Source organism: Pseudomonas fragi (assembly GCF_900105835.1).
Lineage (GTDB): Bacteria > Pseudomonadota > Gammaproteobacteria > Pseudomonadales > Pseudomonadaceae > Aquipseudomonas > Aquipseudomonas fragi.
In genome coordinates, this window is the sequence record NZ_LT629783.1 from 857,571 (window position 1) to 972,913 (window position 115,343).

Annotated in this window: 76 protein-coding genes, 1 pseudogene and 1 riboswitch (1 of these 78 only partly in view); of the genes and pseudogenes, 43 read left to right on the forward strand and 34 right to left on the reverse strand. The window is 61.4% G+C overall.

Features of this window, described 5'->3' with window-relative positions:
- The first annotated feature begins 147 nt into the window (after nucleotides 1-147).
- From BLU25_RS03780 to BLU25_RS03820, 9 genes are all read left to right on the forward strand, one after another.
- A complete protein-coding gene (locus BLU25_RS03780) occupies nucleotides 148-309 on the forward strand; it encodes a DUF2986 domain-containing protein (RefSeq protein ID WP_016781051.1) in 162 nt (53 codons plus the stop codon).
- Nucleotides 310-312: 3 nt separating this feature from the next.
- On the forward strand, nucleotides 313-798 hold the full coding sequence (locus BLU25_RS03785) for a GNAT family N-acetyltransferase (RefSeq protein ID WP_016781052.1): 486 nt from the start codon (nucleotides 313-315) through the stop codon (nucleotides 796-798).
- A 179-nt stretch (nucleotides 799-977) separates the two neighbouring features.
- Nucleotides 978-1,838, forward strand: coding sequence for a MurR/RpiR family transcriptional regulator (locus tag BLU25_RS03790; protein ID WP_016781053.1), 861 nt, complete (start codon nucleotides 978-980; stop codon nucleotides 1,836-1,838).
- Between the two features lie 110 nt (nucleotides 1,839-1,948).
- Nucleotides 1,949-2,428, forward strand: coding sequence for a D-alanyl-D-alanine dipeptidase (gene ddpX / locus BLU25_RS03795; RefSeq protein WP_050901288.1), 480 nt, complete (start codon nucleotides 1,949-1,951; stop codon nucleotides 2,426-2,428).
- 150 nt (nucleotides 2,429-2,578) lie between these two features.
- Nucleotides 2,579-4,144, forward strand: coding sequence for an ABC transporter substrate-binding protein (locus BLU25_RS03800; protein ID WP_016781055.1), 1,566 nt, complete (start codon nucleotides 2,579-2,581; stop codon nucleotides 4,142-4,144).
- Between the two features lie 75 nt (nucleotides 4,145-4,219).
- Nucleotides 4,220-5,236 (forward strand): ABC transporter permease, encoded by a 1,017-nt coding sequence (locus BLU25_RS03805; protein WP_016781056.1) that lies wholly within the window; start codon nucleotides 4,220-4,222, stop codon nucleotides 5,234-5,236.
- A gap of 1 nt (nucleotide 5,237) precedes the next feature.
- Nucleotides 5,238-6,119 carry a D,D-dipeptide ABC transporter permease gene (gene ddpC / locus BLU25_RS03810; protein ID WP_016781057.1) on the forward strand — a complete coding sequence of 294 codons (882 nt, stop codon included), beginning with the start codon at nucleotides 5,238-5,240 and terminating at the stop codon, nucleotides 6,117-6,119.
- A gap of 2 nt (nucleotides 6,120-6,121) precedes the next feature.
- Nucleotides 6,122-7,114: an ABC transporter ATP-binding protein gene (locus tag BLU25_RS03815; protein WP_029611432.1), complete on the forward strand. Its 993-nt coding sequence runs from the start codon at nucleotides 6,122-6,124 to the stop codon at nucleotides 7,112-7,114.
- Nucleotides 7,111-8,082 (forward strand): ABC transporter ATP-binding protein, encoded by a 972-nt coding sequence (locus tag BLU25_RS03820; protein ID WP_016781059.1) that lies wholly within the window; start codon nucleotides 7,111-7,113, stop codon nucleotides 8,080-8,082. Before BLU25_RS03815 ends, BLU25_RS03820 begins: the two co-directional genes overlap by 4 nt.
- A gap of 1,075 nt (nucleotides 8,083-9,157) precedes the next feature.
- Here BLU25_RS03820 and BLU25_RS03825 read toward each other — a convergent pair.
- Nucleotides 9,158-10,528, reverse strand: coding sequence for an MFS transporter (locus tag BLU25_RS03825; RefSeq protein WP_016781060.1), 1,371 nt, complete (start codon nucleotides 10,526-10,528; stop codon nucleotides 9,158-9,160).
- 242 nt (nucleotides 10,529-10,770) lie between these two features.
- Between BLU25_RS03825 and BLU25_RS03830 the strand changes: the two genes are divergently transcribed.
- On the forward strand, nucleotides 10,771-13,194 hold the full coding sequence (locus BLU25_RS03830; RefSeq protein WP_016781061.1) for a membrane-bound PQQ-dependent dehydrogenase, glucose/quinate/shikimate family: 2,424 nt from the start codon (nucleotides 10,771-10,773) through the stop codon (nucleotides 13,192-13,194).
- Between the two features lie 144 nt (nucleotides 13,195-13,338).
- On the opposite strand, the gene BLU25_RS03835 is transcribed toward BLU25_RS03830, so the two are convergent.
- Complete coding sequence (locus BLU25_RS03835; RefSeq protein WP_029611434.1) at nucleotides 13,339-14,226, reverse strand: LysR family transcriptional regulator; 888 nt, start codon at nucleotides 14,224-14,226, stop codon at nucleotides 13,339-13,341.
- A gap of 233 nt (nucleotides 14,227-14,459) precedes the next feature.
- On the opposite strand from BLU25_RS03835, the gene BLU25_RS03840 reads away from it, so the two are divergent.
- Entirely contained in the window at nucleotides 14,460-15,497 is a 1,038-nt protein-coding gene (locus BLU25_RS03840; protein ID WP_016781063.1) for a D-cysteine desulfhydrase family protein, read from the forward strand.
- 5 nt (nucleotides 15,498-15,502) lie between these two features.
- On the opposite strand, the gene BLU25_RS03845 is transcribed toward BLU25_RS03840, so the two are convergent.
- The 8 genes and pseudogenes from BLU25_RS03845 to BLU25_RS03880 form a co-directional block, all read right to left on the reverse strand.
- Complete coding sequence (locus BLU25_RS03845) at nucleotides 15,503-16,501, reverse strand: LacI family DNA-binding transcriptional regulator (protein WP_016781064.1); 999 nt, start codon at nucleotides 16,499-16,501, stop codon at nucleotides 15,503-15,505.
- Nucleotides 16,502-16,603: 102 nt separating this feature from the next.
- Nucleotides 16,604-18,079 carry a glycoside hydrolase family 32 protein gene (locus BLU25_RS03850; protein ID WP_016781065.1) on the reverse strand — a complete coding sequence of 492 codons (1,476 nt, stop codon included), beginning with the start codon at nucleotides 18,077-18,079 and terminating at the stop codon, nucleotides 16,604-16,606.
- A gap of 13 nt (nucleotides 18,080-18,092) precedes the next feature.
- Complete coding sequence (locus BLU25_RS03855; RefSeq protein ID WP_016781066.1) at nucleotides 18,093-19,385, reverse strand: MFS transporter; 1,293 nt, start codon at nucleotides 19,383-19,385, stop codon at nucleotides 18,093-18,095.
- A 147-nt stretch (nucleotides 19,386-19,532) separates the two neighbouring features.
- The gene (locus tag BLU25_RS03860; protein WP_016781067.1) at nucleotides 19,533-20,303 is read right to left on the reverse strand and encodes an ABC transporter ATP-binding protein; all 771 of its coding nucleotides are present in this window, start codon (nucleotides 20,301-20,303) and stop codon (nucleotides 19,533-19,535) included.
- Nucleotides 20,300-21,361: a FecCD family ABC transporter permease gene (locus BLU25_RS03865; RefSeq protein WP_016781068.1), complete on the reverse strand. Its 1,062-nt coding sequence runs from the start codon at nucleotides 21,359-21,361 to the stop codon at nucleotides 20,300-20,302. The genes BLU25_RS03860 and BLU25_RS03865 overlap by 4 nt, the downstream gene beginning before the upstream one ends.
- Nucleotides 21,358-22,412 (reverse strand): annotated as a pseudogene (locus BLU25_RS03870) (ABC transporter substrate-binding protein). The gene BLU25_RS03865 and the pseudogene BLU25_RS03870 overlap by 4 nt, the downstream one beginning before the upstream one ends.
- 89 nt (nucleotides 22,413-22,501) lie before the next feature.
- Nucleotides 22,502-23,182: a Fe2+-dependent dioxygenase gene (locus BLU25_RS03875; protein WP_016781069.1), complete on the reverse strand. Its 681-nt coding sequence runs from the start codon at nucleotides 23,180-23,182 to the stop codon at nucleotides 22,502-22,504.
- Nucleotides 23,183-23,206: 24 nt separating this feature from the next.
- Nucleotides 23,207-25,585: a TonB-dependent receptor gene (locus BLU25_RS03880; RefSeq protein WP_016781070.1), complete on the reverse strand. Its 2,379-nt coding sequence runs from the start codon at nucleotides 25,583-25,585 to the stop codon at nucleotides 23,207-23,209.
- A gap of 187 nt (nucleotides 25,586-25,772) precedes the next feature.
- On the opposite strand from BLU25_RS03880, the gene BLU25_RS03885 reads away from it, so the two are divergent.
- The 11 genes from BLU25_RS03885 (at nucleotide 25,773) to abaF (ending at nucleotide 37,422) form a co-directional block, all read left to right on the forward strand.
- Nucleotides 25,773-26,483: a response regulator gene (locus BLU25_RS03885; RefSeq protein WP_016781071.1), complete on the forward strand. Its 711-nt coding sequence runs from the start codon at nucleotides 25,773-25,775 to the stop codon at nucleotides 26,481-26,483.
- Nucleotides 26,480-27,889, forward strand: a complete 1,410-nt coding sequence (locus BLU25_RS03890) for an ATP-binding protein (protein ID WP_083369527.1) — start codon at nucleotides 26,480-26,482, stop codon at nucleotides 27,887-27,889. The genes BLU25_RS03885 and BLU25_RS03890 overlap by 4 nt, the downstream gene beginning before the upstream one ends.
- Nucleotides 27,890-27,959: 70 nt before the next feature.
- Nucleotides 27,960-28,640 (forward strand): GntR family transcriptional regulator, encoded by a 681-nt coding sequence (locus BLU25_RS03895; RefSeq protein WP_083369528.1) that lies wholly within the window; start codon nucleotides 27,960-27,962, stop codon nucleotides 28,638-28,640.
- A gap of 554 nt (nucleotides 28,641-29,194) precedes the next feature.
- Entirely contained in the window at nucleotides 29,195-30,013 is an 819-nt protein-coding gene (locus BLU25_RS03900; protein ID WP_016781074.1) for an ABC transporter substrate-binding protein, read from the forward strand.
- Nucleotides 30,014-30,023: 10 nt separating this feature from the next.
- Nucleotides 30,024-31,793 carry a cis-3-hydroxy-L-proline dehydratase gene (lhpI, locus tag BLU25_RS03905; protein ID WP_016781075.1) on the forward strand — a complete coding sequence of 590 codons (1,770 nt, stop codon included), beginning with the start codon at nucleotides 30,024-30,026 and terminating at the stop codon, nucleotides 31,791-31,793.
- A complete protein-coding gene (locus BLU25_RS03910) occupies nucleotides 31,786-32,451 on the forward strand; it encodes an amino acid ABC transporter permease (RefSeq protein WP_016781076.1) in 666 nt (221 codons plus the stop codon). Before lhpI ends, BLU25_RS03910 begins: the two co-directional genes overlap by 8 nt.
- A 10-nt stretch (nucleotides 32,452-32,461) precedes the next feature.
- Complete coding sequence (locus BLU25_RS03915) at nucleotides 32,462-33,112, forward strand: amino acid ABC transporter permease (protein ID WP_016781077.1); 651 nt, start codon at nucleotides 32,462-32,464, stop codon at nucleotides 33,110-33,112.
- Entirely contained in the window at nucleotides 33,105-33,827 is a 723-nt protein-coding gene (locus BLU25_RS03920; RefSeq protein ID WP_016781078.1) for an amino acid ABC transporter ATP-binding protein, read from the forward strand. Before BLU25_RS03915 ends, BLU25_RS03920 begins: the two co-directional genes overlap by 8 nt.
- A 9-nt stretch (nucleotides 33,828-33,836) precedes the next feature.
- A complete protein-coding gene (locus BLU25_RS03925) occupies nucleotides 33,837-34,865 on the forward strand; it encodes a trans-3-hydroxy-L-proline dehydratase (RefSeq protein WP_016781079.1) in 1,029 nt (342 codons plus the stop codon).
- Nucleotides 34,866-35,039: 174 nt separating this feature from the next.
- Nucleotides 35,040-35,957, forward strand: coding sequence for a dihydrodipicolinate synthase family protein (locus BLU25_RS03930; RefSeq protein WP_016781080.1), 918 nt, complete (start codon nucleotides 35,040-35,042; stop codon nucleotides 35,955-35,957).
- A 70-nt stretch (nucleotides 35,958-36,027) separates the two neighbouring features.
- Nucleotides 36,028-37,422, forward strand: a complete 1,395-nt coding sequence (abaF, locus tag BLU25_RS03935) for a fosfomycin efflux MFS transporter AbaF (RefSeq protein WP_029611436.1) — start codon at nucleotides 36,028-36,030, stop codon at nucleotides 37,420-37,422.
- A gap of 123 nt (nucleotides 37,423-37,545) precedes the next feature.
- Here abaF and BLU25_RS03940 read toward each other — a convergent pair whose 3' ends face one another.
- Both BLU25_RS03940 and mtlD read right to left on the reverse strand, forming a co-directional pair.
- Entirely contained in the window at nucleotides 37,546-38,556 is a 1,011-nt protein-coding gene (locus BLU25_RS03940) for an Ldh family oxidoreductase (protein ID WP_016781082.1), read from the reverse strand.
- A gap of 61 nt (nucleotides 38,557-38,617) precedes the next feature.
- A complete protein-coding gene (mtlD, locus tag BLU25_RS03945) occupies nucleotides 38,618-40,744 on the reverse strand; it encodes a bifunctional mannitol-1-phosphate dehydrogenase/phosphatase (RefSeq protein WP_016781083.1) in 2,127 nt (708 codons plus the stop codon).
- Between the two features lie 616 nt (nucleotides 40,745-41,360).
- Here mtlD and BLU25_RS03950 point away from each other — a divergent pair.
- The 4 genes from BLU25_RS03950 (at nucleotide 41,361) to BLU25_RS03965 (ending at nucleotide 55,621) form a co-directional block, all read left to right on the forward strand.
- On the forward strand, nucleotides 41,361-43,544 hold the full coding sequence (locus BLU25_RS03950) for a TonB-dependent siderophore receptor (RefSeq protein ID WP_083369529.1): 2,184 nt from the start codon (nucleotides 41,361-41,363) through the stop codon (nucleotides 43,542-43,544).
- Nucleotides 43,545-43,777: 233 nt separating this feature from the next.
- Nucleotides 43,778-46,432 carry a Tc toxin subunit A gene (locus tag BLU25_RS03955; protein WP_157138632.1) on the forward strand — a complete coding sequence of 885 codons (2,655 nt, stop codon included), beginning with the start codon at nucleotides 43,778-43,780 and terminating at the stop codon, nucleotides 46,430-46,432.
- A complete protein-coding gene (locus BLU25_RS03960) occupies nucleotides 46,425-51,137 on the forward strand; it encodes a Tc toxin subunit A-related protein (RefSeq protein ID WP_016781085.1) in 4,713 nt (1,570 codons plus the stop codon). The genes BLU25_RS03955 and BLU25_RS03960 overlap by 8 nt, the downstream gene beginning before the upstream one ends.
- Nucleotides 51,134-55,621: a SpvB/TcaC N-terminal domain-containing protein gene (locus tag BLU25_RS03965; RefSeq protein WP_083369530.1), complete on the forward strand. Its 4,488-nt coding sequence runs from the start codon at nucleotides 51,134-51,136 to the stop codon at nucleotides 55,619-55,621. The genes BLU25_RS03960 and BLU25_RS03965 overlap by 4 nt, the downstream gene beginning before the upstream one ends.
- A 132-nt stretch (nucleotides 55,622-55,753) precedes the next feature.
- Here BLU25_RS03965 and BLU25_RS03970 read toward each other — a convergent pair whose 3' ends face one another.
- Nucleotides 55,754-58,645 carry an RHS repeat domain-containing protein gene (locus BLU25_RS03970; protein ID WP_029611437.1) on the reverse strand — a complete coding sequence of 964 codons (2,892 nt, stop codon included), beginning with the start codon at nucleotides 58,643-58,645 and terminating at the stop codon, nucleotides 55,754-55,756.
- A 293-nt stretch (nucleotides 58,646-58,938) separates the two neighbouring features.
- Between BLU25_RS03970 and mexE the strand changes: the two genes are divergently transcribed.
- The 4 genes from mexE to BLU25_RS03990 all read left to right on the forward strand — a co-directional run bounded on the left by mexE (nucleotide 58,939) and on the right by BLU25_RS03990 (nucleotide 66,119).
- Nucleotides 58,939-60,183: a multidrug efflux RND transporter periplasmic adaptor subunit MexE gene (mexE, locus tag BLU25_RS03975; RefSeq protein ID WP_016781088.1), complete on the forward strand. Its 1,245-nt coding sequence runs from the start codon at nucleotides 58,939-58,941 to the stop codon at nucleotides 60,181-60,183.
- Between the two features lie 15 nt (nucleotides 60,184-60,198).
- Nucleotides 60,199-63,378, forward strand: a complete 3,180-nt coding sequence (locus tag BLU25_RS03980; protein WP_016781089.1) for an efflux RND transporter permease subunit — start codon at nucleotides 60,199-60,201, stop codon at nucleotides 63,376-63,378.
- Nucleotides 63,375-64,784: an efflux transporter outer membrane subunit gene (locus tag BLU25_RS03985; RefSeq protein WP_016781090.1), complete on the forward strand. Its 1,410-nt coding sequence runs from the start codon at nucleotides 63,375-63,377 to the stop codon at nucleotides 64,782-64,784. The genes BLU25_RS03980 and BLU25_RS03985 overlap by 4 nt, the downstream gene beginning before the upstream one ends.
- Nucleotides 64,785-65,063: 279 nt before the next feature.
- Nucleotides 65,064-66,119, forward strand: coding sequence for a tetratricopeptide repeat protein (locus BLU25_RS03990; protein WP_016781091.1), 1,056 nt, complete (start codon nucleotides 65,064-65,066; stop codon nucleotides 66,117-66,119).
- Between the two features lie 124 nt (nucleotides 66,120-66,243).
- Here BLU25_RS03990 and BLU25_RS03995 read toward each other — a convergent pair whose 3' ends face one another.
- The 5 genes from BLU25_RS03995 to BLU25_RS04015 all read right to left on the reverse strand — a co-directional run bounded on the left by BLU25_RS03995 (nucleotide 66,244) and on the right by BLU25_RS04015 (nucleotide 72,772).
- Complete coding sequence (locus BLU25_RS03995) at nucleotides 66,244-66,621, reverse strand: response regulator (RefSeq protein WP_016781092.1); 378 nt, start codon at nucleotides 66,619-66,621, stop codon at nucleotides 66,244-66,246.
- Nucleotides 66,622-66,687: 66 nt separating this feature from the next.
- Nucleotides 66,688-67,884, reverse strand: coding sequence for a hybrid sensor histidine kinase/response regulator (locus BLU25_RS04000; protein ID WP_016781093.1), 1,197 nt, complete (start codon nucleotides 67,882-67,884; stop codon nucleotides 66,688-66,690).
- On the reverse strand, nucleotides 67,875-68,483 hold the full coding sequence (locus BLU25_RS04005; protein WP_016781094.1) for a chemotaxis protein CheB: 609 nt from the start codon (nucleotides 68,481-68,483) through the stop codon (nucleotides 67,875-67,877). Before BLU25_RS04005 ends, BLU25_RS04000 begins: the two co-directional genes overlap by 10 nt.
- The gene (locus BLU25_RS04010) at nucleotides 68,480-69,295 is read right to left on the reverse strand and encodes a CheR family methyltransferase (protein ID WP_016781095.1); all 816 of its coding nucleotides are present in this window, start codon (nucleotides 69,293-69,295) and stop codon (nucleotides 68,480-68,482) included. The genes BLU25_RS04005 and BLU25_RS04010 overlap by 4 nt, the downstream gene beginning before the upstream one ends.
- Nucleotides 69,296-72,772, reverse strand: a complete 3,477-nt coding sequence (locus BLU25_RS04015; RefSeq protein WP_083369858.1) for a response regulator — start codon at nucleotides 72,770-72,772, stop codon at nucleotides 69,296-69,298.
- Nucleotides 72,773-72,937: 165 nt separating this feature from the next.
- Between BLU25_RS04015 and BLU25_RS04020 the strand changes: the two genes are divergently transcribed.
- From BLU25_RS04020 to cobM, 5 genes are all read left to right on the forward strand, one after another.
- Entirely contained in the window at nucleotides 72,938-73,303 is a 366-nt protein-coding gene (locus BLU25_RS04020; RefSeq protein WP_016781096.1) for a response regulator, read from the forward strand.
- Between the two features lie 134 nt (nucleotides 73,304-73,437).
- A riboswitch (cobalamin riboswitch) is annotated at nucleotides 73,438-73,649 on the forward strand.
- A 96-nt stretch (nucleotides 73,650-73,745) separates the two neighbouring features.
- Nucleotides 73,746-73,934: a CbtB domain-containing protein gene (locus BLU25_RS04025; protein WP_081481042.1), complete on the forward strand. Its 189-nt coding sequence runs from the start codon at nucleotides 73,746-73,748 to the stop codon at nucleotides 73,932-73,934.
- Nucleotides 73,935-73,945: 11 nt separating this feature from the next.
- Complete coding sequence (locus BLU25_RS04030; protein WP_016781098.1) at nucleotides 73,946-74,647, forward strand: CbtA family protein; 702 nt, start codon at nucleotides 73,946-73,948, stop codon at nucleotides 74,645-74,647.
- Complete coding sequence (locus BLU25_RS04035; RefSeq protein ID WP_016781099.1) at nucleotides 74,644-75,069, forward strand: cobalamin biosynthesis protein; 426 nt, start codon at nucleotides 74,644-74,646, stop codon at nucleotides 75,067-75,069. The genes BLU25_RS04030 and BLU25_RS04035 overlap by 4 nt, the downstream gene beginning before the upstream one ends.
- 64 nt (nucleotides 75,070-75,133) lie before the next feature.
- Complete coding sequence (cobM, locus tag BLU25_RS04040; protein ID WP_083369531.1) at nucleotides 75,134-75,880, forward strand: precorrin-4 C(11)-methyltransferase; 747 nt, start codon at nucleotides 75,134-75,136, stop codon at nucleotides 75,878-75,880.
- 216 nt (nucleotides 75,881-76,096) lie between these two features.
- On the opposite strand, the gene nfuA is transcribed toward cobM, so the two are convergent.
- Nucleotides 76,097-76,681, reverse strand: a complete 585-nt coding sequence (nfuA, locus tag BLU25_RS04045; RefSeq protein ID WP_016781101.1) for a Fe-S biogenesis protein NfuA — start codon at nucleotides 76,679-76,681, stop codon at nucleotides 76,097-76,099.
- A 112-nt stretch (nucleotides 76,682-76,793) separates the two neighbouring features.
- Nucleotides 76,794-79,091 (reverse strand): fatty acid cis/trans isomerase, encoded by a 2,298-nt coding sequence (locus BLU25_RS04050; RefSeq protein ID WP_016781102.1) that lies wholly within the window; start codon nucleotides 79,089-79,091, stop codon nucleotides 76,794-76,796.
- A gap of 154 nt (nucleotides 79,092-79,245) precedes the next feature.
- Here BLU25_RS04050 and metH point away from each other — a divergent pair, with 154 nt between their 5' ends.
- Entirely contained in the window at nucleotides 79,246-82,956 is a 3,711-nt protein-coding gene (gene metH, locus BLU25_RS04055) for a methionine synthase (protein ID WP_016781103.1), read from the forward strand.
- 39 nt (nucleotides 82,957-82,995) lie between these two features.
- Here the strand turns inward: metH and BLU25_RS04060 are convergent, their stop codons facing one another.
- Nucleotides 82,996-89,469: an NEL-type E3 ubiquitin ligase domain-containing protein gene (locus BLU25_RS04060; RefSeq protein WP_083369532.1), complete on the reverse strand. Its 6,474-nt coding sequence runs from the start codon at nucleotides 89,467-89,469 to the stop codon at nucleotides 82,996-82,998.
- Between the two features lie 143 nt (nucleotides 89,470-89,612).
- Here BLU25_RS04060 and BLU25_RS04065 point away from each other — a divergent pair, with 143 nt between their 5' ends.
- The 3 genes from BLU25_RS04065 to BLU25_RS04075 all read left to right on the forward strand — a co-directional run bounded on the left by BLU25_RS04065 (nucleotide 89,613) and on the right by BLU25_RS04075 (nucleotide 92,398).
- Nucleotides 89,613-89,831 carry a DUF2970 domain-containing protein gene (locus BLU25_RS04065; RefSeq protein WP_016781105.1) on the forward strand — a complete coding sequence of 73 codons (219 nt, stop codon included), beginning with the start codon at nucleotides 89,613-89,615 and terminating at the stop codon, nucleotides 89,829-89,831.
- Between the two features lie 430 nt (nucleotides 89,832-90,261).
- Nucleotides 90,262-91,920: a nitrite/sulfite reductase gene (locus BLU25_RS04070; protein ID WP_016781107.1), complete on the forward strand. Its 1,659-nt coding sequence runs from the start codon at nucleotides 90,262-90,264 to the stop codon at nucleotides 91,918-91,920.
- Nucleotides 91,904-92,398 (forward strand): DUF934 domain-containing protein, encoded by a 495-nt coding sequence (locus BLU25_RS04075; RefSeq protein WP_016781108.1) that lies wholly within the window; start codon nucleotides 91,904-91,906, stop codon nucleotides 92,396-92,398. Before BLU25_RS04070 ends, BLU25_RS04075 begins: the two co-directional genes overlap by 17 nt.
- 48 nt (nucleotides 92,399-92,446) lie before the next feature.
- Here the strand turns inward: BLU25_RS04075 and BLU25_RS04080 are convergent, their stop codons facing one another.
- Together BLU25_RS04080 and sohB are read right to left on the reverse strand one after the other, a co-directional pair.
- Complete coding sequence (locus BLU25_RS04080) at nucleotides 92,447-97,531, reverse strand: NEL-type E3 ubiquitin ligase domain-containing protein (protein ID WP_016781109.1); 5,085 nt, start codon at nucleotides 97,529-97,531, stop codon at nucleotides 92,447-92,449.
- Nucleotides 97,532-97,734: 203 nt separating this feature from the next.
- The gene (gene sohB, locus BLU25_RS04085) at nucleotides 97,735-98,754 is read right to left on the reverse strand and encodes a protease SohB (RefSeq protein ID WP_016781110.1); all 1,020 of its coding nucleotides are present in this window, start codon (nucleotides 98,752-98,754) and stop codon (nucleotides 97,735-97,737) included.
- 207 nt (nucleotides 98,755-98,961) lie between these two features.
- Between sohB and BLU25_RS04090 the strand changes: the two genes are divergently transcribed.
- From BLU25_RS04090 to BLU25_RS04105, 4 genes are all read left to right on the forward strand, one after another.
- A complete protein-coding gene (locus BLU25_RS04090) occupies nucleotides 98,962-99,672 on the forward strand; it encodes a histidine phosphatase family protein (protein ID WP_016781112.1) in 711 nt (236 codons plus the stop codon).
- Between the two features lie 57 nt (nucleotides 99,673-99,729).
- Nucleotides 99,730-100,044 (forward strand): SCP2 sterol-binding domain-containing protein, encoded by a 315-nt coding sequence (locus tag BLU25_RS04095; protein WP_016781113.1) that lies wholly within the window; start codon nucleotides 99,730-99,732, stop codon nucleotides 100,042-100,044.
- A gap of 202 nt (nucleotides 100,045-100,246) precedes the next feature.
- Nucleotides 100,247-101,314 (forward strand): phosphotransferase family protein, encoded by a 1,068-nt coding sequence (locus BLU25_RS04100; RefSeq protein ID WP_016781114.1) that lies wholly within the window; start codon nucleotides 100,247-100,249, stop codon nucleotides 101,312-101,314.
- 23 nt (nucleotides 101,315-101,337) lie between these two features.
- Complete coding sequence (locus tag BLU25_RS04105) at nucleotides 101,338-102,105, forward strand: SDR family oxidoreductase (RefSeq protein ID WP_016781115.1); 768 nt, start codon at nucleotides 101,338-101,340, stop codon at nucleotides 102,103-102,105.
- A 29-nt stretch (nucleotides 102,106-102,134) separates the two neighbouring features.
- On the opposite strand, the gene BLU25_RS04110 is transcribed toward BLU25_RS04105, so the two are convergent.
- The 11 genes from BLU25_RS04110 to BLU25_RS04160 all read right to left on the reverse strand — a co-directional run.
- The gene (locus BLU25_RS04110; RefSeq protein ID WP_016781116.1) at nucleotides 102,135-105,113 is read right to left on the reverse strand and encodes an RHS repeat domain-containing protein; all 2,979 of its coding nucleotides are present in this window, start codon (nucleotides 105,111-105,113) and stop codon (nucleotides 102,135-102,137) included.
- A gap of 120 nt (nucleotides 105,114-105,233) precedes the next feature.
- Complete coding sequence (locus tag BLU25_RS04115) at nucleotides 105,234-106,340, reverse strand: NAD(P)H-dependent flavin oxidoreductase (RefSeq protein ID WP_016781117.1); 1,107 nt, start codon at nucleotides 106,338-106,340, stop codon at nucleotides 105,234-105,236.
- Nucleotides 106,337-107,242, reverse strand: a complete 906-nt coding sequence (locus BLU25_RS04120) for an enoyl-CoA hydratase (protein WP_016781118.1) — start codon at nucleotides 107,240-107,242, stop codon at nucleotides 106,337-106,339. Before BLU25_RS04120 ends, BLU25_RS04115 begins: the two co-directional genes overlap by 4 nt.
- A gap of 15 nt (nucleotides 107,243-107,257) precedes the next feature.
- Nucleotides 107,258-108,055: a CoA-transferase subunit beta gene (locus tag BLU25_RS04125; protein WP_016781119.1), complete on the reverse strand. Its 798-nt coding sequence runs from the start codon at nucleotides 108,053-108,055 to the stop codon at nucleotides 107,258-107,260.
- 11 nt (nucleotides 108,056-108,066) lie between these two features.
- Nucleotides 108,067-108,942 carry a CoA transferase subunit A gene (locus BLU25_RS04130; RefSeq protein WP_083369533.1) on the reverse strand — a complete coding sequence of 292 codons (876 nt, stop codon included), beginning with the start codon at nucleotides 108,940-108,942 and terminating at the stop codon, nucleotides 108,067-108,069.
- A 10-nt stretch (nucleotides 108,943-108,952) separates the two neighbouring features.
- Nucleotides 108,953-109,846, reverse strand: coding sequence for a VOC family protein (locus BLU25_RS04135; RefSeq protein WP_016781121.1), 894 nt, complete (start codon nucleotides 109,844-109,846; stop codon nucleotides 108,953-108,955).
- A 203-nt stretch (nucleotides 109,847-110,049) separates the two neighbouring features.
- A complete protein-coding gene (locus tag BLU25_RS04140) occupies nucleotides 110,050-110,988 on the reverse strand; it encodes a bifunctional OB-fold nucleic acid binding domain-containing protein/MaoC family dehydratase (RefSeq protein WP_016781122.1) in 939 nt (312 codons plus the stop codon).
- A gap of 5 nt (nucleotides 110,989-110,993) precedes the next feature.
- Nucleotides 110,994-112,205: a thiolase family protein gene (locus tag BLU25_RS04145; protein WP_016781123.1), complete on the reverse strand. Its 1,212-nt coding sequence runs from the start codon at nucleotides 112,203-112,205 to the stop codon at nucleotides 110,994-110,996.
- Between the two features lie 141 nt (nucleotides 112,206-112,346).
- Nucleotides 112,347-114,014, reverse strand: a complete 1,668-nt coding sequence (locus BLU25_RS04150; RefSeq protein WP_016781124.1) for a DUF1302 domain-containing protein — start codon at nucleotides 114,012-114,014, stop codon at nucleotides 112,347-112,349.
- Between the two features lie 43 nt (nucleotides 114,015-114,057).
- On the reverse strand, nucleotides 114,058-115,167 hold the full coding sequence (locus tag BLU25_RS04155; protein WP_016781125.1) for an MBL fold metallo-hydrolase: 1,110 nt from the start codon (nucleotides 115,165-115,167) through the stop codon (nucleotides 114,058-114,060).
- Nucleotides 115,160-115,343 carry the 3' portion of a long-chain-acyl-CoA synthetase gene (locus BLU25_RS04160; protein ID WP_016781126.1) on the reverse strand. It continues 1,679 nt past the right edge of the window, so only the last 184 of its 1,863 coding nucleotides appear in the window; its start codon lies beyond the right edge, outside the window; its stop codon occupies nucleotides 115,160-115,162. Before BLU25_RS04160 ends, BLU25_RS04155 begins: the two co-directional genes overlap by 8 nt.

The window sequence follows — 115,343 nt, forward strand, 5'->3', positions numbered from 1 at the left end:
GCCAGGCCCCCTCGTGGGAGCGGGCTTGCCCGCGATCAGCGCAAAACCAGACCCCCACTGCAATCCCGCCAACCGATATTTTCATATCAGTCCACCCTCGCCCCCTGTAAAATCACCGCCCTACGCCCCACACACCGAGCAGTAACCATGAATCGTCGCAAAAAAATCAACCAGATATTGAAGGCCAATGCCAAGAAGGCCAACGCCAAGCTGGCCCCGAAGAACAAGAACCCGTACATCAGCAAGGCTGACCGCCTCAAGCTGGCCGAGCAAGCTGAACAGGACGCAACCCAGTCCGTCGAGAGCTGAGCCATGCCCCTGTTCAGACAGGCAACACCCCAGGATGCCGAAACCTGCTATCAGATCGAAATCAGCGCTTATGAAGGTGACGAAGCCGCCACGCTGGCGAAGATTCGCACGCGCATCGCCCAGTACCCCCAGGGCTTTCTCATCCTTGAGCAGGCCGGCGAAGTGGTCGGGTTTATCAACAGCGGCTGTGCCCATTCTGTCGTGATGTCGGATGAGGATTTCAAGGAACTGGTCGGTCATGATCCCGTGGCACCCAATGTGGTGATCATGTCCGTGGTGGTGGCCCCGGCCCACCAGGGCAAAGGTTTTGCCAGGCTGCTGATGGACGAGTTTGTCGGGCAGATGCGCAGCCAGGGCAAGGCAACCATCCACCTGATGTGCAAAGAGCAACATGTCCAGCTTTACGCAAAAATGGGCTATGAATATGCTCAGCCTTCGCCCTCCGAACATGGCGGCATGGCCTGGCATGAAATGCTTATGACCCTCTGACTGCCTTGACGAGCGCCCGCGGCGCCCGCGGCGCTCGTTGCACGACCCAAAACACCCCCACTTATGAAAACCACGCCACCCGCAGAAAAGGCGTTGTATTGTCTCGAAAACAAATGTTATGTTCGTAACACAAGGCACGCAAATGACATGCCTATAACAATTAAACAGTCGGCGCGCTTATGTCCCTGGAAAAGAACAGTTTTCTTCAGTTGCTGGAACACGAGTTCTCCAACCTGACCCCCACCGGCAAGCGCATCGCCAGTTACTTGCTGGGCAATCCGCAGCAGTTGCCGTTCGAGTCCGCCGACAGCATTGCGCAGCAGGCCAGCACCACGGGTATTTCCGTGGGGCGGTTTTTGCGCTCGCTGGGTTACCAGAACCTCGATGAGGTCAAGCAAAGCCTGCGCGGTGAGGCGCCCTCTTCCTGGCTGATCACCGACCGCATCGGCGCCTTCCGCGCAGAAAACACCCACGACGATGCCCTCGAGCGCTCCATGCACCGTGAAGTCGAGGCCATTCAGCAGGTGTACGGCCTGGCCCGCAGCGACGCCTTTGCCAGCATCGTGCAACGCATTCACGACGCCGATGCGGTGTTTATCCTCGGCATCCAGTCCACCCGCGGCATTCTCACCGCCTTTCACAGCCACCTCGAATACATCCGCCCCAAGGTGTATTACGTCGACGGCCTGTCCGGTATTTATGCCGAAAGCCTGAATTCCGGCTTCGCCAACCCCTACGCGATCATTGCCGACTTCCGTGCCTATTCCAGCGTGACCCAGACCTTCTGCGACGCCGCCATCGAGCACGACTTGCCCCTGGCCCTGATCACCGATCTGCAATGCCCCTGGGCCCGGGATTACCCGCTGGACCTGCTGCAGATCAAGACCGATGTCGGCCAGTTCTGGGATTCCCCGGCGCCCCTGGCGTGCCTGCTGAACCTGATGGTTTCAGCCGTCGCAGAAAAATACGGCGAGCACCTGGATGCGCGCCTGGCGAAAAACCGTCAACTGCAAAAAGCCTTTGGCCAGTTCGAAGGCTGAGCCTGTCGCCCGAAACCAATCACCACTGGAGTGTTTGTGTGAATCAAAGCGTTGCATACCCAAGCCCGCTCGTTGATATCGATGCCGAGCAGTACCAGGTGCAGATCGAGATGATCTATGCCACGGCCGATAACCTGGCCGGCAAAGTGATCTACCCCACCGCCCGTTGCCAGTTGCACCGCGATGCCGCCGCGTGTTTGCGCAAGGCCGTCGAGCTGGCCGCCCTGGCGGGTTTTACCCTGCGCATCTATGACGCCTACCGGCCGCCCTACGCGCAATTCCTGTTATGGGAAGCCCTGCCCAATGGCGACTATGTGCGCGACCCGCACCTGGGTTCCCATCACAGCCGCGGCGTGGCCGTGGACCTGACCCTGGTGGACGGCGACGGCCAGCCACTGGACATGGGCACGGCGTTCGACGCGATGCAAGACCAGTCCCATCAGTTCTACCCCGACCTGCCGCCCAACGTGCAGCGCAACCGCCTGTTGTTGCTGGGCATCATGCTGATTGCCGGCTTCCACGCGATCGCCACGGAGTGGTGGCATTACGAGTTGCCCAACGCCGACGACTACCCCCTGATCAACCCCTGATCCGGCCTACGAAACCCCAGAGTTTCGCGGCCAGCACCACTGTTTGAACACAACAAGAAAACGCTGCACACCTGCTTCACCTGCTACTGCCCGGTTATAGATTCCAAAAATAAACCTACTTCCAGATATCGAATGTTGAAGGAAACCGGCATGACCCTGATAAACACCGCTTCACGCACCCGCAACCTGTTGCCGAGCCTGCTCTGCGCCGCCCTCAGCCTTGGCGCCTGGCAAGCCGCTACCGCTGCCACCGCCCAGGACACGCTGATCATCGGCAAGCCCGCCGACCCGCAAACCCTCGACCCGGCCGTGACCTTCGACAACAACGACTGGACCATCACCTACCCGTCGTACCAGCGCCTGGTGGGCTACAAAACCGACGGCGAAAAAAGCACCACCGAAGTCCAGGGCGACCTGGCCGAGAGCTGGACCGTGTCCCCGGACAACCTGGTCTGGGAATTCAAGCTCAAGCCCGGCAACAAGTTCGATGACGGCACCGAAGTGGACGCCAACGCCGTGAAGTTTTCCTTCGACCGTCTGATGACCCTCAAGCAAGGGCCGTCCGGTGCATTCCCCGAAGACATGCTGGTCGAGGTGGTCAACCCGCAGACCATCCGCTTCACCCTCAAGACCCCGTTCGCGCCCTTCCTGTTCACCCTGGCCCACAACGGCGCATCCATCGTCAACCCGCTGGTGGCCGCCAAGGGCGCCGAGGCCAATGCCTGGCTCTCCAGCCATACCGCAGGCTCGGGACCATACCGCCTGGCCAACTGGCAGAAAGGCCAGTCCCTGACCATGGAGCCCAACCCCCACTACGCCGGGGCCAAGCCCGCGCTTAAAACCGTAGTACTGAAGATCATCGCCGAGCCTTCGGTGCGTCGCCTGCAACTAGAGCGCGGCGACCTGGACATCATTGAAGACATGCCCGAAGACCAGTTGGGTTCACTCGCCAGCAAGCCGGGCGTAGTGGTCAAGGAATACCCGTCGCTGCGCGTCACCTACCTGTACCTGAACAACAAGCAAGGCCCGCTGACCAACGTCGATGCGCGTCGGGCCATTACCGAGGCGGTGGACTACAACGGTATCGTCAAGGGCATTCTCAAGGGCAAGGCCGAGCTGCTCAACGGGCCGATCCCGGACGGCATGTGGGCCTACGACAGCTCGCTGCCGGCCATGAAACAGGATATGCAGGCCGCCGCCGACAGCCTGGCCAAAGTGCCGAAAAAGATCACCAACCTGAGCTACATGTACTCGGACAAGGACGCCAACTGGGAGCCGATCGGCCTGACCCTGCAAGCGGCGCTGATGCCCCTGGGCATCAACCTCAAGCTGGAAAAAACCGCCAACGCCACCCTGCGCGAACGGGTCGGCCAGGCCGACTACGACATCGCCGTCGGCACCTGGAGCCCGGACTTTGCCGACCCCTACATGTTTATGAACTTCTGGTTCGACTCCAAGATGCAGGGCCTGCAGGGCAACCGCTCGTTCTACAGCAACCCCCAGGTCGATACCCTGATCCGCGAAGCCGCCACCACCAGCGACACCGCGAAACGCACCGAGCTGTACCAGCAGGCGCAGAAAACGGTGCTCAACGACAGTGCCTACGTTTACCTCTATCAGAAGAGCTACACCCTGCCGATGCGAGATTCGGTCAAGGGCTATGTGTTCAACCCGATGCTCGAACAGGTGTTCAACCTGGGCAGCATGAGCAAGTAAACCTGCTGCTGCATACGCGCCAGCGATGGCGCGCATGGCGTTGGATTTCTGTCGTTAGAGTGACTGAGGTGCCCTATGGCCTTCCTGACGTTGTTGCGCAAGCGCCTGCTTGGCCTGTTACTGGTCGTGTTCGGTGTCTCGCTGATTACCTTTACCATTTCCCACCTGATTCCCGGCGACCCGGCCCGGTTGATCGCCGGTGACCGCGCCAGCGATGCGCTGGTGGCCGGCATCCGCCATCAACTGGGGCTGGATTTGCCGCTGTACCAGCAATACGGCCGTTACGTGCTCGACCTGGTGCAGGGCGACCTGGGCACCTCGATCCGCACCAATCGCCCGGTGCTGGAAGACTTGCAGGCGTTTTTCCCGGCCACCCTGGAGCTGGCCCTGGTGGCGCTGTTTCTCGCCATAGTGGTCGGCGTGCCGCTGGGTGTGCTGTCGGCGGTGTACCACAACCGCGCCATCGACCAGATCGCCCGCACCCTGGCCGTGACCGGTATCTCCACCCCGGCGTTCTGGCTGGGCCTGGGCGCCATCGTGCTGTTCTACGGGCACCTCGGCTGGCTGCCTGGCGGCGGGCGATTGTCCGAAGGACTGACACCACCTTCGACCATTACCGGTTTCTACCTGATCGACTCATTGCTGGCGGGTAACTTCAGCCTGTTTGTCGATGCACTCAAGCACTTGATCCTGCCCGCCGCCACCCTGGGTTTTGTGACCCTGGGGGTTATCTCGCGGCAAATTCGCTCAGCCATGCTCGACCAGTTGGGCGAGGACTATATCCGCACCGCCCGCGCCTATGGCCTGTCGAAATGGACCGTGACCCTGCGCCATGCGCTGCCCAATGCGCTGATTCCTTCTGTAACCGTACTGGGCCTGACCCTCGGCGATCTGCTCTACGGCGCAGTCCTGACCGAGACCGTATTCGCCTGGCCGGGCATGGGTGCCTATGTGGTCAAGTCGATCCAGTCCCTGGATTTCCCGGCGGTGATGGGCTTCGCCATCCTGGTGTCGTTTATCTATGTTCTGCTGAACATGGCCATCGATCTGCTGTACCGGGTGATCGACCCGCGTATCGGCGAGGTGAATTGAAATGTCCGTGCCTTTAACCGCATCACACAGCCCGCAATGGCGTGAAAAACTCACCTACCTGGCCTACCAGATCCGCCGCAGCCCGCTGACCATGGCCGGTCTGTTGATCACCCTGATGGTGGTGATGTGCATGATCTTCGCTCCGTGGCTGGCCAGCCACGACCCCAATGCCCTGAACCTGGCCGAGCGCCTGGCGCCGCCTTCCGCCGAACACTGGTTCGGCACCGACGAAGTGGGCCGTGACCTGTTCAGCCGGGTGCTGTACGGCAGCCAGCAATCGGTGGGTGTCGGCCTGTTCGTGGCCTTTGCCTCGTGCTTTATCGGCGGCCTGCTGGGCTGTTTTTCCGGGGTGATCGGCGGGCGCTTCGACGCCCTGACCATGCGCCTGATGGACATCATGCTGTCGGTGCCGTCGCTGGTGCTGATCATGGCCCTGGCTGCCGCACTGGGTGCCAGCCTGTTCAATGCCATGCTGGCCATTACCCTGGTGCGCATCCCGTCCTATGTGCGCCTGGCCCGCGGCCAGGCCCTGAGCATCCGCCAGATGGGCTACGTCAAGGCCGCCGAAACCTTCGGTGCCCGGCGCTGGCACATGGTCCACTGGCATGTGGCGCGCAACGCCATGCCGCCCTTGCTGGTGCAACTGAGCCTGGATATCGGCAGCGCCATCCTCATGGCCTCGGCCCTGGGCTTTATCGGCCTGGGCGCGCAACAGCCCACCGCAGAATGGGGCGCGATGGTCGCCACGGGGCGCAACTACATCCTCGACAACTGGTGGTACTCGACCTTTCCGGGGCTGGCGATCCTGATCACCGCCACTGGCTTCAATTTGCTGGGCGATGGCGTGCGCGATCTGCTCGACCCACGGCAACAGGGGAAATGACCATGACTTATTCGCAACCCGTACTGGCCATCGACAACCTGAGCCTGGAGTTCCCGGCCTACAAAAGCAGCGTCAAGGCACTCAACGGCGTGTCGCTGCACGTCAACCCCGGCGAGATTGTCGGCGTGGTCGGCGAGTCCGGCTCGGGCAAGTCGGTGACCGCCATGCTGAGCATGCGCCTGCTGCCCGAACGCAGCTATCGCATCACCTCCGGCAGCCTGAGCATGCTCGGTCGCGACATGCTCAAGGCGCCGGAAAAGGACCTGCTGAAAATCCGTGGCCGCGATGCGGCGATGATCTTCCAGGAGCCCATGACCGCGCTCAACCCGACCCGGCGCATTGGCCGGCAGATGCTCGACGTGATCATCCACCACCAGAAAATCAGTACCAGCGCAGCCCACGCCAAGGCGGTTGCCCTGCTGCGCGACATGCATATCGCCAGCCCCGAGCAGGTGCTGGAAAGCTATCCGTTCGAACTGTCAGGGGGCATGCGCCAGCGGGTAATGATTGCCCTGGCCTTCTCCTGCGAACCGCAACTGCTGATTGCCGACGAACCCACCACCGCGCTGGACGTGACCGTACAACGCCAGGTGCTGTTGCTGCTGCGCGAAAAGGCCCGGCAAAAAGGCACTGCCATCCTGTTGATCACCCACGACATGGCGCTGGTGTCGCAGTTCTGCGACCGGGTGTATGTGATGTACACCGGCGCGGTGGTGGAACAGGGCCTCACCGCCGATGTGATGAGCAACCCGCAACACCCTTACACCCGGGGTCTGCTCAGCGGCCTGCCGGAGATGGTCGAGCCGGGGCAGCCTCTGCTGACCATTCCCGGGCAAGTCCCCAACCTGTCGCGTTTGCCCACCGGCTGCACCTTCGCCGAACGTTGTGTACATGCCATGCAAGTATGCGGTGAGCGCCCGGTGCTGACCGCCATCAACCGTGACGAACAACGCAAGCGTGCGTGCTGGTTGCCGCAACAGGAGCTTTCAAAATGAACAGTGCGCTGATCTACCCCGTCAACCAGAGCGGCCCCGAGATTCTGAAACTAGCCGACGTGCGCGTGCGCTTCCCCGTCAGCAACGACTGGCTGGGCAGACCCCGGGGTTACGCCCACGCGCTCAATGGCATCGACCTGCAGGTGCGGGCCGGGGAAACCCTGGGCATCGTCGGCGAGTCGGGCTGCGGCAAAAGCACCCTGGCACAACTGCTGATGGGCCTGCTCAAGCCCAGCAGCGGCGAACTGAGCTGGGCCAACGGCAGCAAAGGCGAAGGCAGCAGCAATGTGCAGATCGTATTCCAGGACCCGCAGTCGTCGCTCAACCCGCGCCTGCCGATCTGGCGCATCATCACCGAGCCGCTGTACGCCCGGGGCATGCGCTCGAACGAACAGATGCGCAGCATTGCCGCCAAAGTAGCAGCCCAAGTAGGTATCCGCCCCGAGTATCTGGACCGATTTGCCCACCAGTTTTCCGGTGGCCAGCGCCAACGCATCGCAATTGCCCGGGCACTGTCATCGGACCCGGACATCATCGTCCTTGACGAACCGACCTCGGCGCTGGATATCTCGGTGCAGGCACAGATCCTCAACCTGCTGGCCGAATTGCAGCAGGCGCGTAACCTCACCTATATCCTGACCTCCCACAACGTCTCGGTGGTGCGCCATATGGCCGACCGCGTGGCGGTGATGTACCTGGGGCAGATTGTCGAACTGGGCAGCGCCGCCCAGGTGCTCGACCAGCCGCACCACCCTTACACGCGCCTGCTGTTCGAAGCCGTGCCGCGCCTGGGTGTGCCCTTGCGCGCCGAGCAGGTCGCGGCGCCCACCGAACTGCCGGGCAACCGCAAGCTGCCTGAAGGGTGTTTCTTTTTGGAGCGTTGCAGCTCAAGCCGCGAGGGCTGCGGCCAGCCCCAGGTGATGCGAGGGGGTGAGCACCAGCGGGTAAGGTGCCACGTTATGGGTTGAAACGGCTGTATGGGAGGTGGTCGTCTGTGAGGAGGCAGCACCGCAAAAACTGTGGGAACTGGCTTGCCTGCGATGCTGGCGACGCGGTCTGGCCGGCACACCGCAGGGATGCCATCGCGAGCAAGCCCGCTCCCACAAAAGATCCTGTCAAACCGCAGGTTCTGCTGGCAATGCAAAACCTGTGGGAGCTGGCTTGCCTGCGATGCTGGCGACGCGGTCTGGCAGGTACACCGCAGCGATGCCATCGCGAGCAAGCCCGCTCCCACAAAAGATCCTGTCAAACCGCAGGTTCTGCTGGCAATGCAAAACCTGTGGGAGCTGGCTTGCCTGCGATGCTGGCGACGCGGTCTGGCAGGTACACCGCAGCGATGCCATCGCGAGCAAGCCCGCTCCCACAAAAGATCCTGCCAAACCGCAGGTTCTGCTGACAATGCATCACATGTGGGAGCTGGCTTGCCTGCGATGCTGGCGACGCGGTCTGACCGGTACACCGCAGCGATGCCATCGCGAGCAAGCCCGCTCCCACAAAAGATCCTGCCAAACCGCAGGTTCTGCTGGCAATGCATCACATGTGGGAGCTGGCTTGCCTGCGATGCGGGCTACGCGGTCTGGCAGGTACACCGCAGCGATGCCATCGCGAGCAAGCCCGCTCCCACAAAAGATCCTGCCAAGCCGCAGGTTCTGCTGGTAATGCATCACTTGTGGGAGCTGGCTTGCCTGCGATGCTGGCGACGCGGTCTGGCAGGTACACCGCAGCGATGCCATCGCGAGCAAGCCCGCTCCCACAAAAGATCCTGCCAAGCCGCAGGTTCTGCTGGTAATGCAAAACCTGTGGGAGCTGGCTTGCCTGCGATACTGGCGACGCGGTCTGGCCAGGACACCGCAGTGCTGCCATCGCGGGCAAGCCCGCTCCCACAAAGGCTCCTGGCAAGGCACAGATTCTGTTGGCGATGAATAACCTGTGGCAGCTGGCTTGCCTGCGATGCTGGCGACGCGGTCTGGCCGGCACACCGCAGGGATACCATCGCGGGCAAGCCCGCTCCCACAGAATCGATCTCGTTGTAAAGGCCGGCTTTTACGATCGCAATGCAACGGGGCTCTGCATCAACCGCAAGCCGCTGGCCAACGCACCCGCCAGGGCAAAAACGAAACCCAGCCACAACGCTAACTGCGGGCCACTGCCCGTGGACAGATGAAAACACAGCGCCACCAGCGACGCCCCCAGTGTCTGCCCCATCAACCGCGAGGTAGCGACAATGCCACTGGCGCCGCCACTGCGGGCCAGCGGCGCACTGGTCATGATCGCCTTGAGGTTGGGCGACTGGAAAAACCCGAACCCGGCACCGCACAACGCCATGCGCCAGCCGATATCGAAGGCCGAAGCCCCTTCGCTCAGCAGCGCCAGCGCCGCCATGCCTGCGCTCAACAGCAACAAGCCGATCCCGCACAGCAGCGCCAGCGACACCCGATCTGCCAGGCGCCCGGCAATCAGTGCCATCACCGCCACCACCGCCGGCCACGGCGTCATCAAAAACCCGGTAGCCACCTGGCTATGGCCCAATGCCGTCTGCAACAAGAAGGGCAACGACACGAAGGCCAGCCCTTGAGCACAAAACGCACAAATCGCCGTCAGTGACGACAACGCAAACAGTGGCCGCTTGAACAGATCGATTGCCAGCATCGGCGCCGGATGATCGGCCTGACGACGCATCAGCCACACCCCGCACACCAGCGCTACTGCGACCAGGCCCAGGCTCAGGTCACCTTCGGCGCCATGTACCGCCGAACCCAGACCCAATACCAGCAAGGCAAACAACCCGGCACACAAGATCGCCGCCAAGCGGTCGAAGGCGTGCCCGCTTCTGGGAATTTCCGGCAACGAGCGCAAGCCCAGCACAACCGCCAGCAACCCCAGCGGCACATTGATCAGATACAGCCAATGCCAGGTGGTCACCGCCAGAATAGCCGACGCCGCCGTCGGCCCCAGGGTAAAGGCCAACCCCACCACCAGCGAGTTGTAACCCAGGCCCCGACCGAGGATTTTCGCCGGATAAATGTGGCGCAACAACGCGATATTCACGCTCATGATCGCTGCAGCGCCCAACCCCTGCACCACCCGCGCTGCGGTCAGCGTGGGCAGCGACCAGGCCAGCCCGCAGAACAGCGAGGCGACGATAAACACCAGCAAACCGCCGAGAAACACCCGTCGATGGCCCAGCACATCGCTGAGCGAGGCAAACGGCAGCACCGCGGCGATGGTTGCCAGCTGGTAGGCATTGACCACCCAGATCACCGAGGCGGAATCAGTGCCAATACCTTCGGCCAGGGTTGGCAAGGCCGTGTTGACGATGGCGGTATCCAGGGTCGCCATGCCGATCCCCAGGGAGATCGCGATCACGGCGGGCAGGCGTTTGTTGCTGGGCAAGCCATCGGCAATTGAAGACATGAATCATCCGCACACAGACAAAGAGCTCAAGATTAAGGGCTGCAGCGGTTTTTTTCAGCGGCGGATTGCTCACTCGGACGAAATTTCATGTTCGTCGTTGCCCTCGCCACAGCAGCGGATTATTGCTGCTTTACCAACAATGTTTCTCAAACCTGCGGATTTATCGAAAAAACCATCCGCATAGACTGCTCCTGATTAATGAATACCGATATGTGTGTATCAACCATGGAGCATTTAACAACATGACGGACAGTAAACAGCCCCCGGCTGGTAATAGTGCGCGGGTGCTATTTTCCCTGCTGGTATTGGTCGTATCACTGGCCCTGATATATGGCGGGGTCAAGCTGGTGGCTCTGGGAGGATCCAGTTACTACCTGATCGCGGGCCTGGCTTATCTGCTGCTGGCGGTGCTGTTTTTTTTGCGCAAGCGCATCGGCATCAGTCTTTCAGTGGCCATTTTCCTGGCAACGTGCGTCTGGGCATTTTATGAAGTGGGTCAGTTCAGCTATTGGCAACTGCTGCCACGCCTGGTCGTCCCGGCCATTATCCTGACCCTCAGTCTGTGGGTCGGCGCGACCTTGCCAGGCCTTCCCCTGAACACCCGGCGTGCGGCTAACCGCAGCGGTGTTGCAGTGTTCGTGGCGTTGATCGCCACCTTGATCGCTGCGTTTTACCCCCACGGCGCTATCTCCAACCCGGTCGCCGCGTCTGACCCGGCGCCGGCCGCTGAGCCATCACCGGCTGCGCAAAACTGGGAGTTCTTTGGCCGCAATGCATCGGGTACCCGCTTTGCGCCTTACACTCAAATCACCCCGGACAATGTCAATGACCTGCAAGTGGCCTGGGTCTACCGTACGGGCCGCCGCACCAGCGGCCCGGGCGCGGGTGTCGACGAAAATACCCCGTTGCAGATCGGCAATGTGCTGTACTCCTGCACCCCGGAAAACCTGATCACCGCCCTTGACGCCGATACCGGCAAGCCGCTGTGGAAGTTCGATCCTCACGCCAAAAGCGAAGAGCATGTTACTTGCCGGGGCGTGGGCTATTACGACATCGACAAGGACGACAGCCTGAGTGCTGAAGTCAAAGCGTCCTACAACGATCAACAGCAATGCCGTCAGCGCATTCTGGTGTCCTCTGTGGATGCCCGTTTGTTTGCCCTGGATGCCCAGAGCGGCGCCCTGTGCCCGAGCTTTGGCGACAACGGCTATGTTGACCTGAAAAAAGGCATGGGCCCCACCGAACACAGCAAGCGCTACCACCCCACTTCCCTGCCGGTGGTCATGGGCCATCTCACGGTGGTGGGTGGCTGGGTGCGGGATATTGTGGCCGGAGAACCTTCAGGTGCCGTGCGCGCATTTGATGTGCTGACCGGTAAGCTGGCCTGGGCTTGGGATGTGGGTGCGCCGCAAAACAGCGACGTCACAGAGGCCGATCATCAGTTCGCCCTGGAAACCCCCAATGTATGGACCATTCCGACTTACGACAAAGAGCTGAACCTGGTCTACCTGCCCACCGGCAACGGCCCGCCCGACTATTGGGGCGGCGACCGCAACCAGGCCAAGGAGAAATACGGCTCGGCCGTGGTCGCTGTGGATGCTTCGACCGGCAAGGCCAAGTGGGTGTACCAGACCGTCCATCACGATGTCTGGGACTATGACCTGCCTTCGCAGCCTGTGCTGTATGACATCAAGAATGCCCAGGGCGTGAAAACCCCGGTGCTGATCCAGACCACCAAGACGGGCAATATCTTTGTCCTGGACCGGCGCACGGGCCTGCCGGTGACCGCCGTTGAAGAACGCGCCGTACCAACCTCCCCTGCAGCCGTAGGCGAACACCTGTCGCCGACCCAACCGTTCTCGACAGGCATGCCGATGATTGGCGCCGAGCCGCTGACCGAAAAATCCATGTGGGGCGTGAGCACATTCGACCAGCTCTATTGCCGGATCCTGTTCAAGGATTCGGTCTATATGGGCCCGTTCACCCCTCCGGGCGAAAAGCCCTATATTGAATGGCCGGGCTTGCTGGGCGGGATGAACTGGGGCGGGATTGCCATTGACGAAAACACCGGCATGATGTTCGTCAATGACATGCGCATGCCCCTGCGCATGGCACTGGTCACCAAGGAAGACACGAACAAGTTCAAGGTGTCGACCGACGAAGTGCCAGGCTTCATGGGTACCATTCGCCCGCAAGTGGCCGGTATTTATGGCGGTGTAAAAATCGACATTCTCCAGTCGCCCCTGGGCGTGCCGTGCAACACCCCGCCGTTCGGCAGCATGAGTGCGATTGACCTCAATACGCAGAAACTGGTCTGGCAGGTCCCGCTGGGCACTGTCCAGGATACCGGGCCGCTGGGGATCAAGACCCACATGCCGGTGCCGCTGGGCATGCCGACCCTGGGCGGCCCCACCGCCACCGCTTCCGGGCTGGTGTTCTTTGCCGGTACCCAGGATTACTACCTGCGCGCCCTGGATTCGAAAACAGGCAAGCAAGTGTGGAAGGCCCGCTTGCCGGTGGGTGCGGTAGCGGCACCGCTGATCTACAAGTCACCCGCCACAGGCAAGCAATATGTGGTGATCTCGGCGGGGGGGATGAGCCATTCGCCTGACGTGGGCGACTACATCATTGCCTATGCGCTGCCGGATGCTGTTGGCAAAGAGTAAGGCTCTGGCCTTGTAGGCACTTTGATGTGGGAGAGGGAGCTGGCCGCAAGCGGCCTCAATATCTCCACTGATCAGCCCCCTCTCCCTCCGGGAGAGGGTTGGGGTGAGGAGCTCAGCGCAATGCTTGCCCTGCATCCCGTCAGGTCATGCCGGCTGCAAACGCTCGACAATGAACGTCACAAAGGCATTGAGCTTGGGCAGTGCTTTTTTGCTGCGTGGATAGACCATCTGTACCGGTTTGGGTGCCGGTGCACAGGCATCCATGATGGTTACCAGCTCACCTTTGGCCAGGGCCTCGGCGACCAGAAAGTCGGGTTGCATCAAGATGCCGTTGCCGGCGATCGCCGCTTGCAGGAGGACCTGACCGTCGTTGCTTCTGAGCACCGCGTGATCGGGCCAGGGCATGGTTTTATTACCGTGTTGCAGGGGCCAGGCGAAACGGTTGGTCCACGAGGTGTGGGTGAGGATTCGGTGCTGGTAGAGCTGCTCCGGCGTCTGTGGCTCCTGGTGCGTTTGCAGGTACCCGGGTGCTGCGCAAATAACCATTCGGTACGGTGGCAGCGGCCTTGATTCGAGGTTGACCTCAATCAGCTCGGATATCCTGAAACCCAGATCAAATGAGCTTTCGTGCAAATCCGCCACGTCGTTGCTGAGGATCAGCTCCACTTGCACGTCCGGGTACAGCTGCATGAACTCGTTCACCAGCGGCCCCACCAGCGTGACGCCCAGGGTCATGGGCGCAGTCATGCGCAGCAGCCCGCCCGGCTTGCCAGTGGAGGCTTCGACCCGGCTCCAGGCGTACTTGATCTGTTCAAGGGCCTTTTTCGACTCTTCATAAAACAGCCGCCCCTCACCTGTCACCGACTGGCGGCGGGTAGTTCGTTGAATCAGCTTGCTGTTGAGTGCTGTTTCAAGGCTCTGAATATGGCGCCCCACCATCACCGCCGACATGTCCACCCGGACTGCCGCGTCGGCAAAACTGCCGGCCTCGACCACAGCCACAAAAACTTCCATCTGCCTGAGCTTGCTCATAAAACCGCCTTCTGGCCACGCTGGAAAAATAAACGGCCCATCGGCACGCCCATGCTTTTCATCTGAGTTTAAGCGCTTGTCAGGCATAAATTAAACGGGCTTTTTATCTATAAAACCCGGGCCATCCATTACAAACTTTCAGTTCCACCAGTCCTAACTCTTACTGCATTTATTGCCGCCCATTTAACCCCTACAGTTAGGCCCCATTCAATTGAACACTCAGGTATCAACCCATGCAAACCGTACTGGACAAGGCGCTGAGCGCGTTTCCCCGCGCCGACCTGTTACAGGGCCCTACTCCGATTCAACGGGCCAGCCGCCTTGAACAACAGCTGGGTTTGCATGAGCAGCAAGTGCAGCTGTATATCAAGCGCGATGACCATATGCTGATCGGTGGTGGCGGCAACAAGTTGCGCAAACTTGAGTTTCACTTGGGCGCAGCCCTCCAGGACGGTATTGATACGATCATCACCGTGGGCGGCATCCAGTCCAATCATGCCCGGCTGACGGCGGCGGTCTGTGCTCGCCAGGGCATCGACTGTGAATTGATCCTCAGCCGTGCCGTGCCCAGGTACGACGCCGATTACGAACTCAACGGCAACAGGCTCCTCGATCATCTGTTTGGCGCCCGGGTGCAGGTACTGGCTCGGGGTGAAGACCCGTTGGCACAGGCCGACATCAGAGCAGAGCAACTGCGTGCGGCGGGGCGCAAGCCGCTGGTGATCCCCACCGGCGGCTCCACCCCGGCAGGTTGTCTGGGTTACGCCCGCTGCGCGGCGGAGATCCTGGCGCAGGAAACACAGCTGGGGGTGCGGTTCAGCCAGGTCATGGTGCCCAACGGCAGTGCCGGCACCCATGCCGGACTTGCCGCCGGTTTTGAACTGCTTGGGCGCGGCGCGGCAACGGTCCGGTCCTGGTCGGTGCTGGCGGATCGCGACACGGCGGCGGCGGCCAGAACCCTGCAACTGACCCGCCAGACCCTGGCCCTGCTGGGCAGCTCGGCGGCCCTGCGCACAGACGCTATCGACATCGATGGCAGCCAGTTGGGCGAAGGTTACGGCTTGCCGACCCCGGCCATGCTCGAAGCGGTAGGCCTGCTGGCCCGTTGCGAAGGTTTACTGGTGGACCCGGTGTACTCGGGCAAGGCCTTGGCCGGCCTGCTGAGCGACTTGCGCCAGGGCCGTTACCAGGCTGGCGATAATCTGCTGTTTGTGATGACCGGTGGCACACCGGGGTTGTATGCCTACAGGGACATTTTTAGCGGCCATTGACCGCGTCAGCAGGACTCGCGCTCAACCAGCGGGCAGGCAACCTTGTGCACGGCGCAGTCGTCCAGACCTTCAATCAGGTGCAGCACCGCACGCCGGCCCATGTCGTAATACGGCAGCTGCACGGTGCTCAAGGGCGGGTAAAACAGCTCGGCAACCCCCACCATATTGTCAAAACCCAGCACCGCCACATCCTGCGGGATACGCAAGCCGCGGCTGAGCAGATACTGATACGCGACCAGGGCAATCCGGTCGTTGCCGCAAATCAGCAGGTCAAAGGGCGCCTGCCCTTCACCCTCACGCAACTTTTGTTCCAGTACAACCAGCGTTTCCTGATAGCCATCATCGTTGGACAGGTCATATTGCGGCACTTGCGCAGCCTCAATCCCGGCCTCGCCCAGGGCACGGGCCAACCCGCTCTGGCGCAGCCCCCAGGCCATGCTGCTTCGCGGCAGGTTTATGCATAGCGGACGGCGATAACCTTGTCGCAGCGCCTGGCGGACCGCCTGATACTGCCCGTCTTCATCGTCTGATATATAGCAGGCAATGCCGGGGTCGGTGCTGACGCAATTGCCCAGTACCAGCGGCACACTGCGCAGTACCCGGGGAATGTCCACCCGCCGCAGCTGCATGGCGCTGAAGATGATGCCGTCCGGTTGATGGGAGAGCATCAACTCGATGGCCTGCTGGTCTGGCGGGGTTTCAAACACGTTGAGGATAAACACGTTCCAGCCATGTTCGCGGGCCGTGTGCTCCATCGACAGCAGCATGTCAACGGCAAAAGGCGTGGTGGCCGTGTCCAGGGCAAAGATACCGATGGTCTTGCCACTGGAATGCCCGCCACGGGTCTTGCGCGCCGAGAGGCTGGGCACATAGCCAAGTGTTTCGACGGCCTGCAGCACTTTGGCCAGGGTCTCCTGGTTCAACTTTCCCGGGGTATTGAGGGCCCTGGAAACGGTCATCAGGGAAACCCCCGCCAGCCGTGCAACATCTTTTACTGAGGCCATCGGTGCGCGCCATTACCTGTCTGGCCGGGCATGATGTCATGCCTGCCAGCGGCAGAACAGCGCCAACCCGGGCGCCGCCGCCCCTGTGCAAAAACCTTGGCCTCAAAGCTGCAGATCAGCCAGCCCCCATACCAGGGCTTCGCCAAAGTGCCCTGTGCCATTGACGGCATACGCCCGCAGCGCAAGGCTGTTGGCGTGCGGGTAAATCCGGCTGCTCAGGCTCCAGGCGCCATCATCGACAAACACTTCAATGGACGAGCGATCGAGAAAAATCCGCAGGGCAATGTGTGTCTGGTCCGCCGCAACAGGTACGCTGCGAACCCCGCTCACCCCGGCACCCGAGTGCTGCCGGTCGAGCACCAGGCGGCGGGCCATGGCATCGTAGTACAGCAGGGTTTGCTCCTGCTGGTCATCGCTGCAGCGCAATGCCAGGCCGAAATGCTCGGCGCTGCTGCGGGCAATATCCAGCTCAATCTCGAGTTCCAGCAGCGCGCCCCTGGCCTCGAGCAACTGGCTCGCGGATTTGACCTGACCTATCTGCAGCACCTGCCCGGACTGCCTCAACGCCACCAGCTCGCGGGCCGGACGCATCCGCAGCCGGTCACCGTCGCGGCTCAATTCGCGGGGTAATGTCAGCGCGCCGCACCAGTGTTCGGCCTGGCTGGGCATCGGGCTTTCCCACATATCCATCCAGGCCCAAAGCAGACGACGACCGTCGGGCGCCAGCAGGGTCTGGGCGGCATAGAAATCGTGGCCATGATCGAGTTCATGCAGCGGGCCGCAGGGCTTGAACACGCCCTTATCGTCCAGTTGGCCCACCCGGTAGCTGTTCTGGTACAGGTTCCAGTTGTCGTATCCAACGGGGTTCAGGCCCTGGGGCGAATACAGCAGCACATCGCGGCCATCCAGTGCAAAGATGTCCGGACACTCCCACATATAGCCATCCGGCTCGCGCTGGCCTTGCAGGGCACAGCCCAGAAAGTCCCAGTGCAACAGGTCAGCAGATCGATAAAGCAGCAACTGCGGGTCATCGCCCAGCCGCGCGCCCAGTGCCATCCACCATGCACCGTTGCGCGGCCACACCTTGGGGTCGCGAATATGCATGATGGCGGGGTCCGGCGGTGTCTCGATGACCGGCCCGAGCTTGGTGAAGGTAATACCATCGGTGCTGCTGGCCAGGCACTGGACCTGGCGGATGTGCTGGTCATCACCCGGCTCTTGCAACCAGATGTGGCCGGTATAAATCAGGTAGAGGGTGTCATCGAGCACCACTGCCGAGCCAGAAAAGCAGCCATCGCGGTCGTAGTCGTCACCGGGCGCCAGGGCAATCGGCAAATGCTGCCAATGCACCAGATCGTCGCTACAGGCGTGCCCCCAGTGCATGGGGCCCCATTGCGCAGAAAATGGATGGTGCTGATAAAACACATGGTATTGGCCGCGAAAGAACACCAGCCCGTTAGGGTCGTTCATCCAGCCGGCCGCAGGGGCCAGGTGATAAGCGAGGCGATAGTCGTTGCCGCGTTCGGGCAGTGTTTGCGCGATGGCGCGATGGGCCTTGTCCAGCCGTACAGCGTGCATGGGGTGGTCCTTGTCAGGGTTCATAACGGGTAACCGATTGAGTGATAGCGGGCATTGCCAGCGCCTCTGCCACACTGGCCTTGCGCGGCGGCGGCCGGGGGTCGTTGCGCAGCAGGCTCCAGGACAACAACAGGCAGGCACCTGCCAGTGCGGACATCACCAGGTACACGTCGGCAAATCCGTACTGGTCATAACCGTAGCCCACCAGTGGCGAGAGGAGCATGGCGGTGAGCTGTTGGGCAAAATGAAAGCCCACCAGATAGATCGAGGCCGACAGGCGCGGGTCGAAATTAAACGCGATATATTTGAATACCGAGACCAGCAGGATCGGCACCTCTACCGCATGCAGCATCTTGAACACGGCGATGGCCCAGGTTTCTGTGGCCAGGCCGGAACCGAGAATGCGAAAAAACATGATGCTGCCCGCCAGGATCAGCCCGTATTTCGCACCGGTACGCCCGACCACCCAGGGCGCAACCAGGAGCAGGCCCGCTTCCAGCAAGACCTGGGATGAATTCAGGTAACCATAGGCCTGGATGCCCTGTTCCGGGGTCGAAAAAAACGACGAGAAATACACTGGAAACTGCTGCTCGTAGATCATGTAGATCCCGCAAACCCCGGTCAGGTAAACACTGAAGGCCCAAAACCGCGGCAGCTTGAGCAATGCCCACAGGTCGCTGACGGTTACCGGCACAGCGCCGCTTTCGCCGCCGCAGGCGCCGGGTTGCTTGAAGCGGCTCAAGTCCAGCCGAAACAGGATCAGTAAAAACACCGCGCCGGCAGCACTGCTCATATAGAAGGCAATATTGGGATCAATATTGAACACCACGCCCACAATGCAGGTGGCCGCCGCCCAGCCCAAGGAACCCCACATCCTGCTGGTACCAAATTCAAAACCCACATGCCGGGACAGGCGTTCGGTATAACTCTCGATCACGCCCACCCCCGCCAGCATGGCAAAGGCCAGAAAAATCGCCCCCACCACGGCGCCCAGCACCACGTTTTGAGCCAGCAAGTGGCTGTAGACATAAATTGCGAACGGCGCTGCAGCACACAGCAGCACGCCAATCCACACCAGCAGTTTTCTCGACAACCCGAGCTTGTCCTGCAAGGCCCCGTAGAACGGCTGGATCAGCAACGCCGCGATCGCGTTGGCGGCGAACACATAGCCGGTCTGCGCACCATTGAGGCCGATGACCTGATGCAGCCAGATGGAGAACAGCGAGTAGCTGGAAGACCAGGAAAAGAAGAAGAAAAACAGTAAACCGCTGATAAGCCAGTAATCACGCTTGACCGTCCGCTGCATGGGTTGCGCCTCTTGTTATTATTTAAGTTAACGTTAACATTTCCTCCTATTACGGCTGCCAATGGCTTCGCTGTCAAGCACCGGGCGCTGCAGAGCGCCTGGCAAAACAAGCAAAAACCCATCGTGCAGGCTGACGCATGCTGGGGTTTAAACTGGGCTATCGACCACTACCTGCAGGGTCTGCTGCGAACACCGTTCAACCCGTGCCCTGACCCCATATACCTCGGCAAACAGCTGCGCAGTCAGTACCTGCTCTGCCGCGCCAAAAGCGACCACCGCCCCTTCGCGCAACACAGCAATATGATCGGCAAAACGGGCCGCCAGGCTGATATCGTGCAGCACGATCACCGCAATCAGCTGGTGCTGGCCAACCATCTGGCGCACGCAGTCCATTACCCGCAATTGATAGCTTAAATCCAGCGCACTGGTCGGCTCATCCAGCAGCATGACCCGGGGCTTGCGGGCAATCAGCTGCGCCAGGCTGACCAGTTGCCGCTGGCCACCGGACAGTGCGTTGAGCATGTGATCGGCCAGCGCTGCAATGCCAATGCGTTGCAAAGCCCCGTAGGCTTGCTCCAGGCAATCACCGCTATTGCCCGCCACCCGCAGTGCCGCCATCACGCTCTCGATCACACTCAAGCCCAGCCCTGGCGGCAGGTGCTGGGGCATATAGGTGACCTGCCGCGCACGCTGCGCCACGCTCATCGGCGCCAACGGCTGACCGTGCAGGGTAACTGCGCCGGTCATCGGCTCAAGGCCCGCCAGCCCGCGCAACAGGGTGGACTTGCCCGCACCGTTGGGGCCGATCAGGGCGGTCAATGTTCCCGGGCGCAGGGCCGGCAGCGACGCGTCGGCAATCACCACCTTGCGCCCGTATTTAACTTGGGCGTGCTCGATCAACAACCCTTGTTCACTCATAACTGCCTGCCCCGCTTGAATACCAGTACGACAAAAATCGGCACGCCTACCAGCGCGGTCACAATACCCACCGGTACAATCACCCCCGGCATGATGACCTTGCTTACCACCGAGGACAGCGACAGCAACAGCGCCCCCACCAGGGCACTGGCCGGGAACAGAAAGCGCTGGTCTTCACCGATCAGGATCCGCGCAATATGCGGCCCCACCAGGCCGATAAAACCGATGGTGCCGACAAACGCCACCGCCGTGGCGGACAGCAGGCTGATGCGCAGCAAGGCGAAAAAGCGCAGCCGCCGCACGTCCACACCAAAGCTCTGCGCCCGCTCCTCGCCCATGCGCAGCAAGGTCATGCGCGAAGCTGCATGCAGGGAAAACGGCGCGGTCAACCCCAGCACCAGGGCAAGAATGCCCAGTTTGTCCCAATTGGCCCGTGCGACGCTGCCCAGGCTCCAGAACACCAGTTGCTGCAACACATCTTCGGTGGCCAGCAACTGCAACAGCGCCACCAGGGCGTTGCAACTGAACACCAGGGCAATACCGAACAGCACCAGGGTCTCGACCCCAGCCCCGCGCAGCCGCGACATGCCGTGCAGCAGGAACATCGAAGCACAGGCAAATACAAAGGCTGCCAGCGCCACCAGCGAGTCGCGGCTCAACAAGGCGCTGCTCAGCGGAAATACGATCACCAGCGAAGCCCCCAACGCCGCCGCCGAAGACACGCCCAGGGTAAACGGGCTGGCCAGCGGGTTATTGAGGATGGCCTGCATTTCTGCCCCGGCCAGCGACAGCGCCGCGCCCACCAGTACCGCCATCAGCGCATAGGGCAAGCGCACATTCCAGATGATCACCCGGTCCGTGACATCCAGGGTCTGCGGATGCAGCAAACCCTGCAGCAGTTGCCCCAACCCCATGCCGGACGAGCCGGTGGACAGGTCCAGCAGCACGCTGCCCAGCAGCGCACAGCCGATCACCAGCAACAGGCACACGCGCCGCGCCAGCAGGCGCCGATAACCGTGACTGGCAGCAAGCACTGCCGGGTTGGCGATAGCGCTCATTGTTGTTCACTGATCCAGTACTGACCTGCCAGCGGCGTGTCGAGAAACTCTTGGTTGAGCTCATTGAGGGTCAACTGCGGATCAAGGTCGGTGAACTTTTGCGGGTGAACCCACTTGGCCAGGGCCTCAATGGCGAGGATGTTGTACGGCGAGTTGTAGAAGTCATGCCACAGGGCATGCACCGTGCCCTCGCGTACGGCGCGCAATTCGGCGAACTGCGGCCGTTTCAACACCTGCATCAGTGAGGTACGGGCCGTTTGTACATCGATGCCCGCACCCAGCATCACCCCGGGCTGCTGATTGCCCGAGAGGATGTACACATCAGGGTCGGCCTTGAGCGCATATTCCACACTGATATCCCCCAGTGCACCGGCACCACGCCCGCAGCGATATTGCGCCCGCCCACAAGGCGGATCAGCTCGCCCATGCCTCCCTTGCCCGTAGTGTGTCCGGGGTTGGCCCAGACCCCGGCCAGCAGTTCGAGAAACACACCGGGGCGCTGGCTGTCATCGAGCGTACCCAGGGTGCGGGTAATGCGTTCGACATGCCGGTTGTAGAAATCGACAAAGGCACTGGCCTGCGCTTCGCGGCCCAGAGCCTGGCCCAGCGCGGTCATGCTGTCACGGGTGCCTTGCAGCGGGTTGACCCGAAAATCCACAAACAACACCGCAATACCGGCCTTTTCCAGCACATCGGCCACCGGGCTGTGTTCGGTGGGGCCATGCCCGGAGATGCTGAATACCGCCAGGTCCGGCTTGAGCGCCAGGATTTGCTCGGCGCTGACGCTCTGCTCCGACGCCTGACCGATCAAGGGGATGTCCTTGACCTGGGGGAACTTCGCCACATAGGCGGCATAGGTGTTGGGGTCGAGCTTGCGCAGGTCGTTCTGCCAGCCCACGATGCGCTGGAACGGCCGGTCGCGGTCAAGCAGGGCAAAGGCCGAAATCAGCCGCCCCTCCCCCAGCACCACCCGCTGTACGGTGTCCGGCACCTTGACCACCCGGCCCAGGGCATCGGTGACGTCCCTGGCCCAGGCCGTCGATACCGCCATACCCAGAAGGACGATAAGGGCGCCCAGGCGCACACAGGCTTGATGCAAAAACAGCTTGGACACGGTAAATCTCCCGCTCAATAAAAGGCTCATACGTCGCTCCAGCGGCGCAAGAGGTTGTGGTACACGCCGCTCAGTTGCAGCAGCGACTCGTCATCCGCCTGTTGGGTGGTGAGGCGTTGAATGGCCACGTCCATGTCCAGCAACAGGCTGCGCTGACTGTCTTCGCGCACCAGGCTTTCGATCCAGAAAAACGCCGCCAGCCGCTCGCCCCGCGTCACCGGGTTGACCCGGTGCACGCTGCTGCCCGGGTACAACACCAGATGCCCTGCGGGCAGCTTGACGCTGCGTTCGCCGAAGGTGTCGCGGATCACCAGTTCACCGCCGTCATAGCTGTGCGGATCGCTCAGGAACAGGGTCGCGGACAGGTCGGTGCGCACCCGCTCACGCACCCCCTTGATGCCGCGAATGGCATTGTCGATATGAAAGCCGAACCCCTCGCCGCCGCTGTAGCGATTGAACAGCGGCGGGTAGATACGCTTGGGCAACGCGCCGGACATAAACAGCCCGTGCTCGGACAACCGCGCCAGAATGCGTTGGCCCAGGTTAACGCCGACGGCATCGTCCTCGGCCAACTGGCGGTTGATTTTCACCCGTGCCGAGCCCACGCCAGCCGTCTGCTTGCCATCCACCCACGGCCGGGCAAGCAACTGGTCGCGCATCTCGTCTACCTCATGGGCGCTGAACACCCCGGCGATTTCGATCAGCATGGCGTGCTCCGCAACCGGTTGCGGTCAGAAGTCATAGTCGATGCTCGCCGTCAGCGTGCGCCCGGCCCCCGGTACGCCATACAGCTGGAAGCCATCGAGGGAGGCACCGACGCGGCTGAAGTAGAAGGTGTTGAACAGGTTGTCGACGTTGAGGTGGACGGTGGTCTGAGGATTAACCTGGTACTGCGCGGCAAGGTAATGCACCCAGTAACCGGGGGCTTTTTCCTTGTCTTGCGTGTAGATCGCCAGCACCCCGGACGGGCCGTCGGCGTAGCTGCTGTTGTTATTCAGGCCACCGACATACTTGTTGTCGGTATAGCGCCGGCGCCCGACATAGTTGGCGCCGTAGCTCAGGCTCAAGTCGTCGGTAAAAGCGTAGGTGGTCCACAGGTTGGCCGTCAGGTCGGGGACGTTCTTGGCTTCTGCACCTTTGTTGACCCCCTTGGTCTGCTCGCTTTTAAGCGCCGAAAAACCGCTGTAGGCCGTCCATCGACTGGTCAGGTTGCCCTGCAGGCCCAGTTCCACCCCATCGACGCGCTTGGCAGGCAAGGCACGCACCGGCGACGCTTCGCCCTCGGTGTACTCCCAGGAGTTGACCAGTTCGGTGCGAAACACCGCCGCCGTGACGCTGATGCCCTTGTCCAGCAAGTCCCACTTGGTGCCCAGTTCGTAGGTCTTGGACTTGGCCGGGGTGTAGCGGCTGGTGCTGGCGGCGCCGTAGATCTGGTTGTTGGTTGAGGCACCGATGGCCGAAGGCTGGGTCGACTCACTGTACGAGGCGTAGATCGTGCCGTTGGGTTGTGGCTTGAACACGATACCGGCACGGCCGCTCCAGGCGCCCGAGGTGTCCTTGACATCGTCCTGGCCACGCTGGGTGGTCTCGGCGCTCCAGTGGTCGTAGCGCAACGAGCCCATGACCTGCCACCACGGGTTGAGGGTCAGGGTGTCGCCAAAAAACAGCCCGGCGTTGTCGATGCTTGAGCGCGGTTCGCCCACGCCCTTGGTGGTGTACTCCACGGCAAAGTCATGTTGCGGGTTGGCCATGTCGAAGAACATATTGGCCGCCGGCACCTTGGCGTTGCGCTCCAGGCCACCATAGGTTTCGTGGTACACATCCAGCCCCGCCACGGCCTTGTGGCTGATGGAGCCGGTATCGAAGGCAAAGCTCAGGTCAGTCTGGTTATCGAGGATGGTGTAGCGCTTGGACAGGCCGAAATCGCTGCCGCGCAGGATGCCATAGGCGGTACTGCCGGTGTTGCTGTAGTCGGTATAGACCTTGACCCCGTTGACCGTCGACGCCGGGCCGATGCCCACATAGCCCAAGGTGGCGCAGCGGCTGCCGGTGCAGGTTTTCGCGCCGTCGGCACTGGCGGCATTGAAGCGCGCCGGCGACAGCACCGAGAAGTTGTCGGTGCGCTGCCAGCGCAGCTGGTTGGTCAGCAGCGCGCCGTTGTCAAAGTCGTGCTCCAGGCGTCCGGTCAACGAGGTGGTTTCGGTCTGCTGGGTGTACAGGCTGGAATCGCCGTACCAATTGCTGCGTTTGACGCCAGGCATGCGCTTGCCGTCGGTGCCGCGCAAGATCGGCAGGCCGCCGTCCGGGGTGTTGTCATCCTTCTGATAGAAAAAATCGACAAAGGCCCGGGTCGGCGTCGACAGTCCCAGGGCCAGGGAGTTGGCAATGCCCCAGCGGTCGTAATCCACCTCATCACGCTCGGCCACCTGACTCTGATGCTTCATCAGGTTGACACGCAGGGCGCTGGTGTCATTCAGCTCGTGGTTGATATCGGCCGTCAGGCGTTTGTAACCGTCAGTGCCGACCCCGGCAGAGACCCGGTTGGCATCCCCCAGATGGGCCTCCTTGCTCACCAGGTTGACGCTGCCACCCACCGCCGAAATGCCCGATTCGATGGCGCCGGTGCCCTTGAACACTTCGGCTTGTTGCAGGTTGAACATGTCGTTGCGGCTGGACATGCCCGCGTCGCGCACGCCATCGACTGTCAGGCTCTGCTCGGAGGAAAAACCGCGAATGGAAAACAGGTCGCCCCAGCCCAGGTTGCCCTCCCCCGACATAAAGGTGATACCCGGCACATTGCGCAGAATGTCCTGCAGGCTCTGGGCGTTCTGCTCCTTGAGTACCTGCTGCGGCACGATGGTGATGCTTTGCGGGGCATCGAGCAGCGGGGTCATGACCTTGCGCGATGACACTTCGTCGACCTTGAACGGCGAGTCATAAGTCCCCTCGACGTTCGACGCAGGCAGGGTCAGCACGTTGTTTGCCGGCTGCGCCGCCTCGCTGGCCGGGCTGAAAACCCCCAGGGCCAGCAGACTGATAACCGGAGCCAGGGTACCGTTCAATGCACAAGGGGTATTGCGAACTACTGCCGCATCGGGTGACGATGACATCGGGCCTTCCTTAATTACAATGACTCGCATTTAGATTCGCCATTCTAAAGAGCGTCATTGCCACGGATGGCCCGACTTTGTATCGGCGCTGCACGAAAACAGCGCCCACAACATTCCATTACATTTCGTTTGGCTCCACCGCGTGAAATCCGCTATTGCTGCGAGCCCCAAGGCGTACCCGAAGCCCATGTCCAGGCAAGACCATATATTGATCGTCGATGACGACCCCGAAATCCGCCAGTTGCTGGCCGACTACCTGCGCGACGCCGGTTACCAAACCTGCACGGCCTGCGACGGCAAGGAAATGCGCCGGCGCCTGGAGCTGAACGTGATCGACCTGATCGTGCTCGACCTGATGCTGCCCGGCGAAGACGGCCTGAGCCTGTGCCGAACTCTGCGCGCCAGCTCCAATATCCCGGTGATCATGCTCACGGCACGCGCCAGCCTGATCGACCGCATCGTCGGTCTGGAAATCGGCGCCGATGACTACCTGCCCAAGCCATTCGATCCGCGTGAATTGCTGGTGCGCATCAAGGTGGTGTTGCGCCGGGCGCAGAGTTTTCCTGAGCGCGCTCGTGTCGATGAGGCACCCTTTGTCCGCTTCGACCAGTGGCGCCTCGACACCCGCGCTCGCCAGGTGCTGTCCGCCGAAGGCCTGGTGATCAGCCTGGGCAACTCCGACTACCGCGTGCTGCGCCTGCTGTTGCAGCACCCCAACCGGCCGCTGAGCCGGGACTTTTTGCTCAACCATGTGTTCGACAAGGACAGCACGCCCTTCGACCGCTCCATTGATGTGTGCGTCAGCCGCCTGCGTCAGCAACTGGCCCCCGGCCTGATCAAGACCGTGCGCAATGAAGGCTATATGCTCACTTCGGCCTGTGTGACGAGCGAATCATGACGCTGTTGCCGCGTACCCTCTACGGTCGGCTGGTGGTGATCCTGGTCACGGGCATGCTCGCCGCCCAGGTGCTGACCAGCAGCATCTGGTATGACGTGCGCCACAGTCAGGTGCTGGAAATCCCCACGCGCCTGATTGCCAGCCGCCTGGCCGATATCGTGCGGGTTGCCCGCAGCGATCCGCAGCACATCGAGCTTTTTTTGCACAACCTCAGCACCCCGACCTTCAACCTCGAACTGCGCAACGCCGCCGATATGCAGCGCAACCCTCTGCCCCTTCAGGACCAGGCCACCGAATCGCTGCTGCGCAGCCTGGTTGATGAAAAAACCGCGTCGCGCACGGCCCTGAACCTGCTTAACCTCACCCTGCTCGACAGCCAGGGGCACAAGGCCGGGGTAGATACCCTGTTCGGTTCCAGCCCGGCTGCCGGGCAATTTACCCTTGAGCTGCGCCTGGCCGACGGCCGTTGGCTGCACGTGCAAGCCACCGAGGATCAGGGCTGGACCAGCATGGCGCCGGCCGATGTGCTGCTCGATTACTTTTTGCGCATCTATCTGGTGCGCATCATCGTGGTGGCAATCATCGTGTTGCTCGCGGTACGCCTGGCCGTTCGCCCGCTCAATCAACTGGCGCAAGCCGCGCAGGCACTGGGGCAGGATATCCGCCGCCAGCCACTGTCGATTAAAGGGCCAGTGGAAGTACAGCGTGCGGCCCAGGCCTTCAACCTGATGCAGCAGCGCCTGCTGGCCAGCATGGCTGAGCGCACGCGCTTTCTGGCGGCGGTGTCCCACGATCTGCGCTCACCCATCACCCGCCTGCGTCTGCGTCTGCGCACCGAAATGCTCGACGACGAAGCACTCAAGCAGCGTTTTCGCAATGACCTGACGGACATGGAGGGGCTCGTCTCTACCACCCTGGAATTTGTCAGCAGCGGTGAAATCAACGAGCCGCGCCAGAACATCGACCTCAACGCCTTGCTGCAAAGCCTGCAGGCCGACCTGCAGGACATGGGAGCAACCATCACCCTTAACGGACGCGCCAGCCGCCCGGTGTCGGGTTATGCCCGCAGCCTGAAACGCTGCATACAGAACCTGCTGGAAAACGCCGTGCGTTATGCGTGCAATGTGCAGGTGCTGGTCGACGAACACCGCGATGGCCTGAGCATCACGGTCAGGGACAGCGGCCCGGGGATAGCCGCGCAGCAACTGACCCAGGTGCTGGAGCCGTTCTATCGGCTGGAGTCTTCGCGCAACAGCCGCAGCGGCGGCTATGGCCTGGGCTTGAGTATCGCCCACACCGTGGCAGTCGCCCACGGCGGCACATTGACCTTGAACAATCGCCCCGAGGGCGGCCTGGATGCGCTGCTTATCCTGAAAAGCCAGGCGCCCGCGATCACAGGGCAATGACCCCAGCGTGGATAGGGTATTACCCCGTCCATTTACGTTTCGTATACCATATCTTTTTTACCAGCGAACGATGACCACCGTGGCCCACCCAAAACTCAATGCTCCCGACCTGGGTAACTCACCTTCCACGTCGGAAATCATCACCCTGCATCTGCGCGACGCCATTGTCGCCGGGCATTTCGCTGAAGACGAACCGATTCGCCAGGATGATATCGCCCGCCAGTTCAATGTCAGCAAGATCCCCGTGCGCGAAGCCCTCAAGCGGCTTGAAGCGGAAGGGCTGGTGATGTTCCAGCGTAACCGCGGCGCGATGGTCACGCGGATTTCCGAGGCGGAACTGGCGCAAATGTTCGAAGTGCGCATGCTCCTTGAAGACAAGTTGCTGCGCCTGGCCATCCCCAACATGACCGCAGACACCTTTGCCCGTGCCGAACGCATCTGCCAGGAGTTTGTCGGCGAAGATGACGTGGGGCGCTGGGCCGAGCTCAACTGGGAACTGCACGCCTGTTTGTACGAGCCTGCGCAGCGGCCGTTCATGATCAGCCTGATCCGCTCGGTCAATGACAAGCTGGAGCGTTACCTGCGCATGCAGATGAGTTTGTCGGCGGGCAAGCACCGTGCCGACCACGAACACCGTGAAATCCTCGATGCCTGCCGCGCCGGCAATGTGGAGCTGGCGGTCAAGTTGCTGGACGAGCATATCGCCGGTGTGTGCAAAACCCTGTTTGAGCATTTGCCGCAAAGCCATTGATTGGCCTGCAGACGCTGCGGGCTGCCAGCCAAACCGCGTTGATGCCATCGCGGGCAAGCCCGCTCCCACCGGAATGTGCCGAATGGTGCGAGCGCAGCATGCCCTGTAGGAGCTGGCTTGCCTGCGATACTGACGCTGCGGTCTTTCAGCCAAACCGCGTTGATGCCATCGCGGGCAAGCCCGCTCCCACCGGTATGTGCCGAATGGTGCGAGCGCCGCATACCCTGTAGGAGCTGGCTTGCCTGCGATACTGACGCTGCGGTCTTTCAGCCAAACCGCGTTGATGCCATCGCGGGCAAGCCCGCTCCCACAGGAGTGGGCCTAATTGTCAGGAACAGCCCCCCAAGTGTTCCCTTGTGGGGCATTTCCTACGTCACTGCTCCCTTCTGTAACACCGCCTTCCCCAACACCCCAACGCGCAAACCCGTGACAAACCCTCTCCCGCGCTGATTACAGCTTTGCAGGAACAATCGGCACACGATTTGCTAAACAAATATCGTATACGAAATCCAAAGAACGATTTTCAACAGCACTTCAACGACTCCGAGGCTTCCATGAAAAACCCCGTACTTGCCGTAGCTCTCAGCGCTGTTCTCAGTACTTCCTTTATCGCCACGGCCCAGGCCGACAAGCTCGACGACATTATCGGTTCGGGCAAGTTGCGCTGCGCCGTGACCCTGGACTTCCCGCCGATGGGCTCGCGTGACGAAGCCAACAAGCCGGTGGGCTTCGATGTGGACTACTGCAACGACCTGGCAAAAGTGCTCGGCGTGGATGCCGAAATCGTTGAAACCCCGTTCCCCGACCGCATCCCGGCACTGGTCTCCGGGCGGGCCGATGTGATCGTGGCGTCCACTTCCGACACCCTGGAACGTGCCAAGACCGTCGGCCTGAGCATCCCTTACTTCGCCTTCCAGATGGTCGTGCTGACCCGCGACAACACCGGCATCAACAGCTTCGACGACCTCAAGGGCAAGGCATTGGGCAACACCAGCGGCACCTATGAGGCCATCGCCCTGGAGAAAGACGTGAAAAACTGGGGCAGCGGTTCGTTCCGTGCCTATCAGTCGCAGAACGACACCCTGCTGGCCGTCGCCCAGGGCCATATCGAAGCCACCGTGGTGACCAATACCGTGGCCGCAGCTACCCTTAAATCAGGCAAGTACAAAAACCTCAAGGTCGCCGGTAACGCGCCCTATGTGGTCGATTACGTGTCCCTGGGCGCCAAGCGCAACGAGTACGGCCTACTCAACTACCTCAACCTGTTCGTCAACCAGCAAGTACGCACCGGACGCTACAAGGAGCTGTGGACCAAATGGGTCGGGACCGAGATTCCACCGGCTGATCTGACCGTACCTCACGTCTACTACTGAGGTATCCAGCATGTCCGGGATAAGTGCTCTTGAAGGCCGCAGCCTGGTTGATGGCCATGCATCCGCCCCGCTGTTGTACGCCGATGTCGGCCTGAGTTTCTGGGGCGGGGTCGACCCGTTCAGTGGCGAAGTGATCGACCGCCATCACCCCCTCAGCGGCGAATGCCTGGCGGGGCGCGTGCTGGCGATCCCCAGTGGACGCGGCTCCTGCACCGGCAGCAGTGTGCTGATGGAACTGATCAGCAATGGCCATGCCCCCGCGGCGCTGGTGCTGGCTGAAGCCGACGAGATCCTGACCCTTGGCGTGCTGGTCGCTCGGACCCTGTTCCAGCGTTCCCTGCCGGTGCTGTGCATCGGCAGGGAAGCCTTTGGCCAATTGCGCGGCAACGCGTTCGCCAGGGTCGATGGCACACATCTAAGCCTCTACGACTCAGCACCTGACGACACTCCACCACCGCACAACGACACACCGGCCGCAGAAGCACATGCCTCGATCGAACTGACCGAGCACGATCGCGCACTGCTCGCCGGCAGTTACGGCAAAGCCGCCCAGGTTGCCATGCAGATCGTGTTGCGCATGGCGCAGATTCAAGGCGCCACGCAACTGGTCGACATCACCCAGGCCCATATCGACGGCTGCATCTATACCGGGCCGGCGAGTTTGCGCTTTGCGCAGCAACTGGTGGCATGGGGCGCAAAAGTTCGCGTGCCCACCACCCTCAATTCAATTTCCGTGGACCAGCGCCGCTGGCGCGAACTGGGTATCGACCCGGCACTCGGCGTGCCTGCCAGTGCCTTGGGCGATGCTTACATGGCTATGGGTGCGCAACTGAGTTTCACCTGTGCCCCTTACCTGCTCGACAGTGCGCCCAAGGCGGGCGAGCAAATTGTCTGGGCCGAATCCAACGCGGTGGTTTACGCCAACAGCGTGCTCGGCGCCCGCACACTCAAGTACCCCGACTATCTGGATATCTGCATTGCCCTCACAGGGCGTGCACCGCTGATCGGCTGCCATCTGGAGGACCAGCGCAAGGCCCGCCTGCAGATCGAACTGCCAACCCTGGGCAACCTTGATGACGCGTTTTACCCCCTGCTGGGTTATCACATCGGCGCGTTGGCCGGCAGCCGGATCCCGTTGATCCTGGGGCTCAAGCTGCAGCATCCGGACCTGGACGATCTCAAGGCATTCGGCGCGGCCTTTGCCACCACCAGCGCCGCGCCCCTGTTTCATATCGCCGGCGTCACCCCCGAAGCCCTCGACCCGGCTCAGGTCACCGACGGTCCGCTGCCGGTGATCAAGGTCAGCCTTGAAGACTTGCTGCTCAGCTGGCACGAACTCAACAGCGCCCGTGACCCGCAGGTCGACGTGGTGTCATTGGGCAACCCGCACTTTTCCCTCAGCGAGTTCGCCCGGCTGGCGCGCCTGTGCCAGGGCCGCAAGCGTCACCCAGATGTGGTGCTGGCGATCACCTGTGGCCGTGCCGTGCTGGAACAGGCCCGTGCCGCCGGGCATGTCGGGGTGCTCGAAGCCTTTGGCGCCGTGATCGTCAGTGACACCTGCTGGTGCATGCTCGGTGAGCCGGTGATTCCTCCGGCGGCCAGGAACCTGATGACCAACTCGGGCAAATACGCCCATTACGCCCCCGGCCTGGTGGGCCGCAAAGTTCACTTCGCCAGCCTCGCCGAGTGTGTGGATGCGGCGTGCAGCGCTACGGCCAGCGGGCGCTTGCCAGCGTGGCTGCAACCCGCTGCCTCACTGGAGAACGCAACCCATGTTTGACTACACCTTCCAATGGCGCTCTGCCCTGCGCGCCTTGCCGGATATGCTCGCCGGTGCCCTGGTGACCTTCGAGACCGCGGCCCTGTCGATGATCTTCGGCGTCTTGATCGCCCTGGCCCTGACGGTGATGCGCGAAAGCAAAAACCCGCTGCTGCGCGGCACCGGCAATGCCTGGGTGTCCATCGCCCGCAATACGCCCTCGCTGTTCCAGATCTATGTCCTGTACTTCGGTCTCGGTTCCCTGGGCCTGCATGTCAGTTCATGGATCGCCCTGCTGGCCGGGATCACGTTCAACAACGCCGGCTATCTGGCGGAGAACTTTCGCGGCGGCCTCAAGGCCGTGCCCGAAACCCAGATACGCGCCGCCCGCTCGCTGGGCATGAGCGCCTTCCAGACCTACCGCATGATCGTCGTCCCGCAATTGCTGCGCATCGTCTTCTATCCGCTGACCAACCAGATGGTCTGGGCGGTGCTGATGACTTCGCTGGGGGTGATCGTGGGCCTGAACAACGACCTCACCGGCGTGACCCAGGACTACAACGTCAAAACCTTCCGCACCTTCGAATACTTCGCCATTGCCGCGGTGCTGTACTACCTGATTGCCAAGGCGATCGTTGCAGTAGCCCGGCTGATGGCCTGGCGGCTGTTTCGTTACTGAGGACTAGCCCATGTTTTCCACCAGTTTTACCTGGAACGATTTTGTGTTTTTGCTGCAGGGGGCATGGGTCACCCTGCAACTGACCAGTTGGGCGATTTTGCTCGGCACCGTTGCCGGCCTGCTGTTCGGCCTGCTGCGTGCCTTGCTGCCACGGGCCAGCCTGCCGCTGGCCTGGGTACTGGATGTGTTTCGCAGCGTACCCTTGCTGATCCAGTTCGTGCTGTTCAACTCGCTCAAGAGCATCGTCGGTCTGGACATCAGCGCCTTCAGCGTCGGCTGCATCGTGCTGGGGGTCTACGCCGCCGCGTATTTCACCGAGATCGTGCGCAGCGGTGTGCTCGCAGTACCGTTCACCGTGCGCCGGGCCAGTCGCTCGCTGGGCCTGAGCTACCTGCAGGACCTGCGCTACATCGTGTTGCCCATCGCCATGCGCGTGGCCTTCCCCGGCTGGCTCAACCTGGTGCTCAGCGTGATGAAAGACACCGCGCTGGTGATGTGGATCGGCATCGTCGAACTGCTGCGCGCCTCGCAAACCATCGTCACCCGCATCCAGGAACCAATGCTGGTGCTGTGCATTGCGGGCCTTATCTATTACGTCATGAGCCTGGTGGTTGCGCGCCTTGGTGCTCGCCTGGAAAAAAGGTGGCAAGAAAATGATTGAGATCGACAACGTCTACAAATCCTTCGGCGACCTCGAAGTGGTCAAAGGCGTCAGCCTGACTGTGAACAAGGGCGAAGTGGTTTCAATCATCGGCGGCTCCGGCTCCGGCAAGTCGACCCTGCTGATGTGCATCAACGGCCTGGAACCGATCCAGAAAGGCCACATCCGCGTCGACGGCATCGAAGTCCATGACCGCGCCACTAACCTCAACCACCTGCGGCAGAAAATCGGCATTGTGTTCCAGCAATGGAACGCCTTCCCCCATCTCACCGTGCTCGAAAACGTGATGCTGGCACCGCGCAAGGTACTGGGTAAAAGCAAAGCCGAAGCCGAGGCGCTGGCAGTGCAGCAACTGACCCATGTGGGCCTGGGCGACAAGCTCAAGACCTTCCCCGGCAAATTGTCCGGCGGCCAGCAACAGCGCATGGCCATTGCCCGCGCCCTGGCCATGTCCCCCGACTACATGCTGTTCGACGAGGCCACCTCGGCCCTCGACCCGCAACTGGTGGGTGAGGTACTGGACACCATGCGCATGCTCGCCGAAGACGGCATGACCATGGTCCTGGTAACCCATGAAATCCGCTTCGCGCGGGATGTTTCCGACCGCGTGGCGTTCTTTCGCAACGGCCTGGTGCACGAAATCGGCTCCCCCGATCAAGTCATCGGCAACCCTGTGCACGCGGAAACCGCGGCCTTTCTCAAGTCGGTCAAATAGGAGCAGAGCATGCGTTCATCGAAAATCATCCATGTGGTCAGTTGTCACGCCGAGGGCGAGGTCGGTGACGTGATTGTCGGCGGCGTGGCACCGCCACCGGGTGCCACGGTGTGGGAGCAGTCGCGCTGGATTGCCCGGGATGAAACCCTGCGCAACTTCGTACTCAACGAGCCTCGCGGCGGCGTGTTCCGCCACGTCAACCTGCTGGTGCCGGCCAAAGACCCGCGGGCGCAAATGGCCTGGATCATCATGGAGCCGGCCGATACCCCGCCCATGTCGGGGTCCAATTCGATGTGCGTGTCCACGGTGTTGCTCGACAGCGGCATTTTGCCGATGACCGAGCCGCAAACCCGACTGGTGCTCGAAGCCCCCGGCGGCCTGATCGAGGCGGTGGCCGACTGCCGCGACGGCAAGGTGCAACGGGTCGAGATCAAGAACGTGCCGTCCTTTGCTGACCGCCTGGATGCCTGGATTGAAGTCGAAGGCCTGGGCTCGCTCAAGGTTGACACGGCCTATGGCGGTGACAGCTTCGTGCTCGCCGATGCCAGGGAACTGGGCTTTTCGATCAGCCCGGATGAAGCCAAAGATATCGTTGAAATCGGCCTGAAAATCACCCGTGCCGCCAACGAACAGTTGGGTTTTGTCCACCCGCTGAACCCGGACTGGTCGCATATCTCCTTTTGCCAGATCGCCGCACCCGTGCAATACGAGAATGGCGTGGCCAGTGGTGCCAACGCGGTGGTGATCCGCCCGGGCAAGATCGACCGCTCGCCCTGCGGCACCGGCTGCTCGGCGCGCATGGCGGTGTTGCAGGCCAAGGGCGTGCTCAAGGTGGGCGAGCGCTTTATCGGCCGCTCGATCATTGGCTCGGAATTTCATTGCCGTATTGACTCCATGACCGAAGTGGCCGGGCGCACGGCCATTTACCCGTGCATCGCCGGGCGGGCCTGGATCACCGGTACCCACCAGTTGCTGCTGGACCCGAGCGATCCGTGGCCCCAGGGCTATCGCCTGTCGGATACCTGGCCGGGAGCGTAACCCCGCCCACAACAACCCGCCCTGTGGGAGCGGGCTTGCTCGCGATGCAGACGACACGGTCTGGCAGGCACACCACAGCGATGCAATCGCGAGCAAGCCCGCTCCCACAAGGGCAAAAATACACCCCTACAAACGTATACGAAATACGATTAATACAGCCGGAGGCAATAAACAATGAGCAAGCGCATCAACTGGAGTGGCGTCTTCCCTGCGGTGACCACTCAATTCAACGATGACTTCAGCATCAACCTGGACAAGACCCACCAGGTGATTTCCAACGTGATCCGCGACGGTGTGTCCGGCCTGGTGGTGTGCGGTTCGGTGGGGGAAAACACCTCGCTGAGCGCCGAAGAGAAAATTGCCGTGACCGAAGTCGCGGTGGACGCCTCCCGCGGCCGGGTCCCGGTGATTTGCGGCGTGGCCGAATTCACCAGCGTGCAGGCGGCCAAGGTGGCCAATGCGGTACGCAAGGTCGGCGTGGATGGCGTGATGCTGATGCCCGCGCTGGTGTATGGCTCCAAACCCTTCGAGACCGCCGAGCACTATCGCTATGTGGCGAAAAATGCCGATGTACCGTTGATGGTCTACAACAACCCGCCGATCTACAAAAACGACGTCACCCCCGACATCCTTATTTCCCTGGCTGACTGCGACAACGTGGTGTGTTTCAAGGATTCATCGGGCGATACCCGGCGCTTTATCGATATCCGCAATCAAGTGGGCGAGCGCTTTGTGCTGTTTGCCGGGCTCGACGACGTGGTTCTCGAAAGCCTCGCCGTGGGCGCCGAAGGCTGGGTCTCGGGGATGTCCAACGTATTCCCCAAGGAGGGCGAAACCATCTTCCGCCTGGCCAAGGCCGGACGCTTTGCCGAAGCCATGCCGATCTATGAGTGGCTGATGCCGATCCTGCATCTGGACGCCCGTGCCGACCTGGTGCAGTGCATCAAGCTGTGCGAAGCCATTGCCGGTCGCGGCAGCGCCCTGACCCGCCCGCCGCGCCTGGCCCTGCCCCGCGAGGATCGTGAATTTGTCGAGCAGATCATGGCCAGGGCCCTGGCCAACCGCCCGCACTTGCCTGATGTCGGTCTTTGACTGATAGCCGGGGCGGGCCGACGAGTGCCCGCCCTGCCCCCTGTCTTCGCGCCCTTTAAGGAAAACCCGCATGACGACACAACCCTCTCACGCAACCACCAGCCCTGCAGGACTCAAACGTGTCGTGGCAGCAGCCATGGCTGGTACAGTCGCAGAATGGTATGAATTCTTCCTTTACGGCACGGCCTCGGCACTGGTGTTTGGCCAGCTGTTTTTCCGCCAGACCGACAGCCCGATTGACGGCATCATCGCCGCCTTCGCCCTGTATGCCGTGGGTTTTCTGGCCCGGCCACTGGGTGGCCTGGTGTTTGGTCACTATGGTGACAAATTCGGCCGCAAGCGCCTGCTGCAACTGAGCCTGGTGGTGGTGGGCATCACCACCTTCCTGATGGGCTGCCTCCCCGGTTTCGACACGATCGGCTACGCCGCCCCGGTGCTGCTGGTACTGCTGCGCCTGATTCAGGGCTTCGCCTTTGGCGGTGAATGGGGCGGGGCCATTTTGCTGGTGTCCGAACACTGCCCGGACAACCGCCGTGGCTTCTGGGCCAGCTGGCCACAAGCCGGAGTTCCGGCGGGCAACCTGGTCGCCACCGTTGCCCTGCTACTGCTGTCGACGACACTCTCGGAGGCGGACTTTCTCGCCTGGGGCTGGCGTGTAGCATTCTGGTTCTCGGCCGTGGTGGTACTGATCGGCTACTGGATCCGCACCAGCGTCGACGACGCCCCGATTTTCAAGGAAGCCCAGGCCCGTCAGGCACAGAACAAGCAACAGCAACTGGGGGTGGTTGAAGTCCTGCGTCATCATTGGCGCTCGGTGCTGGTAGGCATAGGTGCGCGCTTTGCGGAAAACATTCTCTACTACACCGTGGTCACGTTCTCGATCACCTACCTGAAACTGGTGGTGCACAAGGACACCTCAGAAATCCTGTTGTTGATGTTCGGTGCCCACCTGCTGCACTTTTTCATGATTCCGCTGATGGGTTATCTGTCCGACCTGGTAGGCCGCAAGCCGGTGTACCTGGTGGGTGCGGTGCTGACAGCGTTCTGGGGCTTTGTCGGTTTTCCGATGATGGACACCGGCAACAACTGGCTGATCATGGCGGCCATTACCCTGGGCCTGGCCATCGAGTCGATGACCTATGCACCTTACTCGGCGTTGATGGCCGAAATGTTCCCCACCCATGTGCGCTACACCGCCCTGTCGCTGTGCTACCAGGTGGCACCGATCTTTGCCGGTTCGCTGGCGCCGTTGATCGCCATCACCCTGCTCAACAAGTACCACAGCTCAACGCCTATCGCCTGGTACCTGGTGGGGGCATCGCTGATCTCCATCGTGGCGGTGGGCCTGACCCGCGAGACGCGGGGCAAGTCGCTGCATCAGGTGGACGCCGAATCGGCAGCGCGTATTTCGGCGCTGGATGAGCCGGCGGTGGCGCCTACACGTCAGGGCGATTCGCTGGCCTGACCCATAGGGGATGCCCTGTGGGAGCGGGCTTGCCCGCGATGGGATCGCAGCGGTGTTTCAGTCAAACCGCGGCGCTGCCATCGCGAGCAAGCCCGCTCCCACAACCAGCGCCACCCCGCACACCTATCCCTTCAACAACGCCTGCAGGTCATTGAACAGGGCTAGCGGTATCTGCACCCCCTCCACCTCGCTGCGCGCCCGCGCCTCATACCTGCGCTGCGACGGCAAGCGCGCGCCCTGCCCTTCGATACCGGTAAACAATACCTCGGCCCGGGCCAGGTGTTCCTCGGTTGCTGCCCCCAGAAAACGCTGAGGGTCCAGCGCGATGATCAACTCGCCATGATAAGGCGACGACTTGCTTCCCCCGTCCCAGGCCAGGGATTCGGCACTGGTCAAATCGCCGATCAAGGGCCCTGCGATCAACTCCACCATCGCCGCCAGCGCCGAACCTTTATGCCCGCCAAACGTGAGCATCGCGCCGCTGTCGAGCACCACATTGGCATCGGTGCTCGGTTGCCCGTGCGCATCAACCCCCCAGCCCTCAGGAATAGCCTTGCCGGCCCGGCGATGCAGCTCGATATCGCCACGCGCAATGGCACTGGTGGCAAAGTCAAAGACAAACGGGTCGCGCCCCGGCCGTGGCCAGCCAAAGGCAATGGGGTTGGTGCCAAACACCGGCTGGTTGCCCCCCGCCGGCGCCACCCAGGCATGGCTCGGGTTACAGGCCAGCGCCACCAGCCCGGCGGCGGTCAACTGTTCGATCTCCACCCACAATGCCGAAAAATGCACACAGTGGTTGATCGCCAGTGCCGCAATGCCGTTGGCTCGAGTTTTTTCCTGTAATAACGGCAAACCTGCCTGAAAGGCCAGCTGGGAAAAACCGCCTGCTGCATCCACGCGCACAATCGACGGCGCCTGGTCGATTACCCGGGGCACGGCATCGGCCGACACCTTGCCCGCGCGCAGTGAATTGACGCAGCCCAGCACCCGGTACAAGCCGTGGGACGCGCAGCCATCGCGTTCCCCGGCCAGTACCGTGGCACTCACTGCACGCGCATGGGCCGGGTTGAAACCGTTATGCAACAAGATCGATTCGGCCAGCTCATAAGCCTGGGCCAGGGTCAGTCGTTTCATGGTCAGCTCCTTGAACAGACCTTTCAGACTGGACCATAGCCGAGCTTGCGGCTTGATCGATTCAGGCCGCCTGCATGACGAATTCAGCACAGAGCGGGCCGTGGAAGTGCCCGGCGATGGACGCGATCAGCGCCGCATCCTGCACAGGATCCAGCCCCGGATACGGTTGGCCGTTATAGCTGCCGGTCCAGGTCAGTACCGCCTCGATGCTGCCACTTTCCCGATACAGGCTGCGCATCTGCAGGCACTCCAGATCCTTGCTGTCAGTGCTGCGCAGCGCATAGTGCAGGGCCAGCGCGGCGCCGAACTCCAGAGCGCTGCTGTCGATGCCATGTTTTCTGGCCAGGTCGATACTGCGGAAAATCCGCTCGTTGCGTTGCAGTTTGCGCAGCGGATCACGCCCGACCCGGGCGCAGGGGTCCTTGAACGAGGTGTTGCAGCGTTCCAGAAAAGTGCTCGAAAACGCGGCCACAGCCTCAGCCATATGCGGGTTTTCGGCTACCAGTGCCGGGCCGACGGCCTCGCCGATCAGGCGCTGCGCCAACTTATTGACCCGTGGATCGCCCATGCCCTGCCCCAACCAGTCATGCCCCAGCAGGGCGGCGTACCAGGCAATGATCGCGTGGGGGCCATTCCACAGCAGGTTCTTCATCACCTGGGTCTGGGTGATATCGTCCACCGTCTTCACCTGACGCAAGCGCTCAAGCAGATTGCTGCAGCGCTGGGCATACAGGGGCATGTCCGGCTCGCTGTTAAACAGGATCAGGTGCAACTGGCTCAAGGCGTTGCTCGACTGGGCAAAAGGCCGAAAGCGGCTGATCAACCGTTCGTACTCGGGCACCGGTGTACGCGGTACTGCGCGAGGGGCGTCGGGTTCGTCGTTGAGGCTGTTCTGGAACATCTTCGACTTGATCCGCAACTGGCGCACCAAGGCTTCATTGGACAGCTTGGAGACGATGCGGCTGACCACCGTTTCGACAAAATGGGTGTTGTCCAGAATCTTGCCACACAGTTCGGGCGAAACCAGCCGTTCAAGCTGCGCCTGCACCTGGCGGCGTACAAAGTCCGCGCCGCCGACCTTGTTCAACACAATCAGAATGGTCAGCTCCCGGCCCCGGCGCTCGTAGCGACGCACCAGGCCCTGGGCGATCACGCCAGCCTGCTTGCGAATAGCGGTTTCAGGCAGGCTCAGGCCGACGATTTCCGCCACGTCGTACATGCGGATCACCGCTTCGGCGTCGTCCATATCAATCATGCGCAGGTAATCGATGGTCTGGTCGAAGGACGTGGCGCTGTAGCGCACACTGAAGCGGCCAAACGCCTGGATGGTCTCGCGCAGCATCCGCGAGCGGGTCGCGGCAATAATCTCGCAGGGCCGCGTGTAGCCATCCCAGTGGGAAAAAATCTGCGTCAGGTAGCCACCGCCCATTGCGCCAAAGCCATGAATAGCGGCGCTGAACTGGTTGAGGGTGGGCGGGAAGCTCTCGGTCAGTGCCGGGGTGCCGAGGTCGGGCATGCATTCGCTCAGGTCACCCAAAAAACCGTGCATGCCGGTGTAGGCCTTGAGGGCACAGGCTGCGACTTCAGGAGCCGGCGGTTTGATGTCCTCGATCAGGATCGGCTGGCCGCCGGCACGAATGGCCGACAGCAAGCCGTTCTGCGAGTCTTCCAGCATCAGGCAATGCTCAGGCAGGCAATTGAGCGCGCTGGCCGCCTTGAGGAAAATCTCCGGGTGGGGCTTGCCCTGGTCCACTTCATCGCCACACACGGTGACGTCGAAGTACTTCAGCACATTGGCGTTGATCAGGTATTCCTCGGCAATCGCCCGGCGGCTGGAGGTGGCTACGGCCATGGTCAGGCCGTATTTGCGCAAACGCTCCAGTACTTCGAGCAGGCCATCCTTGATCGGCACGCCGTGATTGCGAACGTGGGCCAGCTCCAGCTCGTCGGCGCGCTGACGCACCTGGGCATAGGGGAAGTCGTCGCCGTGATTGGCCCTGGCCAGCGCCTCGGCTTTTTTGGCACTCAGGCCCAATGAGCCGATCAGTGTTGCTTCACTCAGCGGCGTACCGTAAATCTCCTCGGCGGCCTGCTTGAGCGTCTTGAAGCGCAAGCGCTCGGTGTCGAACATGGTGCCGTCCATATCGAAGATGGCACTGAAAATTCGTTTACCCTGAAAATAAATCATGAACACAGCTCCTTTGTAGCGCGAGGGATTATTGGCTGCTCGCGCAAACGCTTTGGATCGAAAACGTGGTTTCAAATACAAATGCCGGGCAGCAGAACGCACCATTGACAGCGGGGCGTGAGTGCACCGGAACGGCTGGTGATCAGAAATAGTCAGGCGGAGGGACGTAACAATGGCGCCAGTTGGCGCAGCTGCCCGAGTAGCAGGGTCTCAGGTGAGGAAAAGCGAAGTTGGCGAGAAGGCGGGGAACAAACCCTGTGACTGCACGAATGCAGCATTTGACGTGAGGCCCACAGCTTGCAATCAGGGATGCGAAGTGTGAGCCCAACTGGCGATTGATACGTGTGATTCCATCCATAAGAACGTTGGTATTTCCTGTAATAGCACTGGAGACCTTTTTAGCTATAACCCATGCAGCGCGTCTAAATCAAGGCTTGCCTTGCGCCGCAGGGTCTACGACCCATTCGGAAAATTCCCGCCAGGCTGCCACTTCCCGCCCGTAGCTGCCGCCTCCCCGGTGGCCAGGCGCCAAGCGAAACCTGGCTTGCAACTGTATGATGGCGCGCTTGAGAAACAGGCTCGGGTCTCAAGCCTGCCCATCGCTCAGGAGCTGTGCATGAACATGCTTTACCGGACTTTCAACGAGGGAGAGTCCGCCCCGCGATTCACTCTCAGTTTGCTCAGCCTCAGCCTGCTGCTGGGCAGTGCCATGCCTGCGGCATACGCGGCCAAAACCGAGCTGCCGGCCACCGCCGTGACCGCCGACGAAACCGGCACCTGGCAGGCCGACAACGCCTCGGTGGGCGGTTTCGAAGCAGCGCCCTTGCTCGACACTCCCGCGGCCATTTCGGTGTTCACCGATGCCTTGATTGAAGATCAACAAGCACGCCTGCTCAGCGATGTGCTGAAAAACGATGCCTCGGTGGGCGAAAGTTACGCACCGGTCGGTTATTACGAAAATTTCGTGGTGCGCGGTTTTTCGCTGAACTCGGCCAGCAGCTACAAGATCAATGGCCGCACCATCACCGGCGAGCAGAACGTTGGCCTGGAAAACAAGCAGCAGGTAGAGTTGCTCAAGGGCCTTTCAGGCCTGCAAAGCGGCGTCTCCGAGCCCGGCGGCGCGGTCAATTACGTGACCAAGCGGGCCGCCGATGTGCGTTCTGTTACCGTGTCTACCGACGATCGCGGTAGCGGTTACATCGCCACCGATGTGGGCGGCTGGTTCGGCAGCGAACAGCAGTTTGGCCTGCGGGCCAACGTTGCCCACGAAGACATCCACTCTTACGTCGAGCACGCCAATGGCCAGCGCGATTTTGCCTCTGTGGCATTCGACTGGAACATCAGCCCCGACGCACTGTTGCAACTGGATGTGGAATATCAGAACAAGGAGCAGCGCTCGGTACCGGGCTATCAATTGCTCGGCGGCAGCGAGCTGCCGCACCACGCTTCGCCGAAAAAACTGCTGGCTCACCAGAGCGGCTCCAAGCCGGTCACCATTGATTCGCTGAACATCAACGGCAACTTCGAGTACCGCTTCAGCGACAACTGGAAAGGCAACCTGAGCGCCTCGCGCAGCAAGGTGGTGATCGACGACTACAGCTCGTTTGCCTGGGGCGGTTGCACGGTGGGCTGTGTTACACCGAATGTCGGCAACTACTTCACCCCCGAGGGCGGGTACGACATCTACGACTTCCGCAGCCCTGACGATACCCGGCGTAATGATGAGCTGCAGGCAGCGCTCAGCGGTCACTTTGATACCGGCACCCTCGGCCATGAACTGACCGTGGGTAGCAGTGCGTTCAGGCGCGTGGTGAATAATCGCGAAGCCATCAACCATTGGCTTGGCAGTGGCAATATCAACAGCGAACCTGACAACCTCGAGCGCTACAACGGCGCCCTCAACGACAGCCATCGCCGTCTGGACAGCCGCCAGTACGGGGTATTTTTCAATGACCTGATCAGCTTCAACGAACACTGGCAGACCCTGATCGGCGGGCGCGAAGTGCGTCTGGATGAAAAGACCTTCGACGATCAGGGCGACACCACCCGCCACACCCAACGCTATGAATTTCAGCCCGAGGCCGCGCTGATCTATAAACCGGTGCAAAACATGACGTTGTATACGCGCTACAGCAAGGGCCTGTCCCTGGGTGGCACCGCGCCGTGGTTTGCCAGCAATGCCTTTGACATCCTGCCACCCACTGTGTCGCGGCAGATCGAGGCTGGGATCAAATACGACTGGCAGCGCATCAGCTTGAGTGCCACGCTGTTCCAGATCCGCCAGGCGTACCAGTATGCTCGCCCCGAAAATGGCGAGTTCACTTACGTACAACAGGGCCAGCAGAAAAACACCGGCATTGAGCTGGCGGCCAACGGTTGGGCCACCGAGCGCCTGCAGATTGCGGCCAGCGTCGCGGCGATCCGCTCCCGGGTCAGCGGCAGCGGCACCCCCGAGTATGAGGGCCACCAGACCATCAACGTCCCGACCCTGCGCGCCAGCCTCTACGGCGACTACGCCCTGCCCTGGGTCGACGGCCTGGCCCTGCTGGGCGGCGTGCAGTACAGCGGCAAGAAATACGCCAGCCAGGTGGGTACGGTACAGGCCGACGCCTACGCCATCTTCAATATCGGCAGCCGCTACAGCACCCGTATCGAAGGTTATGACACGGTGTTTCGCCTGACCGTCGACAACCTGTTCGACAAGCGCTACTGGCGCGACGTGGGGGAATACATGGGCGATAACTATGTATTCCAGGGGGCGCCATTGACCGCGCGCCTGAGTGCATCGATCAACTTTTGACGGTAACGCTGCCTTCACGGCGAATTTAAAAAAACCTGCGCTGCCAACACCAGAAGGGCCTTGAAAACAGCGACAAGTCCTAGCGTTTGCCGGGCTTGTGGCTGGCCGAGAAGCAGCCCCCTGCAATGCTAATTTTCTGTACGCGCGGTGGATGACCCACTGTGTGCACAGGAATGTTCAATATGCCCAAGGAAACTTCACCCCCAACGAGCTCGCCCGTTGATTCGGGCCTTGTGCCCGAATCCCCCCCCACCTGGTCAGCCCTGTTCAAGGACGACTGGAACAGCTTCTGTTCACCCACCTCCCTGGCCGCCGTCGACTCCCCTGCCGCGTATTTACAGGCGCTGTACCGGTTCGCCCTGGAGTTGGAGGGCAGCGGCCAGGGCACTGCAGCAAAAATCACCCTGGCTCGGCGTCGCCCCATGCTCAAGGATCTGCTGGTGGACGCCGAAAACACCACCCGGCAACTGCCCCTGCTGACCCTGGTCAATGAAACATTGCTCGAGCCCGTCAAGGCATACCTGAAGAAGAACCGTGACATCTATGGCGACAGTACGGTCGAGCAAGTGCTGGCCGAACTGCGCTACCCCTTTGCCCTGCCTTTCGATCTGGCCCACCGCCAGTGCGTACTGGGGCTGGGGGATAAAAAACCGGGGCTGGGCGAGCTGAACTATCGCATCAGCCTTAAATTACCCTACAGCCAGCAGCCGGAAAACAAGTACGGCACCGTGCTGCAGGAAGCTTATGTTGCCCAGCGCCTGCTGACCCTGCTCAGCCCCGCACAGCAGAACCTGCTAACCGAAGACATTGGCGGGCAGCAGGCACTGCACGACCCTGCGGCCTTTTACAAAAAAAACTATGGCCACGAACAGCCGATCACCGAGCAGCAACAGTTCATGCAGCACACCGGACTCAACAGCCTTCAGCTTCAGGAACTGCTGGCTAGCGGCAGCTTTCGGCCGCGACTGTCTGCCAATGTGGTGCAAACCGCAGAGCAAATGAGCCAGGACCATACCGTGGGTGCCCGTTTTATCAATGGCCCCCACCACCAGGGGCAAAAAAACCTGGCGCTGGGCCGCGATATTACGGCGGCGGTTCACCTGCTCAACACCAGCCTTGAGCGGCACGACCGATTGCAACGGATGATCCGCCTGCAACGCTGGCTCGATATTCCCTATGCCGATCTCGACACCCTGCTGTACAGCGCCAGGGCCTGCGAAGGCAGCGCGAAGGAGCCAATCCTCATCAATGACAACAGCCTGCGGGCGCTGGGCGTGTTTGGTTATCTGCGCCGCCGTTATGGCATCACCCCCGAAACCTTTGCTGCATGGCTTTACCAGTTGCCCGTGCATGGCGTAGGGCAGACGCCCGCATTGTTCGACCGGGTGTTCAACCCGCCCCACGGCTCCAGCTCGCCACTGACCCTGGACAACCGTCGCCTGGACCTGAGTACCGATGCGGCGACCCTGTACCAGATGTGCGCGGCGCTGAGCCTGGAAGACACCCCGCAGTCACTGGGCCTGCTCACCACGCAAAGCCACAAGCACCTGAAGGGGCTGCGCCGGGATTTGGCAACCTTCTCCAGTTTTTACCGGCAAGCCACGATCCCTGCCCTGTTCGGCCTGACCCTGCAGGACGCCGACCACCTGGCGCAACTGCTGGGTGGCGAAGACTACCGCCAGCAACTGGTCAGCCCCAACCTGCGGCTTTCGGGCAGCAATGCCCCGGCGGATTTTCTTGATGTACTGATGCAACTGGACTGGGCAGTAACCTGGTTCAAGGGCAGTGGCACCAACGTGCCGCAGATACGCCGACATCTGTTACTGGACGGCGCAGCGCCGCCCTCACGGGTACAGCTGCGGCTCAGGCAGCTTGAGGATATGTTGCTCGGCATGCAGCAGTACCTGCTGCCACAGGAGACTCTCGACACACTGACGTTGCCCAAGCCAGATGCTGACACCAGCCTCCCCACCTACACCTGGGGCGTCCTGCTGGCCAAAGGGCTGTTGAGGTCCCCCCCCCTGCTGCCCATGAAGCCAAAAACCGACAGCATGAATAAGGGCGTGGCTGAGGTGGTTGATCGTTATATAGAACTGAGCAAAAACTCCGAACGCAACCGGGCGCTCTTGTCCGCGGTCAAACTCAAGCTCAAACCGCAGTTGGAAAGTGCCTACACCCGGTTGCTGGAGTTCAAGCCAGTGCTAGAGCAACTACTCAGGGACACATCCACAGTCAGTGACACTGCAGAGCTGTTCAAACTGAGGCTCCGCCAGGCCACACGCATTTTCGCCAATGCCCTGGGCAGCGAAAATCCGCTGGAAGTTCTCAAGCACCTGTTGCTGTACTTGCCCGATGCCGAGACCGACCTGCAACTGCCGCTTGGCCGCACGGCCTTGCACGCCTTCCTGCTCAACCCGCATTGGCTGGACATCGGCACAAAAGCCAATGCGCCTCTGAAACTGCCCTTGGGCACTGTGTTCCTATTTGAGCGTTTCAGCCACTGGAGCCGGGCCTACGGGATTGATGAAGCTGCATTGCTCAATTACCTGCAGATAAGTGACTCTACTGAGCAGAGCGAAGCTTTGACCGCACAAACCTGCCAGCGGCTGTCCACGCTGATGGGCTGGAGCGCAAGCGAAATCAAGGTGCTGGCCAATCGGTTGCCGGTAAAACGCGTGCGCTCGATGGCGGAGCTGGACTGGCTGATGCGCTGCCATGACACCGCCCGACAAACAGGGCTCTCAGCCAGCATGTTGCTGATGGCAACCGGTTTGACCGCCACCTTTGGCTCCGATGACTGGACCAGGGTCGGCAACGCCATTCTCGCGGCCCCTCCTCCAACTTCAACGCAGCCGGTGGCGGACCTGCCAGGGAGGCACCATGTCTGAACACATTCATAAACAACTCAATGAACAGACCCGCGACGCCCTGCTCGCATTCTGCCTGACCCATGTATCGGGCCATGACAGCTCCCTGCCCGACGCGACCGCCGATGGCAAACCCGTCACAGATGACGAGCTGCATGCGTGGTGGCTGCTGGACGTGCAGGTCAGCCAGGCCGTGCCCTCCAGCCGCGTGGCCAGTGCCATTGCCAGCCTGCAGCAATACATCAACGCCATTTCCCTGGGCCTGGAGCCCGGTTATGACATCAAGGGCATGAGCGCCGCCCAGCACGCCACCTGGCGCGACAGCCTGCACGCCTACTCGGTTTGGCGCACAGTGCAACAACTGCGCCATTTCCCGGCCAACTACCTGAGCCCGATGTTGCGCAGCCACAAGAGCGACAGCTTTGAGCAACTGGAAAACGACATCAACCAGTGCCGCATCGAGCCCGACAGCGTACTGCCGGCCGTACAGCGCTATCTGACCCGTTTCGAGCAGATCGCCACCCTCAGAACGCTCAATGGCTATATCGATGGCAACAAGGACAACTTTGCCAACAGCACCTATTGCTTTGTTGCCCGCTCGAATGTCGACAACACCTATTACTGGCGCTCGCTGGACATGTCGCGGCGCAGCCTGCCAGCCGGTGCCAGCCAAGGGTACAAGCAGGACGCCCCCGAGCCTGGCGCCTGGTCGGACTGGAAGAAAACCCCCCTTCCCGCCTCGGAAAACATCCCGGACCACAGCATCCGCCCGGTGTACTTCAACAATCGCCTGTTTGTGGTCTGGGCCCAGTGCATGTCCCCGACCACAGTCAGTGGCAGCGCGGAATACTCCTGGCTGGAGCCCGAGGAGACGGAAAAGGACTACAAGTCCCGCTTGGAAAACTACCTCAAAAACCGCTTTATCCAGTTTCGCCTGTACTTTATTTATTTGAAATACGATGGCACCTGGAGCGTGCCGCAGCTGTGCAGCGACGAATACTGCGTCATGAAAGAACTCAACAAACTGGACAAGGAAGCCCTGAAACAGGCGACTGAAACCGTGGCTGTGCTCGACTCCACTACCCACCCGCCGTCACTGTTCCTGGGGCTGAATGCCCATGCCAGCCCGCTGCCTGCCGCAGGCCAGGAGCACACCCGCAGCGATTTCTACCAGGCCGTACGCATCGATCAGGATTTTGCCATCGAGCGACTGTTTTCCAGGGGGACCGTGTGGGATGCTCGGCACACTCCCGAGCAAGAAAAATTGGCAAAGCGCTATTTGTCACAGTTTGTTTACAGCAACACCCGACGCTTCAACTTTCATGCACCGTACAGCGAAACCGTGGCCGTGACGGGCATTGCTGCCAGTACGCCCACCCCCGTACCAGACGGGTGGAACTTCGACAAGAAGCACGAGCATATCAGCGAACTGCGCGATAACAGCGATATCGTGTTCAACAAGACCTCCTGCGTGCTGGAGGTCACCTCAAGGCTGAGCAAGCCATTTGAGGAGCACCGCAGTATCGTGCTCAAGGCGCGTACCAGCTGGGCTGAACTGAGCCTGGAGCTGAACCTGAGCGTGCCCAGCCCCCCGGCAAACATGACCGACAAGGTTGCGCTGCAAAACGGTTCGCAACTGACCCTCAAGACCGAAGTCAGCCCGCCATGCATCTGGGTCTCGCTTGCCATTACCTGCAACAAGACCGGCCTGAGCTACTCGAACCTGATCTACGACGCCGCCCAAGACCCTGATAGCGGGCCCAGGCCTCAGCAAACCTTGCCCATACGCAGGGATTGGCAAGTTCCATTGCATGACAAGTTCATCGAGTACGACGCCTTCAACTTCCTGTTTGAAAACACCAATACCGACTACAGCATTACCGTTCATTTTCACTCACTGCAAAACGACACTGCCAACCCGCAAAACGACTGGCTGTTCGACAATGCCGAGGCCAGGCTGTATGCCCGCCATTACAAGCGGGTGATCATGATCCCCCGTCACCAGGGCACCCCGCACCCGGCCAATATCCACCGTGGCAACAGCCATCTGGTCGGCGAGCCCAATACCTCCCGCCGGGAACTCAACGGTACGTTCCCCAGCCTGGACCCCGCGCAGCCGTTCAACGCGCATATTCAACTCAACCCCAGTACGCTGCGCCCTCTTGACGAACAAGGCGGCACCGGCCAAGGGGCAATCACGATCATCCACGGGGTGTTGATCTACGACACCGATACCCGCCACCACGACCGCGTTATCCGCGGCTATGCCCTCAAAGCCCTGCAACTGACCCTGGACCCGGCCAACGCCGCACCTGTCATCTCGCTTGCTCCCGGCATAAGCCGCAGCAGGGTGCAACCCGAGGGAACAGCCGAGTACATCGATTTCAGCGGTTCGCTCATCCACTTTGGTGACGATGCCCAGGCCCGCCAGCCGCGAGCACCGATCCGCATGAACACCGGGGTTGGCCGGCAACTGAGTGCAGCCGCCAACGTCAGCCTCGACCATCTGTTCGCAACAACGGCCAGCCACTGGCTCGAGCCCGGCATGGGCAACCGGGCCGCGCCCCAGCCACTGGATTTTCATGGCGCCCACGGCAAGTACTTCTGGGAGCTGTTCCTGTACCTGCCCTGGCTGGTGGCCTGCCGCTTGAACATGGAGCAGCGCTACGCCGAAGCCGAAGCCTGGCTGCGGTATATCTTCGACCCGCAAGGCCAGCGCGCGCATCGCCAACACTGGCGCCTGCATATTCTGCACGCAGATCCACCCGACCCCAGCTATGCCCTGGGCAACCCCGACGACCCGCACCAGATCGCTCTCAGCACGCCACTGCATTTTCGTCAGGCGCTGTACATGCTGTACCTGGACATCCTGCTCAATCGCGGCGATGCCGCTTTTCGCCAGGCCAGCAGCGACAGCCTGGCTGAAGCCAAGCTGTGGTACCTGCGGGTCAAGAGCCTGCTGGGGCCACGCCCTGACATCACCCGCAGCGATCCCTGGGAGCCCAGAACCCTGCACGAGTTGGCCACCGAGCCCGCCAGCACCCTGTGCAAGCCCCTTAACCCGCAACTGCTGACACGCTGGGACAAGATTGAAAGCCGCCTGTACAACCTCAGGCATCACCTCGACATCAATGCCAGGCCCCTGCAGCAGCCCCTGTTCGCCCCGGCCCTGCAAGCACACACGCTGCTGAGCCACTACGCCCGCGGCGGCGGTACCAGCGCTGCAGCCCTCCCCGCAGCACCGGCCGCCGACATCGGCCATTACCGCTTCCAGACCGTCCAGGCACACGCCATGAGCCTGGTCGAGAATGTCATCCAGCTCGGCAACACCTTGCTGCTGTTGTTCGAACGCAAGGAACAGAGCGAGCACCTGCAGTTGCAGCAACAGCAGGCCTGGGACCTGGCCCGGATTGCCGTCGACCAGCAGCGTCAGGGTCTGCTCGCAGACGCCAGCAGCCATGATGCCCTGCTGGCCGGGCGACGGGTGATCGAGGGCCGCATGCGGTACTTCGAAGGCCTGCTCAAGGAAAAAATTTCTGCAACCGAGGCACAGGCCACCCAGCATTATCTGGAAAGCGCGCAATGGGACACGGCAGCCTCGGTGGCCCAGGCCGGCGCGGGGCTGGCGATGCTGGCACCGAATATTTTCGGCACCTCCAACGGCGGGATGCGTTATGAGGGCGCCTTTCATGCGGTCCAGGCCGGAGCCCAGAGTGTTGCCAATGAAAAACGCGCCAGTGCTGCCCATCTGGACCGCACAGCCCTGTTCAACCGGCGCGCACAGGAATGGACCCAGGCCCTGGAACAGTGCAGGCTAGAACTGCATCAGGTCGACATGCAACTACAGTCCCACACCCAGCAAAGCGCGGCACTGCGCCTGCAACTGCGGTACAGCGAAACGGCCCTGGAACAGGCCAGGCAAACCTACGACCTGCTCAGCAGGCGCTTTGGCAGCGCGCAACTGTATCAGTGGCTCAACAGTCAACTGGCGGCGCTCTACTATCAGGCCTATGACGTGGCCCATGCGCTGTGCCTGACCGCCCAGGCCTGCTGGCAGTTCGAGCGTGCCGACTGGGACACACGCTTTATCCGCAGCGGCAGCTGGAATAACCACTTCAAGGGCATGATCGCAGGCGAAACCCTCAAGCTTGACCTGCAGCACATGCTCGCCGCGTATCTGCAGCGCAACCAGCGTGAACTGCAGATCACCAAGACCGTGTCGTTACGCCTGCTGCGCGCCAAAGATAGTAGCGGGACCGTAAACCAGGACTGGGCCGAAATGCACAAGAATCTGCTCGACAAGGGCACCGTGAACTTCGAGTTGACCAAGGCCCTGTTCGACGCTGACTACTCAACGCATTACCTGCGCCGGATCAAAAGCATCAGCATATCCCTGCCAGCCACGCTTGGCCCTTATGAAGACATCTGCGCGATCCTGACCCAGACCTCGAGCAAGATCCAGTTGTCAGCATCTGACAGTGACACCCGGATTGACCTGCGGGCCAAGGAACAGGTGGTGCTCTCAACCGGGGTCAATGACAGCGGCCTGTTCACCCTCAACTTCGACAGCGATGAGCGCTACCTGCCCTTCGAGTACACCGGGGCTGTGTCCGAATGGAAACTGTTCTTCCCCAAGCGCACGGCCCAGTTGCCCATGCTCAACTCATTGAGCGACATCATCGTGCATATCCGCTACACCGCGCAGAGTACCGGAGAGCCGAAATGAGCACTCAAACACCGGCCAATGATCAGGTGCAAACTCCCTCCCTGCCCAAGGGTGGGGGCGCCATCCACAGTGTCGGCAACAGCTGGGGCGCCGTCGGGATGACCGGTGCGGCGTCGTTGCAGATTCCCCTGCCACTGTCCCCCGGGCGCGGGTTCACCCCGGCCATTGACCTCAACTATCACAGCCCGCTGGGCAACGGCCCGTTCGGCACAGGCTGGACGGCGAGTGCCGGTGCCATCCTGCGCAGCACCCTCAGGGGCGTGCCGGCCTGGGACCATGAAGACAGCTTTATCGGCCCTTCGGGCGTGGAACTGGTGCCCGAGCGGACGGCCAGCGGGGCCTTGGAAAGCCGCAGCGTGAACCAGTTCAACGGCCTGGCACTGGGCGCGGACTACAGCGTGGTGCGTTATTTGCCACGCACTGAAACCAACTTCGACCGCATCGAACACTGGTCCTCGACGGCAGACCCTGCAGGGTTCTGGCTTGTTCAGGGCGCGGACGGCAACGTCCATCTGTTTGGCAAAACCGCTTCGGCACGCATCGCCGATCCGCAGGCTCCCACCCATGTTGCGCAATGGCTGCTCGAAGAGAGCCTGAACCCCTTCGGGGAACAGATCCTCTATCGCTACAAAGCCGACACCCGCGGCGATGGCCCCCATGACTACAGCGCCCAGCGTTACCTGAGCCGTATAGGCTATGGCAACATCACGCCCAGGGCGCAACTGGCACTCTGGACCGACCGCGCACCGGCCGCCGGGCAGTGGCATTTTGAGCTGCTCCTGGACTACGGCGAACGCACCACGGTCCCGGACCAGACGCCCGGTTACGCCGAACAACAGCCCTGGCCGGTGCGCAGCGACCCGTTCAGCAGCTATGCCTACGGTTTTGAACTGGGCACTCGGCGGCTGTGCCGGCAGATCCTGATGTTCCACTACTTCCCCGAAGAGGCCAGCCTCGGCCCCGCCCCGGTGCTGACCCGGCGCCTGCTGCTGGAGTACGCCACCACCGGCACTGGCGCCAGCCTGCTGCAGGCCGTACATCAACAGGCAGTGGACGCGGCGGGAGCAATCAACCACTGGCCCCCCCTGGAGCTGACCTACAGCGGTTTTGAGCTGGCTCCCGACCGCGCCCGGTATCAGCCATTTGATGCCCTGCACGGGCCCCACGACGGCCAGGGCTACCAACTGATTGACCTTTACAGCGACGGTTTGCCAGGGGTGCTTTACCGTAGCGACAAGGCGTGGCACTACCGTGAACCGCTCCGGGGGGCACCCGCGGTAACCGCCGAACATGTGGCCTATGGCCCGCTGCAAACGCTGGCACGCATCCCCGTGGCGGACCGCAACCGCCCGCTGCGGCAGGCCCTCACAGACCTCAACGGCGACGGTCGCCTGGAGTGGGTGGTTGCCCAGCCAGGCATGAGCGGCTTTTTCACCCTTGAGCAGGGTCGCCAATGGGCACCATTCACCCCCTTCGCCGCCCTGCCCCAAGAATTTTTCCAGCCGATGGGCCAGCTCGCCGAGCTGATGGGCAGTGGCCTGCAGGACCTGGTCCTGATCGGCAGCAACAGCGTGCGCTTATACCCCAACCAGGGCCAGCAGGGCTTTGCTGCAGCCACGCACATCCCCCACGCCCATGACGATGACCGCCTGCCGCTGCCCGGTGACCAGGCCAGCGAAGTCCTGGCCTTCAGTGATCTGCTGGGCAGCGGCCAGCAACACCTGGTGCGTATCCGCCACAACGAGATCAAATGCTGGCCGAACCTGGGCCGGGGCCGGTTTGGCAAAGGTTTTGTATTCGCCAGCCTGCCTTTTTCATATACCGGGTTCGAGGCATCGCGGGTGTTGCTGGCCGATCTTGACGGCTCCGGCGCCAGCGACCTGATCTATCTCGAAGCCGACCAGGCGCTGATTTTCATGAACCAGTGTGGCAACGGCTTGCAAACGGCCCCCACCCCGCTGCCCTGGCCGACAGGGGTGAGGTACGACCGCTTGTGCCAGGTCAGCGTCGCCGACCTGCAAGGGCTGGGCTGTACCAGCCTGGTCCTGAGCGTGACCCACCCCGTGCCGCAACATTGGCGCTACGACTTTGTCACGCAAAAGCCCTACTTGCTGACAGGCACCGATAACAATATGGGGGCTGTCGCACGCCTGCGTTACCGCAGTAGCGCCCAGCAGTGGCTGGATGAAAAACAGCTACGCCGCGCCAGCCGCCTGCCACACCGCAGCGGCCTGGCTTTTGCCCTGCACCTGGTCAACGAGCAGCAACAACTTGACCAGATCAGCGGCAACCAGCAGACCCAGCGGTTTGAATACCGGGACGGTTTCTACGATGGTAAAAAACGCCGTTTCCAGGGCTATGGCCTGGTCCTGGCCACCGACACCGAGCACTCCACCACAGCCCCCGGCGACCAGGCGCATACAGCGGCGCTGTTGCGAAAAACCTGGTATCACACCGGTAAATCCCTCGACATGCCCCGCGACGATTACTGGGCGGGGGATGCCCACGCCCTCCTGCCTGGCCATACCCTGCTGACCCGTCAGGAGGCGAACGCCACACAGGACAGCGTGCTGCCCGCCCTGCCTGTGGCGCAGCAGGACGAGGCACGCCATGCGCTCAGCGGCCTGGTATTGCGCGAAGAGGTATTCGCCGCCGATGATCCGCCCGCGTCGCGGGTTCCCTACACCGTGAGCCAGCACCGTTACCAGCTGCGCCTGTTACAACCTGCGGCCAGCATGCTGGTACTGCCGCTGGAGTTGCAGGTGTACCGTTACGAACGCGAGCCCGCCGATCCGGCCTGCCAGCACACCATCAACCTGAGCCGGGATCGTTATGGCTGCCTGGTCCACGGCCTGACCATCGACTACGCACGGCGCAAGCAAGCCAGCGACACGGCCCCGTTCAGCGAGCCCCATCAGCAGACATGGTGGCGCGACACCCACGACCCGGCCCAGCAGGCGTACTACATCAGTGAAGTCCGCGCACAATTTATCCATCTGGACAACGCCCAGCGCTGGCGCCTGCAACTGCCTTACCGCCAGCGCAGCAATGCCCTGGTGCTCGCCAAGGCGGCCCTGGACCCGACGCGTATCAGCTACGAACACCTGATTGGCAACACCGCCGACAACCCGTTGGGGCCGCAAGCCGCACGCACGTTGGCCGGGTTGAGCCTGCAGCACTACTGCCTGCCCCACAGCGATACCTCTTTGCCACCGGGCCAGGCCAGTTTCCAGGCGCTGGCTGCACACCGGGAAACCGCCGAACTGGACGAGCAGGCACTCAGCGCTTATGACGAGGTGCCGACCATGCCCGCAGAAAGCCCCTTCGATCTGGCCGCCACCCTGGCCCAGGAGCATTACCACCCCATGCGCCTGTTTTTGCCTGACACCCCGGATGGCACCGCGGCGCCCCCACTGTGGTCGCTGAAACAAGGATTTGCCCGCTATGCCGGCGAACAGTTGTTCTATCGGCCCCAGCAGGTACGCCCCTCCGAAAGCCATGCGGCCACTACCCTGGAGCATGACCGTTACAGTTGCCATCTTGCCGTGGTAACCGGCGCTGACGGCTGCAGCACACAAGCGGTGTATGACTATCGCCTGCAACTGCCCATTGCCATCACCGATGCCCAGGGCAGTGTCCAGCAGGCCCGCTATGACGCTTTCGGGCAATTGCAGGCCAGCAGCCTTTTTGGCCAGGAACAGGGCAAAGCGGCGGGCTTCGCCCCGCTGGCGAGCTACCGGCGCCCGGCTGACGACAGCCCCTGGGCCGCCATCGACAACCCCCGGGGGGCGCTGCTCGATGCCGCCAGCGCCTGCTTTTATGCCCCCTTCAACTGGATGGGGCACATTCCACCATCGCCCCTGCGCGAGCAATGGATCGCACAGGGTTACCTGACCCCGGGCGGCCATATCCGCGCCAGCACCCGTAGCCGGCTTGCAGCCCTGGACATGGCCCAACCGACCAACCGCCAGCTCGCCGAACAGATCCTTGAGGCCCGTCGCGAACCGGTGTGCAGCGCAGTGCTACAGGCAGACCAGTACCCCACTGAGGATGTCGGCGTTACCCGGCAGATCCGCATAAACCTGACGTTCAGCGACGGTTTTGGCCGCGAACTGCAAACCAAACAGAAAACCTCGCCGGGCCAGGCCTATGTGGTCACCTCGTCGGGGCGCCTGGGCCTCGACAGCGAGGGCAAGCCATTGCGCCAGGACAGCGAGCAGCGCTGGCGTGTCAGCGGCCGGGTCGAATACAACAACAAAGGGCTGGTGGTCAGAAACTACCGGGCGTATTTCGCCGATCACTACCGCTATATCGATGATGAAACCCTGCGCAAGGATGGTTACAGCGACCAGACATTCCATGACCCCCTGGGCCGCCCTGTCCGCAGGCTCAACGGCAAAGGGCATGTAAGCCGCCAGACCTATTGCACCTGGTACACCATCAGCGAGGACGAAAACGATACCTGGGAAGAGGACGACTCCTGAAGCATCCATCGCGGGCAAGCCCTTCAACAACTTGCGCCCGGCCTTGAATGCTGGGTGCTCACTTGGCTAGAGCAAAAAACCGCCTCTGTGGGAGCGAGCCTGCTCGCTCTCACAGAGGCTTGGAAGGGCCGCCTACCGATGGGGATTGCGCACCCCGGCCACCCGGTAGCGACGCCCGCCAAGGTGTTCGAACATCAGCCTGAATGCGCCACGCCCGGTGCCGCCACCGGGGTAAGCATGCAAGTCCGCCGACCATAATCCACCTTCGTCCTGATGCTTGTGCCAATGCACGGCGGCTGTACGGCCCTCACGCAGATGCCCGATGGTCAGAGCAATGCTTCGCCCTTCAGGGCCACCCATCAAGTGTTCAACCGCGGACATATCGGCACTGAAAGCCGAAGCAGGTGCCCGTGCCAGCACGCCGGGGCTGTCGCTGCTCGCGGCTGGCGCACCTGCCCTGGCCACTTTGCGCCTGGCCAGCCCGGTGGTGGCCTGTATGTCAAAGGTGCTGACTGCCCCGGCAGTAGAAGGCCCCGCAGGTTGTTCGGGTTGTGCCCGAACCGGGTCACGCAGCAGGATATTGCTGTACCCCAACCGGCGCATGTCCCTGCCCATGGGCTTGCCGGCTTGCATCAGATTATTGGCCACTTGCGCAGAGACTGCCGGCCCGACAAAACCATAAATCTTGCCTTCTGGCGTGCTATGGGCCGCGACCGACAACAAGGCATTGTCCCCCTGGTGTTCGTAGAAAAAATTGACCAGCCGATGGGTTTCCTCATGGGTCAACCCCCGGGACTCTGCAATGTCGATGGCCCGTTGCGACAACCATTCGGCAATGCTCTCGGCGGAGTTGTGCACGGCCCTTCTTCTGGCATTGCGATATCCTTCATGCACCAGCAACCCCAGCAACACTCCACCCAGCAAGGCACCCGCCGTCGCGCCAATGGCCGGCATATCAGCCAAAGCCCCCAGCGCAAGACCCGCCAGGCCAAGAAAGCCAACAAAAAACAGGCCGAGACTCACTCGCTCACTCATCGTGCTGCCCGCACGTCCGTCGGCATCAGCCAGCGTCATCGGGTTATTGCTCACCATTGCATAAAGATTCAGGCCATCGACCTCTGCCGCCGGGTCAGGGCTGATCCAGCGCTGCAACCACGGCGCGTAGTACCTCAAACCGTAGTAATACAACCCGCTGGCATCGCGTTCCTTGCCCGAATAGCGAAGGGTTTTGTAACTAGCCTCGACGGCATTTTTCGCGGCCCACCAGGCAGTTTCCCCGTAGGGGTAAAAGCCTTCCTGGCTGAGCAACACCGCTTGTTCATCCAGTTCCAGGGTGCAACTGCCGGTCAGGTCCGACAGGGTGAAGCGCAACTGCTCGTCGTTGACTCCCGCAGGGCGGCCCTTCTGCCATTGCAGGGCCCTGATCGACGTGCGCCCGGTTTCAACTGTCAGCACATTGAGCCACTGGCCGGTGGCGTGGTCGCGACGCAGCTCCAGGCCCGGCAGATAAATCACTTCGCGCAGATGCGTCGTGCCTGCAGCCTTGCTCACGCGGCGCTTGAGCAGCCGCTGGCCGTGGGCGTCGTACGCATAGCTCTCGGTATCCGCCTGGCCGTAGTCACGGAGCACCTGGCTTACCTGCGCCAACTGGTTGCGCAGGTTCCAGCTCAGGGCCTGGCCCGCGGTCAGCGTCTGCTGGTTGCCGCAGCGATCGAAGCCCACGGCCTGGCCCTGGATCCAGGCATGATTGCTGTGCGCGGCCACGGTCATGCGCCGGGTGTAGCCCTGACCGCTTGAGGGCACATGGCGCATCTGCACCAGGTTGCCTCCCGCATCGTACTGATAATGGCGGCTGTAGTTGCGCCACAGGTCAGCCTGAGCGGCACCGAACACGACCAGCCCGGGCAAGGCCGGACCGCCAGCGTGCCGGGCGTTTTCCCGGCCACTGGCGTTTATCAGTTGGTACAGGCTGTCATACCCGTACACACAGGTGGCATCGCTGCGCACATTGCTGTGCCAGGTGGTGGGCTGTGCTGCATCGCGGATACTGAGCACATTGCCCACGCGATCGTAGGCATAGGTCATGTCTTGTAGCGCGTTTTCCCGACGCGCCGAACGATAGGCCGCCAACCGCAGCAGGCTGCCATCTTTTTCGTCGTAGCTGAATTCGGCGAGCATACCGTTACCCATCTGCTCGCGGGTGACCTGGCCCTGCGCGTTGCAATCCCTGCGTTCCAGCAGCACCTTGCGCCTGGCGCTGCTGAACACCAGTTCGACCCGGGCCAGTTCACCCTCCACGCCGTACCGCCACAGCCGCTGATTGCCCCTGGCGTCGGTCAATTGCTGCAGCCCGCCCAGTGCATCGTAGTGCCAGCTACTGACAAAGCGCTCAGGGGCCAGTTGCAGCTCGCGCAAGTGTTCGGCTGCCGGCCAGTCAGGCGGCGTATCGGCTTTCAGCAGGCGCCGCGACTGACCCGTCATGGCCCCGCCGAGCCCGTAATGTTCGATTGTCACACTGCCTGCCGGGTCATCGTGGCGCACCAGCCGGCCACAGCGGTTGAACGCCGCATGCCCGGCACTGGTCGGCGCATATGCCAGGCGTTCGACACAACGCTCGCGCGCGTCATTGCCCGCCTGCTCGAACACCGCCACCCGGCGCAGCAAGCCATCGTATTGATGGCGTTGCCGGGAGCCCCGACTGTCCCAGCGGGTTAATCCCTGCCCGCCACTGCCTGACAAGACAATGTGCCACCCGGCATCCACGCTGTCAGTGCGCAGCACCCGCCCGGACAGGCTGTATTGACGACTGATGGCGGGCCGCCCACCGGGGCTGTGACCTTGCAAGGCATGCAGTCGCGGATCCCACTGCTGCTGCAGCGCGCCGGTGATACCAAACACATTGCGGCGGACCCGGGCCACGGGTTGATCCTCGACGCGCAAGCGCTGGTAGGCCACCGTGCGCACACTCGCCCCTCTGGGATCGAAGGCGGTCAGTGAAGGGGTAAAACGATGTAGAGAAGCCATAAGCACATACCTGACTGGCAGCAAGATTTAGCCAGCCTAGGTAGACCCGCATCGCCACAGGCGGTACATATTGGTTTTTTTACTAGGCCGTTCTGACCGCATAGACAACACCCCTACGTCACGTCATGACACAGAATTTAATTGATAGTGTCCTAACAAAAAGCGCAGGCTAGAGAGCTTGGTAACGCTTTGTATCATTCCGGATGATATTGATCTTCGCTGGGTTCGATTCGTGCCCCGGCACGCGCGCCAGCATTATCCGCCCATCTCAATAGATTGGCGGACTCCCCCTCATGGAACAGTCACTTAAACATTTGCGCTTCCCACTCGCGGCCCTGGCCATCGTGGTGATGAGCGCATGCGGCAAAACTCCCCAAGCGACTGCTCCGGCTCCAGCTGCAAAAGTCAGCGTGGCCAAGGTGCTTGAACAGCCGGTCAATGAATGGGATGAATTCACCGGGCGCCTGGAAGCACCAGAGACCGTAGAAATTCGTCCACGCGTGTCGGGCCAGATTGATCAGGTCGCCTTTACCGAGGGCGCCCTGGTGAAAAAGGGCGACCTGCTGTTCCAGATCGACCCGCGCCCGTTCCAGGCCACCGTGCGCCAGCTTGAAGCCCAGGTGCAACAAGCCCGCGCCAATGCCAGCCGTACCGATAACGAAGCCCAGCGCGGCGAGCGCCTGCGCCAGAGCAATGCCATCTCGGCCGAGCTGGCCGACTCGCGCACCACCGCTGCCCAGCAAGCCCGTGCCGGCGTCGCGGCCATCCAGGCAGAACTGGACCTGGCCAAACTCAACCTGAGCTTCACCCGCGTCACTGCACCGATCAGCGGCCGTGTCAGCCGTGCCGAAATCACCGCAGGCAACATCGTCACTGCCGATGTCACGCCGCTGACCAGCCTGGTGTCCACTGACAAGGTGTACGCCTACTTCGACGCTGACGAGCGTGTGTTCCTCAAGTACAACCAGCTTGCCCGCCAGGGCCAGCGCGGCCAGACCACGCCGGTATACCTGGGCCTGTCCAACGAAGACGGCAACCCGCACCTGGGCCAGATGAACTTCGTCGACAACCGGGTCAACCCGCAGACCGGCACCATCCGTGGTCGCGCGGTGTTCGACAACACCGACGGCAGCTTCACCCCCGGCCTGTATGCGCGTCTGAAGCTGGTCGGCAGCGCCACCTACTCCGCCGTGCTGATCAATGACGAAGCCGTGGGTACCGACCTGGGCAAAAAGTTCGTGCTGGTGATGGATGCCGACAACAAGTCGACCTACCGCGCCGTGGACCTGGGGCCGAAAATCGAAGGCCTGCGCATTGTTCGCAGCGGTCTGAACAAGGGCGACACCATCATCGTCAAGGGCCTGCAGAAAGTGCGCCCCGGCTCGCCGGTAACGCCTGAAGTGATCCCGATGGCCAACGAACAGACCCTCGCCGCACTGGCACAACAACGACAAGCCCTGGAAGCCAGCAACCTGCCGCAAATCAAGCCCGCCACTGGCGCGCCGAAATTGGCCAGCGTCGCGACTCCTCGCGGTTAAGGGACGATAACTCCGATGAATTTTTCCCAGTTCTTTATTCAGCGGCCGATTTTCGCCGCTGTACTTTCCTTGCTTATCCTGATTGCGGGCGGCATTTCGCTGTTCCAGTTACCGATCAGCGAATACCCGGAAGTGGTCCCGCCTACCGTCGTGGTGCGCGCCAACTTCCCCGGGGCCAACCCCAAGGTGATCGGCGAAACCGTCGCCGCACCTCTGGAGCAAGCCATCACCGGTGTCGAGAACATGTTGTACATGTCTTCGCAGTCCACCGCTGACGGCAAGATCACCCTGACCATCACTTTCGCCCTGGGCACTGACCTGGACAATGCGCAAGTGCAGGTGCAAAACCGCGTGACCCGCACCCAGCCCAAGCTGCCGGAAGAAGTGACGCGCATTGGTATTACGGTGGACAAGGCCTCCCCCGACCTGACCATGGTTGTGCACTTGACCTCGCCGGACAAGCGCTACGACATGCTGTACCTGTCCAACTACGCCATCCTCAATATCAAGGATGAACTGGCGCGGCTCAACGGTATCGGCGATGTACAGATGTTCGGCATGGGCGACTACTCGCTGCGGGTATGGCTCGATCCAAACAAAACCGCGTCGCGCAACCTGACCGCCACTGATGTGGTGACAGCGATCCGCGAGCAGAACCGCCAGGTCGCCGCCGGCGCCCTCGGTGCCCCGCCCGCCCCCAATGCCACCAGCTTCCAGTTGTCGGTCAACACCCAGGGCCGTCTGGTCAATGAAGAAGAGTTCGAGAACATCATCATCCGCTCCGGCGAAGATGGTCAGATTACTCGCCTGAAGGACATCGCCCGGGTCGAGCTGGGCTCCAGCCAGTACGCCCTGCGTTCGCTGCTCAACAACCAGCCCGCCGTGGCGCTGCCGATCTTCCAGCGCCCGGGTTCCAATGCCATCCAGATCTCCAATGACGTTCGCGCCAAGATGGCCGAGCTGAAGCAGAGCTTCCCCGAAGGCATGGACTTCGACATCGTCTACGACCCGACGATCTTTGTACGCGGTTCTATCGAGGCTGTGGTCCACACCCTGTTTGAAGCGCTGATCCTGGTGGTACTGGTTGTTATCCTGTTCCTGCAAACCTGGCGCGCTTCGATCATCCCGCTGGTCGCTGTGCCCGTATCGCTGATCGGTACGTTCGCAGTGATGCATATGTTCGGCTTCTCGCTTAACGCTTTGTCGCTGTTCGGTCTGGTGCTGGCCATCGGTATCGTGGTCGACGATGCGATTGTGGTGGTGGAAAACGTCGAGCGAAACATCGAACTGGGGCTCAACCCCGTGGACGCCACCAAGCGCGCCATGCGCGAAGTGACCGGGCCGATCATCGCCACCGCGTTGGTACTGTGTGCGGTGTTTGTTCCGGCGGCCTTTATCTCGGGCCTGACCGGGCAGTTCTACAAGCAGTTCGCCCTGACCATTGCCATTTCCACGGTGATCTCGGCCTTCAACTCGTTGACCCTGTCCCCGGCATTGGCGGCGGTACTGCTCAAGGGCCATCACGCGCCCAAAGACCGCTTTACCCGCTTTCTGGACCGCCTGTTCGGTGGCTGGCTGTTCGGTCCGTTCAACCGTTTCTTCGTCAAGGCCAGTAACGGTTATGTCGGTACTGTGCGACGGATTATCCGTGGCAGCGGCATCGCCATGCTGGTGTACGCAGGCCTGATGGCGCTGACCTGGGCCGGATTTGCCCACACCCCGACCGGCTTTGTCCCGCCGCAAGACAAGCAGTATCTGGTGGCCTTCGCCCAGTTGCCGGACGCCGCGAGCCTGGATCGCAGCGAAGAAGTGATCAAGCGCATGTCCGAGCTGGCCCTCAAGCAGCCCGGCGTGGCCAACTCGATCGCCTTTCCCGGCCTGTCGATCAACGGTTTCACCAACAGCCCCAACAGCGGCATTGTGTTTGTTGCACTCAAGGACTTCGATGAGCGCAAGGACCCGAGCCAGTCAGCTGCGGCCATTGCCGCCACGCTGAACGCGGAATTTGCCGATATTCAGGAAGCTTATATCGCCATCTTCCCGCCGCCGCCGGTACAGGGGCTGGGCACCATTGGCGGTTTCCGCCTGCAAGTCGAGGACCGTAGCGGCCTGGGTTATGACGAACTGTACAAAGAAGTGCAGAACGTGATCGCCAAGAGCCATAACGTGCCGGAACTCGCCGGGTTGTTCACCAGCTATCAGGTTAACGTGCCGCAAGTCGACGCGGCCATCGACCGCGAAAAAGCCAAGACCCACGGCGTTGCTATCAGCGACATCTTCGACACCCTGCAGATCTACCTGGGTTCGTTGTATGCCAACGATTTCAACCGCTTCGGTCGCACTTATCAGGTGAATGTGCAGGCTGAGCAGCAGTTCCGCCTGGAACCCGAGCAGATTGGCCAGCTAAAAGTGCGTAACAACAAGGGCGAAATGATCCCGCTGGCGACCTTTATCAAGGTCAGCGACACCGCAGGCCCTGACCGCGTGATGCATTACAACGGCTTTGTCACCGCAGAAATCAACGGCGGCGCAGCACCGGGCTACAGCTCGGGCCAGGCCGAAGCAGCGATGGAAAAACTGCTCAAGGAAGAACTGCCCAATGGCATGACCTACGAATGGACCGAGCTGACTTATCAGCAAATCCTGTCGGGCAATACTGCGCTGTTCGTGTTCCCGCTCTGTGTACTGCTGGCATTCCTGGTACTGGCGGCCCAGTACGAAAGCTGGAGCCTGCCATTGGCAGTGATCCTGATCGTGCCGATGACACTTTTGTCGGCGATTACCGGGGTGATCCTGTCGGGGGGTGACAACAATATCTTCACCCAGATCGGCTTGATCGTACTGGTGGGCCTGGCGTGCAAGAACGCGATCCTGATCGTCGAGTTTGCCAAGGACAAACAGGAAGAAGGCCTCGACCCGCTGGCCGCTGTGCTGGAAGCCTGCCGCCTGCGTCTGCGGCCGATCCTGATGACCTCGTTCGCCTTCATCATGGGTGTGGTACCCCTGGTGCTGTCCAGCGGTGCCGGTGCCGAAATGCGCCATGCGATGGGTGTGGCGGTGTTCTCGGGGATGCTCGGGGTGACCTTCTTCGGCCTGCTGCTGACGCCGGTGTTCTATGTGTTGATTCGCCGTTATGTGGAGCGCAGTGAAGCGCGCAAGGCGGCCAAACACCTCAAGCTGGAGTCGCAACAATGAGCGTGAAAGTTTTTCTGCCGAGCCTGTTGGTGCTGGCCTTGAGTGCCTGCGCCGTGGGCCCGGACTACAAGACCCCGGCCACTGAACCGGCACAGATCAGTGCCGATAACCTCAAGGGCTTTGACCGGGCGCATTTTGAAGGGATCTGGTGGCAGCAATTTGATGACCCGACCCTCAACCAGCTGGTGACCCAGTCACTGGCCGGCAACCGCGAGCTGCGCGTGGCATTTGCCCGCCTGCGCGCGGCCCGGGCGATTCGCGATGATGTCAGCAACGACGCCATGCCGACCATCACCAGTCGTGCCAGCAGCGATCTGGGCAAGGGCCAGATCCCGGGCCAGACTGAAAAGCGCGTCAACAGCGAGCGTTACGACCTGGGCCTGGACATGGCCTGGGAAGTCGACCTGTTTGGCCGTATCCAGCGCGAGCTGGAAGCCAGCGACGCTGACGAACAGGCCGCTGCAGCCGATCTGTATCAGCTGCAAGTCACCATGATTGCCGAACTGGTGGATGCCTATGGTGAATTGCGCGGCGCCCAACTGCGTGAGCGCATCGCCCTGGACAACCTGAAAAACCAGCAGGACTCCAAGGCCATCACCGAAAGCCTGCGTGACGCCGGGGTTGGCGATCAGTTGGACGTAGTCCGCGCTGATGCCCGCCTTGCCTCGGTTGAAGCCAGCGTGCCGCAGTTGCAGGCGGAGCAGGTGCGCGAGCGCAATCGTATTGCCACCTTGCTCGGCCAGCGGCCTGAGCAGTTGAGCGTGGATCTGAGCCCCAAACAGCTGCCGGCAATTGCCAAGGCGCTGAATATCGGCAACCCCGGCGACTTGCTGCAACGTCGCCCGGACATCATGAGTGCCGAGCGCAAGCTGGCAGCGGCGACGGCGCGGGTTGGCGTGGCCAAGGCCGACCTGTTCCCGCGGGTCAGCCTCAGCGGCTTCCTCGGCTTTACCGCAGGGCGCGGTTCGCAGATCGGCTCGGCGGCGGCCAATGCCTGGGCCCTGGGCCCGCGCATTACCTGGCCGGCGTTTGATCTGGGCAGCGTGCGGGCACGCCTGCGCGGGGCTGACGCCGAGGCCGATGGCGCCCTGGCCAGCTACGAGCAGCAAGTCCTGTTGGCCCTGGAAGAGTCGGAAAACGCCTTCAGTGACTACGGCAAACGTCAGCAGCGTCTGGTATCGCTGATTCGCCAGAGCGAGTCCAGCCGTACTGCGGCGGACTTGGCGGCGATTCGCTACCGCGAAGGCACGGTGGATTTCCTGGTGCTGCTGGATGCCCAGCGCGAGCGCCTGGCGGCCGAAGACAGCCAGGCCCAGGCCGAGGTTGAGCTGTATCGCGGCGTGGTAGCCATCTACAAGGCACTGGGTGGTGGCTGGCAAGCCGAGACCGTGGCCAGCGCGTACTGATTCAACGAGCTCCTTTGGTTGGCCGCAACCAACCAAATTTTTGGCCCCGCGTACATTCGGTCGCGGGGCTTTTTTTTGCCTGAACATCAAGAGCCCCTCACCCTAACCCTCTCCCGGAGGTAGAGGGGACTGATTTGTGGCGGTCTTGAATCTCTGCGCAGTCAGCTCCCTCTCCCTCTCCCTCCGGGAGAGGGTTGGGGTGAGGGCATGGCGATTTGACTCAAGCCCCAGACTCACCCACTCTTGCAGCCCATACGTAAGCCTGTTTCTGGATATTGGATGACCCAGCCCCGCCGCTACCTCGTAATCAGCCTGGTGTCAGCACTCGTTGCCGCCGGCCTCTGGTATTCGATGGCCCCTGCGCCTGCCGTCCCCACGCCCTCCGTGAGCCAGCGCTATTCCATCGCCCTGGACATAGCCCACAACGGCAAACCCGGTGCCGCCCGCGTGCTCTATCAGCAATTGGCCCGCACCGACCTGAGCGACAGCCGTCGCGCCAGCCTGCATGCCGAACTGCCCAACTACCCAAGCCCGCAAGCCCTGAAGCTGGCCGACGCCGACCTGCACAACCCGTCACCGCTGGTGCGCAAAGCGGCGATCCAGAGCATTGTCGGCCTCGTGCCCAGTGCCCAGCGCACGTTGTTGTTGGGGCCATTGCTCGATGACGAGGAACAAAGCGTGCGCTTTGCCGCGGCCAACGCCCTGCTCGGCCTGTCGCCAGATGAACAGGGCCTGTACTTCGGGCCGTTGCAGCAAGTGATCGACGAGTTCGAACGCGACCTCAAGACCCGCCCTGACAACCCCCAGGCCCAGGGCCAGCTCGCTCGCCTGTACCTGCACGAAGGCCAGCTGGATGAGGCCCAGGCGGCGCTGGAACAGGTCACCCGCCTGGACCCGGACAACCTCAAGGCCGTGGTGGCGCAGATCGATCTGCTGGACAAGCGCGGCAAGCCTGACCAGGCCCGTGAATTGCTGGCCCGTCAGCTCGAAGCGCACCCGGATTCAGCGTACCTGCAACATGCCTTGGGCATCTGGCTGCTCAACCACGGCCAGACTGAGTACGCCCTGCTCGGCCTGGCCAAGGCCGTGGAGCTTGAGCCCGACAACAGCGACTACCGCTACAAACTGGCCACGGCCCTGCATGACCTCGACCAGCTGGAAGCCGCGCAACGCCAGCTCGAGGAGCTGCTGCAACGCCAGCCCGCCAATCGTCGGGCGCGGGTGCTGTTGATTCGTTACTGGAAAGAGGCCGGGCAATTGCAAAATGTGCAGGTACTGCTGGCGCAACTGGAGCAGCAGAACCCGGATGACCCGGCGCTGCAGCAGGGGTTGTGAACAGCTGAACCTGTGGGAGCGGGCTTGCTCGCGATGCAGGCAACCCGGTCTGTCTGAAGCATTCGGGGTGATGCAATCGCGAGCAAGCCCGCTCCCACAAGCGCACCCCCAAAGGTATCAAGCGTCAAGCCAGCAATTTCTGGATCTGCGCCTGCAGGGTATCGAGGTCGAACGGCTTGGCCAGGATCGGTGCAGTCAGGGTGATCGGGCTGCCCGTGTCGCGGATCTCGGCCGGGTAGCCGCTGATAAAGATCACCTTCAGGTCCGGGCGCAGCTTGAGGGCAGGCTCGGCGATCTGTACCCCGGAAATCCCTCCCGGCAATCGGAAGTCGGTGACCATAAGGTCCAGATGCGGCTTGCTCGCCAGAATCTCGAACGCCTGCTCGCCATTTTCGGCCTGCAACACCCTGTAGCCTTCACCCGCCAGATAGGCACTGAGGACCATCAGGATCGAGGGATCGTCTTCGACAATCAAAACAACATCTTGCGCATCTTCACTCATGGGAAACCTTAATTCATGCCATCGCTGCCAGTATGACCCCGGGCGCGGTCATAGGTTGCGCCCAGTTTATGCCTTTTGTACCAACGGCAGGCAAACCCTGAACAAGGCCCCCTCACCCAGCGTGCTCTGCACGCTGATGGTGCCGCTGTGCGCAGTCACAATCTGCTCCGAAATAAACAGCCCCAGGCCAAGCCCTGCGGTCACATGGCTGGCCGATACCCGCTCAAATTGCTGGAAAACCCGCTGCTGGTTTTCTGCGCTGATGCCAATGCCCTGGTCGCGTACATCCACCACGGCCTGGTCATTTTCGATATAAACCGCTACATCAATGGGCTTTTTCGCGCCATAGCGCAAGGCATTGGTCAGCAGGTTACTGATGACCTGCTCGATCCTGAATTCATCCCACTGCCCCACCACCGGTTGCCCGGCCGTGAAGTTGACGCTCGATTGCGCCGCGCTGATCTGCGCGGCAAAGTTTTCCAGCAACCGGGCCACGACCTGGGTCAAGTCAACTGGCGCAGGGCGAATGGACAGCTTGCCGGTGCGGATGCGCGACACGTCGAGCATGTCTTCGATCAGGCGGATCAGGCTCTGGATCTGGCGCTCGTCGCGCTCGACCATCGCCTGCATCTTGTCCAGGGTGAATGCCGCGGCATTGTCCCGGGCCAGGTGCATCTTGCGCAGTTGGGTTTCCAGAATCAGCCCGTTGAGCGGCGTTCGCACCTCATGGGAGACGATCGACATAAAGTCGTCGCGCATGCGCACTGCATGCTCCAGTTCCACCTGGGTCAGCTGCAACTGCGCCAGCAGGGTTTCCTGCTCACGGCGACTCTGCTCCAGGGCTTCGACCTGCTGCTTCATGGCCTTGCTCTGGCGATACAACTCAACGAACACATTGACCTTGCTCTTGACCGCATGGATATCCAGCGGCTTGTGCAGAAAGTCCACCGCGCCGCTTTCATAGCCCTTGAAGGCATAGTTCATCTCGCGCCCGGCGGCACTGACAAACACGATGGGGATGTTTTTGGTCTTGGCCGTACCCCGCATCAGCTCGGCCAGCTCAAAACCGTTCATGCCGGGCATCTGCACATCCAGAATGGCCATCGCGAACTCGTGCTGCAGCAGCAGCGACAGCGCTTCGTCAGCCGACAGGGCCTTATACACGATGCGGTCCTCGCGCTTGATCAGCGCTTCGAGGGCCAGCAGGTTTTCCGGCAGATCATCGACGATCAGCAGCTTGGCTTTGATTTCATTCAGTAGCATTGGCTATGTTCCAGCTCGACAAGCAGACGGCCAATGCCGCGCAAGGGAAGGATGCAGTCCGGTTGAAAAAGCTCCAGGGCTGCGCGGGGCATGGTCGCCACCTGGGCTTCGTCCGGGTCCTGGATAATGGTCAGGCCGCCCGCCTGATTGACCTGGCTCATCCCTCGCGCACCATCGCGATTGGCACCTGTCAACAATATCGCGGCCAGGCGCTGTTGATACACATCGGCCGCGGACTCAAAAAGGTAATCGATTGCAGGCCGCGAGTAATGCACCGGTTCCTCCTGACTCAGGGAAAAACTTTGATCCTGCTCCACCGAGACATGGTAGCCGGGCGCGGCAAAGTACAAGGTGCCCGGCACAATCGGCTGTTTGTCCTGCACCTCCCTGACCGGCAGGGCCACGCGCTGGGCAAACACTTCGGCGAGCTGGCTGCGTCGCTCGTCGGGCAAGTGCAGCACCACGATGATCGGCAGGGAAAAATCAGCCGTGAGTTCGGCAAAAATCGTCAACAACGCTTCGACCCCACCCGCCGACGCGCCGATCACCACTGCCGCTACCTGTCTGTTGTCAGCCACAGGGCTGTGCCGGGCTGTCATAGCTTGCGGTAGATCCGTTCGTGTTTGAGCACGGGGGTGAATTGCTTGCTGTAATCCGAAAAATCCAGGGTTTCCTTACTGCCCAGCATCAGGAACCCGCGGTGGCACAGCGACTCGTGAAACAGACCAAAGGCTCTGTTTTGCAAATCTTTATTGAAATAAATCAATACGTTACGACACGAAATTAAATTCGTTTCCGAGAACACGCTATCGGTCGCCAGGCTGTGATCGGCGAAGGTCACGTTCTCACGCAGGCTCTTGTCGAAAATCGCGTAGTCGTAGGCGGCGGTGTAGTAATCGGCAAACGAGCGCTGACCACCGGCCTTTTGATAGTTGTGGGTATAGGCGCGGATATTCTCCAGGGAAAAAATCCCCTGCTTGGCTTTTTCCAGGGACCGCGGGTTGATATCGGTGGCGTAGATGATGGTGCGATCGAGCAAACCTTCCTCGCGCAGCAGGATGGCCATTGAATAGACCTCCTCGCCGGTGCTGCAGCCGGCAATCCAGATTTTCAGCGACGGGTAGGTCTTGAGGATCGGCACCACCTCCTGGCGAATGGCCAGGAAGTGCTCCGGGTCGCGAAACATCTCGCTCACCGGGATGGTCAGGAACTGCAGCAACTGCATAAAGGCCGTGGGATCGTGCAGGATGCGTTCCTGCAGGGCCGAGATGGTGTTGCAGTCGAACTGACGCAGCGCATGATTGACCCGGCGCTTGATCGACGCACCGGAGTAATCGCGAAAGTCATAACTGTATTTGAGATAGATCGCTTCAATCAGCAGCCGTAACTCGATATCGGTGTTCCGTTGCACTTAGAGTCGTTCCATTTTCGGTAGCCAGACCCGGATCAACGAAAACAGTCGGTCCAGATCGATAGGTTTGGCCAGGTAATCATTGGAGCCTGCCTGCAGGCAACGCTCCTGATCGTCCTTCATTGCCTTGGCCGTGACCGCAATGATCGGCAGCTTGCGCCAGCGCGGGTTCTTGCGAATTTCGACGGTGGCCTCGTAGCCATCCATTTCCGGCATCATCACGTCCATCAGCACCAGGTCGATGTCTTCGACTTCATCGAGGCGCTCGATGGCTTCGCGGCCATTACGCCCGATCACTACGATGGCGCCCTTTTGCTCCAGAGCGCTGGTCAGGGCAAAGATGTTACGTACATCGTCATCCACAAGCAGAATCTTGCGCCCCTCGAAGACCTTGTCGCGGCTGCGGGCGGTCTTGAGCATCGTTTGCCGCTCATGGGACAACTGAGATTCAACTTTGTGCAGAAATAATGTCACTTCATCGAGCAAACGCTCCGGCGAACGGGCGCCCTTGATGATGATCGAGCGCGAATACTTGCGCAGTTCGGCCTCTTCATCACGGGTCAGGTTGCGCCCGGTATAGACGATAACCGGAGGGAACGAGCAGATATCCTCGGTGGACATGCGCTTGAGCAAGTCGTTGCCGAGCATGTCCGGCAGCTTGAGGTCGATGATCATGCAGTCGTAGATATTGCTGCGCAGCAGGTCCAGCGCTTCCTGGGCGTAGCCAACGGCGGTGATTTCAATGTCATCGTCGCCGATCAGGCGGGCAATGCTGTCGCGCTGCAGGTCGTCGTCCTCCACCAGCAGCACGCGTTTGACCTTCTGCGTCAGCTTGGCCTCCAGGCGGGCGAAGACGTTTTTCAGTTCTTCACGGGTGGTCGGCTTGACCGCATAGCCCACCGCGCCCATATGCATCGCAGCTTCGACCCGATCCTCGACGGAAATCACATGCACCGGGATATGCCGGGTCGGCGCCAGCGCCTTGAGGCGCTGCAGCACGGTCAACCCCGAGTGATCGGGCAGGCGCATATCGAGCAGGATCGCGTCGGGAATAAACTGCGCGGCCAGGCTGAAGCCTTCGTCCGCACCGTGGGCCACCAGGCAGCGATAACCCAGCTCATGCGCAAGATCGAAGAGGATGTTTGCAAAGTTGGGCTCATCTTCAATCACCAGGATGCAGCGCGTGGTGAACGGTGCCTGCTCACGGTCATCCATAAAGCGTGCAATGTCTACCGGCGGCACAACGGCCGGCAGCGGCTGGGGCCTGTGGGCCACTGCCGCCGGCCGTGGCGCAGGAGCAGCGGACAGTTGCGCCAGCTCCTGGGCCGACTCCACATACTGCTCCGGCAACACCAGGGTAAAGGTACTGCCCTGCCCCGGCTCGCTACTGACCGTGATCGAGCCACCGAGCAGGGTCGCCAGGTCGCGGGAGATCGACAGACCCAGGCCCGTGCCACCATAACGACGGTTACTGGTGCCATCTGCCTGGCGGAAGGCTTCGAAAATGCTTTCCTGCTGATCCGGGGCGATACCTATGCCGGAATCGGTCACGGCAAAGGCAACGCCTTCCCCCGGCTCGCGGGACACGACCAGGCTGACCTGGCCTTTTTCGGTGAACTTGACCGCATTGGACAGCAGGTTTTTCAGGATCTGCTCCAGGCGCTGACTGTCGGTGTAGATCATCGGCGGCGTGCCGGGCTGCAATTGCACATCAAAGCTCAGGGATTTTTCCCCGGCCAGCGGCTGGAACATGCCGCGCAGACCTTCTACCACCCGCGCCACACTGGTGTTCTCGGGGCGCACTTCGAGCTTGCCGGCTTCGACCTTGGAGATATCCAGGATGTCGTTGATCAGGTTGAGCAGGTCATTGCCCGCCGAATAGATCGACTCGGCAAACTTGACCTGCTCTGCACTGAGATTCTGCTGCGGGTTTTCCGACAGCAGCTTGGCCAGAATCAACGAGCTGTTCAGCGGCGTGCGCAGTTCGTGGGACATATTGGCGAGGAATTCGGACTTGTACTTGCTGGAGCGCTGCAACTCATCGGCGCGTTCCTCGAGCTGGATTTGCACCCGGTTAAGCTCGGTGTTCTTGCGGTCCATCGCATCGCGCTGGCCAGCCAATTCTTCGTTGGTCTGCTCAAGTTCGGCCTGCTGGGTTTCGAGGCTGGTTTGCGACTCTTTGAGAATACGCGACTGCTCTTCGAGTTCTTCGTTGGCAGTTTTCAGCTCTTCCTGCTGGACTTGCAGTTCCTCGTTGAGCTGCTGTGTTTCGGCCAGCACCTCTTGCAGGCGCTGACGATAACGGGCGGCTTCGATCGAAGTGCCAATATTGTCGGCAATCAGTTCAAACAGCTCGATATCACGCTCGTTCAGCGGACGCAGGAAGCCCAACTCGATCACGCCGTTAACCCGATCATCATCACTGGTCGGGATCACCAGCACACTGTGCGGGCTGCCCTGACCCAACCCGGAGGTTACCTTGAGGCTGTAGTCTGCAGGCACGTTATCCAGACGAATCAGCTGATCTTGCTGTGCGGCTTGCCCGACAATGCCTTCATCGTTGTGAATCAGCTGGTCTTGCGCTTCTTGCTCACGGGAGAAACCATAGCTGGCGACACGCTTGAGGCCACCGTGGTCTTCACGCACGTAAACTGCCGCCACCACCGACCCCAGATACTGGGCGCAGAACTGCAGGATATTGCGCCCCAACATGTTCAGGGTCAGACGGCCCAGCACCTGTTCGGCCAGTTCAGTCTGGCCGTTACGCAACCAGGCCTGCTGTTCAAGGCGCTGCGCAGTCTTGATCTGCGACTCGAAAGCATTGTTGTAACTCTCTGAAAGACTGAGCAAATCACGGCGACCGATATAAGCCAAAAAGCCGCCCAGTCCCAATACAAAACACAAGTACAGGGCAATACTGATAATCGTGGTACGGCTCACATCTTCGCTGCGCGCTACGCGCAGTTGCTGCTCCATTTGAATGAAGTCGTCATATTCCTTACGAATTTCATCACTCAGGCGTTTGCCACGGCCGGCTTGCACGGCCGAGCGGTAATCGCCGTCCTGACGGCGCAGCTCGACCATCGACTGTGCGTAGGTGTTCCACTCATCCTGCAGTGCCTCAAGCCGCTTGAGGCGGTCAATCTGCTGCGGGTTATCGCTGACCAGTTCCTGCAAGCCTTTCAATTGCACATTGATTTGCGGCTTGGCGACCGCATAAGGGTCGAGGAAATGCTCATCTCCGGTGATCAGAAAGCCGCGCATGCCGGTTTCCAGGTCCACCGTCAACCGCACCGCTTCGTTGGCATTGCTGATGACCCGATCACTGTGCTCAACCCAGCGGCTTACCGACAGCGAATAGCTGACCATAACCACAAACAGGGCGGCACTGAGCGCGCCGACGGCCAGCGGCAAACCGACGTTGCGACTCAGGAGCTTGCGAAAGCTTCGCTCGTCGATTGATGCAGGTGAGTTCATTTTCAGGCCCGTGAAAGTCATAAAAAAACTGGAGTTTGCCGGATTATCGAGCAATAGTTCTATTTTCTTACCTTTATATACGTTTTTACACACATACAGATGCAGGTGACGGCTATCCTTGCTGCCTGTGAGAACCGCGTTTAATTTTTTATCGAGATCATGATTATGTCCGCAACACCCTCCACCATCCTTGTGGTCGAAGACGACGCCATTGTTCGCATGCTGATCGTTGACGTCCTGCAAGAACTGGAGTTCAGCGTGCTTGAAGCCGACGGCAGCGAGCGCGCCCTGGAACTGCTTGAGGACACAGCCCGTAACATTGACCTGCTGATGACCGACGTTGGCCTGCCGGGCATGGACGGCCGCACCCTGGCGACCAGGGCCCGGGAACTACGCCAGACATTGCCTGTGCTGTTTGCCAGCGGCTACGCCGAGACCCTTGAGGTTGCAGAAGGCATGGCGGTGATCGGCAAACCCTTCTCCATTGACCAACTGCGTGCCAAAGTCAAAAGCATGTTGGTGAACGTCTGACCTGTAGCCGCTGCCGCAGGCGGCGATGGGCTGCGCAGCGGCCCTGCTTTTTGAAGGTAATGCGGCCCTTTTCGCAGCCTGCGACAGCGGCTACAACGGCCCCTTGAATTGACGGCTCTCACGGGCTGTGGTTTCCTACACATCTTGTATCAGGTGCCCTTCACAGGGTGAAACGGGAAACCGGTGCGTCAGGCGTTATGCCCTGACAAGCCCGGCGCTGCCCCCGCAACGGTAAGCGAGAGAAACATCACGTCCACTGTGCCGAAGGCATGGGAAGGAGATGTTTGCAGGCTCAACCCACGAGCCCCTCGCAAGCCCGGAGACCGGCCTGATTATTTCGAATAACAAACCCGCGGTGGGCGGGCGCTGTTAAACCCTGCGGGCTTCGTTCGCGGGGTTTTCTTGCGCTTTGCTGCCCGTCGTCCGACCCGAGGCAAGCGCCATGTCCGTCAGCACCAGCCGTACCCATTCCGCCGCTACCAGCACCACCCAGAGCCAACGCATCGTCGCTGCTGTCGGCGCTGCCGTACTGGGCGCGTTCCTCGTCTACTTCGCCGGTTTCTCCCATATCGATGCCGTTCACAACGCAGCTCATGACACCCGTCACAGCTCCGCCTTCCCGTGCCATTGAGACTGCCTGCCATGATCAAGCGTATCGCTCAAACCGCAGGCTTTACCGGCCTGCTGGCTGCCCTGCTGCTGACCCTGCTGCAAAGCCTGTGGGTCGCCCCGCTGATTTTGCAGGCCGAAACCTACGAAAAACCTGCCGCCAGTGAAGTGCATGAGCATGCCGACATGGCCATGCCTGCCCATGAGCACGATGCCGAAGCCTGGGAGCCGGAAGACGGCTGGCAGCGCGTACTGTCCACCACCGGTGGCAATCTGGTGGTGGCGGTGGGCTTTGCCCTGATGCTGGCAGGCCTGTACACCCTGCGCGCCCCTACCCGCACGTCCCAGGGCCTGCTCTGGGGCCTGGCTGGCTACGCCGTGTTTTGCCTGGCACCGACGATGGGCTTGCCGCCAGAACTGCCGGGCACCGCCGCGGCAGATCTGCTGCAACGCCAGCTCTGGTGGGTCAGCACTGCCGCTTCGACGGCCGTAGGCATTGCCTTGCTGGTGTTTGGCAAGCATTGGGCACTCAAGGTACTGGGTGTAGCGATTCTGGTAGTGCCGCATATCTTTGGCGCACCGCAGCCACTGGTGCATTCCAGCCTGGCACCGGAGGCACTGGAGTCGCAGTTCAAAATTGCCGCGCAACTGACCAACCTGGCCTTCTGGCTGGCCCTGGGCGTAATCAGCGCCTGGTTGTTCCGCCGCAAAGCTGAAGGCCAGTACTCGGCATGACGGCAACTCGCACAGCGCCAATCCTGGTGATTGGCCTGGGCTGCCGCCGGGGGTGCAGCGCGCAAGCGCTGCGGGCGCTGATCGAACAATCACTGGCCCGGGCCGGGCTCACACTGGATGGGGTGCAGGCCCTCGCCAGTATTGATCTCAAGCGTGACGAACCGGGGCTGGTGCAACTGGCAGCGCAACTGGGACTAGAGCTTGAGGTGTTCAGCGCGGCACAGCTGGATCGGTATGCTCCGCAACTGAGCCATCATTCAGCTATTGCCTACGAGCAAACCGGCTGTTTTGGCATTGCCGAAAGTGCTGCCCTGGCGCTGGCCGAACAACTCGCCGGCACACCTGCCAGCCTGCTGGTCACACGCCAACATACGGCCGAAGCAACCTTTGCATTGGCCTGCGCCCGGCAAAACCCGCGATAATCCCCCGCCTCACTATGAGCGTTGTTCAAGAACAGCTCTACCTCGACCCTTTCAAGAGACTGCCATGACCGTCTATTTCATCGGCGCCGGCCCCGGCGATCCAGAGCTGATTACCGTCAAGGGCCAGCGCCTGATTCGCAGTTGCCCGCTGATCATTTACGCAGGCTCCCTGGTGCCCGAAGCGGTGCTGCAAGGCCATCAGGCCGAACAGGTGATCAACAGCGCCGAGCTGCACCTCGAGCAAATCATCGACTTGATCAAGGCCGCCAACGCCAGGGGCCAGGATGTGGCTCGCGTGCATTCCGGCGACCCGAGCCTGTACGGCGCGATTGGCGAACAGATCCGCTGCCTGCGGGAGCTGGGCATTGCCTTTGAAATCATCCCCGGGGTCACGGCCACCGCGGCCTGCGCGGCGATTCTGGGGGCTGAGCTGACCCTGCCGGATATTTCGCAAACCGTCATTCTGACCCGCTATGCGGAAAAAACCGTGATGCCTGCAGGCGAGGAACTGGCCAGCCTGGCGCAGCACAAGGCGACGATGGCAATTCACCTGGGGGTCAAGAACCTGGAAAATATCGTCGCCGAACTGACCCCCCATTACGGCAGCGATTGCCCGATTGCGGTGATCCATCGGGCCAGCTGGCCGGATCAGGACTGGGTACAGGGCACGCTGGCAGACATCGTGACCAAGGTCCAGGCCAAGGGTTTCAGGCGCACGGCGCTGATTCTGGTGGGCCGGGTGCTGGCCAGTGACAGCTTTGCCGATTCGTCGTTGTACCGCGCGGGACATGCGCATTTGTACCGGCCATAAACGACACTTCCCCTTGCAGGAACTGGCTTGCTGTGGGAGCGGGCTTGCTCGCGATCCAGGCGCTGCGGTCTGTCAGGTAAACCGCAGCGATTCCATCGCGGGCGAGCCCGCTCCCACAATCAAGCGTTCTCCCACAAGGGTTGAGCCGTCGCGCAGGCATAAAAAAACGGTGCTCACGGGGCACCGTTTTTCTTCAGCTTCGCAGCGAACGCCTTTTTAGTAGTAGGCGTTTTCTTTCTGCGAGTGGTCTGTCACATCACGTACGCCTTTGAGCTCCGGCACACGCTCAAGCAAGGTGCGCTCGATACCTTCACGCAGGGTCACGTCTGCCTGGCCGCAGCCCTGGCAACCGCCGCCGAACTTGAGCACCGCAATACCGTCTTCAACCACTTCGATCAGGCTCACCTGACCACCGTGGCTGGCCAAACCGGGGTTGATCTCGGTTTGCAGGTAGTAGTTGATGCGCTCGTTGATCGGGCTGTCGGCATTGACCATCGGCACTTTGGCGTTGGGCGCCTTGATGGTCAACTGGCCACCCATGCGATCGGTGGCGTAGTCCACCACAGCATCGTCCAGGAACGGTTCGCTGAACGAATCGATCCAGGCCGTGAAGCTTTTCAGGCCAATGGCGGTGTCTTCAGGTTTGACTTCAGCCGGCTTGCAGTAAGCAATGCAGGTTTCAGCGTACTGAGTACCGGGTTGGGTGATAAAAACGCGGATACCGATACCCGGGGTGTTCTGCTTGGACAGCAGATCAGCCAGGTAATCGTGGGCAGCGTCGGTAATCGTTATGGCGCTCATGGAATCTCCTCGCAGACATGGGACGCAGTTTACGCCAATCGGCGCGCCTGACAAAGTCCTAGTGTTTTTGTCAGGAAAGCTGCGTCCCATTCGTTCAATTTCAACCGTCCCTTTACAGGTTTTCGTAACGGTTCATGTCCAGTACGCCTGCTTCCACCGGGTCGGTTTCATTGATGTACTGGCCTATATCATGGAAGTACTGCCAAAACTGCGGGTGGCTGCGGCGAATGCCCCACCGCTCGACGATGGTGTCGAACGTTGCCTGATCCTTGCATTGCTCCATCGCCTCGACAAAGGCTTCGACCTGGCCTGCCGGGATATTGAACATAAAGTTGGGGTAGCTGCTCAGCACGCCCGGGTAGATGGTCAGGGTGTCCAGCCCCGGCTCCAGGCGGTATTCCTCACCCAGCATAAAGGCCACGTTGGTGTGCGCGCGATTGCGCAACATGCTGTACATCTCGCGCTTGCCGTCTGCACCTTCGATACGCAGCATGGTGGCTTCAGGCAACTGGTTGATCACCGCCAGCCCCGCTGCCGGGCGCGAGGTCAAGCGGCTCAGGGATTGCTCGGCGTACCTGAACTCCTGTGGGATATTGGGCCGTGAGCAGTAGGCACCATTGCAGCGGTTGATCGGATCGGGCCTTGCATTGAGGGTGCCGGTGCGCTCAATCAGCTTGAGGGCGAAGTCACGCTTGGGGTCGGCCGGGTCGAGCTTCATGCCGGTCGGGGTGTCAGTGTCGATTTTCTGGTAGTCCATCCACATCTTCAGCTTGCCGCTGTTCTGATACCAGTCGCTGAGGATCGATGCGCGGGAATCGGCGGGCATCAGGCGCAGGAAGTTGACCTCGGCACCGTTACGAATCAAGTCGAAGTACAGACGTGTCTGAGCCTGGTGCGAGACATTGCCGAAGACGTCGAAATTGACTGCCAACTGGTAGTAGGTCCGTTCCAGCAACGGGTAGTCGAACAGCCACATGGTCTGCGGGATCTCGCCGATCAGGCCCTTGCTGACACTGGCACTGTCAAAGTGGCGGAATACCGTCAGCAAGGCGTTGTCATTGCCCGCCCACAGGGTCGACCAGCTCGGCGGCGGCATGTCGGCATAGGCTTTTTGCCGCAGCTTTTCATAGTCGTTGCGCTTGTCGCGGTAGTTGTGCCACAGGGAAATCACGCTGCCAACGTCGTCGATCTGCCCGGGCATGGCCAGCAAGGGTGTTGCCAGGCCTCGGTACACCGCATCGGTGACATAACGGTCGCGAGCCGGTTCCTGGAACACGGTCCAGAAATTGTCGCGGATTACATCGGTGGCAATCTGCCCACGGCACACCGGACCGCGGATAAAGGTGCGCACGAAGTATTCGGCGTTATCGAGCATAAACTGATAGCGCGCGACCGCCGGGATGGCTTCAAAGGTTTCAAACGGGTTGGCCCGCCCGCGTGGCCCATAGCCAGGCAGCTTGGTGGCATGCCAGTCACCGCTGTAGAACAGCTGCTTGACCCGCGCCAGCTTGTGCGCGCCCATCGGGTAGGTGATGTGGGTTTTATGCACAATCACACCTTGCACCGGCTGCAAGCGATAGTAAAACGCTGTGCCCGGATCGTCGTTGGGGCGACGCGTGGCAATCAGGTCAACAGGTTGCCCGCTGGGCGTGCGCGACCGCACCCACTGGAAGTAATGCCCCGGCACACCGTTGTCAAAATAGGTATGGGCGAGGAACAGGTGCTCGTACAACCAGCGCGCCACCAGTGCTTCAGTGGAACCCGGGCGGTTGAACAGCTCTTCCCACTCGGCAATCTGCGCCGCCTCGACCGCTGTGGGCTTGATGGCGTTCTGATCAACTTTCGCGCCCTGGGCCAGCCAGGTCTGCACGGTGCTGTATTGCTGGTCGGTCAGGCCGGTAACGGCCAGCGGCATGCCCTCTTTGGGATGGCTCTGGGCATAGGCATTGAACTCGCCGGGCGCCGGGCAGACGTTCTCGCGGTTCAGGCCCAGAACGATTTCTTCGGGCAATTTGGCATTCGGGGTCAGCGGCGTGCTGTGACCCAGCTCCAACATGCGCGCCATCAGGGCCGCCTGCGCGCCCTGGGCGTCAAGCACCGAGTAAAAACCTTTGTTGCGCCATTCAGTGGGGCCGCTGGCATCGTAGAAGATCCGCGTGGGGGCCACGGCATCGACGCGATCACCCTTGTACACCGGCACCTTGCTGGCACCCCGGGTCGCGCCTTCCGCACTGCCCAGGTTTAACTGGCAAGCGGCGTCGTTGCAGGCATGGCAGGCCACGCATTTTTCGGTAAGGATCGGCTGTATGTCCCTGGTGTAGGAAATAGCCGGGCTAACCAACGGGGCCTGTGCCAACGCTGTACTGCACACCACCAGCGTCACGGCGCTGGTGAGTAGGCGAAAAAACATGTGCCAGTGTCCTGATATCAAAAATATGTCGCGATTCTACCCGTCGAACAAACGTCACAACATGAATCAAATTCATGCAAATCAGCAGACGCTCAAATCCCACGCAGGTTTGTTATGATTTCGCATCTTTTGCATGGCTCTAACAGGTAGTCCTATGTCTGACCGCAGCGCTCGTCTCCAAGCACTTCAGCAAGCCCTCAAAGAGCGCATTCTGATTCTCGATGGCGGCATGGGCACTATGATCCAAAGCTACCGTCTAGAGGAACACGACTATCGTGGCACACGCTTCGCCGACTGGCCGAGCGACGTCAAGGGCAACAACGACCTTCTGGTGCTCACCCGCCCGGACGTGATCGGCTCCATCGAGAAGGCGTATCTGGATGCGGGTGCCGATATTCTCGAAACCAACACCTTCAACGCCACCCAGGTTTCCCAGGCCGACTACGGCATGCAGGCACTGGCCTACGAACTAAACGTAGAAGGCGCCCGCCTGGCGCGCAAGGTTGCCGACGCCAAGACTCTGGAAACCCCGGACAAACCGCGTTTTGTCGCTGGTGTACTGGGCCCGACCAGCCGCACCTGCTCGTTGTCCCCGGACGTGAACAACCCCGGCTACCGCAACGTGACCTTCGATGAGCTGGTGGAAAACTACACCGAGGCCACCAAGGGCCTGATCGAAGGCGGCGCCGACCTGATCCTGATCGAGACCATTTTCGACACCCTCAACGCCAAGGCCGCGATCTTCGCCGTACAAGGCGTATTCGAAGAGCTGGGTGTCGAGTTGCCGATCATGATTTCCGGCACCATCACCGATGCCTCCGGCCGTACCCTGTCGGGCCAGACCACCGAAGCATTCTGGAACTCGGTGGCCCATGCCAAACCGATTTCCGTGGGCCTGAACTGCGCCCTGGGCGCCAGCGAACTGCGCCCGTACCTCGAAGAACTGTCGAACAAGGCCAGCACCTACGTTTCGGCGCACCCCAACGCCGGCCTGCCCAACGAATTCGGCGAGTACGACGAACTGCCGGCCGAAACCGCCAAGGTCATTGAAGAATTCGCCCAAAGCGGTTTCCTCAACATTGTCGGCGGCTGCTGCGGCACCACGCCGGGGCATATCCAGGCCATCGCCAATGCCGTGGCCGGTTATGCGCCACGCCAGATCCCGGATATTCCAAAAGCCTGCCGCCTCTCCGGGCTGGAACCGTTCACCATCGATCGCAGCTCGTTGTTCGTCAACGTCGGCGAGCGCACCAACATCACTGGCTCCGCACGCTTTGCCCGCCTGATCCGCGAAGACAACTACACCGAAGCCCTGGAAGTGGCCCTGCAACAGGTTGAAGCCGGTGCACAGATCATCGACATCAACATGGACGAGGGCATGCTGGATTCGAAGAAGGCGATGGTCACCTTCCTCAACCTGATCGCCGGCGAGCCGGATATCAGCCGCGTCCCGATCATGATCGATTCCTCCAAGTGGGAAGTGATCGAAGCCGGCCTCAAGTGCATCCAGGGCAAGGGCATCGTCAACTCCATCAGCATGAAAGAAGGCGTGGAGCAGTTCATCCACCACGCCAAACTGTGCAAGCGCTACGGCGCCGCCGTGGTGGTGATGGCCTTCGACGAAGCCGGCCAGGCCGACACCGAAGCGCGCAAAAAGGAAATCTGCAAACGCTCCTACGACATTCTGGTCAATGAAGTGGGCTTCCCGCCGGAAGACATCATCTTCGACCCGAACATCTTCGCCGTGGCCACCGGCATTGAAGAGCACAACAACTATGCCGTGGACTTTATCAACGCCTGCGCCTATATCCGTGACGAGCTGCCCTATGCGTTGACGTCCGGTGGCGTGTCCAACGTGTCGTTCTCGTTCCGCGGCAACAACCCGGTGCGTGAAGCCATCCACTCGGTGTTTTTGCTGTACGCGATCCGCAATGGCCTGACCATGGGTATCGTCAACGCCGGCCAGCTGGAGATCTACGACCAGATTCCGGCCGAGCTGCGCGATGCCGTGGAAGACGTGGTGCTCAACCGCACCCCGGATGCCACCGATAACCTGCTGGCCATTGCCGACAAGTACAAGGGCGATGGCAGCGTCAAGGAAGCCGAGACCGAAGAGTGGCGCAGCTGGGACGTCAACAAGCGTCTGGAGCATGCACTGGTCAAGGGCATTACCACCCATATCGTCGAAGACACCGAAGAGTCGCGCCTGTCGTTCAAGCGCCCGATCGAAGTGATCGAAGGCCCGCTGATGTCGGGCATGAACATCGTCGGCGACCTGTTTGGCGCGGGCAAAATGTTCCTGCCCCAGGTGGTCAAATCTGCCCGGGTGATGAAACAGGCCGTGGCCCACCTGATCCCGTTTATCGAACTGGAAAAAGGCGACAAGCCTGAAGCCAAGGGCAAGATCCTGATGGCTACGGTCAAGGGCGACGTGCATGACATCGGCAAGAACATTGTCGGTGTGGTGCTGGGCTGTAACGGCTACGACATCGTTGACCTGGGGGTGATGGTGCCTGCGGAGAAAATCCTGCAGGTGGCCAGGGAGCAGAAGTGCGACATCATCGGCCTGTCCGGCCTGATCACGCCGTCGCTGGATGAAATGGTGCATGTGGCCCGCGAGATGCAGCGTCAGAACTTCCATCTGCCGTTGATGATCGGCGGCGCGACCACCTCCAAGGCGCACACCGCGGTCAAGATCGAACCCAAGTACCAGAACGATGCCGTGATCTACGTCACCGACGCCTCCCGCGCCGTGGGCGTGGCCACCCAGCTGCTGTCCAAGGAGCTGAAACCGGCATTCGTCGAGAAAACCCGCGAAGAGTATGTTGAAGTTCGCGAGCGCACCGCCAACCGCAGCGCCCGCACCGAGCGCCTGAGCTACGCCGCTTCTGTCGCCAAGAAACCGCAGTTCGACTGGGCCAGCTATCAGCCGGTCAAGCCGACCTTTACCGGCGCCAAGGTGCTGGACAATATCGACCTCAAGGTGCTGGCCGAGTACATCGACTGGACACCGTTCTTTATTTCCTGGGACCTGGCCGGCAAGTTCCCGCGCATCCTCACCGATGAAGTGGTGGGCGAAGCGGCCACGGCGCTGTACGCCGATGCCCAGGAAATGCTCAAGAAGCTGATCGACGAAAAGCTGATCAGCGCCCGTGCGGTGTTTGGTTTCTGGCCAGCCAATCAGGTCAACGATGACGACCTGGAGCTGTATGGCGACGACGGCCAACCTTTGGCCAAGCTGCATCACCTGCGCCAGCAGATCATCAAGACCGACGGCAAGCCGAACTTCTCCCTGGCTGACTTCGTTGCGCCAAAGGACAGCGGCGTGACCGACTATGTGGGTGGTTTTATCACCACCGCGGGGATCGGTGCCGAAGAAGTGGCCAAGGCTTACCAGGATGCCGGTGACGACTACAACTCGATCATGGTCAAGGCCCTGGCCGACCGTCTGGCCGAGGCCTGCGCCGAGTGGCTGCACCAGCAGGTGCGGACCCACTACTGGGGCTATGCCAAGGACGAGCAACTGGCCAACGAAGAGCTGATCAAGGAGCAATACAGCGGCATCCGCCCTGCTCCCGGCTACCCGGCGTGCCCGGATCACACCGAGAAGGCCACGCTGTTCAAGCTGCTTGATCCAGAAGCCGAAGAAATGCGCGCAGGCAAAAGCGGCGTGTTCCTCACCGAACACTACGCCATGTTCCCGGCGGCGGCAGTCAGCGGCTGGTACTTTGCCCACCCGCAAGCGCAGTACTTTGCAGTGGGCAAGGTCGACAAGGACCAGATCGACAGTTACACGGCACGCAAGGGCCAGGACCTGAGCGTGACCGAACGCTGGCTGGCACCAAACCTGGGCTACGACAACTGATAGACACCCAGGGGGAGCGGGCTGCCCGCTCCCCCACCGTCAAGCCCCTTCAATACTGCTGATCGCCTGCTCTGTCAGGCGCTCACGCAGTTGCCGTTCCTCGCTTTTCTTCTCTTCGTCCAGATCGTTGATGTCTCTCTGATAGTCATCCCCAAGATCAGCATGGCGTTCTTCCAGGGCTTTGTGCTCCTGGGCAAAACGCTGTTCAAGCTCCACGAACGCCTGGGGGTACTGGCGTTTGAGATAACTCGTCCAGTAATCCTGCTCAAGCAACTGCGCCATAAAAGCCGGGGAGCTTTCTGCTGCCTTGATTTTCAGGTAGGCGCTCTCGATATCCAGCGCGCTGACCTTGGCCGCATGCCTGTAATGCATGTCCTTGGGCTGTGATGGCAGATCCAGGCGCTTGCCCAGGCTGATGCGGTAGGCCAGGCGCACTTCGGCGATATCTGCGCCCCGGCGGTTCAAACAGGCCATTTGGGCAATATCCTCCAACTGCCCCAGACGGAACAGACGCCTGGACAGGGCCAGCAATGCCGGGCCTTCCTGACCCGCCACTACCGACTTCAAAGCGTTGAATTCGTAGACCTTCACTTCCAGATCGCTGAACAGCAGGATGCGGCCATCACCACAGGTCACATCAGAACGCCCCATGACAAACAGTTCGTCGCATAGCCGGGTATCCGACGCCGCAGCCTGCAGCACATTCAATACCCGCTGGGTCAAGCCGGCCCGGTCCTGGATAAAGTCCTGGGTAAATTGCAACTGGTCAAGCAGGTAGAACAGCCCCCTGCCCTCACTGCGTGCCCACAAGCCATCCCAGATGCCATGCAGGGGCGAGTCCTGGGCCACGCCCTGCAACCAGCGGGCCTTCTGCTGCGCCACTTGTGCCGGGCTCAAGTCATCAAGATGGTCCAGGTTCTCATCACCGACAGGGGCAGGGCCCTGCTCATTGTCACTGTCGGAACTGTTGTCGGTGTAGGCCAGCCCGTCGTCGATGTCTTCAGGAGACAAGCCCATGTCGTTGCCTGAAAAGTCGATGTAGTCGCGCAAGGTTTCATACCCTGCGGCCGAAAGCGGATTATTGGACAGATCGGTGTGCGCCATAAGCCCGTCGTTGTCACCTTCAAACAACTCCACCGGAATATTCTCGATCTGGTTGCCGCTCAGGTTGAGGGTCGTCAGCGTGGGGGTAGTGAGCGCCCGGGTTGGCCAGCGCACCAGGCGATTGCCTTGCAGGTTCAGGGTTTGCAACTGGTTCATGCCGCTCAGGTCGAAGCTGGCAAGCCGGTTGTAGCTCAGGTCCAGCCACTGCAGATGGGCCAGGGAGCGCAACGGGCCGTAACTGTCCTCGGCCTGCAAATGGTTGCGCGAGGCTTCCAGCCGCGACAGGTTCTGCAAGGAACCCAGCCCCTCCGGCAAGCGGCTCAGCTGGTTGTTGTTCAGGTGCAGGCTGCGCAAGGCCGGAAACTCGCAAATAAAGGCTTGAGTACCGCGGGAAGTGATGCGTACGCCACTGAGGTTGAGGGTGGTGACATGCTCCTGGGCGACGCTCAGGGCCGGTATGTCCCCCAGGCACAGATCGGAAAAGTCCAGGGTCTGGCCCTCCTCGCCCCTGGCGGCGGTCACCCCCTGGCGCCAGCTCCCCATAAGCCGGTCAGCCGCGCGCCGACGGTCGACGGCACTGACCCAGCGTCCGCCTTCCCGGTGCCCCGGGGTGTTGATCCAGTCATTGAGGCGCTGGACCAGCACCTGGTGCTGGCGATGCAATTCGCCAAGCCGCGCGTCAATATCCAGTACCGCCATACCCTCTGCCTGCCACCGATCCAGACAGGCCACCGCGTCCTGCAGGCTCAGGTCCGGGTTGACCTGCTGCAGCAAGGCGGTACGACTGGATGAGGGGTTGCCCGGTTCAAACACAGGTGCAGGCCCGGGCACCACTTCATCCGGGCTGAATACTGGCCCGTCGGCCAGCAGCAGGTCTGGCTGGTCGTTCACCAGTACGGGGAAATACTCCGGGCTGCCGCCGGTCCTGCCGGCAGCCAGCAACCCGGTTGCAATATTGCTAACCCTGTCACGCCCTGTGCGCCGAGCATAAGTGAGCAAGTCCGCGCAGCTTTGCGCAGTCAGGCTGCAACCGTTGAGTCGCGTGCCCTGCAGCAACCCGTCATGACCACTGAGCAGGGCATCGGGCACGGTCCTGATGGCGCTGCTGCTCAGGTCCAGCTGGCGCAGGCGTGGCAACTCCAGCACCCCGGCCGGCCAGCTCTTGATACCCGTATGGCTGAGGTCAAGGGACTCCAGTCGGGTCATGGTGCTGACGTCCAGAACCGTGACCCGATTGCCCTGCAGGTTCAGACGCTCCAGCCGGGTCAACCCGTTCAGGCGGGTTTGCACCGCCGGGGTGATGATCAATTCGTTATGGGCCAGATTCAGGCCGGTCAGCTGGTGCATTTCACCCAAGGCCTGTGGCAACGTGTCCAGGCCGTTGCGACTCAGGTTCAACTCGCGCACATGCTCGAACGAAACCAGGAAGCGCTCCAGCAACTCCAGCCCAAGGCCCAGTTCGCTCAAGTTGAGGCTGTGGACATGGGCAAAGGCCGCCTGGCCCGGCAACACTGGCAGATCACTTATCGGGTCACCCGCCAGATCCAGCGTCTGCGCGCCGGGTGTAGCTCGCCACGACGGCCCGGCTGCGGATTCTTCCAACCCCAGCCGTGGCTCTATGCCAGCACGCCAGCAACGCAGAAACCTTTCTCCCGCCTGACGGCGAAACAGCGTGTCGGCGCTGGCCGGTTCACTCTCGATCCAGGCATTGATGCCATCGGTGAGGGCCTGATGCTCCGCCTGCAAGCCATTGACCCGTTCCAGCAGGCGGGCGACAGCGTTTTCGTCCTGGCCCAGACTGGCCATGAGCGAACGTGCAAACTGGCGGTCCCGGGGCAGGAAGCGGGTCAGGCAGCCGGAGCAGTAAGCGCTGGACCACATGTGCAGGTCCACCCCAGTGGCAGGGTTTTCACGCAGGTACTCACAGGCCTTCATCGCGGTGCGCGCTTCAATCCCGGACCAGTCCAGCAACAGGCCCCGCCAGAGCCTTGGATGGCCGGCAAACAACTCGTCGGGCAAGGTCTTGAGTGAAGTACCAAACAGGTCCAGGGATTCGAGGTGGGCCAGTTCCAGCACCCCGGCCGGCCAGTGTTCCAGCCGGCCACTGACGCGCAGCAGGCGCAGTTGCGGCCAGCCACTTGCATCCAGGGTACCCACAGTGCCTTTGAGGGTCAGGGATTCGAGCCGGGCCAAGCCCTCCAGGCGCGCCAGAAATGCCCTGGGAAACCCCTGCCAACTGGCCTCCAGCGACAGTTGCGTAACAGCGGGCAACTGCGTCAATGCATCGGCCACGGCCGGCATCTGCCCCTGCTCCATGCTCAGCTCCAAGCTGCGCACAGCACCAAAGCGCTTGACCAGAACGCCATCGGGCTCGCTCAGCAACAGGTCGGCGCTGAGCTTCAAGGTCCTGACATGGGAAAAATCAGCTTCCAGCACCGGAAAATCACCTGCGGCGCTCAAGTCAAACCCGAGATCAAGATAGGCAAAAGGCTGCTCGCTGCGCTGCAACCCTTGCCGCCAGCATGTGACCAGGCGGTCAGCGGTCAGGCGCCGTACCCGCTGATTCAAAGGCCCGTTAGCTCCCGATGCCCAGTTCTCCAAGGTGGCACGCAGGGCATCCAGCTCCCGCTGGCGGGCGGCGAGAAAATCGAAGATCTGCCGGTCTGTCTGTGCGCTCGCCATGTGCTCGCGCACAAAGGCTTCGGCCTGCTCGTCGCTCAGGTTGGGGTAAATATCGCGCACCCTGCTGATCAAGGAAGGGTTGACCTCCGCCCCTGCCCCGCGGCCCGACAAGGCATAGCCTACCTTGCCATTGAGCCGTTGCCAGCCGGGCCTTGCGCGTATCGGTCGCATATGCAGTGCGCCCGCCATCTCATTGCGATGGGACGTGGCATAAGCAGCCATTGCTTCGTCCTGCGCTGTGCCCTGCAGGCCGCTTGCATGCAGCCTTGCCTCGATGGCCAGGCGCTCGCTGTCAACAGTTGCCAGCTCCGGCACATACAGCCCGGCCAGTGCCCGGTTCAGGCGCCCTTGCTGGGCGTAATACCGCGCCAGATCGTCCAGTTCCCTGGAGCCCTGGCCTGTCAGGCGCAGGCGCGCCAGGTCACTGGCTGCGGCATACCCGAGGACTTCCCGGGCAGCATTCCCGGTCAGCATCGGGAAGCGGCGACGCAGCCGCTCAAGATCCGGCCCGCCGCTGTCAACAGCCGCGCCCCGAGCACCGTTGGCACGCCCGCCCGGCTCCCGTGCGGCCCTGAACTGCGCCAGGGTGTCCTGCAACAATGCCGGCACCGGCAGGCCGTCCATATGCACCCTGCGCAATTCCTCATCCGTTACCCCGCTCACATCGCCAATCTGCACCAGTACCTGGTCATCAAAGAAGCGGGTTTCGTGCCCAAGCCGCCGCAGCAGGGTCAAGCGCTGCCACTGCAAGGGTTGCTCATGGCTATGGCGCCAGGCGCCCGCATGGTTGTGCTTGAGCAGTGGCTGGTAGGCGCTGTTGTCGCCGGGGTGCCTGACCCTCCAGGCATCGAGCTTCGGATCGTAGACCTGTTCGTAGAAGTGCCGGTCTATCCGCACATAGGTTTTGCCCTCCAGCCGATACTGGCCCAAGGCATTGGGCTCAACCTGCGGGTCGAACGACTCGGCGCACCGATAGGGCTCAAGTTCAGGGCGCCACAGGCGTGTTTGCCCGTCAGGCAAGACGATCGGTACAAGCCCCTCGCCCCAGCGCGCCGTTGCCTTCGCCAACCGGCCGCCGATAACGTGGCCGGCGGCCCCCGTCACACCGGTGACGGCGATATTCAGGGCAATGGACTCCATATGGGACCAGGCCTGCTGCACATCGCCCACATTCCATGCTTCGATGCCGTGGCAGACATCCATGCCCATCTGCAGTGCAATTACGGCCATCATCACCTCCCCGGCCCCCGGGATAAAAAACGCCGCCACATTCAGGGTATCCAGACCGATGCCCAGGTAGTACTCCAGGCGCTCCTGCAGCAACTTGCTGTCGGCATCGGCCGTGGGCACCGCCAGCACGCGGGCATTGGCCTTGAGCCGGTCCAGGTGCTGGTGGTTGAGGGTCGTGAACAGCTCATGGGCTGGGGTATCAATGCCGACCAGCGCCAACTTGAGATCAACTTCGTCTACATACACCGGCGGCACCTGGCCGGCAGGGTCTGGTCTGGTCTGGTACAAATGCTGATTGAGCCGCGCCATAAAAGCCCCGGCGCTGCCCTGGGGTAGCAGGCTGGCGATCAGTTGCCGACAGCCCGGATCGCGCAGGTTCAGTCCCAGCTCATACTGGAACGCCTCGAATGACGGGTACTCCTTGAGGGGGGTCACAAGAGCCCCCGGGATATAGACCACCACCGGCTCCATGTCCGGCTTTTTCATGACGGGTACGCCATCAAGGCCGGTATGCCCCCACTCCAGTACCGGCCAGCGGGACCGGTACGGACCGATGACCAGCACCTCATCCAGGGTCATGCCATAGATCTGGAGACGGTTGAACGCCACGGGCTTGCCATAAAGCTGCGGGTCCCGCTGACGTTGCAGCAGGGCCATGACCATTGCATGGGCTGCCTGGCTGACATGGCCCTGGATCAGCGCCGTATGCAGGCGAACTGCAAGTAGCTCGATCTGCGCCCGGATCATCAGGGACCGCACGGCTGGAGGGTCGAACACCTCATTCAAATGCGCCTGGTACTGCTCGCCCAGGTCCAGCGCTCTGCAGATTTGTGAGAACACCTGGGGGCTCATGGGCAAGGTTTGCTGATAACTGAAACCGGCCACGGGGTTCAGGTTGTCCAGTTCCTGCTTGACCTTGTCCACCGGCCAGGACGAACCGTGGACTAGGGTATCGGCGAGCATGGCGGGGTAATCGGGACCGGTTTGCGGCACAAAGCGTTCGACGGGCAATGCCCCCGGCGGTGCCAGCGCACTGACCTGCCCGGCCACCCGCTGATTGAAGTCTTCGTTACCCTCGAAGTTCGACAATGCCGCCTGCAGCAGGGTCTGTTGCTGTACTGGTCGGTTACGGCGCAGATAAAACAGGCGGTCACTGTTGATGTCCATTGCCCGGCCCTGGCCCTGATGGCTCTGCAGGGCCTCCTGCAAGCGCGGCTCGGCAAACTGGGTGATGCCCTGCAGATGCCCGAGCGCCAGAGCCAGCGCCTGATTGGCGGCGCGACTGCGCAGCTGGCTGACCAACAAGGCCTGGATCTGCCATGACGGGGCGCGGGCGAAACGGTTGTCGATATCCACCGGCTCGGTGTAGCCCGGGAACAGCCCCGGCTTCAGGCGCTTGATATCGTCCGCCACAGTGTGTTTGACCCAGGCGGGCATTTTATTGCTGATAAAGGTGTCGTACGGCCCTGACTCTGCCGGGGAGTGCAAACTGTCCATGGGATGCCTCTGGCTGAAAACCCGTTTGAATGAGTCGCCAGTACAACCAACACGGCATCGCCAAAGGTGGTAAATATTTATGCAGGAGAAAATTGACTAAGCTCAGGGATATCGCCGCTTCACCTCAGACAGTCGAGGCACTTATGGACGATCCTGCCGACAACAAGCCACCTACCCTGTGGCAAGTGCTGCACAGCGTAATGGCCGCCGCCTTTGGCGTACAAAGCGCCAAAAACCGGGCACGCGACTTTACCCACGGCAAACCCGCCCATTTCCTGGTGCTGGGCTTACTTTTTACAGCGGTATTTGCCCTGACCCTGTACGGGATCGTCACCCTGGTGCTGCATCTGGCAGGGCTCTAGCACGGGCTTGTGGTGGGAGCGGGTTTGCTCGCCCCCACAAAGGAGCCTTGAAAACCGGCTGATTTTACCCGCCAGTTACTGGTGGCTGACCCAGAACACGGCTGTCGCCACCACCAGCACAATCAGGAAGAAAATCGCCCAGGCATCGACCTTGCTGTCGCTTTTACGGACTTTCACGGGAGTACTCATCGCATCGCCTCTTTTCGGTTTTATGGGTGATTGCTTGAAGACTTCAACTGAGTTAAGTCCAGCCATGCCCTTCCCACAAGTAAGGGATTGAGAATCAACCGCTTATAGTCGTTTTGGTTCTTTGCATATGCTTAAACATCACTTTTGCGCATAACTACAAACTGGTATCGTGCCCCGCTCCTTGGGGAGTGCGCGGCCGTGCGCGCAGATAAGCTGTTAGCAGCCTGAGAACAGGACCTATATGTACGTATATGACGAGTACGATCAGCAGATCATCGAGGACCGCGTCAAGCAGTTCCGGGATCAGACCCGACGCTATCTGGCAGGTGAGCTGAGCGAAGAAGAGTTCCGCCCCCTGCGCCTGCAAAATGGCCTTTATGTTCAACGCTTTGCCCCAATGCTGCGGGTCGCCGTGCCGTATGGCCAGCTGACCTCGCGTCAGGCGCGAATGATGGCCAAGATCGCTCGCGATTATGACAAGGGCTATGCCCACATCAGTACCCGCCAGAACGTGCAGTTCAACTGGCCTGCGCTGGAAGACATCCCGGATATCCTGGAAGAGCTGGCCACCGTGCAGATGCACGCCATTCAGACCAGCGGCAACTGCCTGCGCAACGTCACCACCGACCAGTTTGCCGGTGTGGCTGCCGATGAGCTGATCGATTCGCGCCCTTGGTGCGAAATCGTGCGTCAATGGACGACCTTCCACCCGGAATTCGCCTACCTGCCACGCAAATTCAAGATCGCCATCAACGGCTCGACATCCGACCGTGCCGCCATTGAAGTGCATGACATCGGCCTGGAGCCTGTGCTCAACGACGCCGGCGAAGTAGGCTTCCGTGTACTGGTCGGTGGTGGCCTGGGCCGTACCCCGGTGATCGGTGCCTTCATCAATGAATTCCTGCCGTGGCAAGACCTGCTCAGTTACCTCGAAGCCATTCTGCGTGTGTACAACCGCTATGGCCGTCGTGACAACAAGTACAAGGCGCGGATCAAGATTCTGGTCAAGGCCCTCACGCCTGAAGTGTTCGCCGAGCGCGTCGAAGCGGAAATGGTCCACCTGCGCGGAGGTTCCAACACCCTGACCGAAGCCGAAGTGCAGCGTATCGCCAAGCACTTCGTCGACCCTGACTACAAGGCCCTGCCTGACTTCGGCGCCGAACTGGCCGAGCTCGACAAGCAGCACCCGGGCTTTGCCCGCTGGCGCGTGCGCAACACCCTGGCCCACAAAAAGCCGGGCTATGTCGCCGTTACCCTGTCGCTCAAGCCTACAGGTGTTGCGCCGGGCGACGTGACTGACAAGCAGTGGGATGCCATTGCCGATATGGCCGACCGCTACAGCTTTGGCCAGCTGCGCACCTCCCACGAGCAGAACATCATCCTGGCCGATGTTGAAGAAAGCCAACTGTTCACCATGTGGGGCGAGTTGCGTGAAAACGGCTTCGCCACACCGAACATCGGCTTGCTGACTGACATGATCTGCTGCCCGGGCGGTGATTTCTGCTCCCTGGCCAACGCCAAGTCAATTCCCATTGCCGAGTCGATCCAGCGCCGCTTTGAAAACCTGGATTACCTGTTCGACATTGGCGAACTGGACCTGAACATTTCCGGTTGCATGAACGCCTGTGGTCACCACCACGTCGGTCATATCGGGATTCTGGGCGTTGACAAAAAAGGCGCCGAGTTCTACCAGGTGTCCCTGGGTGGCAGCGCCAGCCGTGATGCCAGCCTGGGCAAAATCCTTGGCCCGTCGTTCGCCCAGGACGCCATGCCGGATGTGATTGAAAAGCTGATCGACGTGTATGTTGAAAAACGTACCGAAGACGAGCGTTTTATCGATACCTACCAGCGTATCGGCATCGACCCTTTCAAGGAGCGCGTCTATGCAGCGAATAATTAAGAACAACCAAGTCATCGATGAAACCTGGCACTTGCTGCCCAAGGAAACCACCTTTGACGAAATCTCCAACTGCGACGACCTGATCGTGCCGCTGGCGATGTGGCGCGAGCACGGCCATGCCCTGAAGGCCCGCGATGGCGGCCTGGGCGTATGGCTGGACAGCGATGAAGAAGCTGAAGAACTGGGTGAAGACGTGGCGAATTTTCAGGTCATTGCCCTGAATTTTCCGGCCTTCACCGATGGTCGCAGCTACTCCAATGCCCGCCTGCTGCGTGACCGTTACGGTTACAAAGGCGAGCTGCGCGCCATTGGCGATGTATTGCGCGACCAGTTGTTCTATCTGCATCGCTGCGGTTTCGACGCCTTTGCCATTCGCCCCGACAAGGATCCCTACGAAGCCCTGCAGGGCCTCAAGGACTTTTCGGTGACGTACCAGTCGTCAACCGATGAGCCGATGCCGCTGTTCCGTCGTCGTTGATTCGCCGGCCGACCCCGAACGCTCGGGGCCGGCCTTCGTACCGGCGGCTCAGGCACCGGGCTCGGAAAATGGATACTTTTCGATTTCGGCCCTGGTCAGCCGGGCGATCAACGCTTCCCTCACTTGCTGGCGACTCTGGCCCACCGCCTGGGTTTGCGCCACATAATCCTGACTGGACATGCCCTCACGGGCGATGTAAATCACCTGCATGCGCTCGTGTAATGGCGCATCGGCAGCACTGAACGCCTCCGGGTATTTCTTCTCCAGAAAGCCAGCCCAAAATCCCTGTTTTTCGATATAGGCCGTCCGGGTCTCCAGCGTGTCCTCGCTCACTACATGCAGCCGGGCAATTTCCAGTTGCTGCGGGGTGACATTGGCCATGCGCTCGAAAATCATGCTCGTGGGCCGAGCGGGCAAGCCCAGCTGCCGCGCCAGGTTGACCTGATAGAACATCTGCACCTCCAGCGGGTCGATGCGCTCAATGCGCGCCTGCAAGTCGGCCGGGCTCAGGCGCTGGGCCAGGCGCATGGCTTGCCGTGTACCCAGCCGGTAGGCCACGCCCTGCTGCTCCAGGGGCGTCATGTCCGCCACCGGCCCGGACGCAAAATCCGCACTGACAGCATCCACCAGGGTTTGCAGCTGCCGCACATATTCGCTCTGCTCGGCGTGAACCTGCGCCACCCTCCCCTCAATGACCGAACGCACATGCTTGTCCAGCAGTTCCAGGCGAAACAGCCCTTGGCCCAGCGTCAGCAGCTTGTTCTCGGTGTTAACCGTGCTCTGGGCGATAAAGATCTGATGGCGCAGCTCCAGATCGGCAAAGATCATCGGGATCCCGTCGGCGCAGGTATTGGGGTTGGCCGAGACCTCGAACAGCTCGTCACGCAGTTCACCGTGGGCATGCATCGCATTGAGCATTGCCCACACGCGCCGGCTGAGGCTTTCACGGCCATGCAAGTACTGGGATGAGGCACTGAGGTCCTCAATCACGCGGAAAAAATCCGCCGAGCGCTCGAGGCTGCTCAGGTCGCGCCAGATATCGTTCTGCTGGAAAGTCGGCTGGGATGCCCAATGAAAAATACCGCGCACAGGCATCACGTGCTGGCGCCCAGGCATGATTCCAAAGTCAATGCCCTCGCTACGCCGGTAGCTCTCCAGGCGCCGCAGGGAGTCTGCGCTCAGCGGGTTGTCATGCAGATGAGTGACACGATTGAGCGCGGCCCTCTGGGCGGTCAGTACTTCCTGGGGGATACGGGTGATGGCGTTGTCGCGCAGGTCCAGGGTTTGCAGGCCAGCGAGTGCCTCGACCCCTTCCGGCCAGGTCTGCAGGCCGGTATAGCGCAGGCGTAAATGTACCAGCCCGGTCATGCGGCGCACCGAGATGCGCCGGCCCAAGGTGTTGCCCACCAGGTTCAGCGACTGCAGTTTGTTCAAGCCCGCCAGGATGCTGGTGGAGCGGTCGTTGAGTTCAATCCGGTTGCCGTGCAGGTCCAGGTCGATCAGTTCATGCATGCCGGAAATCGCCGTGGGCAATTCCAGCAACTGGCAATTGACCAGGGACAGCACCCGCACGTTGGGGCAACGCTCCAGAAACCGGTTGGCAAACCGGCCATTGGGCGAGTTGTGCAGGCGTAACGTGCCAACATGGCCGAAATCGGCGGACAGCTCGGGCAGGCAATCCACCGGCCAGGCATTGAGGTCAAGCACATGGCCCGTGTAATCGCCCAGGCTCAGGGTTTCAGTTTGCCGGCGCCAGGTTCGGATCAAGGCCTGGCTCATGGCCCGCTTGACCGGAACGGGCACCGGCACCCGCGGTCCCTCTGCAGGCTGGGTCCACACCGTGGCCTTTTCCCACTGCTCCAGGTCGTTACGCAGCGTCTGCAACTCGACCTTGAGCCTGGCCAGCGCCCGGGTAGTCAGTTCTGGCGTCAGTTTCAGGCGGTACAGAAACTGTCCGGCCTGCGTCTCGTCCATCAGCGGGAACAGCTCGCTGACCAGGTCTTTGAGCAGGTGCGTGCGCTCGGTTTCCAGCATATGTCCCGAACGCCCGCCCAAGGTGTAACCCAGACGGCCATCGGCCAGCCGTAACGGTGACTTGAACCAGGGTTTGACCGGTTGCATGCCCAGGGCCACGGCACTGTGTTCGCGGTAGCTTGCCGCCCGGGCGGCAATGCGCGCGCGCAACGCCGCCAGCGGTTCTGCGAGCGGCAACCCCAGGCTTTGGCGCTGTGCCGGTGTCAGTGACTGGAGCACGCACTCCAGCAGGTCGGGGCTGCGATGAACATCTTGCGAGGCCGTGCCATGAAACTCATAGCCGTCAGCACTTTTAAACAATTCGTGGCTGTAGAGGGCCGAGTCACTGCCCACGCTATCGAGCACCGTGCCGCTGGCCTTGTCCCGGATCACCAGGCGCAGGCTGGCGGGCCAGCCGGGCACGTCGGGCAAGGTCTTCCAGGCCAGCCTGAGGCTGTCGGCATTGCTCAGTGCGTCGAAACCAAGCCCCTCCAGGGCGCGATTGAGGCGCAGGGCCCGGGTATAGCTGCGCGCCTCCTCCAGCACATGCAGGGGCAGGCGCCCGGCGCTGTCATCCACCCCCAGCCGGGCGGCCGACAGGTGGTGCAGCAGCTCCTGCAGCACCACCCCCGGCAGGCCGGGAAACTGGTTTTTCAGTGCCTGGGCCTGCTCAGGCACTGCATCCTGTGCGTCATACAAGCGTGCAAGCAATTCGCCCCTGGTGGCCGCGGCCTGCTCGCCCAACTGACGGGCAAGGGCCTGCAGCTGCTGTTGCAGGCCTTCGATGGCTTGCCCCAGCAACGCCTCAACCTGGGCCGTGGACAGACATTCCAGGGTCACCTTCAACAGATCACCATTGCGGATCTGGCTTTCCACGATTTGCAGCCGTGGGTGTGCGGGCGCCAGGTCCGGGCCGTACTCGCGCAGCGTTGTACCTTGAATGTCGACGACGCGCAGGACACGGTCTGGCGGCCAGCCGGGCAACCGGGTTATCAGGTCCAGTTGCATCTCGGCATTGTCTGCCCAGCGGTTGCCCCCCTGCTGCATCTGCACAATAAAGCTTTCAATCATTTCATTGAGGCGGATGCGCGTGAGGCTGTCGCTCAGCATTGCCGGCAGGGGCAGATGCTCCAGGTACAGCTTGCGCAGCATGCCCTCATCGGTATTGCTCACGGCCAGAGCTTGCCTGGCACCGGCATCGCCAATCCCACGGGCCTCAGGCCCCAGGCGACGCAGCAGTTGACTGCTCGACCAGTGCATGGGGTCTTCCAGCTCATGCACCCAGGCGCCGCTGCCATTGTGCTCGATGCGCGGAGTGTAGGCCTGGGGGTCATGGGGATGCTGGATATGCCCCTTGAGGGTCTGCGGGTCGACCTTGACCCCGTACACTTTGTCTTCAAGCCTGATAAATTGCCGCTCACCCACGCTGTACAGCCCCTGGGCATCAGGTAAAAGCCCTGCGAGGGAATTTTTGGGCATGGCGTAAGGGGTCAGGTCCGGGCGCCACAGGCGCCTTTGCCCGGTCACCAGACGCACCGGCACCAGGGCATCGACCAGCGGCGCCGGCCGCAGCGTTGCCGGGCCCGCCGTCAGCGCGATGTTCTGCGCAACATCAAACAAATACTCCAGGGCAGCAACGCGATCGCCCTGCTGCCAGGCACTGATGCCTTCATACACATCAATCCCCAGCTGGATCACGCTGGTAACCAGGAGCACCTCGCCCAGCACCGGCACAAACCCCAGGGCTATGGTCAGCAAGCTCAGCCCCAGATTGAGGAAGCAAGCCTGGCGTTCCAGACGGGTTTTGGAGTCTTCATCCTCTGTGGGCACCACCAGGACCCGGGCATCGTCCTTGATCTGCGCCAGTTGCAGGCGCCAGGCCACGACAAATGGATCTTCCCGCTGCAGCAGGTGCAGGCTTTCGGACATCAGTGCAGGTTCATTGATGATGGGCGGGCGGCGCAGCAGCAGCGAGTCCCAGGTCATGTTCTTTACATCGGTACGCCGCATAAACTCGGCGCGATGGCGCAGGGGCACACGCTGAAAAAAATAGTGGGCAAAATTGCGGCCCTTGAGCCATTGCCACAGTGTCGCCTTCAACAATTGGAACGACTCGAACTCGTGAAATGCCCGGTTCGGGCTGTCAGGCAGATACAGTACGCATGACTGCACCTGTCGCGCCGGTTTGCCTTCGGGCCAGAAGATCATGACCCCGGGCACTTCGAACGCCATGATCTGCAAGGTGCTGTGGACCACAGGCAGACGCGACGAGATTGCTCCCGGCGCAGCCAACAGGTTGATCAGAAAGGTGTAATTGGCCGGGCTGATCTCCATCTTCATCATGGCCATGTGCAGGGCCGAGGTAAATTCGTAGCGCTTGTTCTGGCTGAATGCAACATTGACCTTGTAGGCTCTGGAGTTGCTGTCTTCAGGAGCCAGGTTGTCATCAATCGGCTCAAACACGCGGCTCAGGTGCCACTGGTATTGCGTGCCCAGATCCAGGTCCCGGCAGATCGCGGCAAAGGCCCAGGGCTTGAACGTGGCATGCTGCACATCTGCCTCGCCACTCACTTGATACAGACAACTGCCCGGATCAAAACCGTCTTCGGCGGATTCTGCACGCTCGAAATTTTGCAGGGCTGCTTGCAGCAAGCTGTGCCGGGTGATGCCGGACACCAGATCCAGCTCCAGTGACTCTGGGGTCAGCAGTTCAGGCCAGGCCAGCTGGATCACCGTATCGACCAGCTTGACCTGCTGACGCGCAAAAAACAGCACCAGATTGCTCAACAGGCGCACCTGTTTGATGCCATAGCTACGCGGGTCCACCTCGCCCCAGCCGCGGGCCGTGAGGGCCGCCCTGAGCAAGGGTTCGGCAAACTGTTCGATGGGCTGGACCTGAGCCAGGATGGCGGAGGTGGCACGCCGGGTGGCCTGCCACTGCCTGAAGCTGCTGCGCAATGCCTCGCGCAGCGCCGGGGGGGCCTGGACGAACCAGGGCGGCATCAACTCGGGCAGGTAAGCGACATGGCGATTATCGGCCGGCGTTTTGGCCAGGCGAGCGGCCTGTTCAATGACCGTTTGTTCGGCCGTGGATATAACGCTGGCAAAAGTGTCTGTCATCACTAAACTCCGGCATCCAATAGAATGCTTGAAGTTTATAGACAGCTCGCAAAACGAGTCGGTTAATTACTTGATCAACAATCGGCCAACGCATTTAAAAACACGGTTAAAACAATAACTATCTACCGCACTTTAAAAGTAACGCCACAGTGTAAAACAGCGACACTGTTGCAATCGTGTAATTGCAAAAGTGTCGCCGCCCTTTACCAGAAGCGCTGCTGGGTCAGGCGCGCCCACAACGAGTCGACCACTTTTTCCGCCGAGGTGCTCGCCGCCAGGCCCACACGCTCCTGCAGGCTTTTGCGCTGGGCATAGTGCAGGTGGTAGAGATGGGCATCCCTGGCGCGTGCCGACAAGTATTCATCGCTGGTTTTAAGTTCGTCGACCAGGCGCTTGTCGATGGCGGCAACTCCCAGCCAGACTTCACCGGTTGCCACTTCGTCGATGGTCAGTTGTGGGCGATATTTGGAGACAAAGTTCTTGAACAGTTGATGGGTGATATCCAGATCCTGCTGAAACTTCTCACGCCCTTTTTCGGTATTTTCGCCAAATACCGTGAGGGTGCGTTTATATTCGCCAGCGGTCAGCACTTCATAGTCGATATCGTGCTTTTTCAGCAAGCGGTTAACGTTGGGCAATTGCGCAACAACGCCGATGGAACCGAGGATGGCAAAGGGGGCGCTGATAATCTTCTCGCCGATGCAGGCCATCATGTAGCCGCCACTGGCGGCGACTTTATCGATGCAGACGGTCAACGGGATGCCCGCCTCACGGATGCGCGCCAATTGCGAAGACGCCAGGCCATAACTGTGGACCATGCCGCCGCCGCTTTCCAGGCGCAGCACCACTTCATCGGTGGGTTTGGCCAGGGTCAGCAAGGCGGTGATTTCGTGGCGCAGGCTCTCGGTGGCCGACGCCTTGATGTCGCCGCTGAAATCCAGCACGAAAACGTTAGGCTTGTCTTCGGGCTGTTTTTTCAGCTTTTTGTCGGTCTTGGCGGTCTGCTTGCGCAGCGTCTTGAGCTGGTCCTTGGACAGCAGCGATTGCTCCAGGCGCTCACGCAGGCCCTTGTAGAAGTCATTGAGCTTAATGACCTGCAATTGCCCGGTGGTGCGTCGCCCTTTGCCGCGCAGGGCGGCGAGGGTCACCAGTACCACCACAATGGCGATCACCAGGGTCACGGTTTTGGCCAGAAAACTGGCGTACTCGGCAAGAAATTCCACAGCCTCTCCTTGAAAACGTCTGCAGCCCCCGGATCAGGGCTGCGCAATGGCAACCAGCATACCGGCGCCAACCTGGCCCTGCCAGCCGTGAAACACCTTGAGCGCAGGCGCCGCCAGCAATTCAAACAAGCGTATGTTTTTTCATTGACAGCCACTTGCCATCCTCCTAACCTCGCCTGACTTTCACCGCAGCGGAATGACGCGCACGTGGGCAGCATTTATCTGATCAGACATGGCCAAGCCTCCTTCGGTGCCGACGACTACGACAGGCTGTCGCCGCTGGGCGTGCGCCAGGCCGAAATTGCCGGCCAGCACCTGGCCCATCTGGGCCTGCGCCTGGACCGTTGCCTGGCGGGCGACCTGTCGCGCCAGCAAGACACCGCGCGCCATGCCCTGGCGCAACTGGGCGCCGCCGGGCTGCCTGCCCCTACCGTTGAAACAGACGCTGCCTTCAACGAATTCGATGCTTTCGCCATACTCGACGCCCTGCTTCCCGGCCTGCTGCCAGACGAGCCCGAGGCCCTGACGGCGATGAACAATGCCGCCCATAACCCGGCAGAATTCCAGCGCATCTTTGAACTGATTATCGAACGCTGGATCAGCGGCACTTACGACGCGCCCGGGCTGGAAACCTGGCCGGGTTTTGTTGAACGGGTACAGGGCGGGCTCAATCGTCTGCTCGACCTTGCCAAGGGCCAGCAGAACATTGCCGTGTTTACCTCTGCTGGCACCATTACGGCGCTGATCCACCTGCTGACCCAAATTCCCGCCACCGATGCCTTCAAGCTGGCGTGGCAAATCGTCAACACCTCGCTCAGCCAGCTCAAGTTTCATGGCCGCGAGGTCACCCTGGCTTCCTTCAACAGTCATGTGCATTTGCAACTGTTGAAGACGCCGGCACTCATCACCTATCGTTGAGCACCGGCAACCGCGGCCTTCGGGCCGCCGTACTCCACCCTATATAAGGATCGAACCATGACTTCTGTAGCTGATGCCGTTCAAGCAATGAAAGCCAAATTCAACCCAGCCGCTGCTGCAGGCCTGGACCTGGTATTTGGTTTCCGCATCGATGACGACAAGCACTTCTCCCTGATCGTCAAAGACAGCACCTGTGAACTCAAGGAAGGTGAGAACCCGGACGCCCAGGTAACTCTGGTGATGGACGGCGAGACCCTGGAAGGCATCGTCAGCGGCGAAACCGACGGCATGCAGGCCTTCATGGGCGGCAAGCTGCGCGCTGAAGGCGACATGATGCTGGCCATGAAGCTGAGCGAACTGTTCCCGGCTTAAGCCACACGCAACACCCAAAAACCGAAGCCCACGACGCTTCGGTTTTTTTTGCTCTGTGCTTCACTCAAACAGGCTTATCAAGGAGGCTGATTGCCCATTAACACCCCTGCCTATTAAGACCCTGCCTGCCTTGTGGCACCCCGGGTTGCCCATTAGATTAGCGAATGTTGTCAGGCCACAAATATAAGCAGAAGAGATAAACATGGCGCTTACCGACTCATCCACCCGCATCCGCCCTGGCGAAGAACTCGACGCCGGTCGCATTGACCCTTACCTCAAGGCGCACGTCGCCGGGCTGGTGGGAACACCTGCGATCAGCCAGTTCCCCGGCGGCGCCTCAAACCTGACCTACCTGATCGAATATCCCGGCAAGGAACTGGTGCTGCGCCGACCGCCCTTTGGCCAAAAGGCCAAGTCAGCCCATGACATGGGCCGCGAGTTCCGCATCCTCAACCAGCTCAGCGAGGCCTTCCCCTACTGCCCCAAGGCCTACGCGCATTGCACTGACGAAAGCCTGATCGGCTCCGAGTTCTATGTGATGGAGCGGGTCAAGGGCATCATTCTGCGCTCGGACCTGCCAGCGGAACTGGCACTGGGCAGCGAGCAGACCCGCGCCCTGTGCAAGGGCTTTATCGACAAGCTGGTGGAGCTGCATCGCGTCGACTACAACGCCTGTGGCCTGGGTGAGCTGGGCAAACCGCAAGGCTATGTGCAGCGCCAGATCAGCGGCTGGAGCGAACGCTACGACAAGGCCCTGACCCCGGACGCGCCACGCTGGCACGCGGTCAAGGACTGGCTGCAGGCCAATATGCCGGCCGACCACCCCACCCCGGCCATCGTTCATAACGACTACCGCTTTGACAACGTGATCCTTGACCCCGCCGACCCGATGCAGATCATCGGTGTACTGGACTGGGAACTGACCACCCTGGGCGACCCGTTGATGGACCTGGGCAATACCCTGGCCTACTGGATCGAAGCCGACGACCCGGCACCCGTGCAATTGATGCGACGCCAGCCGAGCAACGCCCCAGGCATGTTGACCCGCCGCGAATTTGTCGATTACTACGCTGAGCGCTCCGGGATTCAGATAGACAACTACGATTTCTACTACACCTACGGCCTGTTTCGACTGGCGGGTATCGTTCAACAAATCTACTACCGCTACTACCACGGCCAGACCGCAGACAAGCGTTTTGCCCAATTTGTGCACATGAACGCCCTGCTTGAGCAGATGAGCCTCACCGTCATTCGCCGCTCCAGCCTCTAAGCCCGAGATCACAAGGAATCAGCATGTCCAGGACCCAACTGTTCGACCTTGATGGCAAAATCGCCTTTGTTTCCGGTGCCAGCCGCGGCATCGGTGAAGCCATCGCCAAATTGCTGGCCCAGCAAGGGGCCCATGTGATTGTCTCGAGCCGTAAACTTGAGGGCTGCCAGCCAGTAGCCGATGCGATCATTGCCGAAGGTGGCAAGGCCACGGCCATTGCCTGCCATATCGGTGAAATGGAGCAGATCAGCCAGACCTTTGCGCGCATCCGCGCCGACTTTGGCCGCATCGACATCCTGGTCAACAACGCGGCGACCAACCCGCAGTTCTGCAACGTGCTGGACACTGACCTCAGCGCCTTCCAGAAAACCGTGGACGTGAATATCCGCGGCTATTTCTTTATGTCGGTCGAAGCGGGCAAGCTGATGCGCGAACACGGGGGTGGCAGCATCATCAACGTGGCCTCGATCAACGGCGTATCGCCCGGGGTATTCCAGGGCGTGTATTCGATGACCAAGGCCGCAGTGATCAACATGACCAAGGTGTTTGCCAAGGAATGCGCAGGCTTCGGCATTCGCTGCAACGCCCTGCTGCCGGGCCTGACCGACACCAAATTTGCCTCGGCGCTGGTCAGTAACGACGCCATTCTGAAAACTGCATTGCAACAGATCCCGCTCAAACGCGTAGCAGCCCCCAGCGAAATGGCCGGGGCCGTGCTGTACCTGGCCAGTGATGCATCCAGCTACACCACCGGTGTTTCGCTGAATGTGGATGGCGGTTTTCTGTCCTGAGCCAGTCACTCCCGGAGCAGGGGTGTTTTTCAGCCTCTGGCCGTTCTCCAGCGCGCAAACAGGCTGCTGTAGCCACTTCTGGCAGTTTGTAGCAGCAGCCCACGCACCTCGGTAAGGGCTGACACCACGCCCTTGGCAGCCCCTACCCAGGCCCGCGCCCGGGCACTCTGCCGGGCAATGGGCACGCCCGTGGCAAAGGCCGCAATGGCCTCGATACCTACCCCCGCCCAGTAACTCCAGGTCTGGTTGAACATCCGGCTAAGCCCGCCCTGGGCGGTGTCCATCAGAGCGGGCAGTTGCAGTGTCTGGGCATGCCGCTCCAGGTTCGCAGTGGGATGGCCTGCGCGAATCCACGTCCCCGCTGCCGCATCGTAAGCCTCAATCGCCGGGGCCAGGTTGGACACCAGCGGTCCCGGCACATAGTGGCCATAGACCGCACCGGGGATGGTGGCCAGGCTATAGGCGCCCGCAGCCATCAACGTTCGCGGGATTCGCGCTGGCACCGGGGTCTGGCCCCAGGCCACGCTGTCCCCCATGCCTCTGAGCGCCTGCTGGACGATTTCCCGGCTAAAGGCCCGGACATGACCGGCCAGGCGCAGACGGGCCACCGGGTCCCAGGCTTGACTGCTTCCCGTACCCTCGATGGCACCACGCATTTCGAAACCCCGATCCGCCGCCGAGGCGGCAAAAAAGCCGATAAATGGGCTCCAGCGGGTGAGGTGGCCAAATACCCCGGTGGTCATGTGCATCATGGTCAGTGCGTCCAGGACCGCCACCACGCTTCTCAGGGCGCTGTTGGCCGCACCCGACGGCTGGCGCCCCTCGAACAGGGCAATATCGACCCCGGCGCCTATGGCATTGCTTATATATGTGGCCAGGGCATCGCGGATTGCCGCCGCACTGGAGGCCTGCACGCGCGACCGCACCAGGTTCGACACCCCCGTGGCGACACCTTTCACCGTAGCAAGCAGGCTGCCCTGCCCGACCAGTTCGCTGCTCTGCAAGCCCTGCTCGTCCCGCCTGCTGATCGGGTTACCCCGCGCCATCGCGTACAGGTTCAGGCCATCGACCGCGTCCCCCGGATCGGCGCTGATCCAGCGCCCCAGCCAGGGTGCGTAATAACGGTAGCCGTAGTAATAAAGGCCGCTGGCATCGCGCTCCTTGCCCGAATAACGCACATGTTTGTAACTGGCCTCGATGGCCGATCTGGCTGCCCACCAGGCCGTGGCGCCATAGGGGTAGCAAATTTCCTGGCTGAGCAGGCGCGCTGCCCCATCCAGCTCCAGGGTGCTGCTGCCCAGGTGGTCTGCCAGGCTCAAGCGCAACTGGTGGTTCTCGATGTCCGCGGGGCGGCCCTGCTCCCAGTGCAGGATCCGCGCACTGCTGAGTTCGCCGGCAATGGTCAGCACATCCAGCCACTGGCCCGTGGCGCTGTTGCGACGGATTTCTAGCCCGGGCAAGTAGTACACGGCTTCGTTCCGGGGCAGGCGATGGCCGTGCCTTTGTCGGACTTTAAGCACCCGCGCCCCGCCACCGTCATAAACGTAGATTTCTTCATCGTTGGCCCCTTCTGCCCGCGCTACCAGTGTCACCCGCTGCAACTGGTTGCGCAGGTTCCAGGCCAGGGTCTGGCCGGGCTCCAGTCTCTGCTGGTTGCCATTGCCATCAAAACCACTGCCCGGCCCCGGGTTGGCGGCCAACCCCGGCGTTTGCTCAAGGCCGTGATTGCTGTGCTGCGCCAGCCTCATCTGACGGGTATAGCCCGAGCCGTGGCTGGGGATGTGTTGCAACCGGGCCAAATTGCCTCCGGCATCGTAGGTATAGACCTGGCGGTAATTGCGCAAGCGCTGGGCGCTGCCCCCGGATAACAGTGCAACACCGGGCAGTTGCGGGCCGTAGGCAGGGTCCGAATTTTCCCGGCCGGTAGCTTCGATCAGTTGGTAGAGGGTGTCGTAGGCATAGTTGCTCACCGCTTGCACACGGCTGTTGTCAGCCCACTGCAAGGGCTGCGCGGCATCCGCCAACCTCAGCACATTGCCGACCCGGTCGTAGGTATAGGTCAGGTCTTGCAGCGGTTCACCCGGTTTTCCGGTGCGCCAGGTCTGGCGACGCTGCAAGCTATCATCCAGCGGGTTGTAGGTCAGAACACTGACCACGCCGTTGCCCGCCCGCTCGACTTCAATCTGGCCATTGGCGGTGTAGGTTCTTTGCTCTATCACCCGCTGCTCGGCGCCGCTGACGGTGCGCACCAGCAGCGAGGTCAGCAAGCCATCCACCCCCTGCTGGAACACTTGCCGATTGCCCCGGGCATCGGTCTGTTCGATCAACTGGCCCGAGGCATCATGGCGCCAGTATGTGCGCCAGCTGCCGGGTTCCAGATACGGCTCACGCCCTGCGCTGTGCACCGGCCAATCTGGGAGCAGGGATACGTCGCGGACAAAGCGCCGCGACTGGCTCGTCACCTGCCCCAACAGGTCATAGCCCTCAAACCACAGCGAGCCTGCCGGGTCATCATGGCGGACCAGCCGCCCGCAGCAGTTGAGCAAGCGGTGTTCTGTGCGGTTGTCGGCATAGCTCAGGCGTTCGACACAACGACCGGTCGTGGCGTCGGCGCCCTGTTCGAATACTGCGCTCAGGCGCAGCAGGCCGTCGTATTCACAGGTGTGCCGTGTGCCCCGGGCATCCCAGCTGTAGCGCAGTTGTGCCCCTGCGCCAGCCAGGGTGATACGTACACCCCGGTCGACATGGGCGCTGTACAGCAGGCGCCCCGACAGTGAGTGGCGGTTGCGTTGATTGGCCACCGTGGCCGGGTCCTGGTTGCGCAAGGCCAGCAGGCGCGCATCCCACTGTTCACCCACATGCCCCGTGGGGCCGAACACCTGTCGGCAAATGCGTGCTTCGGCCAACTGTGCCGCACTGCGCCGGTGGTAGGCCACCTCGCGCACGGGCAGCCCGCGAGGGTCACAGGCGCTAAGCGTCGGGGTGTGGCGATGCAAGGCTTGAGGCATGGGGCAAGTTCCTGAACTGCACAATAATTAAAAAGTGTAGTGACCAGGTTTCCTGCCCCACGGGCTTGTGCGGACCGGTTTTGTATCGGGATAAGTTCAGTTACAGCATAAAAGGGCCTTTCACAGCGCCGCCGGTTCACCAGCCCTACAGCGCATGGCCTGATGACGTGCATTGACCGCGATCAGACAGCGTTCGGCCTCCTGCACCATCTCGTCGATCAGGCTCTGGCAACTTTTCAGTTCGCCAATGGCGGCGGCCACCTGCCCGCTCGACAAAATCCCCTCATCCGGCACGCCATCCACCATCGAGCGCTGCAACAGCACCGGCTGATTGGCCGCCATCACCGTCTGCGACAGCGCACCCGGGTCTTCTTTCACTGACTTTGCAAACACGCCGAGCATATGCCCAAGGCTCATGCCGGTCTGTTGCTTCCACTGCCAGGCGCTGCCCAGGGCAATGCGCAGGCGGCCAAAGGCACTGGCTTGTTCCAGGCGCTTGATAAAGGCGTTTTCGATCATGCGGTGGCGCATGCCGTCCACCGCCGTGGTGACGCGAATCTGCTGCGGGTCGGTGACGTTCACATAACGTTCCAGGGTCGCCAGGGGTGTGGGCGATTCCTGGGTCATCAAAAACCGCGTGCCCATCGCTATTCCCGCCGCCCCCGCCGCCAGCGCACCGGCCAGCCCGCGCCCGGTGGAATAACCGCCCGCCGCGATCACCGGTACCTGCACGGCATCCAGCACCTGGGGCAGCAAAATCGTGCTCGGCACCCCGCCGGTATGGCCGCCGCCTTCACCACCCTGCACGGTAATCATGTCCGCGCCCAGTTCCACGGCCTTGAGCGCGTGCTTCAGTGCGCCCACAGTGGGAATACACAGCACCCCGGCCTTTTTAAAACGATCAATGGTCTGACGATCCGGGCCACGGCCATAACTGACGGCACGCAGACGGTATTCAATGGCCAGGTCCACGCACTGCGCGGCGTTGTCCTGGAACATATGGAAATTGAGGCCGAAATTACTGCCACCCGTGGCCTCGATCACTCGCTGGATTTGCGCTTCCAGTTGATCCGCAGCAATGGTCGCCCCGGCCAGAAACCCGAAGGCCCCGGCGCGGGTACTGGCGATCACCAGATTGGCATCCGCCACCCAGCCCATTGCGGTTTGCACAATGGGATAACGACAGCCCAGGGCATCGGTCAACGCCGTTTGCAGATACTCACTCATCGACGCTCTCCCGCAGCACTCTTGTTCGCTTCAATCATCGCCTTGGCGTCATAGCCGCCCAGCTTGTCGCCGGAGAGCAGTTCGTTATGGCTATGGGCAAAGTGATGCCAGGCAAACACCGCGTCCATCGCCGTGCGCTTGCCCTGCAAGTCCTCGACGTGATTGATCGCCTGTTTGGTCAGCGCCAGGCCCATGCGCGGCTGTTTGGCGATGGCCGCCGCCAGCGCATAGGTGCCCGCCTCCAGCCCCTCGCGGGCAAACAGGCGGTTGACCATGCCCATTTGATAAGCGCGTTCGGCGCTCATGCGATCGCCGGTAAACAGAAATTCCTTGGCAATGCGCGGGTTCAATTCATAGGGATGGGCGAAATACTCCACCCCCGGAATGCCCATGCGCACCACCGGGTCCTGGAAAAACGCATCGTCGCTGGCCACGATCAGGTCACAGACCCAGGCCAGCATCAGCCCACCGGCAATGCACGCACCCTGGACCATGGCGATGGTCGGCTTGGGTAATTCACGCCAGCGCCGGCACATCCCCAGGTACACCTCCTGCTCGCGGGCATACAGGTACTCGCCGCCCGGCTTGTTGGTGTGGTCCCACCACAGGCTGGCGCGGTCGAATTCCTTGTTGATATCGCGCCCCGGGGTGCCGATATCGTGCCCCGCCGAAAAATGCTTGCCATTGCCGCGCAGCACAATGACCTTCACCGCGTCGTCATTGACGGCACGGCGAAAGGCATCGTCCAGGGCGTAGGTCATCTGCGAGTTCTGCGCATTATTGACGGTCGGCCGGTTCATTGTCAGCGTGGCAATTCCGTCCGCCACCCCATAGAGCACCGGCTCCTCGGTTTCATACACAGCGGTATCAGCCCGCTGCACAAATTCGCTGTCGCTGCTCATGTGAACTCCTGGCCTTCAGGCCTGACGAATGCCGGGCGGGTTGCCCTTGAGCGCAGAGGCGCGATAGTCATGGGGATCGAGGCGGCGGATCAGCGCCAGTTGCTCCGGCGTCGGCGCCACGGTTTGCTTGAGGTCGGCGGCCTTGAGCAGCGGGAAACCGGTTTTTTCCTGCACCTCTTCAAAGCTCACGCCAGGGTGCAGCGAACGCACCTGCACCGCGCGGTCCGGCCCGCCGAAGTCCATCACGCACAGGTCGGTGACGATCAAGCGGATGTCCATCAGGTCGCGGCGCATGCCTTCTTCCCAGCGCTCGGGTTTGAAGCCCACACCCGAAACCATGTCCACTTCCCCCGCGACAAACGCCCGGGTGTTATGCGCCGGCACAAAAAACGAGTTGATATGGTTGATGCTGTTGCCCGGCAAACCGCGCACCCCGAGCATCGCCACTTTCGGCTTGTGATAGTCGCCGATGCACGACAGGTTGGTCTGGCCCCAGCGGTCGATCTGGGTCGGGCCGATCATCGCGTGGCGACGCCCGCCCCACACGCACTCGAACACCCGCTCGAACGACAGGTAGCCCGAGTAACGCGGCACATAGTCGCCGCGCGGCCCTAAGGGGATCGGTTCCTCTACCAGAAAGGCCTCGCTGTCGGTCATCAACAGTTCGGGGCTATGGGTCAGCTTGGCCAGGCTCGCGCCCAGACGCGGGATTACGCCCAGGCCCGAAGCAACCACTTCGCCGTTGCCACGCCAGGCTTCACAGGCGGCCACGATCAACAATTCAGCCAGGGTAAATTCGCTAGTAGCAGTCATGTAAAAGCTCCTTAAAACACGGGCAGCGGCAAGGCGCTGAGTCGGTCGACACCGCCATTGCTGGCCTGATAAGCGCTCTCGCCCGGGGTCACGAACTCGGCCATGTAGCCTTGCCAGCCGCCTTCTTCGGCGGCACTGGCGCTGTAGCGTTTCAAGTGGCTCAGGTCCCAGCCGTAGTCGGACGGGCACGACGTCGGGTGCGCGCCAAACGGTGCATGCACCACGCCGCTGACCAGGTAACGCTCAAAGGTGTTGAAGCGGGCCTGGGCAGCATCCAGGCTCAGGCGTTCCTCGATGCGCTCACAGGACACAAAGCATTGTTTCGCCGCACGCGCATACAAATGGTCGAAATACGGATCGGGGCCGGTCACCAGGGTGTTGCCCAAACGGTCGGCCACGTTGACATGCAGGAAGGCGATATCCAGGTTGAGCGCCGGCATGGCCAGCAGCACCTCGCCATCGGCATAGGGCGACTTTATCTGCTTGATATCGGGGTTCAGGCGGCTGACATCGGTGGCCAGGCCACAGCGGGTGGGCAGGAACGGCAAGTGCATGCCGGCGGCGCGCAGGCCCCATTGCAGCATGCCCTCGTCCAGCTCCATCAGTTCCAGCTCACCGGCCTCGCGGGCCTTGCGAAAGTAGGGTTCCAGGGGGATGGCGTCGAGGGTGGCAAAACCGAAAATCAGCTTTTTCACCTTGCCGGCAGCGCAGAGCATGCCGACCTCGGGGCCGCCGTAGGCGACCACGGTAAGGTCCTTGACGTCCGAGCGCAGGATCTCGCGCACGATCGCCATCGGCTTGCGCCGCGGGCCCCAGCCGCCGAAGCCGATGGTCATGCCGTCGCGCAACTGGCCGACCACATCGGCCGCTGTCATTTGCTTGTTCATGTGTTGCTCCTTACTGCTGCTGGCCGACGGAAAAATCGTGGCCCCACAGGCTGACCCGGGTGAATTCAAAAGCGCTGTGCTCCTGCCAGTCCACCAGCAGGCCGCCATAGCCGTACTCCAGGTCGAAACCTGAAGGGGTTTTCATATAAAAAGAGGTCATGTGATCGTTCAGATGCTGGCCGAGGGTGGCCGACAACGGCACATCATGGGCGATGCGCCGGTCATGGGCACGGCCCACTTCGGTCATGCAATCAACCTCGACCATCACATGCACGCAGCCCGACGGCACCGGGTATTCGGCCAGGGCCAGGCTGTGGTGACGGCTGTTCTTGCAGTGCAGAAAGTGGATACGGATCGGGGGAGCCGACGGGTCGGGGCGGAAGTTGAAAATGTCCGACAACTCAAAACCCAGTACATCCTTGGCAAACGCCAGGGTGGCATCGAAGTTCGGCGCCGGCAGCACGGTGTGGCCCAGGCCCATGTCCCCGGTGATAAACCGCGGCACCCCCTGGGGCGAGACAAACGGCTGGCAATCGGAGCGATGGCCCCAGCTCAGTTCATGGCGGTTGCCTGACGGATCGGTAACCTGCAACAGCGCCTGTACACCGCGCTGATTGCATTGCTCGGCGGTGCCGTGGCGCCAGCTGACGTCGGCCTGGTCCAGCACTTCGATGGCGGCATTGAAAGCCTTCTCGCTGGCCAGTTCCCAGCCGGAGGCCAGGTAGCGCGATTCGCCACCGGGCACGATCAGCATGCGAAACGGACGCTCGTCCATCTTCACATACAAGCCACCGGCGGGTGCTTCGCTGACCATCATCCCGAGCACGTCTGTGGCGTAACGCTGCCATTGAACGGGATCTGCAGACTCTGCAACGAAGTAGCTCAAACCACGAATGTCGATCATGTGCCTGCTCCTCAATGCCTGTATTTATTGGCTTGGGGCAGTATGGGAAGGTTGCGGGCGGGACTCATCGTCCGTTGAGACTAAAGCTTGCCAGGCGGGGCGCCTTAAACCGGTGGGAGCGGGCTTGCCCGCGATGCAGGCGGCGCGGTGTGTCATTAAAACCGCGTCGATGCCATCGCGGGCAAGCCCGCTCCCACAGGGCATTACATATACAAAATCACCAGCTCATTGATCACCGACGGCCGCTCGCTGCCCAGCACATGGGTGTTGAGTTCCAGTGTCAGTTGGGTGCCACTCTTGACCCGCTCCACCCGCTTGACCCGCGCCCGCGCATGGATGGTCGAGCCCGCCGGCACCGGCGCCGGGAAGCGCAGACGATCCGAGCCATAGTTGACCATATTGGTAAAGCCGGTGATCTCGTACCCCAGGTTAAGCTTCATCCGCGATTGCAGGATCTGCACCAGCGCACCATGGGCGATGGTGCCGCCAAACGGGCTGTGCTTGCGCGCCCGCTCCGGGTCGGTGTGGATCCAGTAATCATCCCCGGACAACAGGGCAAAGCTGTCGATCAGGCCCTGATCAACCACCACCTGATTGCTCCACGCGCTGAACTCGTCGCTGACCAGCGCCTGCAACGCCGCTTCGTCATCCAGCGCCACCTGACGCACCTGTACAGCGGCTTCTACCACCGGCTGTTCCACCGCACGCAAGGCCTTCAAGCCCTCGGCGTCCTTGTCCAGCCCGGTAAAGCGCAGCAGCCGGTTGCCCTTGGCATCGACCTCGGCATACACCGGTTGCAGGCGCATACCGACCTTCACTTCGGCCTCGTCCAGCCCCACCAGATTGGTATTGATGCGCACACCCTGATCCAGCTCGACCACCGCCAATATCTGCGGCATTTCATCGGCAAAGTCGGGCAGGGTCGCGATGCGGGTCACGGTGAAGCTGTACAGCGTCGCCCCGCCGCTGACTTCACGCCAGGCCAGTGCATGGGTAAAACACGCCGGGCAATGCCGGCGCGGGTAAAACACCCAGTGACTGCAGCGCTCACATTGCTGAATCAGCAGACGCTCGGCCTTCAAGCCTTCCCAGAACGGTGCAGAAATCTCGGTCGGAACCGGCATTGGTTTGTTGTTCGACATTGGATTTATGCTCCCTGAAGTATCAATGCGCCCTGCTCACTCATCACCCCACCGGTGCCTGAGACATACACCGTGTCGCAGCGCTTGAGCTGGCGCTCGCCCGCTTCACCGGCGATTTGCGTCACCGCCTCGATCACCTGGCTCATGCCCCCCGCCGCACCGGCCTGGCCAAAGCTGAGCTGGCCACCGTGGGTGTTCATCGGGAAGTCACCGCGCCAGGTCAGGTCGTGTTCGCGCACAAAGCTCATGCCTTCGCCCTTGGCGCAAAACCCGGCGTCTTCCAGGGTCAGCAAGGCGGTGATGGTGTAGCAGTCATAAATTTGTGCGGCATCCACATCGCCCGGCTTGAGCCCGGCCATCGCAAATGCCCGCTGCGAGGCAGGCCCGATAGGCGTGTGCAGCATGTCCTGGGCATAGGACGGCGACTTGAATGCCAGATGCTCGCCAAAACCGGTGATCCACGACGGCCGCTTGCGGGCCCGGGCCACCACCTCTTTGGAGGCGATAATCATCGCGGCGCCACCCGCCACCGGCATGACGATTTCCAGCACATGCAGCGGGTCGGCGACTTTTTTACTGGCCAGCACTTGCTCGATGGTCAGCGGCTGGCCGTAAAACATCGCTTCGGGGTTGTACTGGGCATTGGTGCGCTGATCGACGGCGATTTTTGCCAGTGCCCGCGGGTCATAGCCATATTGCGCGGCATAGCGCTGGGCGATCATGGCGTAGCCGGTGTTCTGGCCCATATGCCCGTACGGCAAGTCGAACTCGGCTTCGGGAGCGCCGAATGCCGTGCTGTGCCCGCCATAGCGCATGGCCCGGGCCATCCAGCTGGCGTCTTCATCCGGGCCCAAAGGCGCCATGCGTGCCGGCAGTACGCACAGTACCGCCTGGCACAAACCCAGCTCGATGGCAGCCGCCGCGCGCCAGACCATACCCACCGACGTACAGCCGCCGAGGTCGACCACCTCGGCAAAATTCAGGCGCATGCCCAGGTACTCGGCGGCCATCGCCGGCACGAATACCGAGGCTTCATGAAATTGCGGGCCGTTGATCACCAGGCCGTCGAGATCGGATGCCTGCAAGCCGGCATCCTGTAGAGCCCGGGCCGCCAGGTCGGCGACTTGCTCCAGATGGAACATGCGCGGCGCCGTGGCGTATTTCTCGGGTTTGTACTGAGCGCTGCCAACAATGGCGGCATGACCTTTAAGACCCATAGTTATCTCTCTTTAAAAGTGCAAATCAGGCCGTTGCGCGGGGGCGGGCTTGCTCGCGATGGCACCAACGCGGTTCTGCTGTAAAACCTCAGTGCCTGTATCGCGGGCAAGCCCGCTCCCACAAAGGGAACGGGCAAATCGTCAGAACGTGTATTTCATCGAGAACGTGGCGTAGTCACGGTCTGCCAGCGGGCGGTAGATCGGGTCCGGCGAGCCCAGGTAGCCGATGTATTTGAGCGACACTTCGAGGTTGCTCAGGTATTTGAAGGTGGTCCCCGCACTCAGGCGGCGATCCCCTGCCACACCGGCAATCGTTCCCGACATCGGCGCAGCACCACTGAACACATTGGAGAAGGTGAACGGCACTTCCAGGTCCCAGCCCTGGAAGACCCCCGGGTAGCTGAACGAGGCGCCCACGGTGTAGGCGCTCGACGAGCGGGTGCGCCAGGCCGTGGCGGTCTTGTAGGTGTACTGATCGGACGGCTGCACGGAAGGCACCAGCGACGGCAACAGCCCCACCCCTTCAAGGTTCGGCGCGGCCGAGGTTTCGTCGGCGTGGTCAGCACGCACGGTGACAAATTCACCGGTCAGGGTGGTCTGGCTGGCCCACGGGCGATCACCCAGGATGCGCATCGCCGACAATTGGAACTGCTGGCCACGACCCTTGGCCGGTACCGGGCCAAGGCCGGTATTGACCATCACCGGCGCGCCGTCGCGATACGACCATTCTGCCCCCAACTGGTATTCGCCCAGCTTGGTGGTGGCGCTGATACCGGTCAGCTTGATGTCTTCAAAGTATTTGACCCGATAGCCGTTGGCCTTGTAAGCCAGGCCACCGGGGCCTGCCGGTATCGGGTCCCAGCCGACCAGTGCGGTAGCCGGGTTTTTGTCGTGGTACACCACATGGAACAGCGACAGCTCAAGGTCGGTGATCGGCCGGTAGCGCACCTGCGCACCCCACTGACCGCTGTCGCGCGGCTCATCGGTACCCAGGTAAGGCACCTTGTTGGCGCCCATGTACAAGAACTCGCGGCCCGGGCCGATCACGTCGGAAGTCGACAGGAAGCTGCCCACAGGCGGCAATTCGGTGCCCTTCCACTCGTACTGCACATAACCGCCCAGGGTGAATTGCGGGTTGATGCGGTACGACGCCGAGAACTGCCCCACCGGCAGCAACACCTCTTTGACCTCGACCCCCGGCTGCGCCGCCTTGACCGCGTCGGACGGGTTCTGTACGCCGTTCACGCCCGGGTAGTACAAGCTTTCACCCCAGGACTCGATATGCCGACCGGCTTTGACATCGAGCATGGTGTCGTTTTCAAAGCGCCAGCCGCCGAACACATAAGCGTCGAGCAGGCGCGTGCGCCCGCCACTGTAGTAGCGGGTATCGCTGGTGAACTCGTCGTTGTCACCGTACTTGTTGACGGTGGCCGGTGAGTCGTTGTCGTTTTTGCGGTGATACACGTCGTCGTAAAAGGTACTGGCGCGCACCACTGCGCCGTAGTTGTCCTTGCGCAGGATCATCTCGCCCAGCGCGCCCACCCGGTTGGTGGTCAGGCTGTGCTGATCAAAGTTGCGGTTCGGATCATCGGCGTTAATCCCCATCAGCCGACCGCTGGGGTTGCCCAGGCGCGTGCCGATGCCGTAGCTGGTGGTCACCGACCAGTCAATGGTGGTGCCATCTTCAAATTCAATGGTATCCCCGGCCCACAACGGGCTGCTGACCAATGCCACGGCAACGGCCAGGCCACTGGCCTGAACACTGTGCGGGCGCAGCCCAAGACATTTATTGTTATTTTTATTGATCACTCTGCCTCTCCTGATTCGCGACTCGGTGGCCGCTTCGATGGGTTCAAGCGTCATTGCATGCTGCAAAGCACAACTGAAGCGGGTCGAATTTCGCGACTCCTGTCGGGGCCAGCCGATAACGATGCAGCCCTCCTTGCACCTCACGAACGAGCGCCCCCTCGGCCATAAGGTAATTGGCGTGCGCCAACGTCTCCCCAAGCGCCATCAGCTCGTCGAAACGGCCTGACAGCTTTTTGAACAGCACCGCCATCAGCTCCAGCCCGGTGCGCGGTTGCGCACAGGCCGCGAGCAATTGCTGCAGGTGGTTGTGATGGTGGTCACGCAACTGGTCCAGACGCAGATGCAGGTTGAAAAACGGCCGCTCATGGGCCGGCAGCACCAGCACGCTGTCGGGGATCACCCGCAGCCGTTCGATGGAGTCCAGCCAGTCGCGCAGCGGGTTGGCGGCAGGTTCGGTGACGTACACAGCGATGGTCGAGGTGATGCGCGGCAACACCTGGTCGCCGGAAATCAGCAGGCCATCGTGCGCGGCATACAGGCAGGCGTGTTCCGGCGAATGGCCGTTGCCCATCACCACCTGCCAGCGGCGCCCGCCGATGGTCAGTTCGCTGCCGTGGCGTAACCGGGTAAACCCGGCCACCAGCTGCGGGCGAAAGTGCTCGCCCTGGATCAGCGGTAGCAGCGAGGTGGCGCGCTCGGCGCTGAAACCGGCCTTTTGATAGAAATCCAGAAACGCCCAGTCCGGCTCTGCCGCCGTGGGCGGACCGTGATGCAAGGCATCGAACTCGCCCTGGGTCATCAGCACCGGGCAGCGGAAGCGCGCGGCCAGCCAGCCGACCACACCGGTATGGTCACTGTGAAAATGGGTGCAGATCACCGCCTTGAGCGGCAAGCCAGCCATTGCCTCAACAAACACCTGCTCCCATACGCTGCGGCATTGATCACTGTTCAGGCCAGTATCCACCGCCACCCAACCGTCAGCGTGACGCAGCAGGTACAGGTTGATGTGGTCGAGGCCAAATGGCAGCGGCATGCGCAACCACAGCACCCCCTCGGCCACAACCTGCACCTGGCCGTTGGCCGGGGCCTGCGGCCAGGGGTAGCGCAGGCCGTCACGCCATTGATGGCCCTGGGCGTCGAGGTCATCACTCATGGCTGGCCCCGGCAAACGGCAGCAGGCCGTTACGGGCCAGTACCTGCAGTGAATACGGCTGATAGCTGGCGCTGCTTTCATCGCGCACGAACAGCGGGTCGCTGAAAAACTGCGGGGCGTAGCCCTGACGCTGCAAGTCGACCTTGCGCAGCTTGAAAGTGCTGGTCAGGTCAGCT

What these genes read in the sequence shown, in the direction of transcription:
- BLU25_RS03960 (WP_016781085.1), top strand. Translation starts at nt 46,425, where the DNA reads ATGTCTGAACACATTCATAAACAACTCAATGAACAGACCCGCGACGCC.
- BLU25_RS04080 (WP_016781109.1), bottom strand. Translation starts at nt 97,531, where the DNA reads ATGACAGACACTTTTGCCAGCGTTATATCCACGGCCGAACAAACGGTC.
- BLU25_RS03780 (WP_016781051.1), top strand. Translation starts at nt 148, where the DNA reads ATGAATCGTCGCAAAAAAATCAACCAGATATTGAAGGCCAATGCCAAG.
- BLU25_RS03865 (WP_016781068.1), bottom strand. Translation starts at nt 21,361, where the DNA reads ATGAGCGCTATCGCCAACCCGGCAGTGCTTGCTGCCAGTCACGGTTAT.
- lhpI (WP_016781075.1), top strand. Translation starts at nt 30,024, where the DNA reads ATGTCCGGGATAAGTGCTCTTGAAGGCCGCAGCCTGGTTGATGGCCAT.
- BLU25_RS03885 (WP_016781071.1), top strand. Translation starts at nt 25,773, where the DNA reads ATGTCCAGGCAAGACCATATATTGATCGTCGATGACGACCCCGAAATC.
- BLU25_RS03900 (WP_016781074.1), top strand. Translation starts at nt 29,195, where the DNA reads ATGAAAAACCCCGTACTTGCCGTAGCTCTCAGCGCTGTTCTCAGTACT.
- BLU25_RS03915 (WP_016781077.1), top strand. Translation starts at nt 32,462, where the DNA reads ATGTTTTCCACCAGTTTTACCTGGAACGATTTTGTGTTTTTGCTGCAG.
- BLU25_RS03855 (WP_016781066.1), bottom strand. Translation starts at nt 19,385, where the DNA reads ATGCAGCGGACGGTCAAGCGTGATTACTGGCTTATCAGCGGTTTACTG.
- BLU25_RS03940 (WP_016781082.1), bottom strand. Translation starts at nt 38,556, where the DNA reads ATGAAACGACTGACCCTGGCCCAGGCTTATGAGCTGGCCGAATCGATC.
- ddpX (WP_050901288.1), top strand. Translation starts at nt 1,949, where the DNA reads ATGATCTATGCCACGGCCGATAACCTGGCCGGCAAAGTGATCTACCCC.
- BLU25_RS04030 (WP_016781098.1), top strand. Translation starts at nt 73,946, where the DNA reads ATGATCAAGCGTATCGCTCAAACCGCAGGCTTTACCGGCCTGCTGGCT.
- BLU25_RS03970 (WP_029611437.1), bottom strand. Translation starts at nt 58,645, where the DNA reads ATGGCTTCTCTACATCGTTTTACCCCTTCACTGACCGCCTTCGATCCC.
- BLU25_RS04070 (WP_016781107.1), top strand. Translation starts at nt 90,262, where the DNA reads ATGTACGTATATGACGAGTACGATCAGCAGATCATCGAGGACCGCGTC.
- BLU25_RS03785 (WP_016781052.1), top strand. Translation starts at nt 313, where the DNA reads ATGCCCCTGTTCAGACAGGCAACACCCCAGGATGCCGAAACCTGCTAT.
- BLU25_RS04065 (WP_016781105.1), top strand. Translation starts at nt 89,613, where the DNA reads ATGGACGATCCTGCCGACAACAAGCCACCTACCCTGTGGCAAGTGCTG.
- BLU25_RS03790 (WP_016781053.1), top strand. Translation starts at nt 978, where the DNA reads ATGTCCCTGGAAAAGAACAGTTTTCTTCAGTTGCTGGAACACGAGTTC.
- BLU25_RS03930 (WP_016781080.1), top strand. Translation starts at nt 35,040, where the DNA reads ATGAGCAAGCGCATCAACTGGAGTGGCGTCTTCCCTGCGGTGACCACT.
- metH (WP_016781103.1), top strand. Translation starts at nt 79,246, where the DNA reads ATGTCTGACCGCAGCGCTCGTCTCCAAGCACTTCAGCAAGCCCTCAAA.
- BLU25_RS03800 (WP_016781055.1), top strand. Translation starts at nt 2,579, where the DNA reads ATGACCCTGATAAACACCGCTTCACGCACCCGCAACCTGTTGCCGAGC.
- BLU25_RS04025 (WP_081481042.1), top strand. Translation starts at nt 73,746, where the DNA reads ATGTCCGTCAGCACCAGCCGTACCCATTCCGCCGCTACCAGCACCACC.
- BLU25_RS04035 (WP_016781099.1), top strand. Translation starts at nt 74,644, where the DNA reads ATGACGGCAACTCGCACAGCGCCAATCCTGGTGATTGGCCTGGGCTGC.
- BLU25_RS03910 (WP_016781076.1), top strand. Translation starts at nt 31,786, where the DNA reads ATGTTTGACTACACCTTCCAATGGCGCTCTGCCCTGCGCGCCTTGCCG.
- BLU25_RS03860 (WP_016781067.1), bottom strand. Translation starts at nt 20,303, where the DNA reads ATGAGTGAACAAGGGTTGTTGATCGAGCACGCCCAAGTTAAATACGGG.
- BLU25_RS03825 (WP_016781060.1), bottom strand. Translation starts at nt 10,528, where the DNA reads ATGTCTTCAATTGCCGATGGCTTGCCCAGCAACAAACGCCTGCCCGCC.
- BLU25_RS04125 (WP_016781119.1), bottom strand. Translation starts at nt 108,055, where the DNA reads ATGACTGCTACTAGCGAATTTACCCTGGCTGAATTGTTGATCGTGGCC.
- cobM (WP_083369531.1), top strand. Translation starts at nt 75,134, where the DNA reads ATGACCGTCTATTTCATCGGCGCCGGCCCCGGCGATCCAGAGCTGATT.
- BLU25_RS03880 (WP_016781070.1), bottom strand. Translation starts at nt 25,585, where the DNA reads ATGTCATCGTCACCCGATGCGGCAGTAGTTCGCAATACCCCTTGTGCA.
- BLU25_RS03830 (WP_016781061.1), top strand. Translation starts at nt 10,771, where the DNA reads ATGACGGACAGTAAACAGCCCCCGGCTGGTAATAGTGCGCGGGTGCTA.
- BLU25_RS03990 (WP_016781091.1), top strand. Translation starts at nt 65,064, where the DNA reads ATGACCCAGCCCCGCCGCTACCTCGTAATCAGCCTGGTGTCAGCACTC.
- BLU25_RS04050 (WP_016781102.1), bottom strand. Translation starts at nt 79,091, where the DNA reads ATGTTTTTTCGCCTACTCACCAGCGCCGTGACGCTGGTGGTGTGCAGT.
- abaF (WP_029611436.1), top strand. Translation starts at nt 36,028, where the DNA reads ATGACGACACAACCCTCTCACGCAACCACCAGCCCTGCAGGACTCAAA.
- BLU25_RS03815 (WP_029611432.1), top strand. Translation starts at nt 6,122, where the DNA reads ATGACTTATTCGCAACCCGTACTGGCCATCGACAACCTGAGCCTGGAG.
- BLU25_RS03950 (WP_083369529.1), top strand. Translation starts at nt 41,361, where the DNA reads ATGAACATGCTTTACCGGACTTTCAACGAGGGAGAGTCCGCCCCGCGA.
- BLU25_RS04155 (WP_016781125.1), bottom strand. Translation starts at nt 115,167, where the DNA reads ATGAGTGATGACCTCGACGCCCAGGGCCATCAATGGCGTGACGGCCTG.
- mexE (WP_016781088.1), top strand. Translation starts at nt 58,939, where the DNA reads ATGGAACAGTCACTTAAACATTTGCGCTTCCCACTCGCGGCCCTGGCC.
- BLU25_RS04140 (WP_016781122.1), bottom strand. Translation starts at nt 110,988, where the DNA reads ATGTCGAACAACAAACCAATGCCGGTTCCGACCGAGATTTCTGCACCG.
- BLU25_RS03850 (WP_016781065.1), bottom strand. Translation starts at nt 18,079, where the DNA reads ATGCACGCTGTACGGCTGGACAAGGCCCATCGCGCCATCGCGCAAACA.
- BLU25_RS03875 (WP_016781069.1), bottom strand. Translation starts at nt 23,182, where the DNA reads ATGCTGATCGAAATCGCCGGGGTGTTCAGCGCCCATGAGGTAGACGAG.
- BLU25_RS03985 (WP_016781090.1), top strand. Translation starts at nt 63,375, where the DNA reads ATGAGCGTGAAAGTTTTTCTGCCGAGCCTGTTGGTGCTGGCCTTGAGT.
- BLU25_RS03995 (WP_016781092.1), bottom strand. Translation starts at nt 66,621, where the DNA reads ATGAGTGAAGATGCGCAAGATGTTGTTTTGATTGTCGAAGACGATCCC.
- BLU25_RS04130 (WP_083369533.1), bottom strand. Translation starts at nt 108,942, where the DNA reads ATGAACAAGCAAATGACAGCGGCCGATGTGGTCGGCCAGTTGCGCGAC.
- BLU25_RS03920 (WP_016781078.1), top strand. Translation starts at nt 33,105, where the DNA reads ATGATTGAGATCGACAACGTCTACAAATCCTTCGGCGACCTCGAAGTG.
- BLU25_RS04020 (WP_016781096.1), top strand. Translation starts at nt 72,938, where the DNA reads ATGTCCGCAACACCCTCCACCATCCTTGTGGTCGAAGACGACGCCATT.
- BLU25_RS04145 (WP_016781123.1), bottom strand. Translation starts at nt 112,205, where the DNA reads ATGGGTCTTAAAGGTCATGCCGCCATTGTTGGCAGCGCTCAGTACAAA.
- BLU25_RS04095 (WP_016781113.1), top strand. Translation starts at nt 99,730, where the DNA reads ATGACTTCTGTAGCTGATGCCGTTCAAGCAATGAAAGCCAAATTCAAC.
- BLU25_RS04015 (WP_083369858.1), bottom strand. Translation starts at nt 72,772, where the DNA reads ATGAACTCACCTGCATCAATCGACGAGCGAAGCTTTCGCAAGCTCCTG.
- BLU25_RS03895 (WP_083369528.1), top strand. Translation starts at nt 27,960, where the DNA reads ATGACCACCGTGGCCCACCCAAAACTCAATGCTCCCGACCTGGGTAAC.
- ddpC (WP_016781057.1), top strand. Translation starts at nt 5,238, where the DNA reads ATGTCCGTGCCTTTAACCGCATCACACAGCCCGCAATGGCGTGAAAAA.
- BLU25_RS04120 (WP_016781118.1), bottom strand. Translation starts at nt 107,242, where the DNA reads ATGAGCAGCGACAGCGAATTTGTGCAGCGGGCTGATACCGCTGTGTAT.
- BLU25_RS03820 (WP_016781059.1), top strand. Translation starts at nt 7,111, where the DNA reads ATGAACAGTGCGCTGATCTACCCCGTCAACCAGAGCGGCCCCGAGATT.
- BLU25_RS03965 (WP_083369530.1), top strand. Translation starts at nt 51,134, where the DNA reads ATGAGCACTCAAACACCGGCCAATGATCAGGTGCAAACTCCCTCCCTG.
- BLU25_RS04005 (WP_016781094.1), bottom strand. Translation starts at nt 68,483, where the DNA reads ATGACAGCCCGGCACAGCCCTGTGGCTGACAACAGACAGGTAGCGGCA.
- BLU25_RS04100 (WP_016781114.1), top strand. Translation starts at nt 100,247, where the DNA reads ATGGCGCTTACCGACTCATCCACCCGCATCCGCCCTGGCGAAGAACTC.
- BLU25_RS04000 (WP_016781093.1), bottom strand. Translation starts at nt 67,884, where the DNA reads ATGCTACTGAATGAAATCAAAGCCAAGCTGCTGATCGTCGATGATCTG.
- BLU25_RS03980 (WP_016781089.1), top strand. Translation starts at nt 60,199, where the DNA reads ATGAATTTTTCCCAGTTCTTTATTCAGCGGCCGATTTTCGCCGCTGTA.
- BLU25_RS04115 (WP_016781117.1), bottom strand. Translation starts at nt 106,340, where the DNA reads ATGAGTGAGTATCTGCAAACGGCGTTGACCGATGCCCTGGGCTGTCGT.
- BLU25_RS04075 (WP_016781108.1), top strand. Translation starts at nt 91,904, where the DNA reads ATGCAGCGAATAATTAAGAACAACCAAGTCATCGATGAAACCTGGCAC.
- BLU25_RS03835 (WP_029611434.1), bottom strand. Translation starts at nt 14,226, where the DNA reads ATGAGCAAGCTCAGGCAGATGGAAGTTTTTGTGGCTGTGGTCGAGGCC.
- nfuA (WP_016781101.1), bottom strand. Translation starts at nt 76,681, where the DNA reads ATGAGCGCCATAACGATTACCGACGCTGCCCACGATTACCTGGCTGAT.
- mtlD (WP_016781083.1), bottom strand. Translation starts at nt 40,744, where the DNA reads ATGATTTATTTTCAGGGTAAACGAATTTTCAGTGCCATCTTCGATATG.
- BLU25_RS04105 (WP_016781115.1), top strand. Translation starts at nt 101,338, where the DNA reads ATGTCCAGGACCCAACTGTTCGACCTTGATGGCAAAATCGCCTTTGTT.
- BLU25_RS04060 (WP_083369532.1), bottom strand. Translation starts at nt 89,469, where the DNA reads ATGGACAGTTTGCACTCCCCGGCAGAGTCAGGGCCGTACGACACCTTT.
- BLU25_RS03925 (WP_016781079.1), top strand. Translation starts at nt 33,837, where the DNA reads ATGCGTTCATCGAAAATCATCCATGTGGTCAGTTGTCACGCCGAGGGC.
- BLU25_RS03840 (WP_016781063.1), top strand. Translation starts at nt 14,460, where the DNA reads ATGCAAACCGTACTGGACAAGGCGCTGAGCGCGTTTCCCCGCGCCGAC.
- BLU25_RS03845 (WP_016781064.1), bottom strand. Translation starts at nt 16,501, where the DNA reads ATGGCCTCAGTAAAAGATGTTGCACGGCTGGCGGGGGTTTCCCTGATG.
- BLU25_RS03805 (WP_016781056.1), top strand. Translation starts at nt 4,220, where the DNA reads ATGGCCTTCCTGACGTTGTTGCGCAAGCGCCTGCTTGGCCTGTTACTG.
- BLU25_RS03890 (WP_083369527.1), top strand. Translation starts at nt 26,480, where the DNA reads ATGACGCTGTTGCCGCGTACCCTCTACGGTCGGCTGGTGGTGATCCTG.
- BLU25_RS04135 (WP_016781121.1), bottom strand. Translation starts at nt 109,846, where the DNA reads ATGATCGACATTCGTGGTTTGAGCTACTTCGTTGCAGAGTCTGCAGAT.
- BLU25_RS04110 (WP_016781116.1), bottom strand. Translation starts at nt 105,113, where the DNA reads ATGCCTCAAGCCTTGCATCGCCACACCCCGACGCTTAGCGCCTGTGAC.